This is a genomic window from Nocardioides oceani (assembly GCF_030412965.1).
In the GTDB taxonomy this organism is placed as follows: Bacteria; Actinomycetota; Actinomycetes; order Propionibacteriales; family Nocardioidaceae; genus Nocardioides; species Nocardioides oceani.
The window spans coordinates 53,030-164,629 of the sequence record NZ_JAUHJQ010000008.1 but is presented as its reverse complement, the minus strand read 5'-3'; the positions used below and the strand labels follow the sequence as shown (position 1 = coordinate 164,629).

The following is a 111,600-nucleotide window of genomic DNA, read 5'->3' as shown; positions in this document are numbered from 1 at the left end:
GGCGATGTGCGGATCGCCGTGCATCGTCCGGCCGACGCCGTGGCCGCCGAACTGCGTGTTGACCCGCAGTCCCGCCTCGCGAGCGACCGACCCGATGGCGTGGGAGATGTCGCCGATCTTCGCTCCGGGCTGGGCGGCGGAGATGCCGGCCTCGAGCGCCCGCTGGGTGGTGTTGATCAGCGCGAGGTCCTCGGGGCGCGCGGTGCCCACGACGAGCGAGTAGGCCGAGTCGGAGACCCAGCCGTCGACGCTCGCGGCGAAGTCGACGCTGAGCAGGTCGCCGTCCTGGAGCACGTAGTCGCGGGGGAGCCCGTGCAGCACCGCGTCGTTGACCGACGTGCACAGCACCTTTCCGAACGGCGAGGCGCCGAACGACGGGTGGTAGTCGATGTAGCAGGACTCCGCGCCGCGCTCGCGGATCATCCGGTGGGCCAGCGCGTCGAGCTCGAGCAGGTTGACCCCCACGTCGGCGGCCTCGGCGAGCGCGGTGACGACATCGGAGACGAAGCGCCCGGCGGCGCGCATCTCCTCGATCTGGGCGGGGGTGCGGAGCTCGATCACGGGCCCGAGCCTAGTCGGCCGACGGGCGCCGGACCGCCCGGGGCGCTCGGTCGCCCCGGGCGGTGGTCGGCAGGCACGCGAGGCGTGCCGGTCGGCTCGTCGATCAGTTCGTCGGCCGGTCGGCGCCGACGACCCACATCGCGAAGAACTGCGAGCCGCCGCCGTACGCGTGGCCCAGCGCCCGCCGCGCGCCGTCGACCTGGTGCTCGCCCGCCGCGCCGCGCACCTGCAGGGCGGCCTCGCCGAAGCGGAGCATCCCCGAGGCGCCGATCGGGTTGGAGGAGAGCACGCCGCCGGAGCAGTTGACCGGCAGCGCGCCGTCCATGGCCGTGCCGCCGGACTCGGTGAGCTTCCAGCCCTCACCCTCGGCGGTGAAGCCGAGGTTCTCCAGCCACATCGGCTCGAACCACGAGAACGGCACGTAGATCTCCGCGGCGTCGATCTCCTTCAGCGGGTCGGTGATCCCCGCCTGCTTCCACAGGTACGCCGCAGCATCCCGGCCGGCCTGCGGGTTGACCTGGTCCCGCTCGGCCGCGGTGGTGGCCTCCGAGCGCATCACGGTCCCGTGGATCCAGGCCGGGTTCGGCGAGGCGGCCGCGGTGTCCTCGTCGACGATCACCATCGCGCAGGCGCCGTCGGAGGAGGGACAGGTCTCGTCGTACCGGATCGGGTCCCAGAGCACCTGCGAGGCCAGGACGGACTCGACGGTGGTGTCGGGGTTGCGCAGGTGCGCGTACGGGTTGCGCAGCGCGTTCTGGCGGTCCTTGGCCGCGACGATCGCCCCGACGTGCGTGGGCGCGCCGGAGCGACGGATGTAGGAGCGCACGTGCGGGGCGAAGTAGCCACCCGCGCCGGCGTGGACCGGCATGTTGAACGGCACCGGCACCGAGAGCGCCCACATGGCGTTGGACTCCGACTGCTTCTCGTAGGCCACCGTCAGCACGCGCTTGTGCACGCCGGCCTGCACGAGGGAGGACGCGACGATCGCGGTCGAGCCGCCGACCGAGCCGGCCGTGTGCACGCGCAGGAGCGGCTTGCCGGCCGCGCCGAGCGACTCGGCGAGGAACAGCTCGGGCATCATCACCCCCTCGAAGAGGTCCGGCGCCTTGCCGACGACGATCGCGTCGATGTCCTCCAGCGAGAGGTTCGCGTCCTCGAGGGCCCGGTCGATCGCCTCGCGGCACAGGCCGGCCATCGAGACGTCCTCGCGCTTGGCGCGGTGGTGGGTCTGGCCGACGCCGACGATCGCGGCTGGCTGCTTGGCCATCAGTTCCTGCCCTCCATGGTGCACACGATGTTCTGCTGCAGGGCGGGGCCGCTGGTCGCGTGGCCGAGGACCTTGGTGGCCTCGCCCTCCCAGACCTTGCGCGCCGCCTCGCCGAGGCGGATCAGGCCGCCGGTGAACATCGGGTTGCCGGCGAGGGCGCCGCCCGAGGGGTTCACGGCGACGTCGTCGGCCAGCCCGAGCTCGCGGCGCAGCACGAGCTCCTGGTGGCTGAACGGCGCGTGCAGCTCGGCCACCTCGACGCCGTCGACGCCGGCCGCCTGGGCCGCGCGGGCGGCCGAGGGGGAGCGGGTGAGGTCGCGGGTGCCCATGCTGATCGGGTCGACGTAGTGGCTGAAGCCGGTGATCCACGCGGGCCGGTCGCAGACCTCGCGGGCCTTGTCGCCGGCGGCGAGGACCATGGCGGCCGCGCCGTCGGTCACCGGCGCGCAGTCGTGCTTGCGCAACGGGTCGGCGTACATCGGTCGGGCGAGGAGCTCCTCGACGGAGGAGCCGCCCTTCCGGATGGCGTACTCGTTCTTCTCCGCGTCGGTGAGCGAGCGGTGGGCGACCTCGGCCATCGCGCGCTCGTCCCACAGCCCGGCGTCGATGCCGGCGCGGGCCTGGAGGCCGGCGAGCGACACGGTGTCGGGCCACAGCGGCGTCATCGTGTAGGGGTCGAGCTGCAGCGCGAGGGTCCGGCGGAGCACGCCGGCCGAGCTCTTGCCGAACCCGTAGACCAGGGCGGTGTCGACCTCGCCGGTCTGGATCTTCAGCCAGGCCTCGTAGAGCGCCCAGGCGGCGTCCATCTCGACGTGCGACTCGTTGACCGGCGGGATGACGCCGATCGCGTCGACCGCCTGGACGAACGAGAAGGACCGGCCGGCCAGGTAGTCGGAGGACCCCGAGCACCAGAAGCCGATGTCGCGCCGGGTCCACCCGGTCTGCTCGTAGCACTCCGCGAAGAGCGGGACGAGCAGCTCCACGCAGGTGGGCGACCCGTCGAACTCCTCCATCTGCCGCTGGGCGAACCCGACGACGGCGACGTCTCTCATCGTGCTGTCCCGCCCTTCACAGGTGGTGCTTGTAGGTGTCGTAGTCCGCGTCCGGGTCGCCGGTGGGACTGAAGTGGCTGATGTTCTCGATCGTGGTGCCCCACTCCTCGCGGGGCTTCCAGACCGCCTTGACCCGCATGCCCATCCGGACCTCCTCGGCGGGGATGTCGAGGATCAGGTGGAGGAAGGCGATGTCGGCGCCGTCGAGCAGGACGTACGCCGAGACGTACGGCGGCGTGATCCGCTGGCCCAGGAAGGGCACGTTGACGATGCAGAACGTCGTCACGGTCCCGGTCTGGGAGAGCTCGACCTCGTCGGTGGTCGGCGTGCCGTCCGCGGGGCAGGCGCTGCGCGGCGGCACGTAGACCTTGCCGCACGCGGGGCAGCGCTGGCCGATGATCCGGCCCTCGGCGATCGCTCGGTAGAACGCGGACTCCTCGGGCGATGCGGCGTACTGGTAGTCCAGCTCGACGGGGGTGATCACGCCCGTGACGGGGTTGTCGCCCAGGTCGCCGAGCTCGGTCGCGGAGCCGGTCGGGGCGTCCTCGGCCGGTTCGAAGCAGGCGATGTCGGTGATGGCGCCGACCCGCTCGGCGGCCCACCGGACCCGCACGCGCATGCCGGTGCGGACCTGGTCGGGGGAGGCCACGTCGAGCGCGTGCACGATCGGCGCGTCCGCGCCGTCGAGCGTGACGAGCGCGAAGGCGAAGGGCCGGTCCAGCGGCTGGCCGGCGACGGGCTCGGGCACCCACGTCCAGGACGTGACGGTGCCGGTGTCGGCGACCTCGACGAAGTCGTCGAGCTGCTGGTGGGTGACGGGGTCGAACTCGGGCGGGGGGACCACGACGCGGCCCTCGGAGGTGCGGCCGCCGACGACGCGCTGGTCGCGCAGCCCGGTGAGGAAGCGGCCCAGGACGGGGCCGGTCGACCGGGTGTAGTCGAAGGCGACCGTGACCGGAGCGGACAAGGTTCGGGACATGGTCCGGAAGTGAAACACGTTCTAGAAATCGCGGCAAGGGTCTGCCAGGGTGGCGGTCATGAAACTCGGACTGCAGCTCGGCTACTGGGGCGCGCAGCCGCCGACCGGGGTCGCGGAGCTCGTCGCGGCGGCCGAGGACGCCGGCTTCGACGCGGTGTTCACCGCCGAGGCGTGGGGCTCCGACGCCTTCACCCCGTTGGCCTGGTGGGGGCGCGAGACGACGCGCCTGCGGCTCGGCACCTCGATCGTGCAGATGTCGGGGCGCACGCCGACATCGATCGCCATGCACGCGCTGACCCTGGACCACCTCAGCGGTGGCCGGGTCGTGCTCGGGATGGGCGTCAGCGGGCCGCAGGTCGTCGAGGGCTGGTACGGCCAGCCGTTCGCCAAGCCGCTCGCCCGCACCCGCGAGGTCGTCGACGTCATCCGCAAGGTGCTGGCCCGCGAGGCGCCCGTGACCAACGACGGCCCGCACCACCCCCTGCCGTACGCCGGACCGGGCGCGACCGGCCTGGGCAAGCCGCTCAAGCCGATCGTGCACCCGCTGCGCGCCGACGTCCCGATCTGGCTCGGTGCCGAGGGGCCCAAGAACGTCGCGCAGACCGCCGAGATCGCCGACGGGTGGATCCCGATCTTCTACACCCCGCGGTCGGCGGGGATGTACCAGCCCTGGCTCGACGAGGGCTTCGCGCGGCCCGGCGCCCGTCGTACCCGTGCCGACTTCGAGATCGCGGCGACCTGCCACCTCGAGATCGTCGAGGACGCTGCCGGCAAGCAGGCCGTGATCGACACGATGAAGCCGTTCGTGGCGCTCTACATGGGCGGCATGGGCGCGAAGGACCAGAACTTCCACAAGCAGGTCTTCGAGCGGATGGGCCACGCCGACCTGGCGGCCGAGGTCCAGGAGCTCTACCTGACCGGCGAGAAGGACAAGGCGACCTCGCTCATCCCCGACGAGCTCGTCGACGACATGCACATCATCGGAACCGCCGGCGAGGTGCGCGAGCGCGTCGCCCAGTGGGAGGAGACCGGAGTGACCACGCTGCTGCTCAGCTGCCGTTCCGCGGACGAGGTCCGCCGCGTCGCGGAGGTGCTCGCATGAGCGCCCCGACCCTCGACCGGGGCCCGGACGCCACGTCGACCGAGGAGCTCATGCGGCTCGGCACCCACAACGGCCACCTCATGGTCGCCGCGCTGAAGAAGCACCGCACCAAGCCCGTCATGCACCTCGGCGACGTCACCCTCACCGGTGGGGAGGTGGCCCAGCGGATCAGCCAGTACGTCCAGGCGTTCGAGGCGCTCGGCGCCGGCCGGGGCACCGCGGGCGCGCTGCTCGCGCTGAACCGCCCGGAGGTGCTGTTCATCCTCGGCGCGGGCCAGACGCAGGGCTACCGGCGTACGTCGCTGCACCCGCTCGGCTCGCTGGAGGACCACGCCTACGTCATCAACGACGCCGAGATCACCACGCTGGTCATCGACCCGAACCCGATGTTCCTCGAGCGTGCGCTCGGCCTGCTCGAGCGCTGCCCGGGGCTGGACAAGGTGCTGACCATCGGGCCGGTGCCCGAGCAGCTGGCCGCGACACGCGCCGAGACCACCGACCTCACCGCGAAGGCCGCCGAGTTCGACCCGGCGCCCCTCGAGGCCGCCCTGCTCCCGCACGACCACGTCGTCTCGATCACCTACACCGGCGGCACCACCGGCAAGCCCAAGGGCGTCGTCGGCACCGCGCGGCAGATGAACACGATGACGCAGATCCAGATGTCGGAGTGGGAGTGGCCCGAGTCGCCCCGCTTCCTCATGTGCACCCCGCTCTCGCACGCCGGTGCCGCGTTCTTCGTGCCGACCGTGCTCAAGGGCGGCTGCCTCTACGTGCTGGCGAAGTTCGACCCGGCCGAGGTGCTGCGCACGATCGAGGAGCAGCGGATCACCGCGACGATGCTGGTGCCCTCGATGCTCTACGCGCTCATGGACCACCCGGACTCCCGCACGCGGGACCTGTCCTCGCTCGAGACCGTCTACTACGGCGCCTCGGCGATCAACCCGGTGCGCCTGCGCGAGGCCATCGACCGGTTCGGGCCGATCTTCGCGCAGTACTACGGCCAGTCCGAGGCGCCGATGGTCATCTCCTACCTCGGCAAGGCGGACCACGTGTCCGGGGACGACCGCCGGCTCTCCTCGTGCGGCCGGCCCTCCGCCTTCCTCCGGGCCGCGCTGCTCGGCGAGGACGGCCAGCCGGTCCCGACCGGGGAGCCCGGCGAGATCTGCGTGGCCGGGCCGCTGCTCGCCGGCGGCTACTGGAAGCTGCCCGAGCCCACCGCGGAGACCTTCCGCGACGGCTGGATGCACACCGGCGACGTGGCGCGTGAGGACGAGGACGGCTTCTGGTACATCGTCGACCGCACCAAGGACATGATCGTCACCGGCGGCTTCAACGTCTTCCCGCGCGAGGTCGAGGACGTCGTGGCCGAGCACCCCGCGGTCGCCCAGGTCGGCGTCATCGGCACCCCGCACGAGAAGTTCGGCGAGGCGGTCACCGCGATCGTCGTGCTCCGCGAGGACGCGCCGCGCGACGAGGAGGCCGTCGCCCGGATGACCGCCGAGATCCAGGAGATGGTCAAGGAGCGCAAGGGCTCGGTGCAGGCGCCCAAGCAGGTCGTGGTCGCCGACGCGCTGCCGCTCACCGCGCTGGGCAAGCCGGACAAGAAGGCGCTCCGCGCGCAGTACTGGACCGGGGACCGCGCCGTCGGCTGACGCACTAGCCTGCGGCGCGTGACCGGGTCCAGCACGCGCGCGGCGATCGCGGAGGCCGCGCGGCGGCAGTTCCAGGCCCAGGGGTACGCCGCCACGTCGGTGCGCGCGGTGGCCGCCGAGGCCGGGGTCGACGCCGCGTTGGTGATGCGCCACTTCGGCTCCAAGGAGCAGCTGTTCCTCGAGACGATCGACGTCGAGGGCGCCTTCGGCCAGGCGCTGGACGGTCCGCTGGGCCGGCTGGGGGAGCGGCTCGTCTCGCTCGTGCTCGACGACCGGCTCGGTCGCGTGTTCCGGACGACGTACCGCGCCATGATCCGGGCCACCGACAGCGACCAGGTGCGCGCCCACCTGCTCGAGGCGATGGACGCGACGCTCGCCGCGCCGCTCGCGGACCGGCTGTCCGGGCCGGACGTCGCGCTGCGGGCCCGGCTGGTGGCAGCCCAGGTCGGCGGCCTGCTCGAGGCGGTGGCGATCCTGGAGGACCCCGTGGTCAGCGGGGCGCCGAGCGCGCAGGTGGCCCGGTGGTACGGCGCCGCCGTCCAGGCGCTGGTGGACGGCGGCGCCTGAGCGCTCCGGACGCTCCTAGAGGAGCGCCTTGACGGTGCGGGTGTCGCCGTCGCGGCCGACGACGAGGAGGGTGCCGTCGGCGTTGTCGAGGTACTCGCGCACCGGGTCCAGCTCGAGCCCGGTCGCCTCGGCGATCTCGGTGTCGCGGACCGAGGTCACGGACTGGCCGAACCCTTCCGGCGGCGCGAGCTCGCCGGCCCCGCCCTGGGCCTGCTGCCAGAGCTCGCGGATGGTGTGCTGCAGGTCGTCGGTCGTTGCCTCGAGGTCACTGGTCATGCCCGCGCGGTACCCGGCACCCTCCCTGGCAACGGGTGGCGTGCCTGTGGGGAAGGTCTCCGCCGCGCGGTGACCGGCTCAGTCCTCGCGCAGCGCGAGGTGCTGGTCGACGTTGCGGCCGGCGTGCGGGTCGGGGAGCGGCGCGGCGTCGACCGAGACGACCGTGTCCTCGATCGGCGTCGGTGCCGGCAGGCGGGTGTAGTCGGTCCGGTCCTGCGGCTCGCGGCGGGTCATCGTGCCAGTGTGCGCCGTCGGGCGGGTCGGGGGAAAGGGGGCTCGGGACGCGCCGGGGCTCAGGACGCCGTGAACCGCGGGGCGCGCTTCTCGGCGAACGCGCGCGGCCCCTCCTTGGCGTCGTTCGAGGCGAAGACGGCGGCGCCGACCCGGGCGTCGTCCTTCCAGGCCTCGTCCTCGTGCTTGCCCTCGGACTCGCGCATCGTGCGGAGGATGGCCTGGACGGCGAGCGGCCCGTTGGCGGCGATCATGTCGGCGATCTCGTGGGCCTTGGCGAGCGCCTGGCCGTCGGGGACGACGTGCCCGACCAGCCCGATCTCCTTGGCCTCGGGCGCCTTGATGTGGCGGCCGGTGAGGAGCAGGTCGGCGGCCACGGTGTAGGGGATCTGCCGCACGAGCCGCACCGCGGAGCCGCCCATCGGGTAGAGGCTCCAGCGCGCCTCGGAGATGCCGAACTTCGCGGACTCCCCGGCCACCCGGATGTCGGTGCCCTGGAGGATCTCGGTGCCACCGGCGATCGCGGGTCCCTCCACGGCGGCGATGAGCGGCTTGGTGAGCCGGAAGCCCTTCAGGAGCCCCTTAATGACCGTCGGGTCGTACTCCCCGGACTCGAAGCTCTCCGACGGCGGCCGCTTGGACATCGACTTCAGGTCGGCGCCCGCGCAGAAGTAGCCGCCGGCCCCGGTCAGGATGCACACCCGGATCTCCGGGTCGGAGTTCACCCGGTCCCAGGCCTGCTCCATGATCGCGAGCATCTCGCCGGAGAGGGCGTTCCGGGAGGCCGGCCGGTTCATGGTCACGACCAGCTTGTGGCCGTCCTGCTCGACGAGGCAGTGCGGCTCCTCCGAAGAGGTCGCAGAGGGGGTCTGGGCGGCGTCCGTGCTGGTCATGGCGGGATGCTAGCCAAGAACGAGAACGTGTTCTAGTCTCCCCGGCGTGGCTCACAACATCGCTGACCTCTTCGAGCACGCGGTCGACGCCGCGCCCGACAACCCGGCCGTCAAGGTGGGTGATCGGGTCGCCACGTACGCCGACCTCGAGGCCGAGTCGAACAAGCTGGCGCACTACCTCCAGTCGCAGGGGGTGGGCCCCGGCGACCACGTCGGCATCTACGCCAAGAACAGCGTGGAGCACGTCGTGGCGGTCCTCGCGGTCGTGAAGATCCGCGCGGTCAACATCAACGTGAACTACCGGTACGTCGAGGGCGAGCTCAACTACCTCTTCGACAACGCCGACGTCGTCGCGCTGATCCACGAGCGTCCGTACGCCGACCTGGTGGCCGCGTGCTTCCCCCAGCACGACAAGCTGCGGGTGGCCGTGGTGATGCCGGACGCCATCGAACCCGACGACACCAGCGACGTGTCGTCGTACGGCGGCGTCCTGTGGGAGGACGCGCTGGCGGGCCAGTCCGCCGAGCGCGACTTCGGCGAGCGCAGCGGCGAGGACCTGCACATCATCTACACCGGCGGCACGACCGGCTTCCCCAAGGGCGTCATGTGGCGCCACGAGGACTTCTGGCGGGTGCTCGGCGGCGGCATCGACTTCTACACCGGCGACCGGCTCGACGAGTACGACCAGTCCAAGCAGGCCAACGACCCGCGGATGGTCACCTTCCCGCTCAGCCCGCTCATGCACGGCGGCGCGCAGGCGGGCCTGCTCATGCACCTGTTCGCGGGCCACCTGACGATCCTGGAGCCGAAGTTCGACCCGGTCCGGACCTGGGAGATCATCGACCGCGACAAGGTCCAGCTGATCTTCATGACCGGCGACGCGATGGCCCGTCCGCTCATCGAGGCCTACGAGGAGGGCGGCTTCGACGGCTCGAGCCTCTTCGCGATCTCCAGCAGCGCCGCGATCTTCAGCCCGCCGGTGAAGAAGCGGTGGATGGACGCGTTCCCCAACGCCGTCTTCACCGACTCCATCGGCGCCTCCGAGACCGGCTTCCAGGGCATGGGCATGCAGGAGAAGGGCAACATCAGCCCCGACGGCCCGGTCGTCGCGCTCGGCCCGGCCAGCGTGGTCATCGACGAGGACAACCGCGTCCTCGACGTCACCAAGGACGTCGGCCGGATCGGGCGGCTCGGCCGCGGCGGCCACGTGCCGGTCGGCTACTACAAGGACGAGGTCAAGTCCGCCGCGACGTTCCTGACGATCGACGGCGAGCGCTACTCGGTGCCCGGCGACAACGCCCGGATCGAGGAGGGCGGCAAGGTCACGCTGCTCGGCCGCGGCTCGAACTGCGTCAACACCGGCGGGGAGAAGGTCTACCCCGAGGAGGTGGAGATGGCGATCAAGGGGCACCCGGCGGTGTACGACGTGCTCGTGGTCGGCGTCCCCGACGAGCGCTACGGCCAGGCCGTGGCCGCGGTCGCCGAGCTGCGCGAGGGGCACACCCTCGACCTCGAGGAGCTGCGCACCTTCCTGCGCGCCCACCTGTCGGGCTACAAGCTGCCGCGGGCGCTCACGATCGTGGACCGGGTGCCGCGCAACGCCACCGGCAAGGCGCAGTACCCCAAGGCCAAGGAGATGGCGCTGGCCACCTCGGGCGCACCCTCCGCTACACCGTCCGCCACCGCACCCACGGGAGCCTGAGCACCTGATGCGTACCCCCCTCTGCGACGCCTTCGGCATCGACTACCCGATCTTCGCCTTCACCCCCTCCGAGCACGTCGCGGCCGCCGTGTCGCGCGCCGGCGGGCTGGGCGTGCTCGGCTGCGTCCGGTTCAACGACACCGAGGAGCTCGAGCAGACGCTGAGCTGGCTCGACGACAACACGGACGGCAAGCCGTACGGCGTCGACATCGTCATGCCGATGAAGGTGCCGGAGGAGGTCAAGGGGCTCGACGTCTCCTCGATGATTCCCGACGAGCACAAGCAGTTCGTCGACCAGACGCTCTTGAAGCTGGGCATCCCGCCGCTGCCCGAGGGCGAGGGTCGCGACGGCGTCCTCGGCTGGCTGCACTCGGTGGCCCGCAGCCACCTCGACGTCGCCCTGCAGCACCGCCCGGTGCTCATCGCCAACGCGCTGGGCTCCCCGCCGAAGGACGTCATCGACAAGTGCCACGAGCACGGCGTGAAGGTCGCCGCGCTCGCCGGTGCCGCCAAGCACGCGCTCAGCCACGTGCAGAACGGCGTCGACATCATCGTCGCGCAGGGCTTCGAGGCCGGCGGCCACACCGGGGAGGTCGCCAGCATGGTGCTGACCCCCGACATCGTCGACGCGGTCGGCCCCGACGTGCCGGTCCTCGGCGCCGGGGGCATCGGCTCGGGCCGCCAGGTCGCGGCGTCGCTGGCGCTGGGCGCCCAGGGCGTCTGGACCGGCTCGATCTGGCTCGGCACCGAGGAGTACCGCAACCTCTCGGCCAACCACTCCGCCTGGGAGACCGCCTTCACGCGCGCCACCTCCTCCGACACCGTGCGCACCCGGGTCTACACCGGCAAGCCGGCCCGGTTGCTGAAGACGAGGTGGACCGAGGCCTGGGCCGAGGAGGGCGCCCCACAGCCGCTGCCGATGCCGCTGCAGAACCTCCTGGTCGCCGAGGCGCACAACCGGATCGTCGCCTCGAACGACCCCGACGTCATCTCGATGCCGGTCGGCCAGATCGTCGGCCGGATGAACGAGGTGCGCCCGGTCGCCGACGTCATGGCCGACCTGGTCGCCGAGTTCGACGAGACGGTCAAGCGGCTCGACGGCTTCAGCGTCTAGGCGCCGCGGGCGGGCTCAGCGGTACGGCGTGGTGCGGGTGACCGCGAGCGCCCGCTGCAGGTCGAACGGCTTCGCCTGGCGGTGCAGCCACGGCCGGCCCGACCAGAGGTAGCCGTCGACGTGCTCGGCCGCCAGGCGGCGTACGTCGTCGGGCAGGCCCCAGCGCTCGTCGGCGACCCGCCAGGTCGGCGGGATCCCGAGCGTGACGCAGTGCCGCTGCTGCCTGGTCCGGCAGGTCGGTGCGTTGTCGAACCGGCCACCGTGGTGCGTCCGGTTGTACTCCCAGGTGAAGCCGCGGCCGTTCTGCGCGGTGTCGACGGTGAAGTGCTTGCCGGTGATGCCACGGGCCGCCAGCGCCTCGACGACCTGGGCGCCGAACCGGACCTGCCGGGCGGTCGTCTCGTAGTGGGTCGTGTTCAGGTGGAACCCCCGGACGCGGCGGACGCCGGCGCGGACCAGCTGGGTCACCGCCAGCTGCGGGTCCAGGTGGTTCCAGCCCGCCGAGCCGACCTCGATGTAGACCGCGGTGCGGGGGAGCGCGGCGAGGGTGCGGGCGGCGTACCCCACCAGCCGGGAGAGCTGCGTCGACCCGCGCGGTGCGCACAGCGCGAACGGGCCGTCGGGCTGCAGGACGACCGCGGCGCGGGTGTCGCCCAGGCCCTCCGCGAACCCCCGGATCCACTGCTTGTACGACGCCTTCTCGGTCTTCGTGGGCAGGCGCGTGCACGCCTCGTGCTCCCACGGGACCATCCGGAAGACCGTCAGCTGCACCAGCGCGTCCCGGTCCCCGCCCTGGGCGTTCGCGACGTACTCGCGCACGCGCGCGCCGATGTCGCGGTCGGGGATCCAGTCGCCGAACCACTTCGCCTTGGGAGCGTTCGCGATCCGGCCGAGCAGCTCGCGCTTGCGGCCGGTCGCGCGCTCGTACGGTGCCCACGCCATCTCCGCGCCGCCCCGGTAGACGCCCCAGGTCCCGCCCGCGAGCGGGTTGTCGCCGGCCGCCGGCGCGGCGGCCGGGCCAGCAGGGGAGGAGCCGGCCGGCGCGGCGGGCAGGAGCGCGAGCAGGAGCGCCACCACGAGGGCAGGCAGCAGCGGCAGCCGGGGGGACATGCCGCCGAGGCTAGGCGGACGTCAAGCAGGCGCGCCGCCGATCCGGCCGGGTCTGACCGATCGGACGACGCGGGTGGTGCCGCTGGGTCAGGCGGGCTCGGCGGCCAGGTGGCGGCCGATGAGCAGCGCCTGCTCGGTCGCGCCGCCGTGCAGGAACTCGAAGCGCTTCGCGGTCGTGAAGTAGCGGTGCGCCTCCCCGTCGAGGTCGATGCCGACCCCGCCGTGGACGTGGACCGTCGTGTGCGCGAGCCGGTGTCCGGCGTCGGCCGCCCACAGCTTCGCGATCGCGACCTCGCTGTCGGCGGGCAGCCCCTCGGAGAGCCGCCACGCCGCCTGCCAGAGGGTCAGCCGCTGGCCGAGGACGTCGATGTAGCCGTCCGCGAGCCGCTGGGAGACCGCCTGGAAGGTGCCGATCGGCCGACCGAACTGCTCCCGCGTCTTCGCGTACGTCGCCGTGAGCGCCAGCGCGCCCTCCGTGACGCCCAGCTGCTCGGCCGCCGCGGCGAGCACGAGCAGCTGGCGCAGCCGCCGGTCGACCGTGCCGTCGGCGGACCCGAGCAGCCGGTCCGCGGGGAGCGCGGCGCCGGCGAGCTCGAGCCGGGCGACCCGGTCGCCGTCGGTGAACGCCTGCGGGGTCAGCGTGACCCCCGCGTCGTCGGGCCGGACGAGGAAGACGCCGACCCCGTCGGGGGTGTCGGCCGGGACGAGCAGCAGGTCGGCGTACGGCCCTGCCGGGACGACCGCCTTGGCGCCGGTCAGCACCCAGCCGGACCCGTCCCCGCCGCGGCTGGCCACGGTCGTCGGTCGCTCGGGTGCGAAGGAGCGGTCCTCGGCGACCGCGGCGGTGAGCACCGAGGCCCCGGAGGCGGCTCCGGGGAGCCATGCCGCCTGCTGCTCGGGCGAGCCGTGCTCGGCGACCAGCCGCGCGGCCGGCCCGTGGAAGGCGAGCGGGACCGGCGCGACCTTGCGGCCGACCTCGACCAAGACCCGGCACAGCTCGAGGATCGCGAGACCGGCGCCGCCGTGCTCCTCGGGCAGGGCCAGGCCGAGCATCCCGGCCTCGCCGAGGTCGCGCCACAGGTCGCGGTCGAACCGGTCGCCGTCCTGCTCGACCGCGCGCATCCGCTCCGGTGTGGCGCGGTCGGCGAGGATGCGGGCGGCCAGCTCGGCCGCCTCGTCCTGCTCGGGGGTGAAGGAGAAGTCCATGCCGGTGCCCTACCTCTTCGCCGCGGGCAGCCCGAGGCCCACGTAGCCGATGATGTCGCGCTGGATCTCGTTGGTGCCGCCGCCGAAGGTCATCACCAGCGAGGAGCGGTACATCCGCTCGAGCCGGCCGGCGAGGACCGAGCCCTCGACCGAGCCGGGCAGGGCGGCGTTCGGCCCGACGACCTCCATCAGCGACCGGTAGACCTCGGTCGCCAGCTCCGAGCCGTAGATCTTGGTGGCCGAGGCCTCGGCTGGGGAGAGGTCGACGCCGTGGTCGGCGTCCGAGGCGAGCTTCCAGTTCAGCTGGGTGAGCATCTCGATGCGGGCGTGCGCCCGGCCCAGCGCGATCTGCACCCACTCGGTGTCGATGACCCGCCCGCCGGCGGCCGTCTTGGTCTCCTGGGCCCACGCGCGGACCAGGCGCAGCGACTGGGTCAGCGGGGCCGAGGAGGTCAGCGCGACCCGCTCGTGGTTGAGCTGGTTGGTCATCAGGGCCCAGCCCCCGTTGAGCTCGCCGACCAGGTTGGAGGCCGGCACGCGGACGTCCTCGTAGTACGTCGCGCTCGTGCCGACCCCGGCGACGGTGTGCACCGGCGTGTAGGAGAAGCCGGGCGCGTCGGCGGGCACGAGGATCATCGAGAGGCCCTTGTGCCGGGGCAGGTCGGGGTCGGTGCGGCACGCGAGCCAGACCCAGTCGGCGTACTGGATGAGGGAGGTCCACATCTTCTGCCCGTTGATCACCCACTCGTCGCCCTCGCGGACGGCGCGGGTGCGCAACGAGGCCAGGTCGGTGCCCGAGCCCGGCTCGGAGTAGCCGATCGAGAAGTGCAGGTCGCCGGCGAGGATCCGCGGCAGGAAGTGGTCTTTCTGCTCGGGGGTGCCGTAGCGCATGATCGTCGGCCCGACGGTGTTGAGCGTCAGGTAGGGGATGGGTACGCCGTGGTCGGCCGCGACGTCGGTGAAGATCAGCTGCTCGACCATGGAGCGGGCCTGGCCGCCGTACTCCTCGGGCCAGCCGATGCCGAGCCAGCCGTCGCGGCCCAGCCGGCGGATGACGTCCTTGTAGACCCCCGCCTCGCCGAACTCGCCCGTCGAGGCGGCCAGGCCGGCGCGCACCTCCGGGGTGACCAGGGCGGAGAAGTACTCGCGGAGCTCCTCGCGCAGCCGCAGCTCCGCCTCCGATAGGGCAAGGTGCATGGTTCGGACTCCTGCCGAGTGGGGCCAGTGGTGGAAAGACCGCTCCGAAAACTATAACCTGTTCTCGTTTTGGTCCACCGGCTCGCGGTTCGGCCATCGACGACTGGAGGGCACCTGATGAGTGACACCGGTTCCAGCACCCGCTACCTGGACCAGGGCAAGCCGCCGGAGCGCTTCGCGCGCGGCTGGCACTGCCTCGGCCTGGAGTCGGCCTTCGCCGACGGCAAGCCGCACGGCATCGAGGCGTTCGGCACCAAGCTCGTGGTCTGGCAGGACAGCCAGGGCGGCACCAACGTCCTCGACGGCTACTGCCGGCACATGGGCGGCGACCTGACCCAGGGCTCGGTCAAGGGTGACGAGGTCGCCTGCCCCTTCCACGACTGGCGCTGGGGCGGCGACGGCAAGTGCAAGCAGATCCCCTACGCCCGCCGCGTCCCGCTGCGCGCCCGCACCCAGAAGTACCCCGTCGTCATCCGCAACGGCCAGGTGCTGGTCTGGCACGACGTCGAGGGCGGCGCCCCCGACATGGACGTCCTCCCGCCGGAGCTGCCCGGCATCGGCACCGACGAGTGGACCGACTGGTTCTGGGAGGTCGTGCCGATCGAGGGCTCCAACTGCCGCGAGCTGATCGACAACGTCGTCGACATGGCCCACTTCTACTACGTGCACCTGTCGTTCCCGACCAGCTTCCGCAACGTCTTCGAGGGCACCCGCGCCACGCAGTACATGGCGTCCAAGGGCCGCCCCGACGTCAGCGGCGGGTACGGCGACGCCGAGATGTTCCTCAAGTCCGAGGCCACCTACTACGGGCCGTCGTACATGATCAACTGGCTCGAGGTGGACTACAAGGGCTTCATCACCGAGGTCGTCCTCATCAACTGCCACCTGCCCACGGGTCCGGACTCCTTCACCCTGCAGTACGGCATCGCGGTCAAGAAGCCCGAGGGCCTCGACGAGAAGACCGCGCAGTACATCGCGAAGAAGTACGCCACGATGTTCGGCGAGGGCTTCCTGCAGGACGTCCACATCTGGAAGAACAAGGTCCCGGTCCAGAACCCGCTGCTGTGCGAGGAGGACGGTCCGGTCTACCAGCTGCGCCGGTGGTACGAGCAGTTCTACGTCGACGTCGCCGACATCGCACCCGAGATGGTCGACCGGTTCGAGTTCGAGGTCGACACGACCAAGGCCAACGAGTTCTGGCAGGCCGAGGTCGCGGAGAACCTCGCGAAGAAGGCCCGTGAGGACGGCGAGGGCGCCGACGGCGTCGCCAACCCCGAGGCCGAGGGCAAGCCCCAGGTCATGACGGGCACCTGAGATGGCCTCGTTCGTCCCGCTCAGCCCCGACACCCTCGAGGACCAGCGGCTCTACACCTCCGCCCGGCTGACCGAGGTCGCCTGCCTCGACTGCCTGGCGACGGTGGGGGTGAAGAAGAACAGCGAGCACCACACCTCGATCCAGTGGAGCACCGAGGCGCGCGCGCACTGCCCGGAGCTGACCCGCCGCGCCGGGGGCCGCGAGAGCCACGCCGGCTGCCCGCGGATGCTGGCCAGCATCGAGACCGCCGTGCGGGAGGGTGCCGTGCCCGTCGGTGCCGAGGACGGATACTGACCCGGCCCCGCTCGCTCCCGACCCCCGACCAGAGAGACCCCGTGGACACCGACTCCTTCGAGCTCAAGATCCTCGACGTCGTCGAGGAGACGCCCGACGCCCGCTCCATCAGCTTCGAGGTGCCGGCCGGCGCGGAGGAGCACTTCGCCTACAAGCCCGGCCAGTTCCTGACGGTCGCGGTGCCGAGCGACCAGACCGGCGTGGCGGCCCGCTGCTACTCGCTGTGCAGCAGCCCGGTCGGCGGCGGACCGCTGACGATCACGGTCAAGCGGACCGACGGGGGATACGCCTCCAACTGGATCTGCGACCACCTCGCGCCCGGCGACTCGATGCGGGTGCTGCCCCCGAGCGGCATCTTCACCCCGGCCTCGCTGAGCGCCGACCTGCTGCTCTTCGCCGGCGGCAGCGGGATCACCCCGGTCATGTCGATCACGCGCACCGCCCTGGCGCAGGGGACCGGCCGGATCGTGCTCTTCTACGCCAACCGCGACGAGCGGTCGGTGATCTTCGCCGGCGAGCTGGCGCGGCTCGCCGCCGAGCACCCCGACCGGCTGGTCGTCGTGCACTGGCTGGAGTCGGTGCAGGGCCTGCCCAGCCACGAGCAGGTCAAGGCGTTCGCCGCCGGCTACGCGACGTACGACGCGTTCGTGTGCGGTCCCGCGCCGTTCATGAAGATGACGGTGGCCGCGCTCAAGGAGCTGGAGTTCCCGCGCGAGCGGCGCCACCAGGAGAAGTTCGTGTCCCTGGGCGGCAACCCCTTCGGCGACCTGCACGACGTCGAGGTCGCCGAGCAGGAGATCGACGCCGCGGAGCACGAGGAGGACGACGCGGCCCAGGAGCCGGCCAGCCACGGCGGCGGGCCCTCGGGGCCGGTGCGGCTCGAGGTCGAGCTCGACGGCGAGACGCACGCCTTCGACGACTGGGCGCCGGGCACCAAGATGCTCGACCACCTCGAGGCCAAGGGCGTCAAGGCGCCGTACTCCTGCCGCGAGGGGGAGTGCTCGGCCTGCGCCGTCCGGCTGCTCGAGGGCGACGTCGACATGCTGCACAACGACGTGCTGGACGACGAGGACCTCGCCGAGGGCATCCGGCTCGCGTGCCAGTCGGTCCCGGTGACCGACACCGTCCGCGCGACCTACAGCTGAGCCCGGCCGCGCCGGCCCGCTCCGTCGGCGCCGCCGTCAGACCGAGCTGAGGGAGCAGGCGTCGCAGCGCTCGAGCCACGGGCACCGGCGCAGGTCGAGCAGCGCGACGAGCCGACCGCAGGCCGTGCACTCGCCGCAGGCGCCGGCGTCCGTGCGGTCGAGCGCCTGGTGGATGCGGTCGGGGGTCCGGCGCACGCTCGCGCGGTGCGCGTCCCGGACCCGCGGCTCGTCGGGGTCGGCGGGAGGCAGGCGGCCCGGTCGGCCTGGGGTGACCCCGGCGGAGGGGTCGGGTCGGGTGGGGAGGACGGGCATCGTCGCTGCTCCTGGGTAGCCGGGAAGGGCGCAGCGGCAGGACCGGTGCGCTCGGGAGGTGTGGCGGGCCGGGTCCCGACGCGGTGCGGCTGTGCTCCGGAGGGCGTCCGCGCCGACCCGGCGTCGACCGGCCCGCGCTGCGCCTGGAGAATTACAGATCTGTAGTTGTCGCCGAAGCGTTGCGTGTGACAGATGTGGCTGGTGTGATTCCCTCGCGCCCGGCTCGTGGCGCGCCCGAACCGTCGCCCCGAGGAGTCCGCGTGGGAGCCCCGACCGTGGTCGTGCACGTCGTGCGCCGCACGCTCGCGACCGCCCTCGCTGGCGTGCTCGCCCTCGGGCTCGGCCTGGCCCTCGTCGCCACGGCAGGCACGCCGGGCGGCCGGACCGCGGAGGCGCCGACGACGGCGCTCGTGCCGGTCGCGGCGGCGGTGCCGAGCGCGACGTACCGGACCTTCACGCTCAACGTCTGCTACTGCCTGGGCCCGAAGAAGGCGATGGCCGACGTCCGACGCGTGCTGACCCTCGGCGACGCAGGCGGCCTGCAGGAGTTCTCCCAGCCCGAGGACCGCCAGAACCTGATCAAGCTGCTCACCGAGCGCGACTGGGGCTGGTACATGCCCAACGGAGCCGGGGTCACCATCCCGATCGTGTGGGACCGCCAGCGGTTCCGGATGATCGAGGGCCGCTCGGTGATGACGCACGGGCCCGAGGAGGGCGTGACGCCCGCCCGCTACATCAACACCGTCCGGCTGCGCGAGCTCGCCACCGGCAAGGTGTTCGGGATCATCAACACCCACACGATCGCGCAGGCGTCACGCGACGCCCAGCTCACGAACATGAAGCGGATCCCGCGGCTGCGCAAGCACCTGCGGATGCTGCGCAACGAGATCCGGCGGCTGTCGCAGTCGACCGAGCACGTCTTCGCGACCGGCGACCTCAACGTCAACTACCTCGCCGACCGCCGGCGACGGCTGGCCGGCCTGCCCACCGACGCCCTCGGCGGCCTGGTCAGCTTCGACATGCCGCTGACGGGGTCGCGCGGCCCCGGCTCGTTGCTCGACTACGCGATGACGCTGCGCCAGGGCAGCGGCTACAGCCGGGCCGGCGGCACCGTGGTCCGCGGCTTCAACTCCGACCACGACGCCGTCGTGCTGAGCTACCGGACCATCGACCTGTTCGCCACCGGCGCGCTGCACAACCGCCCGGTCGGCGGGACCGGCGCCGACCGGAAGCGGATCGGCGACCGCCAGGCGCGCGCGGTGATGAACGCCGAGCCCGGCGACCTGGTCCGGCTCGCGGCCGGGCGCCTCGACGAGCCGGCCCTGGCCGACGCGCTGCTCGCGGCGGCCGCCGAGGGCGTCTCGGTGCAGGTCGTGCTCGGCGACGGGCGCGGCACGGACGTCGAGCGCCGCCTCGCGGGCGCCCTCGGCAGCGACCGCGCCGTCGCCTCCTGGGTCGTCCGGTGCCAGGCCAGCTGCCTGGGCGGCGCGGGCCGCACCGAGGCCAGCGTGCTGCTCGTCAGCCGCGCCGGCGGCACCACCGACCTGACGATGGTCGGCGGCGGCCAGCCGCTGAAGGCCGCCCGCAACCGCTGGTCCAGCACCTACGTCTCCTCCGACGCCGCGCTGTACGCCGGGTACGGCCGGATCTTCGACCGGCTCGCCGCCGACACCACCGACGCCACGCGCACGCGCGTCCTCAGCTGGGGTCGCTACACCGCGCAGCTCTACCCCGTGCCGGACGTGCCGCGGCGCGACCCGGTGCTGCGCGGGCTGGCCGCGGTCGGCTGCCGGAACGCCGAGGGCCTGCGCACCGCCGACGGCCGCACGAACGTCCGCGTCGCCGTCCGCTCCTGGGCCGGTGACCGCGGCAAGCGGATCGCCGAGCGGCTGGTCGCCCTGCGGGAGCGCGGCTGCGACGTCGCCGCCGTGCTCGGCCCGCAGGTGCTCGCCGGCGTGCGCCGCACGCTCCACCGGGCGGACGTGCCGACCCGCGCCGCGGACGTCGGCGGCAACCTGCTCGTGATCGACGGGCGCTACGGCAAGCGCGCCGGCGTCCAGAAGGCCTGGGTCGGCGGGCCGGCCTGGTCCGACGGCGCGCTCGCGGCCGACGGCGTCAGCCTGGTCGTGAGCGAGCGGGAGACCGTGCGGCAGTACCTCGACGGCTTCAGCCGCGCCTGGGCCCAGGGCTGAGCCCCCGCGCAGGTGGCGTGCCCGGCGTGAGGAGGCGGACGGCGGGCAGCCTCGTCGGCGCGGTCGGGGGCGTCGTGTTCGTCCTGGTCAACGCCGGCGGCCTGCCCGGCGCCGGGGCGCTGCACGCGGCCGCGGCGGTCCTCCTCGTCGCGACGGTCGCGGCGGGCCTGCGGTCGACCGGCGACGTGCCGCCGCCGTCGCGCGCGGCGGTGCGGACCTACGGCTGGTGCGTGGGGCTCATGGTGCTCGCCATCGTGCTCGGGGCGCGGCTGCTGGCGCTGGTCGACCGGCCCGACCTCACGCTCCCGTGGGTCGTCGGCGTCGTCGGCGTGCACTTCTGGCCGTTCGCCCGTGCTTTCGCCGCCCCGCTCTTCACCGGCCTCGCCGGCGCGCTGGTGGTCGTCGCACTGGCCGGTGCGGCCGCGGTCTCGGCGGACCTCGCGCACGCCGCCCCCGCGACCGGCGTCGCGGCAGGCTTCGTCCTCCTCGCCGCGGCGCTCGCGGGAGAGGTCACCGCCCACCGCGGCACGGCACCGGCCGACGATCCGGTCTGACGCCCGCGCGAGGGGCGTCGGTCACCAGCCCCGCTCGGCCCACTCCGGCAGGTGCGGGCGCTCCGCGCCGAGGGTCGAGTCGCCACCGTGGCCGGGGTAGAACCATGTCTCGTCGGGGAGCCGGTCGAAGACCTTGGTCGACACCTCGTCGAGGAGCTGGCGGAAGGCGTCCGCGTCGCCGAAGGTGTTGCCGACGCCACCGGGGAACAGCGAGTCGCCGGTCCACAGGTGGGGGTGGCCCTCGGGGTCGTCGTACAGCAGCGCGACCGAGCCGGGGGTGTGCCCGGCCAGGGCGATCACCTCGAGCGAGCAGCGGCCGACGGTGACGGTGTCGCCGTGCCGCAGCGGGCGGGTGACGTCGACGCCGGTCTGCTCGGTGACGGCGGCGGCGTCGGGCTCGCCGGCCAGCACGGCCGCCCCGGTGGCCGCGACCACGTCGGCGAGGGCGCGGTGGTGGTCCCAGTGCTGGTGGGTGGTCACCACGGTCGCCAGCCCGGTGTCGCCGACCAGCGGCAGCAGCGTGCCCGGCTCGGCGGCGGCGTCGACGAGGAGCTGCTCGCCGGTCTCCCGGCAGGTCAGCAGGTAGCAGTTGTTCGACATCTGCTCGTCGACCGCCACCTTCGCGATCCGCAGGGCGGGCAGCTCGCGCACGTCCGCAGGCCCTCCGGGCCGTACGTCGCCGGTGTAGTCGTTCACAGCTCCTCGATCCTCGGCAGCACGCCGTCCTCGCTCGTCGGCCGGGCCGCGCCGGGCAGCGGCTCGCGGCCGCTCAACCACCACCCCAGCTCCGCGACCGTCCCGCGCACGGTGGTGGTCGCGCCGGGTGCGGTCTCCCAGGTGCGGTCCAGGTCGGTCGCGTGCACGCGCAGCGGCCGCTCGGCCGGTCCGCGGCCGACCATCGCGTCCACGAGCGCCACCGCGAACTCCGCGGGCCAGTCGGCGGGGACCACGTCGCGCCCGAGGTCGACGTGGTGCACCTCGACCTCGCGCAGGCGCATCGCCGGCACGTCGACCAGCGGGCGCGGCCGCTGACCCGGCGTACGGTCGAAGGTCCCGGCCCAGCCGTCCTCCGGGACCGCCGCGAGGGCGTCGGCGAACGCGGTCGTCGAGGCCAGCAGCCGGTCGCGCTGCTCGGCCGGCGTGGCCGCGGCGAGCTCCTCGATGTCGGCGTCGCGCTGCTCCTGGGAGGGGTACATCGCGGTCGGCACGCCGCGGACGGCCCCTTCGAGGACCCCTGCCAGCGCCTCGGCGTTCAGCGAGACGTGCGCGACGAGGTGCGCCCGGGACCAGCCCGGCAGCAGGCTGGGAGCGCGCCAGTCGTCGTCGGAGAGGGCATCGACGGTGCGCACGAACCGCGCGCTGGCGTCGGCGAGGGGTGACGCGTCCCTCGTCGAGTCGGGGAAGGGCTCGGGGTCCGGCATGGTTGTCATCCAAGCCGGTCACCGGCCCGGTCGCCACTGTCGGCGGCGTGTGGCAACGTCGCCGGTGGCCCGCGCTCCGTCCGCCGCACCCCGGCAGGGAGGGCCCGGCCGGTACGATGGACGAACGCGTGTTCGAACGCCAGCATCCGACTCGAGGGACAAACGTGGCTGACCAGCTCATCATCCGGGGCGCCCGGGAGCACAACCTGAAGGACGTCTCGCTGGACCTCCCGCGCGACTCGCTCATCGTGTTCACCGGCCTCTCGGGCTCCGGCAAGTCCTCGCTGGCCTTCGACACGATCTTCGCCGAGGGCCAGCGCCGCTACGTCGAGTCGCTCTCGGCCTACGCCCGGCAGTTCCTCGGCCAGATGGACAAGCCCGACGTCGACTTCATCGAGGGCCTCTCGCCGGCGGTCTCGATCGACCAGAAGTCGACCTCGAAGAACCCGCGGTCGACGGTCGGCACGATCACCGAGGTCTACGACTACCTCCGCCTGCTCTACGCCCGCGCGGGCCGCCCGCACTGCCCGACCTGCGGTGCGCCGATCGAGCGGCAGACGCCCCAGCAGATCGTCGACCGCGTCCTCGCGCTGGAGGAGGGCCGGCGGTTCCAGGTCCTGGCCCCGGTCATCCGCGCCCGCAAGGGCGAGTACGTCGAGCTGTTCCGCCAGCTGCAGACCCAGGGCTTCTCCCGGGCGCGGGTCGACGGTGAGACGCACGCGCTCGACGACGTACCGAAGCTGGACAAGCAGAAGAAGCACACCATCGAGGTGGTCGTCGACCGGCTCGCGGTCAAGGAGTCCTCCAAGCGGCGGCTGACCGACTCGGTCGAGACCGCGCTGAACCTCTCCGGCGGGCTGGTGCTGCTGGACTTCGTCGACCTCGACGCGAAGGACCCCGGCCGCGAGCTGCGGTTCAGCGAGAAGATGTCGTGCCCCAACGACCACCCGATCGACGTCGACGAGCTCGAGCCGCGGTCGTTCTCCTTCAACTCCCCGTTCGGCGCCTGCCCGAAGTGCCACGGCATCGGTACCCGGATGGAGGTCGACCCCGAGCTGGTCGTCCCCGACACCACCGCGACCCTCGGCGAGGGCGCGATCCAGCCGTGGAGCCAGGCGCACGTCGCCGACTACTTCCTGCGGCTGATGGGTGCGCTGGGCAAGGAGCTCGGCTTCGACCTCAACACGCCGTGGCAGGACCTCTCGAGCAAGGCGCAGAGGTCGCTCCTCGACGGCCACTCCACCAAGGTCCACGTCGTCACCCGCAACCGGTACGGCCGCGAGCGCGCCTACTACGCCGAGTTCGAGGGCGTGCGCACCTACGTCGAGCGCCGCCACCGCGAGGCGGAGTCCGACACCAGCCGCGAGCGCTTCGAGGGCTTCATGCGGGAGGTCCCGTGCCCCGCCTGTGGCGGCAGCCGGCTCAAGCCGGTGTCGATGGCGGTGACGCTCGGGTCCAAGGACGGCGGCGGCATGAACATCGCCGAGGTCTGCGCGCTGCCGATCAACGAGACGGCCGAGTTCCTCCGCGGCCTCGAGCTCAGCACCCGTGAGCGGCAGATCGCCGAGCAGGTGCTCAAGGAGATCCAGGAGCGGCTGCGCTTCCTGCTCGACGTCGGCCTCGACTACCTCTCGCTGGACCGGCCGTCGGGCTCGCTGTCCGGCGGCGAGGCGCAGCGCATCCGGCTCGCGACGCAGATCGGCGCCGGTCTCGTCGGCGTGCTCTACGTCCTCGACGAGCCGTCGATCGGGCTGCACCAGCGGGACAACCAGCGGCTCATCGAGACCCTGATCCGGCTCAAGGAGCTCGGCAACACCCTCATCGTCGTCGAGCACGACGAGGACACGATCAAGGTGGCCGACTGGGTCGTCGACATCGGCCCGGGCGCCGGCGAGCACGGCGGCCAGGTCGTCCACACCGGCACGGTGCAGGAGCTCTACGACCACCCGGACTCGATGACCGGCCAGTACCTCTCCGGCCGCCGCGAGATCCCCGTCCCGGCGGTACGCCGCCCGCGGACCGTGGGCCGCGAGCTGACCGTGGTCGGCGCGCGCGAGCACAACCTGCGCGACGTCGACGTGACGTTCCCCCTCGGGCTGTTCGTCGCGGTCACCGGCGTCTCCGGCTCCGGCAAGTCGACGCTGGTCAACGACATCCTCTACACGTCGCTGGCCAAGCACCTCTACCGCGCGCGGACGGTCCCGGGCCGGCACCGCAAGATCACCGGCCTCGAGCACGTGGACAAGGTGATCCACGTCGACCAGTCGCCGATCGGCCGGACCCCGCGGTCCAACCCGGCGACGTACACCGGTGTCTTCGACCACGTGCGCAAGCTCTTCGCGCAGACGCCCGAGGCGAAGATGCGCGGCTACCTGCAGGGGCGGTTCTCGTTCAACGTCAAGGGCGGGCGCTGCGAGGCGTGCGCCGGCGACGGCACGATCAAGATCGAGATGAACTTCCTGCCGGACGTCTACGTCCCGTGCGAGGTCTGCCACGGCGCCCGCTACAACCGCGAGACGCTCGAGGTGCACTACAAGGGCAAGACCATCGCCGAGGTCCTCGACATGCCGATCGAGGAGGCCGTGGAGTTCTTCGCCGCCGTCCCGGCGATCGCGCGGCACCTCAAGACGCTGGTCGAGGTCGGCCTGGGGTACGTCCGGCTGGGACAGCCCGCGACGACGCTGTCCGGTGGTGAGGCGCAGCGGGTCAAGCTGGCCGCCGAGCTGCAGAAGCGGTCGGCCGGCCGCACCCTCTACGTGCTGGACGAGCCGACGACCGGCCTGCACTTCGAGGACATCCGCAAGCTGCTGCTGGTGCTCGGCCGGCTGGTCGACCAGGGCAACAGCGTCCTGGTCATCGAGCACAACCTCGACGTGATCAAGACCGCCGACTGGATCGTCGACATGGGGCCCGAGGGCGGCTCGCGCGGCGGCACGGTCGTCGCCGAGGGCACGCCGGAGCAGGTCGCGGCCGTGGCGGAGAGCCACACCGGCCGTTACCTCGCGCCGCTGCTGGAGGGCAAGGAGGCCGAGCAGCCGAAGGGCAGGGCGCCGGCCTCGTCCGCCCCGCTCAGCCGGGGGGAGGCGGCCGCCAAGGCCAAGGCCGACGCCGCCGCCTCGCGCGCCGCCGCCAAGAAGGCCGCCACCGCGGCCAAGAAGGCGGCTGCGAAGAAGTCGGCCGCGAAGCCGGCGAGGAAGACGGCCGCGAAGAAGGCCTCCGCCTAGGTCCCGCCTGGTCTGTCCGATCCGGCCGGCGCGCGGGTCGTGTGCCCGGGGGCGCGATCGACCGCGGTCTCGGGCACGCGACTTTTTGGGTGTGGCCGATGCGGGGTGGTCCGGCACGCCTGCGCCTTTCTGGGCGCTGCGGGCGCGTACGTGACGGACTGCCCAGCCGCCGCGCGAGGCAGGGGGCGGGGACCGTTTCTCAGCGACTCCACAGCAACGGGCCGTGCTGCACACGGGCTGCGCTGGTTAGTGTCATGTTCAACAAGCCGCCTGCTCGGAAGGACGACCCACCGTGACCGAGATGCTCCCGCTCGACCAGCTCACCCGCCGCCGCGCGCTCACCGGAGCGGCGGGGGTCGGCATCGCCCTGCCCGTGCTCGCCGCCTGCGGTGGTGACGAGGGCTCGACGGCGTCCGACCCGGCGACCCAGGGCTCCTCGTCCGGCTCGTCCGGCTCGTCCGGCAACGGGTCGAGCGCGGGGAGCGGCGCGACCGGGCTCGCGGCCACGGGCGACATCGAGGTCGGTGGGGGCGCGATCTACCCGGACGAGGAGGTCGTGATCACCCAGCCCAGCGAGGGGGAGTTCAAGGCGTTCTCGATCGTCTGCACCCACCAGGGCTGCGCGGTCTCGGAGGTGTCCGGTGACGGGATCGTGTGCCCCTGCCACAACAGCGTCTTCTCCATCGCCGACGGCTCGCCGCAGAGCGGGCCCGCGACCGCGCCCCTCGAGGAGCGGTCGATCACCGTCACGGGCGACCAGATCACGCTGGTCTAGCCAGCCGCCCAGGTGACCGGCGCCGCGGGCCGCGGCGCGGCCGCGGCCCGCCAGCGGCGGTCGCGCTCGGCCGGCCGCCGGTCCAGCCGGCGGTCGAGGAGCGCCCGCGCCTCGTCGTACCTCCCGGCGCGCAGGAGGGCCGCGATCCGGGTCTCCTCGACCACCTCGCGCTGCGCGTCGGACCCGCCCAGCCGCCAGGTGCAGCCCTCGAGCGCGGCCAGCGCGTCGGCGGCGGCGGAGCAGCGCCCGGCGTGCATGAGGCCGAGCGCGCGAGCGAGCGGCGCGACGACCTCACGGTGCGTGGGGTGGTCGTGCCGCGAGGAGCGCTCGGCCAGGCGCCGGAGCCCGTCGCCGTCGCCGGCGGCGAGGAGGACGACGGCGGCGTGCAGCGCCACGAACGGCGTGGCGGGCTCCTCGAGCGTGCGCCGCCCGACGACCTCCACCACCGGACCGAGGGCGGGCACGGCGTCGGCGCCCGGCGTGAGCGCCCACCGGTACAGCAGCGACCCGGTGTCGACGAGCGCGCGGCAGCCGAGCGCCGGCCCGGGGCGCAGCTGCGCGAGGTAGCGGGTGCGCACGGCGTCGAGGTCGCCGAGGGAGAGCTCGTGGAGCGCGGCGTGCCACACGAAGTGGCTGCGCCCGTCGTTGTCGCGGCCGTCCCCGGCCAGCCAGGCGTCCATCCAGGCGAGCCCGCCGTCGTGGTCGCCGGTCTCGTAGTGCGCGTGGGCCCGCGCGTGCGCGGCGTGGCCGGCCGAGGGCTCGAGGGCGAGCGCCCGGCAGGAGAGCTCCATCGCCTCGTCGTAGCGGTGCTGCTCCTGGCGCACGAAGGCCAGCAGCCCGGTCGCCCACCAGTCCTCGCCGTACGCCGGCGCAGCCTGCTCGACGATGCGCCACGCGTCTGCGGGCACCTCGCTGACCCCGGCGAACGCGATCGTCGGCACGGCGGTCGCGAGCAGCAGGGCGTCGGTGGGCCACTGCTCGAGGTGCCGGACGAGCGGCCGGCTGTCGCCGGCGACGTGGCGCAGCACCGCGTGGACGTGGCTGCGCTCGCGGTCGGTGGCGCGCCCCGCGTGGAGGCATGCGTCGCGCAGCCGGGCGGGCAGGTCGACCTCGACGCACTGCTCGTGGCCGAGCAGGGCCAGAGCGGCGTGGGCCAGGGCGAACGTCGGGTCGTGGACGAGCGCCTCCGCGACCGCTTCGGGCGCGCCCGGCTGCAGGCGCAGCACCCGGCCCACGCCGCGGGCGTAGGCCCGCGCCGCTGCGGGGGAGGTGGTGAGCACGTGCCCATGGCTGTCGCGGACCGGCATGAAAGCAGAGTAAGCGAGTCGAGTAAGTGGGCGCAGGCCGGACGCGCCGGTCGCGGCGCTGTCGGTCCCGGAACGTAGGGTTGTGGGGTGCCTGCCGCTCCATCCCGACGTTCCGCCCGCGGGCCGTTGTCCTACCGTCCCGAGCCCGGGTCGATCCCGACCCAGCCGGGCGTCTACCGGTTCCGTGACTCGCGCGGACGGGTCATCTACGTCGGCAAGGCCAAGAACCTCCGGGCCCGCCTGTCGTCGTACTTCCAGGACATCGGGAACCTCCACCAGCGCACCGCGACCATGGTCACCACGGCCGCGAGCGTCGAGTGGACGGTGGTCAACACCGAGGTCGAGGCGCTGCAGCTCGAGTACTCCTGGATCAAGGAGTTCGACCCGCGCTTCAACGTCAAGTACCGCGACGACAAGTCCTACCCGTGGCTCGCGGTGACCGTGGGCGAGGAGTTCCCGCGCGTCATGGTCGGGCGCGGGGCCAAGCGCAAGGGCACGCGCTACTTCGGTCCCTACAGCCACGCCTGGGCCATCCGGGAGACCGTCGACGTGCTCCTGCGCGTCTTCCCGATGCGCTCGTGCAGCAACGGCGTCTTCAAGCGCTCGGCCCAGATCGGCCGGCCCTGCCTGCTGGGCTACATCGACAAGTGCTCGGCGCCGTGCGTCGGCAACGTCAGCGCCGAGGAGCACCGCGCGATCGTCGACGACTTCTGCGACTTCATGGGCGGCCAGACCCGGCCGTTCATGCGGCGCATCGAGAAGGAGATGTACGCCGCCTCCGACGCGATGGACTTCGAGAAGGCCGCCCGCCTGCGCGACGACCTCGGCGCCATGCAGCGGGCGCTGGAGAAGCAGGCCGTCGTGCTCGGCGACGGGGCCGACGCGGACGTGGTCGCGCTGGCGGAGGACCCGCTCGAGGTCGCGGTGCAGATCTTCTACGTCCGCGGCGGCCGGATCCGTGGCCAGCGGGGCTGGGTGGCCGACCGGGTCGACGAGGGGGACACCCCCGAGCTGGTGTCGGACTTCCTGCTCCAGCTGTACGCCGGGGACCCGGAGTCGGTGCCCCGCGAGATCCTCGTGCCAGCCCTCCCGCCGGACGTCGCGATCTTCGAGGAGCTGCTGACCGACCTCCGGGGCGCGAAGGTCGCCATCCGCGTCCCGCAGCGCGGCGACAAGAAGACGCTCCAGGAGACCGTGGCCCGCAACGCCGCCCAGGCGCTGGCGCTGCACAAGACCAAGCGCGCCAGCGACCTCACCACCCGCAACCGCGCGCTCGAGGAGATCCAGGAGGCCCTCAAGCTCGAGGAGGTGCCGCTGCGCATCGAGTGCTACGACGTCTCCAACCTCCAGGGCACCGAGGTGGTGGCCTCGATGGTCGTCTTCGAGGACGGCCTGGCGCGCAAGGGTGAGTACCGCCGCTTCGTCATCCGCGGCGTCGAGGGGCAGAACGACGTCGCCTCGATGCACGAGGTGATCACCCGGCGGTTCCGGCGGCTGCTCGACGAGCAGGCCCGCTCCGAGCTCCGACCCGGTGACGAGACGAGCGGCCCGATGCTGGTCGACCCCGAGACCGGTCGGCCGCGGAAGTTCGCCTACGCACCCGGCCTGGTCGTCGTGGACGGCGGTCCGCCGCAGGTCGCCGCGGCGCAGCGGGCCCTCGACGAGCTCGGCATCGACGACGTACCGGTGTGCGGGCTGGCCAAGCGCCTCGAGGAGGTCTGGCTCCCCGGCCAGGAGGACCCGGTGATCCTCGCCCGCTCCTCCGAGGGGCTCTACCTGCTGCAGCGGATCCGCGACGAGGCGCACCGCTTCGCGATCAACCACCACCGCTCGCGGCGCTCGAAGTCGATGGTGGAGAGCGTCCTCGACGACGTCCCCGGCCTCGGCGAGGTGCGCCGCAAGACGCTCATGAAGCACTTCGGGTCGCTCAAGAAGCTCCGCGAGGCGACGGTCGAGGAGATCGCGACGGTGCCGGGGATCGGCCAGCGGACGGCCACCTCGATCAAGGACGCCGTCGCGGCGTCGTCCGGCAAGCGCGCCGCGGGGCCCACAATGAGCATCAACACCGCGACCGGGGAGATCATCGAGGAGGACGGGTGAGCGAGCAGACGCCACCGGGGGAGCTCGTCGTCGTCACCGGCATGACCGGTGCCGGCCGGAGCACCGCGGCCAAGGAGCTGGAGGACCTCGGGTTCTACGTCGTCGACAACCTGCCGCCCAGCCTGCTGCGCGAGGTCGTCCGGCTCGTCGACGAGAGCGCCGGCCCGGGGCAGCCGATCGCCGTGGTGGTCGACGTGCGCTCCGGGTCCTTCTTCCAGACCCTCCAGGCCAACCTCGCCCAGGGGGCGACCGGCCGCAACGCCACGCTGCTGTTCCTCGACGCCACCGACGAGGTGCTCGTCCGCCGGCAGGAGGCGGTGCGCCGGCCGCACCCGCTCCAGGGCACCGGCCGCCTGCTCGACGGCCTCCAGCGCGAACGCAAGGTCCTCGCCGACCTGCGCAGCGGGGCGGACCTGGTGATCGACACCAGCGCGCTCAACGTCCACCAGCTCACCCGCGCCATCGCGGGCGCGTTCGGCAAGGCCGACAAGGTGCGTCTGAGCGTCAACGTGATCAGCTTCGGGTTCAAGTACGGCATCCCGATCGACGCCGACTTCGTCGCCGACATGCGCTTCCTGCCCAACCCGCACTGGATCCCCGAGCTCCGGCCAGGCACCGGCCGCGACCCGGAGGTCTCGGACTACGTCATGACCCGGGAGGGCGCCGAGGAGTTCCTCGACGGCTACGTCCCGGTGCTCGCCGGGGTGGCCGAGGGCTACCTGCGGGAGGGCAAGCGGTTCATGCGGGTCGCCATCGGCTGCACGGGCGGCAAGCACCGCAGCGTCGCGATGACCGAGGAGATCACCCGCCGCCTGTGCGAGGTGGGGTACGACGCGCGGCCGGTCCACCGTGACCTGGGGCGCGAGTGAGCACGCCGGTCGACGTGCCGGTCGACCCGGCCGCGGCCGACCGCGCCCAGGCGGTCGTCGCCCTCGGCGGCGGGCACGGCCTGCACGCGTCGCTGAGTGCGCTCCGCCGCCTCGTCGACGACCTGACCGTCGACGAGCTGACCGCCATCGTGACCGTCGCGGACAACGGCGGCTCGTCCGGCCGGCTCCGCGGCGAGTTCGGGGTGCTGCCGCCGGGCGACCTGCGGATGGCGCTGGCCGCGCTCTGCGGCGACGACCAGTGGGGCGACACCTGGGCGCGGGTCCTGCAGCACCGGTTCGCCGGCAACGGGGAGATGCGCGGCCACGTCGTCGGCAACCTGCTCATCGTCGGGCTCTGGGAGCTGCTGGGCGACCACGTCGACGCGCTCGACTGGGTCGGCCGGCTGCTGGGCGCGAAGGGTCGCGTGCTCCCCATGGCGCTCACCCCCATGGACATCACCGCCGAGGTCCGCGGGCTCCGCGCCGACGACCCCGACGCGCTGACCACCGTCCGCGGGCAGGTCGAGGTCGCGACCACCGACGGGGTGATCGACTCGATCAACCTGGACCCGGCCGACCCGCAGGCCTGCCCCGAGGCGGTCGCGGCCGTCGAGGCGGCCGACTGGGTGCTGCTCGGCCCCGGGTCCTGGTTCAGCTCGGTCATCCCGCACCTCATGGTCCCCGCGCTGCGCGACGCGCTCGTGCGCACGAGCGCCCGGGTGGTCGTCAACCTCAACCTCGCCGAGCAGGCGGGGGAGACCGGCGGGTTCGGCCCGGCCGACCACCTCGCGGTGCTGGCCGAGCACGCGCCGGAGCTGGTCGTGCACACCGTGCTGGCCGACCGGGAGAGCGTCGGCGACGGCCTCGACGAGCTCGCGCACGTCGTCGCGGCCTACGGCGCGAAGCTGGTCGTCGACGACGTGGCGGTCGGCGACGGCACACCCCGGCACGACCCGGAGAAGCTCGCCGCGGCGTACGAGCGGATCATCGCCGCCGGCTGACCGGTTGCCGCCTGAGGTCGTTGACCCGCGTGGGAGGATGCGCGTCATGGCGATGACGGCACAGGTGAAGGCTGAGCTGGCGAGCACCCAGATCACGAAGACCTGCTGTCGCAAGGCGGAGGTGGCCTCGATGCTGCGCTTCGCCGGCGGCCTGCACATCGTGAGCGGACGCATCGTCGTCGAGGCCGAGCTCGACACCGGAGCGGCCGCGCGGCGGCTGCGCAAGGACATCGCCGAGGTCTACGGCCACCAGTCCGACGTCGTGATGGTCCAGGGCAACGGCATCCGCAAGGGCAGCCGGTACCTCGTGCGGATCGTGCGCGACGGGGAGTCCCTCGCCCGCCAGACCGGGCTGCTCGACCAGCGCGGGCGCCCCGTCCGCGGGCTCCCGCCGGCCGTGGTCTCCGGCGGCGGCTGCGACGCGGTCGCCGCATGGCGCGGTGCCTTCCTGGCGCACGGCTCGCTCACCGAGCCCGGCCGGTCCTCCTCCCTCGAGGTGACCTGCCCCGGACCCGAGGCGGCGCTGGCGCTGGTGGGGGTGGCCCGCCGGCTCGGCATCCAGGCCAAGGCCCGCGAGGTGCGCGGGGTCGACCGCGTGGTCATCCGCGACGGCGACGCGATCGGGCAGCTGCTGACCCGCCTGGGCGCCCACGAGTCGCTCATGGCGTGGGAGGAGCGCCGGATGCGGCGCGAGGTCCGCGCCACCGCCAACCGGCTCGCGAACTTCGACGACGCGAACCTGCGGCGCTCGGCCCGCGCGGCCGTCGCCGCCGGCGCCCGCGTCGAGCGGGCCATGGAGATCCTCGGCGACGAGGTCCCCGACCACCTCAAGATGGCCGGCGCGCTGCGCCTGGAGCACAAGCAGGCCTCGCTCGAGGAGCTGGGTCAGCTGCACGAGCCGGTGCTGACCAAGGACGCCATCGCCGGCCGCATCCGCCGCCTGCTGGCGATGGCCGACAAGCGCGCCGAGGAGCTCGGCATCCCCGACACCGAGTCCTCGCTGACGCCGGACATGCTCGCCGAGGAGGTCTGACCGCCGAGTCGGGACCGGACCGGCACAGCTCCCGACTCGCGAGGCCCAGCTCCCGACTCGCGCGGCGCGGCTCCCGACTCGCGCGGCCCAGCTCCCGACTCGCGCGGCGCAGCTGCCGACTCGGCCGAGCGGGGCGTCGTACGGCGGACGCGGCGGTCCCGGCCGGGCCGCGCTTCGGTAGGGTCCGTCACACCGCACACCCGATGGAGAAACAGGAGCAACCGCAGTGACTGTTCGCGTAGGCATCAACGGGTTCGGCCGGATCGGCCGCAACTTCTTCCGCGCCGTCCGGGCGTCCGACCTCGACATCGAGATCGTCGCCGTCAACGACCTGACCGACAACACGTCGCTCGCCCCGCTGCTGAAGTTCGACTCGATCCTGGGCCGCCTCGACGCCGACGTGACGGCCACCGCGGACGAGATCCGCGTCGGCGACCAGGTCATCAAGACCTTCGCCGAGCGCGACCCCGCGAACCTGCGCTGGGGCGACCTGGGCGTCGACGTCGTCGTCGAGTCCACCGGCTTCTTCACCGACGGCACCAAGGCCCGCGCGCACGTCGACGCCGGGGGAGCGAAGAAGGTCATCATCTCGGCGCCGGCCTCCAACGAGGACGTCACCGTCGTCATGGGCGTCAACCACCAGACGTACGACGCCGCCGCGCACACCGTCATCTCGAACGCCTCCTGCACCACCAACTGCCTCGCGCCGATGGCGAAGGCGCTGCACGAGGGCCTCGGCATCACCAAGGGCCTGATGACGACGATCCACGCCTACACCGCGGACCAGAACCTGCAGGACAACATCCACAAGGACCCGCGCCGTGCCCGCGCCGCCGCGCTCAACATGGTCCCGACCTCGACCGGTGCCGCGAAGGCCATCGGCCTCGTGCTGCCCGAGCTCAAGGGCAAGCTCGACGGGTACGCCATGCGCGTCCCCACCCCGACCGGCTCGGCCACCGACCTCACCTTCGAGGCCTCGCGCGAGACCTCGGTCGAGGAGGTCAACGAGATCGTCAAGGCCGCCGCGGACGGCAAGTTCCTCAAGTACTCCACCGACCCGCTGGTCTCCACCGACATCGTCACCGACCCGGCCTCCTGCATCTTCGACGCCCCGCTGACCAAGGTCATCGGCAACCAGGTCAAGGTGCTCGGCTGGTACGACAACGAGTGGGGCTACTCCAACCGCCTCGCGGACCTCATCTCCTACGTCGGCGAGACCCTCTGACCGTGGCGCACTTCACCACCCTCGCCGAGCTGGTCGAGCAGGGGGTCGCGGGCAAGCGCGTGCTCGTCCGCTCGGACCTCAACGTCCCCCTCGACGGCAGCACCATCACCGACGACGGCCGCATCCGGGCGAGCGTCCCGACCATCCGCACGCTGGCCGAGGCCGGTGCGCGGGTGGTCGTGACCGCCCACCTCGGCCGTCCGAAGGGCGCGCCGGACCCGGCGTACTCCCTGCGCCCGGTGGCGGCCCGCCTCGGCGAGCTGCTCGGGAGCGAGGTGCTCTTCGCCGGCGACACGGTCGGCGAGGCGGCCCACGAGACCGTCCACTCGCTCGAGGACGGCCAGGTGGTCGTGCTGGAGAACGTCCGCTTCAACGCGGGGGAGACCAGCAAGGACGACGCGGAGCGGGGTGCGTTCGCCGACCGGCTCGCCGGTCTCGCGGACGTGTTCGTCTCCGACGGCTTCGGCGTCGTGCACCGCAAGCAGGCTTCGGTGTACGACGTGGCGCAGCGGCTGCCGCACGCCCTCGGTGGGCTCGTGCAGGCCGAGGTCGACGTCCTCCGGCGACTGACCGTCGAGCCGGAGCGGCCCTACGTGGTCGTGCTCGGCGGGTCGAAGGTCTCCGACAAGCTCGGCGTGATCGACAACCTGCTCGGCAAGGCCGACAAGCTCCTCGTCGGCGGCGGGATGGTCTTCACCTTCCTCAAGGCCCAGGGCCACGAGGTGGGCAAGAGCCTTCTCGAGGAGGACCAGGTCGAGGTGTGCCGGGAGTACCTCCAGCGCGCCGTCGACAGCGGCGTCGAGCTGCTGCTGCCGACCGACGTGGTGGTGGACACGGCGTTCCCGTCGGGCGACCGCACGCCGGAGCCGCAGGTCGTCGCGGCCTCGGAGATCCCCGCCGACGCCCTCGGCCTCGACATCGGCCCGGAGTCGGCCCGTGCCTTCGCCGGCGCCCTGGTCGGTGCCCGGACGGTCTTCTGGAACGGCCCCATGGGCGTCTTCGAGGTCGACGCGTTCGCGGACGGCACCCGCGCGGTCGCCCAGGCGCTGACCGAGGTCACCGCCGACGGCGGCCTCTCGGTCGTTGGTGGCGGCGACTCCGCCGCCGCGGTGCGGACCCTCGGCTTCGAGGAGTCCGCCTTCGGTCACATCTCCACCGGTGGTGGCGCCAGCCTCGAGTACCTCGAGGGCAAGGTGCTGCCCGGCATCCAGGTCCTGGAGGACGACGAGTGATGGCAACGACGCGCACCCCGCTCATGGCGGGCAACTGGAAGATGAACCTCAACCACCAGGAAGCGGTGGTGCTGGTCCAGAAGCTCGCGTGGACGCTGTCGGACAAGCGCCACGCCCCGGCCAAGGCCGAGGTCGTCGTGGTGCCGCCGTTCACCGACCTGCGCTCCGTGCAGACGCTCGTCGACGGCGACCGCCTGTCGGTGAAGTACGGCGCGCAGGACGTCTCGACCCACGACTCCGGGGCCTACACCGGTGAGATCTCGGCGGGGATGCTCGCCAAGCTCGGGTGCTCCTACGTCGTGGTCGGCCACTCGGAGCGGCGTGAGTACCACGCCGAGACCGACGAGGTCGTCAACGCGAAGGCGCACCGGGCGCTCGCCGCCGGGATGACCCCGATCGTGTGCGTCGGCGAGGGCCTCGAGGTCCGCCAGGCCGGCGGCCACGTCGACCACTGCGTCGGCCAGGTCACCGGCTCCCTGGCCGGCTTCACCGCCGAGCAGGTCGCCGGGCTGGTCGTCGCCTACGAGCCCGTGTGGGCGATCGGCACCGGCGAGGTCGCCACGCCCGACGATGCGCAGGAGGTGTGCGCCGCGGTCCGGTCCTGCATCCGCGAGGCCCACGGCGACGCGGCCGCCGACGGCGTGCGCGTGCTCTACGGCGGCTCGGTCAAGGCGGCCAACGTCGCCGGCATCATGGCGCAGCCCGACGTGGACGGCTGCCTCGTGGGCGGCGCGAGCCTCAAGGCCGAGGAGTTCGCAGGGATCTGCCGCTACTACGACATGCCGGTCCTGTGACCGGCAGTCGTTGACGTAGGATCCCAGCCGTGGAACTCCTCTTCACCGTCATCCTCATGCTCACGAGCGCCCTGATGATCCTCCTCGTGCTGCTGCACAAGGGTCGCGGCGGCGGTCTGTCCGACATGTTCGGTGGTGGCGTCTCCAGCTCGCTGGGCGGCTCGTCGGTCGCCGAGCGGAACCTCGACCGGCTCACGGTCGGCATCGGCGTCATCTGGTTCGCGACCGTCATCGCCCTGGGCCTCCTGCTGGCCTACCAGGGCTAGAAGCTCCGGAAAGGGAGTACGCACGTGGCTGGTGGAGGAAACGCGATTCGCGGGAGTCGGGTCGGCGCTGGCCCGATGGGCGAGGCGGAGCGCGGCGAGGCCGCGCCGCGCCAGGCGATCACCTACTTCTGCTCCAACACGCACCGCTCGGTGGTGACGTTCTCCGTCGAGGCGACGGTCCCCGAGTCGTGGGACTGCCCGAAGTGCGGCCTGCCGGCCAGCGTCGACTCGGAGAACCCCCCGCCGGCGCCGAAGATCGAGCCGTACAAGACGCACCTGGCCTACGTGAAGGAGCGGCGCTCCGACAAGGAGGCGGCCGACATCCTCGACGAGGCGCTGCAGCTGCTGCGCTCGCGGCGGAAGTCCGGCGACCTCATCTTCTGAGGGGTCCGTCCCGCAGGTCGAGCAGGGAGGCGCGCTGGGTGGGTATCTCACCGGGTTTCAACACGCTCGCTGGCGCTCGCTGCTCAACCAGCGAGGCGTGCCGCTGGTCGAGCAGGGAGGCGCGCCAGCGCCGAGCGTCGTCGAGACCCGGTGAGGTGCTCGCGGTGGGTGGGTGTCCCGCCGGGTTTCGACACGCTCGCTGGCGCTCGCTGCTCAACCAGCGGTCCGTTCCGCTGGTCGAGCAGGGAGGCGCGCCAGCGCCGAGCGTCCTCGAGGCCCGGTGAGGTGCCCGCGGTGGGTGGGTATCTCACCGGGTTTCGACACGCTCGCTGGCGCTCGCTGCTCAACCAGCGGTGCATGCCAGGCCCGGGCGTCCCGTTGTTCGCTGGCGCTCGCTGCTCAACCCGCGGTGCGTGTCGCTGGTCGAGCAGGGAGGCGCGCCAGCGCCGAGCGTCGTCGAGACCCGGTGAGGTGCTCGCGGTGGGTGGGTGTCTCACCGGGTTTCGACACGCTCGCTGGCGCTCGCTGCTCAACCAGCGGTCCGTTCCGCTGGTCGACCAGCGGTGGGGCTAGAGGCGCGAGGCGGAGGCGCGGTCGAGGAACCAGATGGTCTCCTCGCCGCCGCTGACACCCGCGGCGGGGACGTCGTGCACGTCGGCGACGTCCTCGCCGGCACCCGTGCGGCCGGCGAGCGCGCGGGCGACGGCCTCGGCCTTGCCCTCGCCGCTGACGAGGAACCACAGCGCCCGGTTGGCGTTGAGCGCCTCGAAGGTCAGGCTCACCCGCTCCGGCGGGGGCTTGGGGGAGTCGTGCACCGCGACCGTGGTGGTCCCGCGGACGTCGAGGGCCGGGTGACCGGGGAAGAGCGAGGCGACGTGGGCGTCCGGCCCGAGCCCGAGCATGACCACCTCGAGCTCGGAGGCGCCGTGGGTCCGCAGCGTCTCGGCGTACGCCGCCGCGGCCTCCTCGACGCTGGCGCAGTCGGCCGTCGTGGGCACCTCGTGGACGTTCTCGTCGGGCACCCCGACGACCGAGAGGAACGCCTCCCGGGCCTGGCCGGCGTTCCGATCAGGCGACCCCGGCTCGACGTAGCGCTCGTCGCCCCACCACACGACGACCCGGGTCCAGTCGACCTCGGAGCCGGGCGCGAGCCGCGCGATCTCGCGGTGGACGACCTCCGCGATGGTGCCGCCGGTCAGGGCGATCTGCGGGACCCTCCCGGCGGCCTGGGCGTCGGCGAGCCGGGTGAGCAGCTCGCCGGCCACGGCGGTGGCGAGCGCGCGGTCGTCCTCGTGGACCTCGATGCGCGGGCTGGCGTGCGGAGGAGTGGTCATCGGCGCCGGTGCTCCCGGTAGTAGGCGATCAGGGCGCGGGTGGAGGGGTCCTGCCCGGCCAGGGCGTCGGCGTCGCCGGCGATCGCCGGGCCCACCTGCTGCGCGAGCTGCTTGCCGAGCTCCACGCCCCACTGGTCGAAGCTGTCGATCCCCCAGACCACGCCCTGGACGAAGGTGATGTGCTCGTAGAGCGCCACGAGCTGGCCCAGCACGGCCGGGGTCAGGTCGGGCGCCATGATCGAGGCGGTCGGGCGGTTGCCGGGGAAGACCCGGGCCGGCACGACGGACTCCTCGGTGCCCTCGGCGCGGACCTCCTCGGCCGTCTTCCCGAACGCCAGGGCGCGGGTCTGGGCGAGGAAGTTGGCGAGGAACAGCTCGTGGACGTCGTCCTCGCCGTCGGCGAGCGGGTACGCCGGATTCGCGAACGCGATGAAGTCCGCCGGCACGAGCCGGGTGCCCTGGTGGATGAGCTGGTAGAACGCGTGCTGCCCGTTGGTGCCGGGCTCGCCCCAGAAGACCTCGCCGGTCTCGGTGGTGACGGGGGTGCCGTCCCACCGCACGCTCTTGCCGTTGGACTCCATCGTCAGCTGCTGGAGGTACGCCGGGAAGCGGTGCAGCAGCTGGGAGTAGGGGAGGACCGCGTGGGTCTGGGCGCCGAGGAGGTCGCCGTACCAGACGTTCAGCAGGCCCATCAGCACCGGGACGTTGCCCGCGGGCTCGGCGGTGCGGAAGTGCTCGTCCATCGCGTGGAAGCCGGCGAGCATCTCGGCGAAGCGCTCGGGGCCGATCGCGATCGCGAGCGAGGTGCCGATCGCGGAGTCCAGGGAGTACCGACCGCCGACCCAGTCCCAGAACCCGAAGGCGTTCTCGGGGTCGATGCCGAAGTCGGCCACCTTGTCCAGCGCGGTCGAGACGGCGACGAAGTGCTGGGCGACCGCGGCACGCTCGTCGAGGTCGCCGTCGACCCGCTCGCGCAGGCCGTCGAGCAGCCACTGCCGGCAGAGCCGGGCGTTGGTGAGCGTCTCGAGGGTGCCGAAGGTCTTGCTGGAGACGATGAACAACGTCGTCGCCGGGTCGAGACCGGCGAGCGTCGTCGCGGCGTCGGTGGGGTCGATGTTGCTGAGGAACCGGCACTCCAGCCCCTCCTGGCGGTACGCCGCCAGGGCCTCGTAGGCCATGACCGGCCCGAGGTCGGACCCGCCGATCCCGATATTGACCACGGTGCGGACCCGTTCGCCGGTCACGCCCGTCCAGGAGCCGCTGCGGACCCGCTCGGCGAAGGCGTAGACCCGGTCGAGGACCTCGTGGACGTCGGGCAGGACGTCGTGCCCGTCGACGTTCGGTCGCTGCTCGGGCGGGGCGTCGCGGGGGAGCCGCAGGGCGGTGTGGAGGACAGCGCGGTCCTCGCTGACGTTGATCCGCTCCCCGCGGAACATCGCCTCCCGCCGCGCCGCCAGACCGACCTCCTCGGCCAGGTCCAGCAGCGCGGCCAGGACGTCGTCGTCGGCGAGCGACTTCGACAGGTCGACCAGCAGGTCGCCGGCGGTGTGCGTCCACCGCTCGACGCGGCCCGGGTCCTGCTCGAACCAGCCGCGCAGGTCGGGCGCGAAGCCCTCTGCGAGCGCGGTGAGCCGGGCCCAGGCCGTCGTCGAGGTCGGGTCCACCGGCGCAGCGGTCACGCGCCGACCTTCTCCATCTGGCCCCGGACGGTCTCGACGAGCTCGGTCCAGGACTTCTTGAACTTCTCGACACCCTCCTGCTCGAGGACGAGCAGGACGTCGTCGAAGTCGACGCCGACCTCGGTCAGCCGCTCCAGGATCGCGCGGCCCTCACCGCCCTTGCCGGTCACGACGTCTCCGCGGACCTCGCCGTGGTCGGCGAAGGCCTCGAGGGTCTTCTCCGGCATCGTGTTGACGGTGTCGGCGACGACCAGGCCGGCGACGTACATCGTGTCGTCGTAGTCCGGGTTCTTCACGCCGGTCGAGGCCCACAGCGGTCGCTGCATGTTCGCCCCGGCGTCGGCGAGCGCCCGCCAACGGTCGGACGCGACGACCTCGGCGAAGGCGTCGTACGCCACCAGAGCGTTGGCGATCGCCGCCTTGCCCCGCAGGGCCAGGGCGATCTCGCTGCCGACCGCCTCGAGCCGCTTGTCGACCTCGGAGTCGACGCGCGAGACGAAGAACGACGCCACCGACCGGATGGTCGACAGGTCGAGGCCGGCGTCGCGCGCCTGCTCGAGGCCGGTGAGGTAGGCGTCCATGACGGCGCGGTAGCGCTCCTCGCTGAAGATCAGCGTGACGTTCACGCTGATCCCCTCCGCGATCGCCGTGGTGATCGCCGGCAGCCCCTCGAGGGTCGCCGGGATCTTGATCAGGGCGTTCGGCCGGTCGACGGCCTGCCACAGCGCCCGCGCCGAGGCGATGGTGCCCTCGGTGTCGTTGGCGAGGTCGGGCTCGACCTCGATCGAGACCCGGCCGTCGTCGGCGGTGCGCTCGGCCACGGGGGCCAGCACGTCGCAGGCGTTGCGGACGTCCTCGGTGGTCAGCTCGAAGATCACCTCGTCGACCGGGCGGCCGTCGGCGACCAGCTTCCGCACCTGCTCGTCGTACCGCTCGCCGTCCGCGATGGCGGAGGCGAAGATGGTCGGGTTGGTGGTCACGCCGACGACGGAGCGGGTGGAGACGAGATCGGCGAGGTTGCCGGTCTCGATCCGCTCCCGCGAGAGGTCGTCGAGCCAGATCGAGACGCCGGCGTCAGCCAGGGCCTGCAAACGATCACTCACTGGTGGTCCCTCCTAGAAGTCGTTGGTCCCGGTACCCGGGGCGCTCCGGGTCACTCCGGTGCGCCCCGGGTCTCTGCGGTGCTGCGGTGGGAGGCGGCGTCACTCGGTGGCGACGCGGAGGCTGTCCTTCGCGGCGTCGGCGACGGCGCGCGCGGTGACGCCGTACTCCTGGTAGATCCGGGCGTAGTCGGCCGACGCGCCGTAGCGGTCGATCGACACGATCCGGCCGTGGTCGCCGACGTACTCGCGCCAGCCCTGCTTGACGCCGGCCTCGACCGAGACGCGCGCCTTGACGGTCGGCGGCAGCACGGTCTCGCGGTACGCCGTGGACTGCTCCTCGAACCACTCCAGGCAGGGCATCGACACGACCCGCGCGGCGATGCCGTCGGCGGCGAGCAGCTCGCGGGCCTCGACGGCCAGCTGCACCTCCGACCCGGTGCCCATGAGGATGACGTCGGGGTCGCCGCTCTCGGCGTCGACCAGCACGTAGGCGCCCTTGGCGACGTCGTCGGTGGTGGCGAAGCCGTCGGTGCCCCGCGGGAAGACCGGGACGTTCTGGCGGGTGAGCGCCAGGGCGGCCGGGCGGTCGACGTGGCGCAGGACCTCGAGCCACACGGCGGCGGTCTCGTTGGCGTCCGCCGGGCGGACGACGTCGAGGCCCGGCATCGCGCGGAGCGCCGCCAGGTGCTCGATCGGCTGGTGGGTCGGGCCGTCCTCGCCGAGACCGATCGAGTCGTGGGTCCACACGTAGGTCACCGGCAGCTGGCTCAGCGCCGCGACGCGGACCGAGCCGCGCATGTAGTCGGAGAACGTGAGGAACGTGCCGCCGAAGACGCGCGTGAGCTTGTCGGCCGCGATGCCGTTCATGATCGCGCCCATCCCGTGCTCGCGGATGCCGAAGTGCAGCACGCGGCCCTGGTAGGGGTCACCGGTCCAGTCGCGGGTGCTGCGGCCCTCGGGGATGAAGGAGGGCGCCGACTCGATGGTGGTGTTGTTCGAGCCGGCGAGGTCGGCCGAGCCGCCCCACAGCTCGGGCAGCACCGGCGCCAGCGCGTTGATGACCTTGCCGGACGCCGACCGGGTGGCCACGCCCTTGGCGTCGGCCTCGAAGGTCGGCACCACGTCGGCGAGGCCCTCGGGCAGCTCGCGCGCCTTCAGGCGGTGCAGGAGCTTCTCGCCCTCGGGGTTGGCGGCCGCCCACGCGGCGTACCGCTCGTCCCACTCCTTGCCCCAGCCGGACCCGCGGGTGCGCAGGGCGCGGGTGTGCTCGAGGACCTCCGGCGGCACCTGGAAGCGCTGCTCGGGGTCCCAGCCGAGGATCTCCTTGGTCGCGGCGACCTCCTCGTCGCCGAGCGCGCTGCCGTGGGCCTTCTCGGTGCCCTGGGCGTTCGGCGCCGGCCACGCGATGACGGTGTCGAGCACGATGAGCGACGGGCGGTCGGTGACCTCGCCCGCGGCGACGATCGCCGCGTGCAGGGCCGGGACGTCCTCGCGGTACTCCTCGCCGCCGTTGGTCCAGTCGACGGTCTGGACGTGCCAGCCGTACGCCTCGTAGCGCTGGGCGACGTCCTCGGTGAACGCGACGTCGGTGTCGCCCTCGATCGAGATCCGGTTGCGGTCGTAGACGACCGTCAGGTTGCCCAGCTGCTGGGTCCCGGCGATCGAGGACGCCTCGCCGCTCACGCCCTCCTGGAGGTCGCCGTCGGAGCACAGGGCGTAGACGTGGTGGTCGAAGAGGCTCTCACCGGGGGCCGCGTCGGGGTCGAGCAGGCCGTGCACGCGGCGGGCCGACATGGCCATGCCGACGGCGTTGGCGACGCCCTGGCCCAGCGGGCCGGTCGTCACCTCGACGCCGGCGGTGTGCCCGAGCTCGGGGTGGCCGGGGGTCTTGGAGCCCCACGTGCGCAGCGCCTTGATGTCCTCGAGCTCCAGGCCGAAGCCGCCGAGGAAGAGCTGCGTGTAGAGCGTGATGCTGGAGTGGCCGCACGAGAGGACGAACCGGTCGCGGGAGATCCACGTCGGGTCGGCCGGGTCGTGCCGCATCACCTTCTGGAACAGCAGGTAGGCGACCGGGGCGAGGCTCATGGCCGTCCCTGGGTGCCCGTTGCCCACGCGCTGGACCGCGTCCATCGCCAGGACCCGGGCCGTGTCCACCGCCTTGTCGTCGAGGTCGCTCCACTCGAGGTCGGGCACAGTCGTCACGAGGAACCTTTCAAGGGGTGGGAGAGACCGCTCACACCGGAGGAGCGATCGGGCTCGGGCGTTTCCGAGCCTACTGACACCGGGGTCTAGACTCACACCCGCTCCACGCTCCCGATCCCATCCGAGGAACCCGTGACCCACGTCGGCCAGTCGGCCACCGCCGCCGAGCGGAACGAGTCCGGCGAGCCGACCCCGCGGGCGAGCCTGCGCGATGTCGTCGCGGCGTACGTCGGGCTCACCAAGCCCCGCGTCATCGAGCTGCTCCTGCTCACGACCGTGCCGGTGATGTTCTTCGCCGACCGGGGCGTGCCGGAGCTCGGCCTGGTGCTCGCCACGGTCGTCGGTGGGACGTTCTCCGCCGGGTCGGCCTCGGTGTTCAACTGCGTCTACGACCGCGACATCGACGAGCAGATGCGGCGCACGCGCCGGCGGGCGCTCCCGCGGCACATCGTGTCGCCGGCGGCCGCGCTGGTCTTCGGCGCCGTGCTCGCGGTGCTCTCCACGGTGATCCTCGGCGTCTGGGTCAACTGGCTCTCGGCCGGCCTCTCGCTGGGCGCCAACGCGTTCTACGTCTTCGTCTACACGATGCTGCTCAAGCGGCGCACGACCCAGAACATCGTCTGGGGCGGGCTCGCGGGCTGCTTCCCGGCGCTGATCGGCTGGACCGCCGTCACCGGCGAGCTGTCGTGGGTGCCGGTCGTGCTGTTCCTGGTCGTCTTCTTCTGGACGCCGCCGCACACCTGGGCGCTCGCGCTGCGTTACCGCGAGGACTACGCGAACGTCGACGTGCCGATGCTGCCGGTGGTCAAGCCGGCCCACGAGGTCGGCCGGCAGATCGTCGTCTACAGCTGGGTCATGGTCGCCACCTCGCTGGTGCTGTGGCCGGTCGCCGACACCGGCCCGGCCTACCCGGTCGCCGCCGGGGTGCTCGGCGCGGTGTTCCTCCTCGAGGCGCACCGGATGCACGCCCGGGCGCGCGGCACCGAGGACCTCGCGGTGATCCAGCCGATGCGGCTGTTCCACTCCTCGAACCTCTACCTCTCCCTGCTGTTCGTCGCCGTCGCGCTCGATCCGCTGCTCTCGCGCTAGCGCCCCGCGCTGGTCGAGCAGTGGAGGCCGCCCGGCCCGCTCCGCCCGCTGGTCGAGCAGCGAAGGCCGCCAGGACCCACCGCTGGTTGAGCAGCGAGCGCCAGCGAGCGTGTCGAAACCCCGTGAGTCGAGCTGCGGCCTCGGGGACGCCATCGCGTCCCGCTGGTGGAGCAGCGAAGGCCGCCAGGACCCACCGCTGGTTGAGCAGCGAGCGCCAGCGAGCGTGTCGAAACCCCTTGAGTCGAGCTGCGGCCTCGGGGACGCCGCTCGTTCCTCGCTCCGGCCCGCCGGACCCGACCACGACCGGGCCTGCCCGCCCGCCGTCCGCCTCCGGCCCCGACCTGCGCGGCGTACCCGTCCTGGCGCTGGGCCTCCGGCGCGGCGGCGGCCGGGGGCACGGGTCCCGTGGTCCGTGTCGGCGGCCCCGATGGGTGGGACGGACGCGCGGACGGGGTGCGCCGACGTGGGCCTGGTCACCTCGGGGGTGTCGGCCGTGACCATGTGGGGCATAGCCCGTTGTGACTATGCCGCACTAGCCCGTGCGCGCTGCGTGCCCGATGGGGGTGGTGCGCAGCTACTGAACTGGGGGGTTCACGGAACATGTCTGATGCTGCACGCCCGCGAGGCGTACGTCCCGACGAGAAGCTCCACCGGCCGTCCGACCCGCGCATCAGCGTGGTCGTGCCGGCCCTGAACGAGGCACGCAACCTGGCGGTCGTCCTGCCGGAGCTGCCCGAGGTGCACGAGGTGATCCTCGTGGACGGCGGTTCGCTGGACGGGACCGTCGCGGCCGCCAAGGAGGCGTTGCCGGGGATCACGGTGCTGACCCAGACCCGGCGGGGGAAGGGCAACGCGCTGGCCGTGGGGTTCGGCGCCGTCACCGGTGACGTGGTGGTGATGTTCGACGCCGACGGGAGCGCCGACCCGGCCGAGATCCCGCGCTTCGTCGACGCGCTGGTCGCGGGGGCCGACTTCGCCAAGGGCAGTCGGTTCTGCCCCGGCGGCGGGAGCGCCGACATCACGCCGGTCCGGCGGGCCGGCAACAAGTTCCTCAACGGCGTGGTCAACCAGGGCTTCGGGACGCGGTTCAGCGACCTCTGCTACGGCTACAACGCCTTCTGGGCCGACCTGCTGCCGCTGCTCGACCTGCCGGACCCCGAGCTGCCGGGCCGCCCCGACGGCCGGATGCTGTGGGGCGACGGGTTCGAGATCGAGACGCTCATCAACTGCCGCTTCGCCGCGGCCGGCGCCCGGATCACCGAGGTCCCGAGCGTCGAGCGGCTGCGGATCTTCGGGGAGAGCAACCTGCACGCCGTCTCCGACGGCCTGCGCGTGCTCCGCACCGCCCGCGCCGAGCGCCGCCGGGCGCGCGCCATGCAGGAGCTGCACCCGCAGCTGCCGCTGGCCGTCCGGACGGAGGCAGGCTCGGCAGGCGCCTCGGGGCTGGCCCGACGCAGGGTCCGGGTCGCGTCATGACCCGGCCGACTCGTGGCGCGACGCGGGTCGGGATGGTGGCGGCGCGGTGCCGGCCGGAGATCGGCGGGATCGAGGCCCACGTCGGCGAGGTGGCCGGCAGGCTGGCCGGCCGCGGCATCGAGGTCGAGGTGCTGACCACCGACCGCAGCGGTCGCCTGCCGCGCGTCGAGCGCGTCGGGGGAGCGGGCGGCTACGTCGTACGCCGCTTCCGGGCGTGGCCGCGCGAGCGTGACTGGTACCTCAGCCCGGGCCTGGCCTGGGCGGTCCTGCGGGGCCGGCACGACCTGGTGCACGTCCAGGGGGTGCACACGCTGGTGCCGCCGCTCGCGATGCTGGCCGCCCTCGCCCGGCGGGCGCCGTACGTCCTGACCTTCCACACCGGCGGGTCGTCCAGCGCCCTGCGCGAGCGCTCGCGCGGGCTGCAGTTCCGGCTGCTCGCACCGCTGCTGCGGCGCGCGGCGACGCTGGTAGGGGTCTCGGTGTTCGAGGCTCGGCGCTTCGACGACGTGCTGGGGGAGCCGGGGCGGGTCCGCCTCGTGCGCAACGGCGGGACGCTGCCGCCGGTGGCCTCGGCGCCCGTGCCCGACCCGGACCTCGTGCTCAGCGTGGGGCGGTTGGAGCGCTACAAGGGGCACCACCGAGCGGTCGCGGCGCTGCCTCACCTGCTCGAGCGCCGGCCCGGGGCGAGGCTGGAGATCCTCGGCTCCGGTCCCTACGAGCCCGAGCTGCGTGCCCTCGCTGCGGAGCTCGGCGTGGCAGACCGGGTGACCATCCGCTTCGTCCCGCCGACCGACCGTGCCGCGATGGCCGCGACCCTCGCGGGCGCCGGCGTGGTGGTCCTGCTGAGCGACTACGAGGCGCACCCCGTCGCGGTGATGGAGGCGCTGGCCGCCGGACGGCCGGTCGTGGTCAGCCGCACCTCGGGGCTGACCGAGCTGGCCGAGGCCGGCTGGGCGCGCGCCGTGGAGCCCGACGCGGACGCCGCGACGACGGCAGCCGCGATCGCTGCGCAGCTGGCCGACCCGGTGCAGCCGCCGGCGTCGGCCCTGCCGACGTGGGAGGACTGCGTCGACGGGCTCGTCGACGTCTACGACACGGCGCTGGCGCGCGAGGGCCGGGCCGTCGTCGTGGCGGCGGGATGACCACGCTGCTCGAGCGGCCGGCCGTCGCCGCGGCGTCGCCGGCCCGCCGCACGGCCCACCCCGTCGCCGTCGCGACGCTGGTCGCGTCCCTCGCACTGCTCGTCCAGGTGCTGGGGTACGTCGCCGGGTGGGCCGGCCACGAGACGACCGCGACCGTGGGCTGGTACGTCGGCTTCGTCGGCCTGGTCGCGCCGTACGCCGTCGTGCTGCTCGGCGAGCGGCTCACCGGCCCGCAGCGTCTGGTCGCCGCGGTGGCCTGCTCGCTCCTGCTCTACCTCTCCTGGTTCCTCACCAGTCCGCTGCTCGCGACCCGCTTCGACGAGACGCTCCACGTCACGACGCTCGTCACGCTGGCCGACGGCGCCGGGCTGTTCGCGCAGAACTCCATGCTCCCGGTCAGCCCGCACTACCCGGGCCTGGAGCTGGCGGCCGTCGCCGTGCACTGGGTGAGCGGGCTGCCGCTCGTGGCCTGCCAGGTGGTCGTGGTCGTCCTCGCCCGGGTCACGCTGGTCGTGGCGCTGTTCCTCCTCGCCGCGACCGTGACCCGCTCGGCTCGGGTGGCCGGCCTGGTGGTGCTGCTCTACATGGCCAGCGCGCAGTTCTACTTCTTCAACGCCCAGTTCAGCTACCAGACCGTCGCGATCGCGATGCTCGCGGCCGCCCTGCTCTTCCTCGCCCGCGCCTGCGACCCCGCCGAGACCCGGCCCTGGCGGCCGATGGTCGCCGCACAGGTCTGCCTCGCCGCGCTGGCGGTCACCCACCACCTGACCAGCTGGCTCACCCTCGGCGCGCTGTGGCTGCTCGCCCTGCTGTTCCGCCTCGGCGGCGAGCAGCTCCGCGCCCGCCGGACGCTGGTCGCCGCCGAGGTCGCGACGGTGGTCGCCGCGGCCTGGGCGGCGATCGTCGCCCCGCTGCTCGTCCGCTACCTCGGCCCGATCTTCGACAACGCCGGCACCGAGCTCGCCCGGCTCCTCGCGCTCGACGGGGGCGGCCGCTCGGTCGGCGCCGACGGCGGCGGCGCCCCGGCGCCCGCCTGGGAGGTCGGCGTGATGGCCGGCTCCATGGTGCTGTGGTGCCTCCTGCTCGTCCCGGCGGCGTACGCCGCGTGGCGCGGCCGTGGTGTCGGTCGCTCGCGGGCGCGGCTGCTGCCGCTGGTGCTCGCCGCGGCGTACCCCGGTCTCCTCGTCGCCCGCCTCTCCCCGGCCGCCGGCGAGGTCGCCGACCGCGCCTCGACGTTCGTGACGATGGCGATGGCGCTCGTCGTGGGCGCGTGGCTGGTGCCCCGCCTGCGCGAGGTCGGCCGGCTGGGCGTGCCGGCCGTCGTGCTCCTCGTGCTCGGCGGGACGATGCTCGGCAGCGGCCCGGACTGGCAGCGCGTCCCCGGTGGCTACCTGCCCGGCGCGGAGCAGCGCTCCGTCGACGCGACCACCGTCGAGGTCGCGCGCTGGGCGGGCCGCCACCTGCCGGCCGGCTCGCGGATCGCGACCGACACCACGCTGGGTCGCGTCCTGCCGAACTTCGCCCCCGTCGAGCCGGTGACCTCCTCGCCCGGCACCGGCGACGCGGTCAACGTGACCGAGCTCTTCCTCGCCCGCGAGGTCGACGACCGCTCGTTGGCGATCATCCGCGACGGCGACGTGGACTTCGTCGCCGTGGACACCCGGATCACCGGCCAGCGCGTCCGCTCGGGCTCCTGGTTCGAGGGCAGCCAGGGCTGGGGCGAGCAGGCGGCCGTCCTCGACGCCGAGCAGCTCGGCAAGTTCGCCGACGTCCCGGGCGTCGACCTGGTCCTGGACGGGCCGGTCCGGGTGTACGACGTCCGCGCGCTCACCGGCGAGCGCCAGGTGTTCACCGACCGGCCCGACCCGGTGCTGCCCGGCGACGCGCGACCCGGACAGCTCGCGCTCGCGGGCCTCGCCCTGCTGGCGGTCGTCCTGCTCGGCCGCTCGCGCCTGCAGACGCTCGTGGCGACGCCGACGGCGCTGCTGGTCTCGCTGCCCGTCCTCATGGCCCTCGGAGCGGTCGGTGCCCTGGTCGGCGTCGAGCCGGTCGCCGGGACCGTCCTGCTCGCGCTCGTCACCGGCGCCATCGCGCTCCTCCCGGCGGCTGTACCGACGGGCGACCGGCGGCCCCCGGCCCTCCCGGCGGTCGCGGCCCTGGCCGCCGGCGTCCTCGTGACCTGTGTCGTGGTGGCGTGCCTCGCCCAGTGGCGGGCGCAGCTGGACACCCCGTCGCTGCCCGCCCCGCCCGTCGCCGCCGCCGAGGAGGCGCGATGAGCGCGCCGGCCCCGAGCGAGGGCATCCTCGCGCCGTTCCGGTCGCTGCTCACCGCCCAGGTGGTCGGCGCCGGCCTCGGCTTCGTCTTCTGGGTCCTGGTCGCCCGGCTCGTGCCGGCGCACGAGGTCGGCGTGGCCGCGGCGGCCATCTCCACCCAGACCTTCCTCGGCCTGGTCACCAGCCTCGGGCTGGGCACGCTGCTGGTCGCCGAGCTCCCGCTCCACCCGCCGGCACGGCAGCGGCGGCTCGTCCTCCGCAGCCTGCTGGCCGTGGTGCTCGCGGCGCTCGTCGTCGGCACCACCGTCGCGGCCGCCTCGGGGCTCCTGGGTCCCAACCTCGCCGAGGCGCTCGGGCACCCCGCCGGGGCTGCCGTCTTCGTCGCCGGTGTCGTCGCGGCCGGGTGCGCGGTGGTGCTGGACGAGGCGACCCTCGGGCTGCGGCGCTCCTCGGTGCAGGTCTGGCGCAACCTGCTCGCCTCCGGCCTGCGGTTCCCGATCGCCGCCGGGCTGCTCCTCGCAGGCAGCCGCGACGAGCTGGTGCTCCAGGTCTGCTGGGTGCTGCCCCTGGTCGTCTCGCTCGTCGCCGCGGCCGGCGGCCTGCGCCTGCCGCGCACGGGCGCCGGCGCGGCCGGGCCGGCCCTCGGCGCCGACGTGGCGGCGTACGCCCGACCCGCCCTGCGCCACCACGGCCTCAACCTCGCCGTCGCCGCCGGCACCGCGCTCGTCCCCGTCGTCGCCGGCGTCGTCCTGTCCTCGGTCGCCAACGCCGAGCTCGCCGTCGCGTGGATGCTCGCGACGTTCGCCTTCCTGCCGCCCTACCTGCTCGCGGTCGCGCTCTTCGCGCACGGCGCCAACACCACGACCGAGCAGCTGCGCGAGGAGATGCGCACGACGCTGCCCGCGGCCCTCGCCCTCAGCCTGACGCTGTGCCTCGGCGCATGGGCGTTGGGCCGGCCGGTGCTGCAGGTCTTCGGCGGGGAGTACGCCGCGGGGTCCTACCCGGTGCTCGCCCTGCTGGTGCCGGCCGGGCTGTGGATGGTCGTCAAGGACCACCTCGTCACCCTGTGGCGGGTGCAGGGACGGCACGGGCTCGCGACCCGGCTCGCCGGTGGCGCGGTGCTGCTGGAGCTGACCGGCGCCGCGGTCGGCGGGGTGCTCGGCGGCGCCATCGGTCTCTGCCTGGGCTGGCTCGCCGCGATGGTCGTCGAGGTCGTGCTGGGGCAGCGGTGGCTGCGGGAGGCGTTCGGCGGGCTCCGGTGGCGGGTGCCGGCCCGGCTCCGCGCCGCGCGGACGGCCGCCGGTCGCGCCCGCTGGCCGGTGCTCGTGGCCGCCGCCGTCGTGGCCGCCTCCGTCGGCGCCGGCGCGCTCGCCGCCAGCGGGGGGTCGTCGGGCACGTCGACGCCCGGCTCGGCCGCAGCCGGCCAGGAGCCCGGGTGCGCGCCGTCGGCGGCGGGCCCGGTGCTCGACCTCGGGGTCCAGGCCGCGACCGGCGACCCCGCCGACCCCCTGCTGCCCGCCCCGCGCGTCGAGCGGCTCGTCGACCTCGCCGCCGCGGCCGGTGCCGGCGTGGTCTCCACGTCGGTGAGCTGGCGGACGGTGCAGCCGCGTGCCGGTGCCGAGCCGGACTGGTCGGCCCTCGACCGCGTCCTGGCCGCGGCCGGCGAGCGCGGGCTGGACGTCCGCGTGCAGGCCGTCGACACGCCCGACTGGGCCCACGACCCCGGCACGCCCGGCGGGCGCTGGCGCCCACCGCTCAGCGACGGCGAGCTCGACCGCTGGGCGGCCTGGGTGACGCTGCTCGTCGAGCACCTCGACGGGCGGGCGGCGTACCTCGAGGTGTGGACCGAGCCGAACTCCGCGGAGTTCTGGAGCACCGGCCCCGACCCCGCCGCCTTCGCCCGGCTGCTCCGCGCCACCGCCGACGCCGTCGACGCTGTCGACGCCGCCGGCGGGGCCGGCGACCTGCAGCTGATCAGCGGCGGCCTGGCCGGCAACGACGTCGGCTACCTCGAGCGCCTGCTGGACGAGCTGGGTGCAGGCGAGGGCGCGGGGGCGGGCGACGGTGCAGGTGGGGCGCTCCCGGTCGACCTGGTCGGCGTCCACCCCTACAGCCCGGGCGCGCCCGACGTCGAGGCGCCGGAGCGGGTCTACGAGCGCGAGCCGTTCGGCACCTACGACGAGAACTTCCTCGGCTACGCCCGGCTGCACGACCTGCTCGCCGACCGCGGCCTGGACGTGCCGCTCTACCTCGGGGAGTTCGGCTACCCCACGACCGACTACCGCGGGATCCCCGGCGTGCCGGACGAGCAGCGGGCGGCGTACGCCGTGGCGGCGCTGGACGCCGTCGGCTGCACGCCGTACGTCGCCGCGCTGTCGTGGTACTACCTCCACCCCACCCCGTGGAACCCCGCCGCGTGGACCCTGCTCGACGAGCAGCTGCGCCCCGGCGCCACCTGGGCGGCGCTGCGCGAGTGGTCGGACAGTCGCGGGGAAGGGGACGCGCGGTGAGCCGAACGCCGATACGCTGCTGCGGTGCCTCCGCGTCCCACCACCGGTCTGTGCCGATGCGGCCACGCGGGCCTCGTCCACCAGCACCTCCGACGGGGCAGCGACTGCGGGCTGTGCGACTGCCGGCGGTTCCGCTCGCGACGCCCCGCGGCCCGGCTGCTGGCCCGCCTGACGGGGTGGCGTCGTGACCCCGGCCCGGCCTGAGACCCGGCCCGGTCCTCGGCTGACCGTCGTCGTCTGCGCCTACACGCTGGCGCGCTGGGACGACCTGGTCGCCGCGCTCGACGGGACCGTCGCACAGACGGTGCCGCCCGACGAGGTGCTGCTCGTGGTCGACCATGCGCCGGAGCTGCTCGCCCGGGCGCGGGTGACGTGGGACGGCACGGCCGTGACCGTCGTGGAGAACACCCGCGCCCGCGGCCTCTCCGGCGCGCGCAACACGGCGATCGCGCACGCCACCGGCTCGGTCGTGGCGTTCCTGGACGACGACGCGGTGCCGGCGCCGGACTGGCTGGCGGCGCTGGTCGGCGCCTACGACGACGCGGCCGTGCTCGCCGTCGGCGGCGCCGCCCGGCCGGTGTGGCCGACCGGCGGACGGCCGGCGCACCTGCCGCCGGAGCTGGACTGGGTGGTCGGCTGCAGTTACCGCGGGCAGCCCACCGGCCGCGCCGACGTGCGGAACCTGATGGGCTGCAGCATGTCCTTCCGGCGCGAGGTCTTCGACCTGGTCGGCGGCTTCGACGAGGGCGCCGGCCGGATCGGTGCGATCCCTGTGGGCTGCGAGGAGACCGAGCTGTGCATCCGGCTCGCCCAGCGGGTCCCGGGGGCGCGGGTGGTGCTCGAGCCGGCCGCCGTCGTCCACCACCGGGTGGGGGAGCAGCGCACGAGCTGGTCCTACCTCCGCGGCCGGTCCCTCGCCGAGGGCACCTCCAAGGCGGCGATGGCCCGCCTGGTCGGCGGCGTCGACGCGACGGCGACGGAGCGCTCCTACGTGCGGCACGTCCTCACCGCCGGCGTACGTCGGGAGGTGGCGCGCGGCCTCCACGGCGACCGGGACGGGTGGCGCGCCGCCGCGGGCATCGCGACGGCGCTCACCGCCACCGGGTACGGCTACGTCCGCGGCCGGCTCGGGCCCGCTCCCCGCACCATGCGCGCGGCGCGCGCCGCCCGGACCGCGGGAGCCGGCTCGTGACCGCCGCGACGAGGGGGCTGCCGGTGCTGATGTACCACGCGGTCGGCAGCCCGATGCCGCCCGGCCTGGGCGAGCTCAGCGTGCCGCCGGGGCTGCTCGCCGAGCAGCTGTCCGCCCTGGCCGGTGCGGGCTACGAGCTGCTCGGCCTCACCGACGCCCTCGCCGCCCGGGGGAGCGGCCGCAAGGTCGTCGGGTTGACCTTCGACGACGGCTACCGGGACTTCCTCGACGCCGCCGTGCCGGTGCTCGCCGACCTGCGGGCCGGCGCCACCCTCTACGTGCCGTCGCGGAACGTCGGCGGGACGGCCGACTGGCTGCCCGGTTCCGGCGCGGCGCTCCCGCTGCTCGACGCCCGCGGCGTCGCGGCCGTCGCCGAGCTCGGGATCGAGGTCGGCAGCCACGGCGCCGTGCACGTGCCGATGGACGTGCTGCCGCGCGCGGTGGCCGCCTCGCACCTCGGGGAGAGCAGGACGGTCCTCGAGGGGATCGTCGGCCAGCCCGTCGTGTCGTTCTGCTACCCGCACGGGTACGCCTCGCCGGTGCTGCGTCGGCAGGTGCACGCGCTCGGCTACGACAACGCCTGCGTCATCGGGCACCGGGTCAGCCCGCCCGGCGAGGACCCGACCGCGGTCTCCCGGCTGCTCGTCGGCCCGCAGCACGACCCCCGCGCCGTGCTCGACCTGGTCGCCGGACGCGGTCCGCGCTCGGTCGTGCCCGCGCTCAAGCGCGCCGCCACGCCGGCCTGGCGCGCCACCCGACGTACCGCCCGACTGGCAGGAGCGACCTGGACATGACGAGCAACCCCCACCACGCGACCGACGCGCCGACCGTGGGCGTCATGGTCGCCACCCACACCGCCGAGCGGCTCGCGCTGGTCCGCACCGCCGTCGCGTCGGTGCAGGCGCAGACGCGACGCCCCGACGAGCTGCTCGTCATGGTCGACAACGACGAGGCGCTGGCCGAACGGGTCCGCGCCGTCGTCCCCGGCGTCCGGGTCGCGGCGATGGGCGTCAACAGCGGCGTCTCCGCGGCGCGCACCCGTGGTGCCGAGCTGATGACCAGCGACCTCGTGGTCTTCCTCGACGACGACGCCGTCGCCGACGAGCGGTGGCTGGAGCGGCTGCTCGCGCCGATGGCCGACCCGGCCGTGCTCGGCGCCAGCGGCCGGTCGCTCGCCGTCTTCGGCGCCCGGCGGCCGGTGTGGCTGCCCGAGGAGTTCCTCTGGACGCTCGGCTGCAGCTACCGCGGGATGCCGACCGGACCGGCGCGGGTGCGGAACTTCTACGGCGGCTGCGCGGTCGTTCGCCGCGAGACCTTCCTGGCCGTCGGCGGGTTCGACCCCGCCACCGGCTACCACGGCGACGTCATCGGCGGCGGCGAGGAGGCCGACTTCTGCCTGCGCGCGACCGCGGCGACCGGCGGCGAGTTCGCCTTCGAGCCCGGCGCGGTCATCCGCCACCACGTGCCGGCCCCGCGGCTGACGTGGTCCTACTTCGTGCGCCGCTGCCACGGCGAGGGCGTGATGAAGGCGCGGCTCGCCGCCCGCCTCCCTGCGGGCTCCCTGGGCCCCGAGCGCGCCTTCGCCCTGCGCCTGCCGCTGGCCGTCCTCCGTGCCGTCGTCACCGGGCACCCCGCCCGCGCGCTCGGCATCGTCGTCGGCTGCGTCGCCGTCCTCGCCGGTCTCCTCGCCGGTCGCTCGCGTGCGTCGGCGGTGTCGGGAGCGTCGGGGCCGCACACGATCGTTCAATTGAACGATCGTGGACCGGTGGAAGCGCTTCCGCGCGACACAACCGCGCAATTGAACGATCGTCGACCACCCGCGGCCGCCCACCACCCCGGCCCACACCAGCCGCCCGACCAGACGCCGAGCCGGGTGACGGGATGAGGATCCTGCTCCTGGCGCAGTTCTACCCGCCGGTGATCGGCGGGGAGGAGCGCCACGTCCGCAACCTGGCGGTGGCGCTGGCCGCGCGTGGCCACGACGTCCACGTCGCCACCCTCGACACCGGCGCGGCGCCGCCCCCGGCGACCGACGCGGGCGTGACCGTCCACCTGCTCGACAACGTCGGCCGCCGCGCGCCGGCGCTGTACCCGACGGCCGACCGGCCGCTGGCCCTGCCGGTGCCCGACCCGCTCACCGTGCGGGACCTCGCCCGGGTCGCCCGGGAGGTGCGGCCCGACGTCGCCCACGCCCACAACTGGATCATCGCCTCCTGGCTGGCGGTGCCGGCGGCGCGACGCATCCCGCTCGTGCACTCGCTCCACGACTACGGGCACGTCTGCCCGACCAAGCGGCTGATGTTCGAGGACGCGCCGTGCTCGGGACCCTCGCCCGCGAAGTGCTTCGGGTGCACCCAGCAGCACTACGGCCGCGCCCGCGGACCGGTCGTCCAGGCCGCGGTCCGCGCCGGCCTGCCGGCCCGCCGGCGGGTGGTCGACGTCTTCACCCCCGTGAGCCGGTACGTCGCCGACGCGAACCGCCTCGACGAGCAGGGCGTCCGCTGGCAGGTCGTCCCGAACTTCGTGCCCGACGAGCTCACCGAGCCGGCCGCCCGGCGAGACGACCCGCGCGACCCGGACCTCCCGACCACGCCGTACCTCTTCTTCGCCGGCGACCTGTCCGAGCAGAAGGGCGTGGCGACCCTGCTGCGGGCCTGGGAGCGGCTGCGTCCCGCCGGTCGCCCGGAGCTGGTCCTCGTGGGGCGCCCGACGATGGACCTCTCCCACGTGCCGGCGGGCGTCCACGTCCACCACCACTGGGAGCACCCGCGCGTCCTGGACGGCTTCCGGCACGCCCTCGCGGCCGCCCTGCCCAGCGAGTGGCCCGACCCGTGCCCGACGACGGTGCTGGAGGCGATGGCGGTGGGCGCCCCGCTGGTGACGACCGGCCAGGGCGGGATCGCCGACATGGTCACCCACGAGGACTCCGCGCTCGTGGTGCCGGCGGGCGACGCCCTCTCGCTCGGCGCGGCGCTGCAGCGCCTGGTGGACGAGCCGGAGCTCCGCTCGCGGCTGGCGAAGGGTGCCTCAGCGAGCGTGCGCGGCTTCCTGCAGAGCAGCGTCGCCGCCGACCTCGAGGGGATCTACGAGTCGCTGGTGTGAGGCGCGGGGGTGCCGCACGGTCAGCAGCGCCCAGGTGAGCGCGGCGGACGTCAGCGCCGCACCGAGCAGGTGGAAGCCGACGAGCACGACGGGCAGGTCGGTGAAGTACTGCACGAACCCGATCGCGCCCTGGCCCAGCTCGACGCCGAGCAGCGCCCGCGCCGCGCGCTGCGCCTGCGCCGGAGCGCCGGTCGCCCGCAGCGCCAGCACCAGGCCGATGGTGAGCCCGACCAGGAGGAAGACCGCGTCCGCGTGCAGCTGGCTGACCTGCAGCGGGTCGAGCCCCGTGCGCACGGAGTCCTCGTCGCCCGCGTGGGGGCCCGAGCCGGTGACGATGGTGCCGATGTAGAGCACCGCCCAGCCGGCCGCGAACATCGCCCAGGCCAGCGGCAGCATCCCGCCGCGCACGGCGGGACCGACCGGGGCGTCGACGACCTGCAGGAACCGCACCGCGAGCCCGATGATCGCCAGGGAGCAGACCAGGTGGAGGGAGACGATCCACGGGTTGAGGTCGGTCAGCACCGTGATGCCGCCGATGACCGCCTGCGCCGGGATGCCGAGCGCCAGGAGCGTCGAGAGGCGCAGCAGGTCGCTGCGCCGGCTGCGCCACGCGACGAGGAACGTCGCCACCGCGATCGCCACCAGCACGAAGGTGAGCATCCGGTTGCCGAACTCGATGGCCGCGTGCAGGGTGAGCTCGCCGTGCGGGGTGTAGGACTCCTCGGTGCACCGCGGCCAGGTCGGGCAGCCGAGGCCGGAGCCGGTCAGCCGCACCGCGCCGCCGGTGACGACGAGGACGATGTTGGCGACGAGGGTCGCCCAGCCCATCGGCCGCACCCAGCGGGTGGCGTCCTCGACACCGAACCGGACCCAGGATCCCACGCTTCTCACTCCCACTTGAACGTCCGGGCGGTCAGCACCGTGCCGACCACCGCCCACCCGAGCAGGGTGAGGAGCGCCACGGGCGCGACGACACCGTCGACCAGCGCGTCGCGCATGGCGCCCCCGAGGGCGCCCGAGGGCAGCCACTCGACGACGCCGCCGAAGGAGCCGTACGCCGACGCCGGCAGCACCACGGCGCCGCCGGCCATGAGCAGCAGGTAGACCAGGTTGGCGGCGGCCAGGGTCGCCTCCGCGCGCAACGCCCCGGCCAGGAGCAGCCCCAGCGCGGCGAACGCCGCCGTCCCGAGCAGCACGGCCAGCAGCCCGCCCAACAGGGCACCGCCGCCGGTGGCCGGGTCCCAGCCCATGCCGAGCGCGACGGCCGAGATCACCACGACCTGGAGGGCCTCGACGAGCACGAGTGCGCCGACCTTGCCGGCGAGCAGGCCCGAGCGGGGGAGCGGCGAGGAGCCGAGCCGCTTGATCACGCCGTAGCGCCGCTCGAACCCGGTCGCGATCGCCAGCGACGTGAACGAGGTGGACATGACTGCCAGCGCCAGGACTCCCGGGGTGAAGACGTCGATGGCCCGCCCGCTGAGGTCGAGGTCGACCCGGTCGGCGCCCTGGACCGCGCCGACGAGCACGATCACCGGGATGACGACGGCGAGCAGCAGCTGCTCGCCGTTGCGCAGCATGAGCCGCGACTCCATCGACGCCTGCGCCGCGACCTGCCGCAGCCACGGCGCGCCGCCGGGCCGCGGGGTCCAGTCGGTCACGCCGTCGCTCGTGCCGGGAGTCGTCACGGCTGCAGCTCCCGTCCGGTCAGCTCGAGGAAGACGTCCTCGAGGGTGCGCTGGCCCAGGGTCAGCGACTCGGGCAGGACGCCCTGCTCCTCGCACCACCCCGACACCTTCGCCAGCGTCGTGGCGTCGGCCGGGCCGGTGACCAGCAGGCTCACCTCGTCGAGCAGGGTCACCTCGATCAGGTCGCCGAGGGCGAGCCGGAGCGAGTCGGGGGCGCCGGGCGGGAACGGGCGGCTCACCACGAGCCGGATCGTCGCCGCCGTGCCGCCGCGGGTCAGCTGCACGGGCGAGCCGGAGGCGATCAGCCTCCCGTGGTCGATGATGTGGATCTGGTCGGCGAGCCGCTCGGCCTCGTCCATGTAGTGGGTCGTGAGCACGACGGTCACCCCGGCGGCACGCACCTCGCCGAGCAGCTCCCAGGTCGTGCGGCGCGACTGCGGGTCCATGCCCGCGGTCGGCTCGTCGACGAAGACGATCTCGGGGCGGCCGACGAGCGCCATCGCCAGTCCGAGGCGCTGCTGCTGGCCCCCGGACAGCCGCCGGTACGGCGTGCGACCGCACTCGCCGAGGCCCAGCCGGTCGGCCAGCCCGTCCGCGTCCATCGGGTGCGCGTGGAGCCGGGCGACGTGGCGCAGCATCTCCATCGCGCGCACGCCGCTCCAGGCGCCGCTGCCCTGCAGCATCACGCCGATGCGGGGGAGCAGCTCGGTGCGCTGCGCGACGGGGTCCAGGCCGAGCACCCGCACGCTCCCGCGCTGTGGTCGCCGGTAGCCCTCGCAGGTCTCGAGCGTCGTGGTCTTGCCGGCGCCGTTGGGGCCGAGGACGGCGGTGATGGTGCCGCGGTCGACGGTCAGGGAGAGCTCGTCGACGGCGACCTTGTCGCCGTACCGCATCACCAGGCCGTCGACGGCGACTGCTGGGGCGGCGTCGGACACCCCGTCAGTCTAGGAAACGTCCGGCGCGGGCCCCGCCCCGGGCAGGGCCTAGGGTGCAGGCCGTGAACGCGGTGCTCCTCTGGCTGGTCCTGGCCCTCGTGCTGGTGGCCGGCGTGATGGTCGTGGTGCACCTGGTCCGCGACGAGACCGCCGGCGACCCGACCTTCCTCGCCCTCGCCGCGGTCGAGGTCGTGCTGCTCGTCCAGGCGGTCGTCGGGTGCGTGGCGCTGGCGGGCACCGAGCGGGACGTGGCGGCGGCGACCTTCCTCGGCTACCTGCTCTCCCTGCCGCTGGTGCTGCCGCTGGGTGCCTTCTGGTCGCTGGCCGAGCGCTCGCGCGCGGGGACGGCGGTCCTGCTGGTCGCCCTGCTGACGGTCGTCGCGCTCGAGGTCCGCGTCTTCTCCATCTGGACCGCCGGTGCGTGAGCTCTCCAGCGGCTGGGGCCGCATCCTGGTGGCGGTGTACGCCGTGTTCGCGGTCGCCGCGACCGGCCGCTCGCTCGTGCAGCTCGGCACGGACGCGGACCGCGCGCCGCTGGCGTACTCCCTCTCGCTCCTCGCCGCGCTGGTCTACCTCGCCGCCACCACCTGCCTGCTCGTCGGCGGCCCCCGCGGCTGGTGGGCGGCGCTGGTGGCCGTCGCCGTCGAGGCGGTCGGCGTGCTGGTCGTCGGCACGCTGTCCTACGCGGCCACCGACCTCTTCCCCGACCGGACCGTCTGGTCCCACTTCGGGCAGGGCTACGGCTTCCTCCCGCTCCTGCTGCCGTTCCTCGGACTGGCCTGGCTGAGACGGACGTCACCGCGCACGGGCAGGTAAGGCGAGCCTTCCTTGAAGGGGCTCGGGCAATAACGTCACACTGGTGTAGTGGAATTCGACGAGACCCGCCCCGGCGGCGACCAGCCGACGCGTCAGCGCGTCGCCCGGTCGATCCTCGTCGACGGCCCGTCGACCGCCGCGGCGCTCGCGCAGCGCCTGGCGCTGACGCCCGCCGCGGTGCGGCGCCACCTCGACCAGCTGGTCGAGGAGGGTGCCGTCGAGGCGCGTGAGCCGCGCACGGTCGCGACCCGCGGCCGCGGCCGGCCCGCGAAGGTCTTCGCGCTCACCGAGCGGGGCCGCGACAGCTTCGACCAGCAGTACGACGACCTGGCCGTGCAGGCGCTGCGGTTCCTGCGCGAGACCGGCGGCGAGGACGCCGTCCGGGAATTCGCGAGCCGCCGCGTGGCGTTCATCCGAGAGCGGTTCGGCGAGGTCGCCGAGCAGCACCCGGAGCTCAGCCCGGTGGGGGCCCTGGCCCGCGTCCTGACCGACGAGGGCTACGCCGCCGCCGTGCGGGACGTGCCGGTGGGGGAGCAGCTGTGCCAGCAGCACTGCCCCGTCAGCCACGTCGCCCACGAGTTCCCCCAGCTGTGCGAGGCCGAGACCGAGGCGATCTCGGCGGTGCTGGGCAGCCACGTCCAGCGCCTGGCCACCATCGCCCACGGCGACGGGGTCTGCACCACCTGCATCCCCAGCACGAGCACCACCACGAGCACGTCCATCCAGGAGAAGGAGACGGTCACCCCATGACCTCCATCGAGGAGCTGAACCCCGAGCTCAAGGGCATCGGCCGCTACGAGTTCGGCTGGGCCGACCCGGACACCGCCGGTGCGACCGCCAAGCGTGGTCTTAACGAGGACGTCGTCCGCGACATCTCCGCCAAGAAGAACGAGCCGCAGTGGATGCTCGACCTGCGCCTGAAGGGCCTCAAGCTCTTCGACCGCAAGCCGATGCCGACCTGGGGCTCCGACCTCGGCGCGATCGACTTCGACAACATCAAGTACTTCGTGCGGTCCAGCGAGAAGCAGGCCGCCACCTGGGACGACCTCCCCGAGGACATCAAGAACACCTACGACAAGCTCGGCATCCCCGAGGCGGAGAAGCAGCGCCTCGTCTCCGGCGTCGCCGCGCAGTACGAGTCCGAGGTCGTCTACCACTCGATCCGCGAGGACCTCGAGGCCCAGGGCGTGCTCTTCCTCGACACCGACACCGCGCTCAAGGAGCAGCCGGAGCTGTTCAAGGAGTACTTCGGCACCGTCATCCCCGTCGGTGACAACAAGTTCTCCGCGCTCAACACCGCGGTGTGGTCCGGCGGCTCGTTCATCTACGTGCCCAAGGGCGTCCACGTCGACATCCCGCTGCAGGCCTACTTCCGGATCAACACCGAGAACATGGGCCAGTTCGAGCGGACGCTGATCATCGCCGACGAGGACTCCTACGTGCACTACGTCGAGGGCTGCACGGCGCCGATCTACTCCTCGGACTCCCTGCACTCCGCCGTCGTCGAGATCGTCGTGAAGAAGGGCGCCCGCGTCCGCTACACGACCATCCAGAACTGGTCGAACAACGTCTACAACCTCGTCACCAAGCGCGCGACCTGCGAGGCCGGCGCGACGATGGAGTGGGTCGACGGCAACATCGGCTCCAAGGTGACGATGAAGTACCCGGCCGTCTACCTCATGGGCGAGCACGCCAAGGGCGAGACGCTGTCGATCGCGTTCGCCGGCGAGGGCCAGCACCAGGACGCCGGCGCGAAGATGGTCCACGCCGCGCCGAACACCTCCAGCTCGATCCTGTCCAAGTCGGTCGCCCGCGGCGGTGGCCGGACGTCGTACCGCGGCCTGATCCAGGTCAACGAGGGCGCCCACGGCTCGAAGTCGAACGTGCTCTGCGACGCGCTGCTGGTCGACCAGATCAGCCGCTCGGACACCTACCCCTACGTCGACATCCGCGAGGACGACGTGTCCATGGGCCACGAGGCGAGCGTCTCGAAGGTCTCCGACGACCAGCTCTTCTACCTCATGTCGCGCGGCATGGAGGAGGACGAGGCGATGGCGATGATCGTCCGCGGCTTCGTGGAGCCGATCGCCAAGGAGCTGCCGATGGAGTACGCCCTCGAGCTCAACCGCCTCATCGAGCTCCAGATGGAGGGCGCGGTCGGCTGACGCCGGCTCCCGTCCCTCCCGCCGACCCAGAAAGACAGACGTAGTGACCGTGACTGACACCGACCCGGCCATCGCCCGCGACAGCGTCGCGAGCGCCCTGGAGCAGGACCGGGTGGAGTCCCACCTCAACCCCCCGCCGTCGTACGACCTCGCCGACCACCCGGTCCCGACCGGGCGCGAGGAGGTCTGGCGCTTCACGCCGCTCAAGCGGCTGCGCGGGATCCTCGACGGCGAGGCGTCCGACAAGCGGCTGCGCCGCGAGGTCTCCCTGCCCGACGGCGTGACGCTGAGCGACATCACCGCCGAGCAGGCGCGCGAGATCGGTGAGCTGGCGCCCAACGACCGGCCCTCCGCGCTGGCCGTCGCGAACGCCGGCGGCGCGGTGCTGCTGGACGTCCCGGCCGACCTCGAGGCCACCGAGCCGGTCGTCGTGACGCTGACCGGCGAGGGCGCCGAGGACCTCGTGTGGGGCCACGTCGTGGTCCGCCTGGGCCGGCACTCCAAGGCCACGATCGTGCTGCGCCACACCGGCTCGGCCCGGTACGCCGCCACCACGACCGTCGTCGTGGGCGACGGCGCCGAGCTGAACATGGTCTCGCTGCAGGACTGGGACGACGACGCGGTCCACCTGGGCCGCGACGCGATCCGGGTCGGCCGCGACGCGAGCGTCAAGCACACCTCGGTGAGCTTCGGCGGCGACGTGGTCCGGATGCACGCCAACGTCGAGTACGACGGTCCCGGCGGCGAGGCCGAGCTGCTCGGCCTGTACTTCGCCGACGCCGGCCAGCACCTGGAGCACCGGCTCTTCGCCGACCACAACCAGCCGCGGACGAAGTCCAACGTCGTCTACAAGGGCGCGCTGCAGGGCCAGGGCGCGCGCACGGTCTGGATCGGCAACGTGCTGATCCGCAAGGTCGCCGAGGGCATCGGGACCTACGAGGAGAACCGCAACCTCGTGCTCACCGACGGCTGCCAGGCCGACTCGGTGCCGAACCTCGAGATCGAGACCGGCGAGATCGAGGGCGCGGGCCACGCGTCCGCCACCGCCCGCTTCGACGACGAGCAGCTGTTCTACCTGCGCTCGCGCGGCGTCTCCGACGCCGAGGCGCGACGCCTGGTACTGCACGGCTTCTTCAACGACCTGATCCGCAAGGTCGGCATCCCCTCGCTCGAGGAGCAGCTGACCGACACCGTCGAGGCCGAGCTGGCCAAGAACGTCCTCGACGGCCTGCCGCCGGTGGGGGCCCCGTGACCTTCGAGCGCGCCTGCGCGCTGGCCGACGTGCCCGCCGACGAGGCGCTCGCCGTCACCGTCGGGGCGCACGACGTCGCCGTGGCGCGCGACGGCGACGAGGTGTACGCCCTGCAGGACCTCTGCTCGCACGCCTCGGTGTCGCTGAGCGAGGGCGAGGTCGCGGACTGCACCGTCGAGTGCTGGCTGCACGGCTCCCGCTTCGACCTGCGCACCGGCAAGCCCACCGGCCTCCCGGCCACCGAACCCGTCGCGACCTTCCCCGTGGAGGTCCGCGCCAACCCCGACGGCACGAGCGACGTCTACGTCGACACCACCACCACCCTGAACGGAGTCACCCCCTCATGAGCGAGCTCGTCATCAAGGACCTGCAGGTGTCCGTGGACACCGAGGACGGTCCCAAGGAGATCCTCAAGGGCGTCACGCTGACCATCGCGTCGGGCGAGACCCACGCGATCATGGGCCCCAACGGCTCGGGCAAGTCGACGCTGGCCTACTCGATCGCCGGCCACCCGAAGTACACGATCACCGGCGGGACCGTGACTCTGGACGGCGAGGACGTCCTGGCCATGTCGGTCGACGAGCGCGCCCGCGCCGGCCTGTTCCTCGCGATGCAGTACCCCGTCGAGGTCCCCGGCGTCTCGGTGTCGAACTTCCTGCGCACTGCGAAGACCGCCATCGACGGCGAGGCCCCCAAGCTGCGCACCTGGGTCAAGGACGTCAACGGCGCCCTCGAGCGGCTCAACCTCGACCCGACCTTCGGCACCCGCTCGGTCAACGAGGGCTTCTCCGGCGGCGAGAAGAAGCGTCACGAGATCGCCCAGCTCGAGCTGCTCGACCCGAAGGTCGCGATCCTCGACGAGACCGACTCCGGCCTCGACATCGACGCGCTCAAGGTCGTCTCCGCGGGCGTCAACCGCTTCCGCGAGCAGGAGGGCAAGGGCGTCCTGCTGATCACGCACTACACGCGCATCCTGCGCTACATCAAGCCGGACTTCGTCCACGTCTTCGTGGCCGGCAAGGTCGCGGCCTCCGGCGGATCCGAGCTCGCCGACGAGCTCGAGGCCGAGGGCTACGACAAGTACCTCAAGGCCGCGGCGGTCTGATGACGCTCCCCGGACTCCTCCCCGAGCTGGAGGTCATCCGCAAGGACTTCCCGATCCTCGAGCGCACGCTCGCGGGCGGGGTGCCGCTGGTGTACCTCGACAGCGCGAACACCTCGCAGAAGCCGCAGTGCGTGATCGACGCGATGGTCGACCACCTCGAGCGGCACAACGCGAACGTCGCCCGCGCCATGCACCAGCTCGGGGCGGAGTCCTCCGAGGCGTTCGAGAACGCCCGCGACGTCGTCGCGCGCTTCATCGGCGCCCCGAGCCGCGACGAGGTGGTCTTCACCAAGAACGCCTCCGAGGCGCTCAACCTGGTCGCGAACACGCTGGCCTGGGCGACCGGTGACCTGGCGATCGGTGCCGGCGACGAGGTCGTCGTCACCGAGATGGAGCACCACTCCAACATCGTGCCGTGGCAGCTGCTCACCGAGCGCAAGGGCGCCACGCTGCGCTGGTTCGGTCTCACCGAGTCCGGCGAGCTGGACCTCGCCGACATCGACTCGCTGATCACCGAGCGGACCAAGGTCGTCTCGCTGACCTGGGTCTCGAACATGCTCGGCACGATCAACCCGGTCGCGGAGATCGCCCGGCGGGCCCACGAGGTCGGCGCGATCGTCGTGGTCGACGCCTCGCAGGCCGCGCCGCAGCTGCCCGTCGACGTCACCGCCGTCGACGCCGACGTCCTGGTCTTCACCGGTCACAAGGTCGTCGGCCCGACCGGCATCGGCGTGCTGTGGGGCAAGCGGTCGCTGCTCGAGCAGCTGCCGCCGTTCCTCGGCGGCGGCGAGATGATCGAGACCGTCCGCATGGAGCGGTCGACGTACGCCGGCATCCCGCACAAGTTCGAGGCCGGCACCCCGCCGATCGTGGAGGCCGTCGGCCTCGGCGCCGCGCTGGAGTACCTCGCCGCGGTCGGGATGGAGAACATCCACCGCCACGAGCAGGCCATCACGGCGTACGCGCTCGAGGGCCTGGCGACGATCCCCGGCCTGCGGGTGCTCGGCCCGCTGGACGTGACCCGGCGCGGGGGAGCGGTGGCGTTCGAGATGGACGGCGTGCACCCCCACGACATCGCCCAGGTGCTCGACTCCCGCGGCGTCGCCGTGCGGGCCGGTCACCACTGCGCCAAGCCGGCCCACGCCCGGTTCGGGGTACAGAGCTCGACCCGCATGTCGTCGTACCTCTACACGACCCCCGCGGAGATCGACGCCCTCGTCGAGGGCCTCGAGCACACCCGCGCGTACTTCAAGGTGGGCTGAGAGATGAACGCCGAGCTCGACTCGCTGTACCAGGAGATCATCCTGGACCACTACAAGAACCCGCACCACGCGGGCCTGCGCGAGCCCTACGAGGCCGAGGTGCACCACGTGAACCCGACCTGCGGCGACGAGGTGACGCTGCGCGTCCACATCGCCGACGGCACCGTCGCCGACGTCTCCTACGACGCCGTCGGCTGCTCGATCTCGCAGGCGTCCGCGTCGGTGCTGACCGACCTCGTGATCGGCAAGCCGGTCGCTGAGGCCATGTCGGTCCACGAGGAGTTCCTGACCCTGATGCAGGGCAAGGGGACCGTGGAGCCCGACGAGGACGTGCTGGAGGACGGCATCGCCTTCGCCGGCGTCGCGAAGTTCCCCGCGCGCGTCAAGTGCGCGCTGCTGTCGTGGATGGCATGGAAGGACGCCACCGCCCGATCCCTGGAGGAGACCCGATGACCGAGCTCGACCACTCCGACCTGCCGGAGGTCCCCGAGGCCACCGGTGCCGCCCCCGCCGCCGGCTCGTCCACCGTCTCGGTGGACGAGGTCACCGAGGCGATGAAGGACGTCGTCGACCCCGAGCTGGGGATCAACGTCGTCGACCTCGGCCTCGTGTACGACGTGCACGTCGACGAAGGCTCGAACGTCGTGCTGGACATGACGCTGACCTCGGCGGCCTGCCCGCTGACCGACGTCATCCAGGACCAGACCAACGCCGCGCTCGAGGGCCTGGTCAACGACGTCGCGATCAACTGGGTCTGGATGCCGCCGTGGGGCCCGGACAAGATCACCGACGACGGCCGCGAGCAGCTGCGCGCCCTCGGCTTCAACGTCTGAGTCGGCGGTGAGCGACGAGGCGGCCGTCGCCGGCGGGTCGCCTGAGGTCGAGACCTTCTGGGTGCTCGCGCGGCGGCAGGCCAAGCTGGAGCGGCTGCCGGCGTACTTCGGCCCGTCCGGGCTGGTCTCGCTGCCGCCCCCGGCGTGGTCCTTCGGGGCCACGCCGGAGCAGGCCGACGAGCTGGCCGAGCTCGTCGCCGCCGGGCGCAAGACCGCGACCGCCAGCGCGGCGGAGGACTACGCGCTCGAGGGCGAGCCGCTGCCCGAGGTCGGCACGCTGGGCATCGTGCTCGACGGCGGTGGCCACCCGCGGGCTCTCGTCTCGACGACCGAGGTGCGGGTCGTCCCCTTCAGCGAGGTCGACGAGGACCACGCGCACGCCGAGGGCGAGGGCGATGGGTCGCTCGGCTCGTGGCGCGCCCGGCACGAGGCGTTCTTCCGCGACGTCGACCCCCACGCGCGGGGCTTCCGACCGGACATGCCGGTCGTGCTGGAGCGCTTCCGGGTGCTGCACCCCAAGCCGCCGCGGTGACGCTCCCGTGACCGCGGGTGGCGGGCCGGTGCTCGTGCCGGCCGAGCGCTGGGCACGGTGGGTGCTGAACTTCCAGGGCCGCCACGGCGCGACCGCGCTCGCCGTGGTCGACGGCGGGCTGGCCGGCACCGCCGCGGACGGTTCCGACTTCACCGCGCGGCTGCCGTTCGAGCAGGCGTACGCCGGCCTGCCGGACGCCGAGGCGTTCGCGGGCGCGAGCATCCCGCCGGCGGACTGGGGCGTGCTGCTCGTCCGCAAGGGCGGCTTCGCCGTCGCCCGCGTCTCGGGCACGTCGGTGGTCGACTCCAAGGTCGGCCAGCGGCACGTGCAGGGGAGGACCAAGGCCGGCGGGCAGAGCCAGCAGCGGTTCGCCCGCCGGCGCGACAACCAGGCGCGCGCCGCCTACGAGGCCGCGGCCGGCCACGCCGCCCGCGTCCTCCACGGCCTGGGGGGTCCGCTGGTCACCGGCGGGGACCGGCCGGCGGTCGAGGAGGTGCTGGCCGGGCCGCCGCTCGACCGGCTCACCGTCGTCGGTCCCTGGCTCGCCGTACCCGATCCTCGGCGGGCGGTGCTCGACCAGGCGGTCCTCGACGCGTGCGCGGTGCAGGTGCGCGTCCACAACGCCTCGTGATGCCGACCGTGCGGTGGAGCGCACGCTGGGCAGCACGAGGCGGCAGGGCACCGGCCCCCTGCGCGCCTGCGTGACGCGGGGCACCCCGGTGGCTAGCGTCCGGGCCATGTGGCAGCCCGAGCCGGGGTGGCTGGCGATGCCCGGCGGGAGCGGTCCGTCGACCGTCGGCGTCTGGCGCACGGTCCTCGGCGACCAGCCGGTCGTGGTCAAGCGCCTCGCGCGCCCGGCCCCCGGCGACCCCGACGAGCTCTCCGACCCCCACCACGCGGCGTACTGGCGGCGCCCCGCGGACGTGCTCACCTCCGGTCTCGTGGTCGCCACGCCCGGTCTGCGGGCGGACCCGCAGGCCGCCGCCGAGGAGGACGCCGACGGCATCACGCTGACCCAGGTGTGGGTCGAGGACGCCGCCAACAGCGGCCTGTTCGTGGCGCGCTGCCTGGGCCGGTTCGCGGGCGCCGCGCTGGCCGGACCGGCGCTGGCGCGCGACCAGCTGCGCGGCCGGGTGCGCCGGGTCGAGCGCGGTGGCGGCTGGCGAACCCTGGCCCGGACCACGGTCGCCGACGTCGCCGACCACCTGTGGGGACGGCGCTCGGCGCTCCTCGCTGAGCTCGACGCGCTGCCCCAGGTCGCCCAGCACGGCGACCCCACGCCGGCGAACCTGCCCGGTTGCGACGGCGACGACGTCGTCGCGATCGACTGGGGCACGCTCGGGCACGGCCCGGTGGGGGCGGACCTCGGCTACTACTCGCTGCAGGCCCGCGAGGAGCTCGACCCGCTCGTGGAGGCCTACCTCCTGGGGCTTCCGGACGGGCTCGCGACGCCCGAGCAGGTGCTGCACGGAGCCCGGGTGACCGCCGTGCTCACCGCCCTCAACCGGGCGGAGTGGGCGCTCGCCCGCGTCGCCGGGGGCGAGGGCGCCCTCGCCGGGAAGTACCGCCACCCGGCCGTCGCCCCCCACCTGCGCGCGCTGCAGCGGCAGGCGGCCCACGTCGAGGCGCTGCTCCGGGGCTGAGTCGCTCGGGGTCGGCGGGCCGAGCAGCACGTTTCATCGGCCGGCCGACGAACCTCCCGGTTGGCCGATGAAGTTCCATCGTCCGAGCGACAGTTTCATCGGCCGGCCGACAAACCTCCCGGTTGGCCGATGAAGTTCCATCGGCCGAGCGACAGTTTCATCGGCCGGCCGATGAAGCTTCCGGGAAGTGCGCCCGACCTCCGTCGCGCCTCAGAGGCGGTCGGCGGCGAAGGTGTCGCAGGCGTCGAGGGAGCCGGAGTCGAAGCCGGTCTCGAACCAGCGCACCCGCATCTCGGCGGACCCGTGGGTCCAGGACTCCTCGGTCACCTGGCCCTGGGTCTTCTCCTGGATCCGGTCGTCCCCGACGGCCCCCGCGGCCGCGACCGCCTCCTCGACGTCCTGCCGGGTGAGCTCGGAGATAAGCACGTTGCCGTCGGCGTCCTCGGTGGACGTCGCGGCCCGCGCCCACATGCCGGCGTAGCAGTCGGCCTGCAGCTCCAGGCGCACCGCGTCGCTCGTCGGACCCTGCTGGGTCCGCACGCGGCTCATGGTGTCGAGGAGGTTCTGGATGTGGTGGCCGTACTCGTGGGCCAGGACGTACGGCTCGACGAACCCGCCGCTGGGTCCGCCGAGCTGCCGCTCGAGCACGGCGTCGAAGAACGTCGTGTCGAGGTAGATCGAGGAGTCGCCCGGGCAGTAGAACGGCCCGACGTCGGAGGTCGCGCCGCCGCAGCCGGTCTGCGTCGAGCCGGAGAAGGTCGCGAGCTGCTCGACCGGGCGGAACCGGTCGCCGAGCTCGTCGGACCAGAAGTCGTGGAGGGAGTTCTCGACCGCCACGCGCGCGCAGTCGACGTCGTCGTTCGCGTCCTCGCCGGTCCGGCAGTTCTCGTACCGGTCGCTCCCGGCGAACCGGCTGGTGTCGTACGCCGACGACGACCCGCCGCCCAGCCCCGGGACGCCGCCCCCGACGCACTGGGTGAGCACCAGGAACAGCACGACGACGATCACGCCGCCGATGCCACCTCCGGCGCGCATGCCCCCGGGGATGGGCATCCGGGCGCCGCCCATGGACCCGCCGCCGCGGCCGAACCCCCCACCGCCGCCGCGCCCGCGGTCGCGGACCCGACCGGTGTCGAGACGGGCCTTGGGGTTGAAGCGCATGGTGACTCCTCACACGTGCGAACCGGTTCGTGGCTGGGCCCGTACCCCAACTAGACTCGGTGCCCTCATGATCACCGCCACCCAGCTGGAAGTCCGAGCGGGCGCGCGACTGCTCATGGAGAACGTCGGCTTCCGGGTCGCGCCCGGGGACAAGATCGGTCTGGTCGGGCGCAACGGCGCCGGCAAGACCACGCTGACCAAGATCCTCGCCGGCGAGGGCCAGCCCGCGAGCGGGACGGTCACCACCACCAGCGACGTCGGCTACCTGCCGCAGGACCCCCGCACGGGCGACCCGGAGGTGATCGCCCGCGACCGCATCCTGTCCGCGCGCGGGCTCGACGACGTCGTACGCCGCCTGCGCGACGCCGAGACCGCGATGGGCAGCGACGATCCGGCCGTCCGCGACAAGGCGATGCGCCGCTACGAGCGGGCCGACGCCGAGCTGCACGCCGGCGGCGGGTACGCCGCGGAGTCCGAGGCCGCGGTGATCGCGCACAGCCTGGGCATCGAGGACCGGATCCTGGCCCAGCCGCTCAAGACCCTCTCCGGCGGCCAGCGGCGCCGCGTCGAGCTGGCGCGGATCCTCTTCTCGGGCGCCGAGATCCTCATCCTCGACGAGCCCACCAACCACCTCGACGCCGACTCGATCGTGTGGCTGCGCGACTTCCTCAAGGCCCACCGCGGCGGGTTCATCGTGATCAGCCACGACAACGGCCTGCTGGAGGAGACGGTCAACAAGGTCCTCCACCTCGACGCCAACCGCGGCGTCATCGACGTGTACAACATGGGTTGGAAGGACTACCTCGTCCAGCGCGAGACCGACGAGCGGCGCCGCAAGCGCGAGCGCGCCAACGCCGAGTCCAAGGCCAAGACGCTGACCGACCAGGCGAACAAGATGCGGGCCAAGGCCAGCAAGGCCTCGGCCGCCCAGTCGATGCTCAAGCGCGCCGAGAAGATGATGGCCGGGCTCGAGGGCGAGCGGCAGGCCGACAAGGTCGCGCGGATCGCCTTCCCGAAGCCGGCGGCGTGCGGGAAGACGCCGCTCACCGCGGAGGGGCTGTCGAAGTCCTACGGGTCGCTGGAGGTCTTCACCGACGTCGACCTCGCCATCGACAAGGGTTCGCGCGTGGTCATCCTCGGCCTCAACGGCGCGGGCAAGACCACGATGCTGCGGATCCTCGCCGGCGTCGACCGCGCGGACACCGGCGAGGTCGTGCCGGGCCACGGGCTCAAGGTCGGCTACTACGCCCAGGAGCACGAGACGCTCGACACCGACCGGACCGTGCTGGAGAACATGCAGTCCGCCGCGCCGCAGCTCACCGACACCGAGGCCCGCTCGGTGCTCGGCTCGTTCCTCTTCTCCGGCGAGGACGCCCACAAGCCGGCCAAGGTGCTCTCGGGTGGGGAGAAGACCCGCCTCGCGCTGGCCTCGCTCGTGGTCTCCAGCGCCAACGTGCTGCTGCTCGACGAGCCGACCAACAACCTCGACCCCGCCTCGCGCGAGGAGGTGCTGGCCGCGATCCGCACCTACGAGGGCGCGATCGTGCTGGTCACCCACGACGAGGGCGCCGTGCGCGCGCTCGAGCCGGACCGGGTGCTGCTGCTGCCCGACGGCGACGAGGACCTCTGGAACGAGGAGTACGCCGACCTCGTCTCGCTCGCCTGAGCGTCCGGTCGATCGACGGCCGCCCCGCGGCCGGGTCGTCGGTGGCCGCACCTAGGCTCCGGCTCATGACGACACCCTCACCGCAGATGCTCGCCGCGGCGGGCCTGCAGCTGGACCTGACCGGTCCGGTCGCGACCATCACCCTCGACCGGCCCGACGTGCGGAACGCGCAGACACCGGCGATGTGGCGCGCGCTGGCCGACCTCGGGGACGCGCTGCCCGGCGACGTACGTGTCGTGGTGGTGCGGGGCAACGGGGCCGCCTTCTCCGCGGGCCTCGACCGGCGGCTGCTGGACCCGTCGTCGGTCGGCGGCGCGGAGGAGTCGGTGGCCGGGCTGGTGATGCTGTCCGACGAGGAGCTGTCGGCGACGATCGACGCCTACCAGCGGGGCTTCACGTTCCTGCGCGACCCGCGGTTCGTCTCGGTGGCCGCGGTGCACGGCTACGCCATCGGCGCCGGCTTCCAGCTCGCGCTCGCCTGCGACCTGCGCGTCGTCTCGACCGACGCCCAGCTGTCGATGAAGGAGGCGGCCCTCGGCCTGGTGCCGGACCTGACGGGAACAAAGCCGCTGGTCGACAGCGTTGGCTACGCCAGGGCACTGGAGATCTGCGCGACCGCGCGGATGGTGGGTGCCGACGAGGCCGTGCGGATCGGCCTGGCGCTGGCCGCCGTGCCGACCGAGCAGCTGGACTCGACGGTCGCCGACCTGGTGCAGGCCCTGGTCGCGCCCCTCCCGGGCGCGGTCCGCGAGATCAAGGCGCTCCTCCAGGGGGCGCAGGAGCGGGACCTCGAGACGCAGCGGCGCCTCGAGCGCGAGGCGCAGGTGCGCCGGTTCCGCGAGATGGCCGCCCTCGCGGGAGGCCGGTGAAGGAGCAGCGATGTCGGGGATGTACGGCGCGGGCGCCGCGTGGCGCCACCTGAGGTCCGACCGCAGCGTGGTCGACAACCGGATCACCGGCGCGACGCTGCGCCGGGTGCTGGGGTTCGCCCGCCCGCACCGGCGCACCATCGCCGTCTTCCTGGTCCTGACCGTGATCGACGCGGCGATGGTCGTGGTGACCCCGCTGCTGGTGCAGCGGGTCGTCGACGACGGCATCCTGCAGGGCGACGGGGGACTGGTCACGGTCATCGCGCTGGCGATGGCCGGCGTCGCCGTGGTCAACGCGTTCCTCGCGGTGCTCGGCGGGTGGCTGTCCTCCCGGATCGGGGAGGGCCTGATCTACGACCTCCGCACCCAGGTCTTCGGCCACGTCCAGCGGCAGTCGCTCGCGTTCTTCACCCGCACCCAGACCGGTGCGCTGGTCTCGCGGCTCAACAACGACGTGATCGGCGCGCAGCGGGCGTTCACCTCCACCCTGTCCAGCACCGTGTCGAACACGATCGCCGTCCTGGTCGTGGGCGTCGCGATGTTCGCGCTGAGCTGGCAGGTCACCCTCCTGTGTCTGGCGATGTTCCCGATCCTCTTCGGCGTCTCCCGGTTCGTCAGCTCCAAGCTCGCCGGGCTGACCCGTCGGCAGATGGACGGCAACGCCGACCTCGGCAACGTGATGACCGAGCGGTTCAACGTCGGCGGCGCGATGCTGCTCAAGCTCTTCGGCCGCCGCGGCGAGGAGGACGCGCTGTTCGCCACGAAGGCGGCGAACGTCCGCGACCTCGGTGTGCGGATCTCGCTGATCACCCGCATCTTCGGCGCCTCGATGATGCTGGTGCCGGCGCTGGCCACGGCCCTGGTGTACGGCGTCGGCGGCCAGCTGGCCATCGACGGCACGCTCACCGTCGGCACGCTCCTGGCCCTGGCCACGCTGCTGCTGCGGCTGCTCGGCCCGCTGCAGGGTCTCTCCAACGTCCGCATCGACGTGATGACGGCGCTGGTGAGCTTCGAGCGCGTCTTCGAGGTCCTCGACCTGCCCTCGCTGGTGCGCGAGAAGCACGGTGCGGTCGCGCTGCCGCCGACGGCGTCGCGGCTGGAGTTCGACCACGTCTCCTTCAGCTACCCCCGTGCCGACGACGTCTCCCTGGCGTCGCTCGAGACCGTCGCCCGCGTGGAGTCGCGGGAGTCCGGGCAGGTGCTCCACGACATCTCCTTCGTCGCCGACGCCGGCCAGATGATCGCCCTGGTCGGCCCCTCGGGCGCCGGCAAGACGACGGTCACGCACCTGGTCGCGCGGCTCTACGACGTCGACGGCGGAACGGTGCGCGTCGGCGGGCACGACGTCCGTGACGTCACCCTGCAGTCGCTCGAGGACGCCGTCGGGTACGTCACCCAGGACGCCCACATGTTCCACGACACGATCCGGGCGAACCTGCTCTACGCCCGGCCCGGTGCCACCGACGAGCAGGTCTGGGAGGCCCTGGAGGCCGCCCAGGTCGGCGCCCTGGTCCGCGCCCTGCCCGACGGGCTGGACACGGTCGTCGGGGACCGCGGCTACCGCCTCTCCGGCGGGGAGCGCCAGCGCCTGGCCATCGCCCGCCTGCTGCTCAAGGCTCCCTCGATCGTGGTGCTCGACGAGGCCACCGCCCACCTCGACTCCGGCTCCGAGGTCGCCGTCCAGCGGGCGCTCGATGCTGCGCTGGCCGGCCGCACCTCGCTGGTCATCGCCCACCGGCTCTCCACGGTCCGCAACGCCGACCTCATCCTCGTGCTGCAGGACGGCCGGATCGTCCAGTCGGGCACCCACACCCAGCTGCTGGCGCAGGGCGGGCTGTACGCCGATCTGTACCGGACCCAGCTGGTCGAGGACGTGCCCGCGTGAGCCGGGGCCGCTGATGGACCTGCAGCTGGCCGACCGCGTCCTCCTCGTCACCGGTGGCGCCCGTGGGCTCGGTCGCGCGACCGCGGAGGTGCTCGTCGAGGAGGGGGCTCGCGTCGTGCTGTCGGGCCGCTCCGAGGACACGCTCGCGGCCGCCCGGGAGGCGCTCGGGCCGGAGCGGGCGGCGACCGTCGTGGCCGACAACGCCGACCCGGCGACGCCCGCCCGGCTCGTCGAGGCGGCCCACCGCGCCTTCGGACGGCTCGACGGCGCGCTGGTCAGCGTCGGCGGCCCGCCGGCGGGGTCGGTGCTGGAGGCGACCGACGACCAGTGGCACGACGCCTTCGACGCGGTGTTCCTCGGCGCGGTCCGGATCTGCCGGGCTGTCGTCGGGGCGCTGCCCGAGGGCGGGTCGCTCGCGCTGGTGCTGTCCTCGAGCGTCCGGTCGCCCTTGGCCGGGCTGGCCCTCTCCAACGGGCTGCGCCCCGGCCTGGCGATGGTCGCCAAGACGCTGGCCGACGAGGTCGGGCCACGCGGCGTACGCGTCAACGGGCTGCTGCCAGGAAGGGTCGCGACCGACCGGGTGGCCGAGCTGGACGCTCGCGCCGGCGACCCCGCCGCTGTCCGCGCGCAGGCCGAGGCGTCGATACCGCTGCGGCGCTACGGGCGGCCGGAGGAGTTCGGCCGTGCGGCGGCGTTCCTGCTCTCGCCGGCGGCGTCCTTCGTCACCGGCGTGATGCTGCCGGTCGACGGCGGGGCGCTGCGCGCGCTCTGAGCGCCCCGGGTCGCGGCCTCCCGCGGCGGGCGCGGGGGACGCTTGCCGGTGCGCGGGTCGGCCTTCGGACGCGGCGGTCGCTTGCCGCCGCGCTGGCCGTGCGGGCCCCGCTTGAGCTCGTCGTAGGCGAGGTAGAAGAACCCGAAGATGGCGAGCAGCCCGAAGAACCACCACTGCAGGCCGTAGAAGAAGTGCGGCCCGTTGTCCTGCTCGGGCAGCTCGCGCGGCGTGAGCGCCTCCGCGGGCGCCGGATCCTCCGAGCGCAGGTCGACGAACCCGCCGTACGTCGGACGGTCGATCGCCTCGCCGATCTCCTCGCTGGACACCGCGCGGGTGCGGCCGTCGACGACCCGGGTGCTGTCGCCGGTGCCGTCGGCGCGGACGTACCCGGTGACGGTCACCTCGCCGGCCGGCGGCGCGGGGACGTCGGTGTCGTCACCGCCGCGGTTGTCCGAGGCCATCCAGCCGCGGTCCACGACCACGGCGGTGCCGTCGGCGGTCACCAGCGGTACGACCACCTCGATGCCGGACGCCCCGTCGCGGGTGCGGTAGCGCACGATGACGGTCTCCTCGACGGCGTACTCACCGGTGGCGGTGACCACCCGCCACTCGTCCTCCTCGGCGACGTCGCCGCCGGGGGAGAGGACCTCGGCGACCGGGGCCGGCTCGAGGTTCTCGTTGCGCTCGACGACGGCGTTGGTCTCCTTGCGCTCGTCGAGGCGGTGGAACTGCCAGTTGCCCAGCCACCACGTCGCCCAGGCGACCACGACGATCGCGACGGCGAAGAGCGCCCAGCGCCGACTCAGCAGGACCTGGAACCGACGCACCTCTCGAGGTTATCCGGGCGGCCACCGCGACCCACGCCCCGGTCGCCGTGATCCTCGACTCCCAGGGTGCGCCGCCTAGACTGCGGGGGTGACGACGAGACCCCTCGAGGACCGGTACGGCCGCGTGGCCACGGACCTGCGCGTCTCGCTGACCGACCGGTGCAACCTGCGGTGCAACTACTGCATGCCGGCCGAGGGCCTGGACTGGCTGCCCGACGACTCGGTCCTGACCGACGACGAGGTCGTCCGGCTCATCGGGATCGGCGTGCAGCACCTCGGGATCCGTGAGGTGCGCTTCACCGGTGGCGAGCCCCTCGTCCGCCGCGGGCTGGTCGGGATCGTCGAGCGGACCCGCGCCCTCGGCCCCGACCTCGAGCTGTCCATCACGACCAACGCGCTCGGCCTGGCCCGGACCGCCGACAAGCTCGCGGCCGCGGGGCTGGACCGGGTCAACGTCAGCCTCGACAGCGTCCGCGCCGAGACCTTCCACACGATCACCCGCCGCGACCGGCTGCACGACGTGGTCGCCGGCCTCGAGGCCGCCCAGGCGGCCGGGCTCGGACCGGTCAAGGTGAACGCGGTCCTGCTGCGCGGCACCAACGACGACCAGGCCGGCGAGCTGCTGGCCTGGTGCCTCGAGCGCGGCTACGAGCTGCGGTTCATCGAGCAGATGCCGCTCGACGCCCAGCACGGCTGGTCGCGCACCGGCATGGTCACCGCCGAGGAAATCTTCGAGACGCTGGCCCGCGACTTCGTGCTCACCCCCGCCGTGGAGCCCCGCGGCAGCGCGCCGGCGGAGCTCTTCCTCGTCGACGGCGGCCCCGGGACCGTCGGCGTCATCGCCTCGGTGACCCGGCCGTTCTGCGGCGACTGCGACCGCGTCCGCCTGACCGCGGACGGCCAGGTGCGCAACTGCCTGTTCGCCCGCGAGGAGTCCGACCTGCGGGCAGCGCTCCGGTCGGGGGCCGCGGACGACGAGATCGCCGACCGCTGGGTCGTGGCGATGCGCGGCAAGCGCGCCGGCCACGGGATCGACGACCCGGCGTTCCTGCAGCCGGACCGGCCGATGTCGGCCATCGGCGGCTGACCTACCCGGCTTCCTACGTCGGGGTGGGCCCCGGCTCGTGCGGGACGACGTCCTTGAGGAAGCCGCGCGCGCCCAGGAAGTCCGAGAGCGTGGAGCGGTGCACATCGCACGCCAGCCACACCTTGCGCCGGTCGGGGGTGTGCAGCTTCGGGTTGTTCCACTGCAGCTGCCACGAGGCCGGGGCGGAGCACCCCTTGGCCGAGCAGGTGTCGGGCTCCATCACGCGAGGATCATCGCGCGGCGCGCCCGACCTCCGGCTCGCGGGGGCCGACGGCCAGCTGCGGGGCGCCGTACGCCGCGTCCTGCAGCGCGAACCCCTCCTTGCGCGTGGCCTGCACGTTGGCCAGCACGACCGCGACGTACGGCAGCAGGATCGCGCCGGCGATGAGGAACGGCCAGACCAGGTCCCACCCGGCGAGGGCCGTCACGACGGCGCCCACGAAGCAGATCGAGCGGATGCTCATCGACAGCAGGTACCGCCGCTGGCGGGCGGCGATGTCGGCGTTGCGGCTGGAGGCCGCCGTGGTGATGCGAACCGCGTCGTCGCGGTCCCTGCGCTGGTCGCGGGCCATGTCCTCCAGCGTACGTCGCTAGAGTGCGCTTCCCACGCGTCCCACCGGAAGGCTCACCATGACGAACCGCACGTACCGCGTCACCGAGATCGTCGGCACCTCGCCGGACGGGATCGACGAGGCCATCCGCAACGGCGTGGAGCGCGCTGCGCGCACCCTGCGGCACCTCGACTGGTTCGAGGTGACCCAGGTCCGCGGCCAGGTCAAGGACGGGACGGTCGAGCACTTCCAGGTCGGCATCAAGGTCGGCTTCCGCCTCGAGGACGACTGAGCCCAGCCGCTCCCGGGCCGTTCCCGGGCGCGCCGTCCGGCGCATTCGGCGTACCTATGGGTACGTCGCAAACGCTCCCGGTCGCCTCGGCGCTGCTGATCGATCGGCTCCGAAGCGCCCGCGCGTACCGCGAGGCGGCGCAGGAACGCGCCCTGGCGCAGGCCGCGGAAGCCTCGCGCGCCGGTGCTGCGACGCAGGCGGCGCGGCCGCGGACGAAGGTCGTGGAGCTCGCGGGGCGGCCGCGCAGTGCCCGGGGGATCGCTGATCAGGTCCCCGGCGCCGCCGCGGCCTCCGTGCTGATGTTCCGTGGGCGGAGCGCGTGATGGTCGTCGACCTGCGGGTGGCGGCGACGTCCTGGGGGGACGCCGCGGCCGAGACCTGCTGGTGCATGAAGCCCGTTCGGGGACCGGTTGCCCGCCAGGGTGAGGTGCCTCCGCACAACTGTCTCGAGTGCTCCGTCGAGCACTGCCAGGTCGCTGGGGATCTCCGGCGGTGCGAGTTCGGCCTGTGCCGCGCCGAGGCGGAGTACGTCGTCGACCGGCGCGACGGCGAGGATCCCGCGCGGGTATGTCTGCTGCACGTATCGGCCCGCACCGACTGGGGGACCGTCGAGACCGTCGAGCCGATGGTGTGGCCGCTGTTCGAGGAGAGGCTCGGCGCCGCATGAGCGCAGGCCGCGCGCCGGGGTCTAACCCAATCGGGGCAGCTGGCAATCTCGCCCGTCGGGGCGTGCCGCTGCGCGCCGTGCCACCGATAGGTAAAGAGCGCATGGACCTCTTAACCTACGAATCCTGGCTCACGGAACACGGGCTTTGTCGCAACACCGTCGACCAGCGTGTCGCGTTCGTCGGCCGCCGGCTCAAGGCGTGGGGCACGCTCGACCTGCCTCCGAGCTTCGTCGTCGAGTGGCTGCTCGGATACCGCGGATGGACGAGACGGACGTACCTGATGCACCTGCGATCGGTGTACGCCTGGATGGTCGAGACTGGGCAGATCGAAGTATCGCCGGTCTCGAAGATGCGGCCGCCGCCGACCCCTGCTCCTCGGCCGCGGCCGCTCACCGCGGATGCGCTGAACGAGGCGATGAGCGCCGCGCAGGGGCACCTTCGGACGTGGCTCCTTCTCGGGTATCTGCTGGGGCTGCGCTGTCACGAGATCGCGAAGGTCCGCGGCGAGCACGTGAGCGAGACGACCTTCTACGTTCTCGGGAAGGGCGGCCGGGAGGCCGAGCTGCCGACGCACCCCGCGTTGTGGGCGCTGGCGCAGGAGTACCCACGGACCGGCTGGTGGTTCCCCTCGGTTCAGGCGCGCCGCGACTACATCAGCGAGTCGCAGATCGGCAACAAGGTCCGGGCACACTTCCGCGAGCTCGGGATCGAGTCGGGGTCGGTGCATAGGCTCAGGCACACGTACTGCACGACGCTGGCGCGGAACGGTGTGCAGCCCCGGGTCATCCAGGAGCTGATGAGGCACAGCTCGCTCGACACGACGATGCGGTACATGGACGTCCTGTCGGAGGAACGCGCCGCCGCGGTCCGCACTCTGTCCCCGGGCTGGACGACCACGCCGGCCGATCAGCCGGCCGCCTGAGCGTGCCCGCCACCTTCGGTCCCGAGAACTGGTACTTCCCGGGCCCGAGTTGGGGGAACTTGGCGCACCTGGGTCGGGGGCGGGGCCCCGGGGACTGGTACTCCCCGGGGCACCGCGTCCGAGTCGCCCGCCCGGGGGTGCTAGGCGCAGGGGGTCTCGTTCGTCAGTCGTCGTAGTCGCGCACGTACCGCGTCAGGGCTCGGATGATGACCTCTGTGAGCGTCTCGCCTCGGTCGCCAGCCTTCCGCTTCGCAGCCTGCCACAGTTCCTCCGGCACGCGGACGCCGTGCTTGGGCGTCTTGGGCGCGTTCGGCACGGCGGGGACGCTAGTGGCGGGTGTGGCCACACCCGAGGGCCGCCGGACGCTGAGGGGGCTAGCGGGCGATGGCTTCAGCAATGACGTCGAGGTCCTCGTCGCTGGTTGCCGCGTACCTGGTCGTCGTCGCGACACTCTCGTGGCCGAGGAAACGGGCGACGGCGAGCAGGTTGCCGTTGGTCGCGGCCAGGCCGACCGTGGCCGCGCGGTGTCGCAGCCAGTGGAAGGTGCCGTCGACGTCGGCAGCCTTGATCGCCCGGTTCACCTTCCGCTGCAGCACGTCGGGGGTGTACGGCTCGCCACCGGCCGTGACGATGTTGCCGCGGTCTCCCGGGCAGGGTGGGCCGATCGCGTCGTACAGCGTGGGCGACAGCGCGATCAGCCGCTCCTTCTGGCCCTTGCCGTGCACGCGGATCCGGCGGCTCTCGAGGTCGATGTCGGCCCAGTCGGCGACCGCGGCCTCGGCGACCCGCATCCCGCCGAACGCGCCTAGCGCGACGGCGCGGCGCAGCTCGCCCTCGAGGGTGTCGAGGAGCTTCATCACCTCCGCACGGGAGGCGGGGTGAGGCAGCGCGGTCGGGATCTTCGGAGCGTCGAGGCGGAGGGTGGGGTCGTCGGCGCGGTGGTCCCAGCGCGCCGCCCACCGGTAGAACGAGCGGAGGTGCGCGAGGTTGGCTGACCGGGTGGTCTCCTTGAGGTGGGACCTGGTCGCCCACCACGCCTCGACCTCCTCCCGGGTGGCGGTGCCGGGGTTGCCGACCGACCGCAGCACGCTGAGGCGGGCCTTGACGGTGTTCGCGGGCACGCGCTCGCGGGTCATGTGCTCGAGCCAGAGCGTGGCCATCGGGTCGAGTCCGCTCGTGGAGAACGTCGGGGGAGCGGTCACGCGCTGCGCTCCGTGGTGAGCTGCTGCAGGTCGGCGAGCGCGCCGGTGAAATCGTCGAGGCCCGCGAGGAGGCTGTCGGCGGCGCGGCGCAGGTGGTCCTGGGCGTACCGCGCGGCGCGACTGGGTTCGGTGATCGCCGTGGCGGTCTCCGCGACCCTGAGCGCGGCGACGGCGGTGGCCGGGTCGATGTGGTCGTGGTCGTCGAGCCACAGTCCGACGCGGGACCCGAGCAGGTTCTCCAGCCGGTCGAGCGTGTCGAGGCGGCGGCGGACGTCGGCCGGCAGCTCGCCGCGTTCGCGGTCCTGCTGGCGCTGTGCGGCGCGCTGCTTGAGCTCGGCCCGGATCTTCTCCTCCAGTTCGGCCCGGGTCGCGGCCTGTTCCTGGACGCGGAGGGTGTCGAGGCGCGCGAGGATGGACCGGACGGCGTCCCAGGCGGGCTGGCGGTCGGGCCAGTGTGCGGCCCGTTTCGCGATCTCCATCCGGGTCCCGCGGCCCGGGTACATCAGACCCCACTGGGCGGGGACCTCGGCGACGGGCACAACGTCGGGTCCGGCCGCGACGATCCACCACTCGTGGCAGTTGTCAGCCCAGAAGTCGGCCTTCCCGGCCTTGTCGAGCTCGCGTCGCCAGTCGGGTCGGGACACCTTGATCTCGTGGCCGACGAGCACTCGGCCGGACGCGGAGGTGAAGCCGACGTAGAGCGCATCGGCGCGCGACTGGCGGCCGTTGCCGTTGATGCCGCACTCGGGCACGAACACGCCGCCAGGGAAGGCGTCGCCCGGCTTGATGTAGTGCCGTCGGAGCCGGGCCAGGAGGTCGGCGGTCTGCTCGCGGGCGCTCATGCGAGCCTCGCGGTGATCCGCACGATGTCTGCCCGGGCCTCGAGCCGCTTCGCAGCGAGGTCGAGGGCGCTGTCGCCGTTGCAAGTCGACTCGTGCGAGGGGCGGTCCTTGTCGTCGTCCTTCGTCCACCCGCGGAGTTTCCACCGGCGGTTCTCGACGTCGCGCGGCGCGGTCACCGGCCCGCCCCGCAGGTCGCGAAGTGCGGCATGGCCAGGTACTCCAGCGGGCGCTGCGCGGTCTCCCCGGTGCCGAGGACGCGGGCGTACAGCCGGCCCGGGCGGACCGGGTCGAGCGCGACGTTTCCGTCGGGGTGCTCGACTGGGTCCACCGGCATCGGCTTCCCGCCGGGACCGCCCGCCCGGGCCTGGGTCTTCGCCCACACCACGGTCGCGCCACAGCGGCGACACCGCGCCTTCGTGCCCGGGATGGTGCGCCACTCGACCGCGGTCATTGGACGTCTCCGGCGTGCTCGATGTGCGCGTGCATCGCGACGTCGGCGGGAAACACCCGTAGGCCGCATCCCAGCGCGCAGCGCGCGCCGAGCAGCCGGTTGAGGAACCGGGCGAGCAGGCCGGTCACGAGCGCTCGTCCCGCTCTGGTGGGTGCGGGTGGACCGCGCCGGTGATCTGCTCGTACACCTCGGCGAGCAGGCGCTGCCGTTCGGCCTCGGAGGTCTCCTCGACGGCTGAGGTCGGCGTCCAGGCGGTGTAGGCGGCCCGGCGCGTGAGGACGCGCGTGGCCGCTACGGCGCGGTCCCGGCGCTGAGTGGCGAGGAACAGGTCGCGCTGGGACTCGTGCTCGAACGGCCCGTACTGCGACGTCGGTCCCTTCGCGCCAGCGGCTCTCCAGTCCGCCCAGGTGACCTCGACAGCCCACTCGGTGATCCACTCCTCCACCGGAGGGGCCCCGGACGTCACTGCTGCCCCCGCTCGACGTGCCAGTCGACGAGCTGTGACGCCTCGGCGACGGTGGTGCCGAATGCGGCGGCGTACCACTCGGCGAGGTCCTGGCCGGCGGTGACGCGGTGCGGCCGCTCGGCGGGCTTGAGCGGGCCGAGCTCGCGTGCGGCCGCGAGCAGGGTCTCCACCCGCGGTGTCGCCCCGGCGGTCATCGGCGTGCCCTTCGCCGGCGCGCCCGTCGTCTGCGGTGGTAGGCCTGGCCGTCGATCGGCAGCGCGCGGGGGTGGGGCTCGTCGACGAGCCGCAGCTGGCCGCGGGTGATGGTCCACCGGCTGACGAACTCCAGCACCGCGGCCAGCGTCTCCCGGTAGGGGGTCGTGTCGAGGACGGGGACCAGCACCTTGAGCCGGGGGTCAGCCATCGGAGCGGCCGTCCAGAGCGTCGGCCGCGTCGTTGAGCAGCTTCGTGACGGTCGCGGTGAGGTTGGAGCCGAGGCAGCGGGCGTGCTCGACGTTCCGCGCCGCGTCGCGCAGGTAGCGGGCGTCCGCCTGGTCGACCGGCATGCCCTCGGGCCCGTACAGGACGTGCGGCCGAGGGACCGTGATGGTCGCCGCGGCCGTCAGCCGCTCGAGCCCGGTGACCTGCGCAGCGGTGAGCCCGCCGAGCGCCGCCGTTGTCGGCGGGCACGTCGGGCACGCGGCGACCGGTGCCGTCCACGACGTGCCGCAGTGCACGCACGTGTTCTTGAGCTGCGGTCGCTCGGGCGCCGGCGCGTAGCTCTCCTCGAAGATGTCGGCCCGGCACGGGTAGAACTCGCCCTGGACGCCGCGGACGACCCACTCGCCCTCCAGCACGATCAGCGGCGAGCTGTGGAGGGTGACGGCCGGCGGTAGCTCGAGTCCGAGGACGGAGCCCTCGAACGGCTCGTCGGCGACCCGCACGGTGCGTTCGTGCCCGTCGCCGGCGACCTGCCGGACGTACCGGCCCCGGGGCTGGTCGGGACCATCGCCGACGCCGACGAAGCTGCACACCTCGTTCCACGTGTCCCAGCCGAGCCGCATGGCCTCGATCTCGACGGGGCGCTTGATGAACTTCATCGTGCTCGGGTTCCTCTGCTCGGGGCCGCGGAGCGTCGCGGCCGGTCGGGTCACGGCTCGGTCCGGTCGGGGTCATGGGCCTGGCCGCACAGCGCGCACCGGCTGGTGCGCGCGGAGTGTTGGTGGAGCGCCTGGCGCTCGTCGGCGCGGATGACCGACTCCCAGCACTCGCCGCAGCCGACGCCGCCGACCGAGTTCCGGCCGCGCGACTTGTGGTTCAGGCGGCGGCAGCGGGCGCGGACCTTGCTGGCCAGGTCGTGCTCGACGCCGAGGTGCGGGGATCCGGTGGAGCCGGGCTTGCGGACCTTCCCGGCGGCGAGCCGGCCGCGGCGGATGCCGTCGCCGAGGTTGAGCTCGCCGGCGCGGATCGCGTCCTGGTCGGCGGGCGGCAGGTCGAGCAGCGCGAGGCGACCGGAGACGTGCACCTGGGTGCGGCCGATCAGCGAGGCGAGCTGGGTGTGGGTCCGGGTGCCGTGGTCGGTCTCGAGCCGCTTGAGCGCGCGCGCCTCCTCGATCGGGTCGAGGCCGGCGCGCTGGCCGTTCTCGACGAGCATCGCGGCGAGGACATGGTCGGGCGCCATGTCCGGCTTGATGATGACCGGCACCTCGGACCAGCCGAGCAGCTTGAGGGCGGCGTGCCGGCGGTGGCCGGCGAGGATGACCAGCCGGCCCGCGTGCCGGCGCACGACGATCGGCTGGAGCAGGCCGACGCCGGTGATGGACTCCGCGAGCTCCTCGATGCCCTCGAGCCGGTCGCGAGGGTTGTCCGGGTCCGGGTGGACGTCGCCGACCCTGACCGTGGCCAGGCGGCCTTCCGCCGGCAGTTCGTCGACGGCGTCGTCGTTCGACGGCGCCTCTCCGGGCGGTGGGCGGTGGGCGGCCTCCTCGAGCTCGCGGGCCTTGGCCAGCATCCGCTCCGTGTCCGGGTAGCCGGCGCGCTCGACGATGCGCTGCACCACCTGGAGCGTGAGGTGGAAGCGGTGCGCGATCTCCGGCAGCGCGTGCCGCGGGAACCGCGCACCGGCGACGGCGCGGATCAGCTCGACCTGGATGTGCCGCGGGGTCGCGTCGATCGGCGCGGCGGCGGACGAGGCGGTCACTGGTCGGCCTCGATGTCGATGCCAGGGCTGAGCACGTCGTGCGCCAGGACGTCCGCCCACGCGCGCCACTTCCCGTCCGACCCGACCCAGGGGCGGCCGTCGTCGCGCGGGGCGCGGACATGGGTGTGACCGTTGAGGTCACGGACCACGGCCCCCGGCAGAACCGGCTCCAGCGGAGCGGGCAGCAGCGACCGAAGTGCCTGCTGGGTCGCTGACACCCACCACGAGTCACTCAATGGAGTGACGCCCGTGCCGTGGCCAGCGCCTACTGGCGCGACGACCCGCTGAGGGACCATGTCGGTGAGGGCGCGGATGAGCTGCTCGACCTGGACCTCGTCCTCGGGGTCGATCAGCAGCAGCGGCCGAACCTGGACAGGGTCAGCGGCGTGGAAGTGGCCATCGCCGAACGCGCACGCCCAGCGGTTGGCCTCGGTGAGCACAGCGACGCCCTCGGCGCCGGCGGTGTGCTTGACGGCGGCGACGGTTCCGGGAGGCCAGGAGCCGTGGCCGGTCGCGGTCACGTGAAGGTGATCATGACGTCCAAGGTGCCACGCGCTGCCCCCGGTTTCTCGCGACACGCGGACCGTCGAAACGGATAATGTCTGTTATCGGTCACCGGCCCAGGCGGGCGACCAGCCTTACGCTGAGCGGCATGACCATGCCCCAGCGGCTCGCCGCGGCCCTGGCCGTGCTCCTTCTCGCCGGCGCTATCGCGGCGACCTTCCTGCCCACATTCCCGCAGGGCGCCACCTGCGGAACGTGGCTCAGTCCGGAGTGGAAGTCGGACCAGAGCGACGAGCTGGTCGACGACTTCCTCGAGCTCGGGGCAGTCGGCGACGCCGCCAGCGTCCGCCTACGACAGCGGCTGTGCGACGACGCGCTGGGTACGCGGCGGACCGTCAGCCTTGTGCTTCTAGGCGCGGCCGTGCTCGTCCCCGGGGCGGTTCTCCTCGTGGCCGGCGGCCGCCGCCGCGACGAGGTCCGCGGCGAGCCGGCCTGAGCGCTCGCCGCGGCCGCCGCCGCCTGGCCTCCGGATCTCTAGACGGCCAGCCGCGCCGCCACCTGGTGGACCGGGTGGCGGTAGGTGTTGACGTGCCCGAGGTCGTAGTGCCGGCTGGTGGTGCGCGGGTCGGCGTGGCGGGCGAACTCCTGGACGTCGCGGACGGACATGTTCATGTTGAACGCCTCGGTGATCGCCATGGCGCGTAGGAGGTGCGGGTTGATGTGCCGGGTCAGGCCCTGCTTCATCGCGCGGCGGTTGACCGTCTCGACCAGGCCGGTGGCGCCGTGGCGGGTGAGCGGTGAGACGCCGTCGCGCTGGGTGATGATCGGGCCCTCGTCGCGGCCGTTGCGGACGCGCTCGAGGACGGGCAGCAGCGGCATGGGCACGGGCGTCGTGCGGGTGCCGCCGCCCTTCTCGGTGAACGTGATGGTCGGCATGCCGCGCTCGTAGCCGGTGAAGTTCTCGAACCGGAGGCTGGCGGCCTCGCTGATGCGCAGCGCCATCGAGGAAAGGAACGCGACGAGGCAGTGGTGCCGGGGGCTGGTCTCCTTGGCGACCTCGAGGAACAGGTTGAGCTCGCGCTGGGCGACGATCTCCTTCTTGGTGTGCTCGACCTTCGGAAGCGCCACGCGGCGGGCCGGGTCGAAGGTGATGCGGCGGTCCCAGACCGCGAAGTCGTAGAAGCCCTTGACCGGTGTCATGGCCGTGTGGACCGAGGAGGCCTTGAGGCCGCGCTCTTCGATGAGGTGGCGGACGTAGAACTCGATGTGCGTGCGCTGAACGTCGTGCAGCGGGTGGAAGCCGTGGGCCTTGCACCAGTCGATGAACAGGCCGAGGTGGTACTTGTACAGCTTGAAGGTGTTCGCGCTTCTTGCGCGGCCGAGGTAGCTGATGATGGCCATCGTCAGCTCGTCCGTGCCGGCGGCGGGCAGCGGAAGGGTAGCGTGCGTCATGGGTTGCTCCTGTGTGCTCAGGGGTGGCCCGGCCCTCGTGGTGTTCCCGCACCGCGGGGGCCGCTGTCTTTACTTGGGCCGCCGAGAGTACGTCCGGTGGTCCAGACGTTCAAGAGCGGTGCTTAGAAACGCCGAGAACCGCCCCACCGCCGCAGCCTGTGCGGTGGTGGGGCGGTGTGCTGCGGCTGCTCGGCGGCGCGGGTACCGATCAGGTCTTTCCCGCCAGAGTGCTTCGCGAAGATCCTTGCCGCAGGCCGACGAGGCCCTCTAAAGCCCGCATCGCTTCGCGAACGCGATGAAGTCCGCCGGGTACGAAACCTGGGTGTGCGTCGAGCTGTTGTGCGTAACGACACCCTCCTCTGGAGCTGCGGCGATCCTGGCGGCGAATGGGTCCGTGTTGGCCGACTTCAAGACGTTCGTGTCGGCAGTGGAGGCCAAGAACCGCCACCGGACGTCAGTGAGGTCTGAGATGGGCCGCTGCATCGGATCGAAGCCGGCACTCTTGGTCGGGAAGTCGGAGACGGCGTCGCCGGAGGCGTGAGTCTTGGTAGTCGCCGTGACGGCCACGGAGGTGCCGTTGCTGGCCCCGGTGGTGATCACGGTCTCGACGTTCGCGGTGCCGGCGCCGACTTGTAGCTGGGTGCCGACCACGGGGAAGGCGCCAGCGGTCGGAAGCGACGTCGCGCCAACCGCCACTGCTCCCGTTAGCGTGCTGGCAGTGACGGCGTAGGCGGTGTTGATCGACGCGCGGTAGGCGGTCTGCTGGTAGGCCCAGTTGAGGTCGAGCACGGCGTCGATGACATAGACACCCCTGATGAGGCCGGCCGCCAGGACGTCACGACCGTGGCAGTTCGCGCACGACAGGCCACCCATCGACGCCCCCGCCAGAAGCACCTTCGACACCGGATTGATGGCGCTGATCTGTGCGACCAGCGCAGCAATGTCGCTCATCTGGGTGGCGTTGCCCCAGCCGTCGCCATGCAGGTTCGAGGCGGCGACGATCCAGCCTTCCTGCACGGCAGCGTGGATTAAGGGATACGCCCAGTACGTCGGGTTGATCTGGTGGTTGCCGCCGGCCTGGTGGCAGTAGACGACCAGCGGGCGGGGCTCGCCGAGCCGATCAGAGGGGGGCAGCCAGTAACGCATGGCCTGGACGCCCGAGGCGTCGTCAATGTAGGAGACTTCTGCTCCCTGCGTGCCGAGGGTCATGACAGGCCCCACTTCTCCGCCAGGGCGGCGGTCAGGTCGCTGATGAGGTTGGGCGCAGGGGCCATCTGGGCGGTGATCATCTCGCCAAGATCAACGTGGCCAGCAGTGACGTCGCCGCCGACGATGCCGCACTCGTAAGCGGTGGCGGCGATGACGGCGCCGGGAGCAGCGACGAGGCTAGTGAGGTAGCCGTCGATGTAGCAGGCGGCGCCGTTCGGGCCGTTGAAGGTGACCACGCCGACGTGCCACGAGCCGTCTGTGAGTTCGGGGCCGTTGACGTTCTCGCCTGCCGAGCCTGTCAAGTAGAGGGTCTTCCCGGCGCCGGCGAAGCGGACTCGCTGGTTGCCGAACTGGAAGAAGATCGCCGTGGGGCTGGTGATCGCGAAGTCACTGCTGACGCGGAAGACGAAGGCGTGCGTGAGCGGCGCGCCCACGGGGCCTGTACTGGGGGTGAGCGGACCGGCGACCCCAAACCCTGAGGTTGAGGCCAGGCGGGCGCCGGCGCCGAAGCGGACCGCTCGCCGTCCGTTCGCGACGCCGGTCAGTAAGGTCGGTGCGGCAGGTGTGTTCGCCAGCAGGAGTAGGGGAAAGCCGCCGGCGGTGGCCGACCACTTGACGACGTTCGCGCCGCCGGCTCCAGCGATCTTGTCTCCCTCGAACCAGGCGAGCACGTTGGGCACGTCGCGCGGCGGGAAGAAGACGCGGTTGCGCTTGCCGCGCCAGTCATCAAAGGCGCCCATCAGGCACTCACCCCGTTCAGGTGGATGTCGTCGAGTTGTCCGTTGACGAAGATCAGCTCGGTGCCGACTCCCGTCGGGGGCGGGTAGCCGTTGGTGCCGTCGGGCGAGACGTTTCGCGCAAACGAGGCGGTAAGCGCGGACTTCGTTGCGCCGTCGAGCTCGATGTACGAGGCGACTTGGGCGTTGGCCGGCGCGGTCAGCGGCTCGACGTGCGCGAGCGCCTCGTCGCGGGCCTGCTCGGTCGCTGCGCGGGCCGTCTCGACCTGCGCCGCGGCCTCGTCGACGGTCTCCGCTGCGGTGGTCGCCTCGCCGGCGGCGAGCACCGCGGTGGCCGCGGCCTGCGCCGCTGAGGAGACGACGCCGTCAGCCCAGTCGGCGGACTCCTCGTCACCGGCGTCGTTGACGACCCGGAACCGGATCGGGTCGAGGGAGAGGAACTCCCCGGCGCCGTCGGCGTACCGCAGCGTGTCAGCGGCGCCGACCCGGCTGATGAGGATCGAGGCCTGCGTCTTGCCCCAGGCGCCGGAGGGCGCGTTGAGCGAGTAGCCGCGGGTCGGGTGCACCAGGTCGGCGAGCCCGTCGATGATGACCTCGTCCTCGGGGATCGTGGTGGCGACCGGGTCGTCGGCGTCTCCGGTGGTCCGCTTGAGCCAGCCGCGGAACCGGACCTCGTTGCCGGTGCGACGGACCTGCACGGGCACGAGGACCGGGTCCTGGTGGTGCCAGTTGTTCCGGAAGACCGGGACGGGCCGGACGGTGCCGTCGGGGCCGGTCCAGGTCTCGGTGGTCCCGGGGTAGCCGATGGTGATCCAGCCGGAGTCGTAGGGCGCGCGCTCGTCGAACTCGGCGGCGATCGCCAGCCCGGTCTGGCTGGAGGGGACGCGCACGAGGGCGGCCATCTGCCCGTCGCTGGTGGCGAGGTCCTCAATGACGACGGCCTGCACCTGGTCGCGCATGGCCTCGACGTCCGTCCGGGCGGTCTCGACCTGCGCGAGCGCGGTCGACGCAGCCTGGGCGGCGTCGCCGCTGTCGGCCGGCAGGCGGTAGAAGTCGCCCTCGGGGTCGCGCAGCCAGACCTCGAAGACGCCGTCGGGGCCGTAAAAGGAGGGGATCTGGCCGTGCGCCTCGGCTGGAACCACCACGGCGGTGACGGCCGTGGTGCCGTCGGCCGCGCGGAGGTCGGTGAGCTGGACGCCTCCGTCGGCCTCGGGCCGGTCCCAGACCTCGAGGGTGACGGTCTGGCGAGGCGGCGCGAAGACGGCTGCGTTGCCGATGGGGTAGAGGGTGGCGAGCGAGTCGGATGCTCGGCCGCCGAAGAGGTGTCGGGCCACGGTGGTCTCCTCGCGGGGTCAGTGGTTGAAGGGGTTGCCGTGGTGGACGGCGAAGTCGAGTGCGACGAGGGCGAGCGAGCTGAGCCCGAGGAGCAGCACGCGCCGGGCGGCGCGTGACATCAGCTAGCGCCGGACGGTGACGTCGACGGGGATGCCGGCGGTGACGACCGCGCCCTCGCCGGCGATGACGGTCCCGTCGGCGGTGCGCTGCGCGACGACGGTGTTGGCGGGGCTGACCTTGGTCCGGGTGATGACCGTGGCGACGATCGGCGCGAGGACGCCGACGACGCCGAGGATGGCTGCCTGCTGCTCGCTGGTGAGGTCGAGGCCGAACGCGACGAGGAGGGCGAGGACGGCAGTGACCGCGGCGGTGACGGTGCCGACGGTGAGGGCGGGTTCGCGGTTCATCGGGTGCTCCTAGCTGGTGAAGGTGAGGACGTGGTGGTCGGTGCCGGAGAGTCGGTCGGCGGAGACGCGGGCGCGGCCCCAGCCGGCGGACCAGACGCGGGTCATGACGTCGGCGCCGTGGGAGTGGGGCGCGCCGAGCTCGGCGCGGACCGCGTGGTGCGGCCGGTTGGGGTCGCCCACGTACATCCACCGCAGCGGGAGCCGGCGGACGGCGGCCGCGGCGCGGCGGCTCATGGCCCGGCGCGCGCGGCGGACCCAGGCGAGGGAGGACCGGCGGGCGTCGTCCTGACGTCCGGTGGAGCGGAGCGGGTCGTGCTGCACGCCGAGCCGGAACGGGCCGCGGTGGTCGACCAGCACGCTGGCACGGCGGTACCGGTCCTGCACCCCGGCGCCCGCGCGGGACGCCCGTGAGGCGAGCTGCAGCCGAGACCAGACGATGCGGACGCCGGAGCGGCGGCGTACTGCGACGACCGAGCCGGCCCTGTCGGCAGAGCGGAGGTCCTGGCGGACGTCCCAGCCGGGGCCGAGGATCTCGGCGACGTCGAGGGGCTGGTTGTCGCGGGTTCGGCACTCGACGAGCTCGAGGACGTCGGCGGCCGCGTGGCGGGTGCCGTCGTCGTCGGTCCAGCCGTCGGCGAGCCGGCGGAGCAGCTGGGCGTCGCCGCCGAGCTGGTAGGCCATGTTGGCCGCGCGGTGGACGGTCACTTGGGGTCGACGTCGTGCCCGGTGGCGCGGCCGAGGCTGCGGATCAGGCCGGGGGCGTTGGCCGCCTGGCGGAGCGCCTGCCGGACCGACAGCTTCGGCTTGTCGGGGTCGACGTCGCGGGCGAGCACGGCGTCGGCGATGTCGTTGGCGAGCGCCTTCTTGTCGGCGTCGTCCCAGTCGCGGTACTTCGGCATGTCGTCGTCCTCCATCAGGTCGGCGTAGGTGGTCAGGAAGTGGTCCCACGGGAAGGCGGGGCCGGGGTCGGTGCGGCGGCCGGGGTCGCGGTCGCCGTGGGGGATGAAGCCCGGGACGCGCTGGTCGGACTGCGGCCGGGTGATTCGCCGGGCGGGGACGGTGATGCCGTGCTCGAGGAGCAGCCACCGGGCCGCTTCGGCGGCCGCGGAGGCGCCGTTGCGGATGAACGCTTCGCGGCGCTCGGCGCTCATGGTGGGCCAGTCGGCGGCGCGGCAGGCGAACGAGACGTGGATGGCGTGGTCGTTGGATCCGGTGCCGTCGCCGTAGGTGGTCATCTCGAACCGGGCGACCGCGACGACGCTGTCGGAGTCGGCGAGGCGGTGGTAGGAGCCGTAGGTGGTGCGCTCGCTGATGTACCGGGCGACGCCCTCGGCGCCGGTGTCCTCGCCGATCGCGTCGAGCGCGGACTCGGCGGTGTGCACGACGATGACGCCGGACGGCTCGTCGCGCCGGGGTCGCTGCTGGGCGAGGTGGCGGTTGGGGTGGTCGTCGAGGTACGCCACGGGGGCCTCCTGGGCTGAGTGCGGGCAGGGCTGATCGCCGCCGGACAGCCACCTGGCGAGGCGGCGTGCGAGGCGGGCGCGGAGGTGGCGGGTCAGGGGAAGGTGCTGAGCGGGCGGCAGGTCAGCGTCACGGAGCCGCCGTCGGCGATGTCGAAGCCGGCGAGGTACTCACCGTCGGGGCAGGTGTAGCTCCCGGGGCGGGCGGTGCCGGCTGGGCCGGGCTCGCCGCGCTCGCCTGCTGGCCCCTGGGGGCCAGCTGGGCCGGGGACGGTCGAGTCGGCACCGGCTGGGCCGGCCGGGCCGACTGGGCCGCGGCAGGCGTCGAGGCCGAGCTCCTCGGTGCAGGACAGTCCGCGAGGCCCTGTGGCGCCGGGGCGACCGGTCGCGCCGTCGCGCCCGGGGCGGCCGTCTGCTCCGTCGACGCCGGCGGTCCCGTCTGCTCCGTCGACGCCGTCTGCGCCCGGGGGACCGGGGGGTCCCTCGACGGTGGTGGGGTCGCCGGCGATCGCGTCCTGGGCGTCACGAGCTCGCTCGCACAGCCCGACGTCGCGCAGGCGGTCGGCTTGGTCGCTCGAGCCGGCGCAGAGCTCGACGAGCTGGTCGGCCAGGGGTTGGGAGACGGCCTGGACCTCGGCGACCTCGCGGTCCCGCTCGCGGACGGTGTACCAGCCAGCGGCGAAGCCAGCCAGCAGGATCAGCAGGGCGACCCCGAACAGCCACCGTGCGCGCGTGCCGTGCCGGTTGTGGATCATCCCGGGACTCCTCCGGTCGATGGCTTGGGGTGAGGCAGAACCGAGCTGGTGTCGATGCCGTTGGCGGCGAGGAGTCCGCGCAGAGCCCCGATCTCGCGGATGAGCGCTTCCTCGCGGCGGGCGCCGGCGTCGAGGTTCTCGAGGTTCTCCCGCCGCAGCCCGGACAGGTCTGCCTTGAGGTCCTCGACGGAGTTCGTGAGGTCGGCGACCTCGCGCTTGTGCTCGCTGTCGCGCTGCTCGATGAGCTCGCGGAGGCTGGCGATGTCGGACTTGTAGGTGTCGACGTCGATCTGGCGGGCTCTGCGCAGCTCGCGTGCGGCGAGCCAGAGGAAGAACACGATGGCGCCGAGAAAGCCGTAGGGGCCGGTGAAGATCTCGGACGGCACCGCGCTGGGGTCAGTCGGCACGGGGGCGGCTCCTGTCGCGGCGGGGGAAGGGGCGCATGACACGCGACAGGACGGCGTGCCAGGCGAACCCGCCGACAGGAGCGGCCAGGTGCTCCCAACCGCCACCGAACCGGACGGCCGCGTCGAGCGTCGTGAGCGAGATGCCGAAGTACGCGGCGACTAGGAAGGCGTGGGAGCACCAGACCGGGAAGTGCCGGCGCCAGGCGTAGGCGGCGAACAGCCCGAGCGCCCCGACGGTGAGCACGGCGCCCCAGACGTGCAGACCCACGCCGTTGTCGAGCATGAGGTCGGAGACGGTGCCGGGCCGCTGCCCGAACAGCCACCCGGTGCCGCGGGTGAGGGTCAGCGCGGCGAACCCGAGCGTCAGCGGCAGCACGACCGCCGGGGGCAGCGCCGGCGCCCGCAGCTTCTCCGCTGCGAGGCGCCTCATGAGCTGCTCGCGGTGGTGCCGTTCGCGGCGACGGCGACGACGCGGAACGCGGCCGAGTAGTCGTAGCCGCTGATCGGCGTCCAGTACCGCCAGGTGGTGTTCTGGGGCAGCCTCGTGGCCCGCCGCTGCTCGACCAGCACCCCGTCGACCGGCTCGGTGACGTAGACGTCGTTGTACGACGCCGGCGGGTCGTCCCCTGCCGGGAGCGGGTTGAACAGCGTGACCGCCAGCGACGCGGTCTTCGGGTCCGCGGCGATCGTGAACGACGGCGCCGGCGGCGGCGTGTACGACACCTCCACGCCGACGGACACCCAGGGCGACCACAGATCGCCGTACTCCACCCGCACCTGGACGTGCTCGGCGCGGCCGTTGGTCTCGAACACCAGCGGCAGGAACCGGGCCTCGACCGACGCGACCCGCCCGGAGTCGTAGTAGACGACCGACTCGTCGGGCGCGCCGCCGGCGTCCCCGACCCGGCGGACCTGGAACGCGACCTGGGTCGCGGTCGACCAGGTGACCCGCTCGTTCTGCTCGAGCTGCTGCCCGGCGATGGGGTAGAGGATCGAGGGGCCGGCCGGGGAGTCGCCGGCGGTGAAGAACCCGCTGGTCGACCAGGGCCCGACGAGGCCCTGCGCGTCGTAGGTGCGGACCTGCCGCTCGTAGCCGCCGGCCTCGAAGGTGCCTGCGGAGAAGTCGTAGAACTCGTTGGGGACCGGCGCGTGGACGGTGGTCCAGTTCGCGTCGCCGACGGGCCGCCAGCGGATGTCGAACGCGGACTGGGAGTCGCCGGCGTTGGGGTCGGAGAAGACGTGGCGGGCGCGGTTGGGGCGGCCGCGGTCGATGGCGCCGCCGTTGACGAGGGTCGCGAGCGCGGGAGCGTTGGGGGGCCGGTTCTTGTCGGTCAGGAGAAACGTGAACTGGCCGTGGACCATGGGGCCGTCACCGGTGGAGCCGCCGAACATCTGCAGCGTCCCGGTGGCGCTCGTGCCGCCCGCGTGGGGTGCGGACCAGACGCCGACGTCCGGGGCGTAGGTGGAATCCATGACCGCGCGCTCGGTCCACCCAGGCGGGGGGAGCTCGGTGTAGGCCCACCCGCCGTTCCCGGGCCAGCAGGCGTCGACGTGCACGACGACGCCGGGCTCGGGGGCGCTCAACGTGGGGATCGCCCACTCCGAACCGACGCGGGTGTCGGTGCGGCGCGCGGTCGGGTGAAGCACGGCGTCACGCCAGACGGTCACCGTCGCGCCGTGCCACTCCGACTCGACCGACTTCAGCGACAGCTGCCATGCCTCGTCCCCGGGCGACGTCGCAACCCAGACCCGCGAGAGCGGGCCCACGTCGCTGGAGTGGATCTGGGTCCACGTCCACCCGGGACGTGTGGTCTCGAGGACCGGCGGGGTGCCGTTGCCGTAGGTCATGGCCGACACCACGACGAGGTCGCCGTCCTGCGTGACCGGGATCGTCGCAGTGACCGATCGAGCCACGCCCGACCCGTCGCCGGCGTAGTAGCCGGCACCGGTGAGGAACACCACCATCAGCCGGCCGCCTTGTCCTCGAGCAGCAGCCCGAGCTGCACCAGCGACGTGACCTCACCTCGGCGGGTCCACCCGCCGTCGTCGGTCACCAGGTGCGCCGTAGGGCCGACCGTAGACACCGCGAGGCACACGTCGCCGCCGTCGGTGAACACCACCAGCTGATCGGCCTCGGCGACCACCTCGAGCCCTTCGACCGGCGCGGGCGCGAGGACCTGGGCGAGGTAGGCACGGGCGACGTCCACCCGCGCCGCGCGCGCCGCCTCGGCCGCGGCGAGCGCGGCTGCACGGAGCCCGACGGGGCTGGTTGACTCGGTCATGTCTCGACTCCTTGCACCAGCGGCGGCAACGGGTTCCGGACGGTGACGGTGACGCGCTGACCCACGGCGTAGGACGAGGCGTCGAGCGCGTTCGCGAACGACGGCTGGGTGGCTCCGTCGATGACGACGCGCAGCGGGGCGGCGGAGGTGACGGTGGCCTTCGCCTGGGCTTCGACGGGGTCGAGGGGCGAGCGGGGTGCGCCGCCGAGCTGCAGGGCGCCGGGGGATCCGTCGAGGTTGATGGTCCAGGAGGCGGCCATGACCTTCTCGGTGGTGCCGGCGTCGGTGTACTGGAACACGTCGTCCTGGTCCATCACCGGGAGCGGGTCGATCGTGAGCCGGATCGTGCGGGTCGCGGCCTTCGCTTCGGCGACGATCCGGTCGCCTTGGGCGACCAGGGCCGCCTGGTCGGCGGCGTCGAGGGGCACGGTCTTCCGCACGACGCGGCCGAGCGCGTCGATGGAGGACAGGCCGTCGGTCTGATTCGGCGGCGGCGTGTAGATCCCGTCGCCCTCGACGGGCGTGGTGTCCATGTTGGTGCGGACGAACCGGAATGCGTTCGCCCCGCCACCCGCCTCACGGGTCAGGGTGCGCTTGTCACCGACCAGGTTGGTGCGCTCGTCGCTGGTGTCGAGGTGCCACTCCACCGGCCGGTCGACGAGCTCGCGGTGGGGTTCGGTGCGGACGTTGCCGTTCTCGTCCATCCACGGTGCGGAGTAGCCGATCTCGGCGAACAGGTCGTGCAGCATCCGCAGCCACGTCGGGTTCGGGTTGATCAGCGCCCACACCTTCGTGGCGGGCAGCAGCACGTTCTGCAGGGTGCCGTCGACCAGCAGCTGAGAGCCGATGCCGGCGGCGTCGAGGATCGCGCGCGCGGCGTCGAAGTACGTCGTCGACAGCGGGATCACGGTGTAGGAGTCGACCCAGGTCTGCTGGCCGGCGGTGGTGCCTCCTGCGGCGACGCCGACGAACACGTCGGGCGCGGTGGCGGTCCACAGGTACTCGAGCGTGACCCACTGGTCGCGGGCGACGTTCTGCCACTGGCTGGCGGAGCGGAAGGCGATGTCGATGCGGAGTTTCGATGGGCCGGTGGCCGGGTTCCAGACGCGGGCGCGGAGCCGGTAGGTCTTCCCGACGATGAACCCGGTCAGGTAGGTGTTGACCCACGACTGCTGGGTGCCTGGCGCGTCCGGCCAGGTAGCGACCAGCGACCCGGTGCCGGTGTCGACGTGAGTGCTGGACCACGCCCAGGTGGCAGGGACGTAGGCGCCGAAGGCGGGGTTGGAATCCCACCCTGCAGCGTCGGCCTCGAAGCTGCCGTTGACCATGAGATCGGCGCCGGGGTTGGGGTCGACCACGTAGGTGTCGGCCGGGCCGGTCTGCAGCAGCGAGAGCAGGTCGTAGCCGGTGACCTCGTAGGTGATCGGCTCCTCCCCGCGCTCCTCGTCAGGGGTCATGAGGACGAAGACGCCCAGGTTGAACCGGGCGTTGGTGCGTCCGTCGTCGAGGGTCATGTAGGGGCGGACCCGGTCCCGTCCCCACGCGAGCTCTCGCTGAATGCTGAGCCGGCACGTCCCGTGGACCGCGGCACGGTTGTCCCAGGAGACCGACCCGCCGACCAGGTCATCGCTGATGTCGCCGATGACCTGGTTGCTGGTGTCGAGGAGCTCGAGGCCGCTGGTGATGGTGACCGCGTCCGCGGTCAGGAGCCGGCGGACGTCGGCGATGTCGAGGTGGTCACGCGGTGGTGCGACGAGAGGCTTCATCTAGACCGCCTCGGTGTGGGTGACCTGCTTGAGCGCCAGCCGGACCTTGATCCGGTCGACGAAGACCGTGTCGAACTCGGCCGGGAGCTCGGTGTAGGCGCCGAACGCCTTGTGCCCGACGTGGTCGCGGACGCAGAGCAGCTGGCCCGCGTGGGCGCGGAGCCACCTAGCCTGATCAGGGTTGACCTCGGGCAGGTCGAGGCCGTAGTCGTCGTAGACCTTGTTGCCGGTGCGGATGATGCGGCGCCGGTTGAGCAGCTGGCGCACCTCGGCCCGCGGGTCGCTGCTGATGTTGATGGCGTCACCGGCGTACACGAAGGCGCATGAGTCCGCAGGGTCGTGGGCGGCGTTCAGCCAGACGGCTCCAAGAACGACCGCGGTTCCCGAGACGGTCTGGCTGTCAACGAGGATCGGCACTAGGGCTTCTCCGTTCGGCGCGACTCAGCGAGCTGGCGGGGGATCGCGCCCACCTCGGCGCGGAGTGCCTTGACCTCCGCGGCGAGGGGCCGGATCGCGTCGCCGGCGCCGTCGCGAACCTGCTGGCCGAGGGTGGCCAGCTCCGCGTTGAGCGCGTCGATGGCCGTGGTGGAGGCGTTGTAGGCGGCGGTGTTGTCGGCGACCACCTGGACCATCTCGGCGTGCTGCGGGCCGTACACCGTCTGCGTGACCTTCGCGGCGACCTCGGCGACCTTGGTGTCTCGGCCGGTGTACAGCTGCTCGTAGTAGTCGATCTGCGACTCGGTCAGCGCGGCGAGCTCCTCGGCGGTGGCGACGTCGCCGGACGCTGCGAGCTCCTGGTAGAGCGCGCCGAGCGCGCCGGTCGTGTCGAGCCCCTTCTCCTCGAGCGTCGAGAGCGCCGCGGCCATCCGCTCGGCGGCCTCTGTGTCGGCGAGCAGGGTCTCCTCGAGCGCCTGCAGACCCGTGACGGTCCGTTCGACCGGCTGCGCGGAGGCCTCGACCGCAGCGCGCATGTCCGTGATCTGCGCGATCAGGCGTGATGCCTCGGCGGCCGCGGCTGGGCTGTCGCCGTCCGCGCCACTCCGGATCGCGGCGAGCCGGTCCTCGGCGTCGGCCAGCGCCGCAGCCAGGACGGGGTCGGCCTGAGCCGGCAGGGTCTCGACCCGGGCACCGTTGAAGGCGTTGCGCAGGAAGTTCGCCGCCACGCTGTCGGAGTAGGACCTCATCGTCGCGTCGAGCTGCTCGAGTGCCTGTGTGCTGTCGTCCAGCTCGTCCTTGAGCTGGTCTCGAAGCTCCGTCTCGGTCGCGAGGCGCTCGTTGGTCAGGTCGAGCTGCGCGGCGGTGATCATGAGCCCGTCGGCCCACTGCTCCAGGGCGCCGGTCCATGTCCCGCCGGCGTCTCGCAGGTCCTTCTTGAACTGGTCGATCTCCGCAGCGAGGCCCTCGGCGACCGTCTGCGGGGTCGAGTCGGGCACGAGGTCGTCAAGGGAGAACGCCTCGCCGACGGCGCGAATGTTCTGGCGGGTCTCGCGCGCCTCCAGGCGTGCCTCTCGCTGCTCGCGCTTCTTCGTCAGGCGCAGCTCGTTCTCGGCCTGCTCCAGCTGCAGCTCGGCGATGCGCCGGTCGAGGCCGGTAAGGCGGTCCTTGCCGTCCTTCGCGAGCTCGCGGCGCAGGTCGCGGATGCCGGCCATCGCCTCGGCGATCTCCAGCCGCAGGTCCAGCGACCGGCCACCCCCGCCGCCGCCTCCGGATCCGGTCGCCCAGCCGAAGTCCGCCGGGTCGGCCCACGCCATGCCGCCGCCGCCCGGATTGGTCCAGGCCATGCCGCCGAGGGCGAACCGCGCCTCGCCGCCGAGGAGCCGGACGGTCTCCGCGGCGATCGCGCGAGCCCGGGGGCGGCGGTCGTCGTTGGCGAGCGGGATGTACGCCTCGCCCATCGTCTCCGGCTCCAGCCAGACCCGGGGCATGGCGCCAGGGCTCGTGGCGAGCTCGGGCTCGTGGCGGTCGGCGCGGTCGCCGGGCACGCTGCTGAGCAGGTTGCCGTAGGCGTTGTTGACAGAAGCGCCGCCGCCAGAGAGGAACGGGAGGTCACCGCCGGTTCGGGCGACGTGGATCGTGACGCGCTTGTAGGTCTCGATCGAGTCGAGCTGGCGCTTGAAGGCCTGCGCGGCGGAGTAGGCGGCGTTGGAGTCCAGGAGGACCTCGGTGCGGCGCTTGGACGGGATCTCCATCAGCTCGTGTGCGTACTCGCGGGCCTCGCGCTTGTTCATGCCCATCTGCTGCGCGACCGCGACGAAGGCGCCGATGGCGCGCCGGTGTGCGCCGTTGGCGTTCTGGGCGCCGTCGGAGAGGTCGTTCCAGCCGGCGGCGAGCGCGATGAGCGCGCCGCGGTTAGCGCGGCCCTTCTCGGTGGTCTTGTCGAGGGTGCGGCCGTTCTCTTGGACGGCCTTGCGGGCGTCGTCGATCGCGGCTTCGTAGTTGAGCTCGGCGCTGGCGGCGCGCAGGGTCTCGGCGCGCTTGGCGCGCATCGCGGAGACGTTCTGCTCGAGGGCCGCGGTCTCGGCGTCGAGCATCGCGCGGTACGCCGAGCCCTGAGCGGCCCTGTCTCGGGCAGCCTTGGTCTGCACGATGGCGTCTTGGAGCTCCTCTTCGGAGGCGATGAATCGGTCGTAGGCCTCCTCGTAGTCGTTCCTGCCGAACAGGCCCTCGACGGCGTTCTTCGCGCCGGTCATGATCGAGGCGAAGCTGGTGATGTCGACGTTGTTGAGGGTCTCGGCGAGGTCGACCAGGTTGGCCTCGGTAACGGCGGCCTGCTCGCGCAGCACGGCGAAGTCAGCGGCGGTGGTGGAGGCTGAGACCCGCTCCAGGCCGGCGTCGAGCATGTCGAGGCTGCTGGTGACGTCGTTGTTCGTGGCGGCGAAGTCCATCATCAGACCGATGCCGCTGCCGATCGCGGCGCCCCAGGGGCCGGCGATCGAACCCATGAGTCCGAGGGAGGCGGCGTTCGCGAGCCCGGTGTCCTCGGCGAGGCCGGAGGTCGCGAGGGCGAGACCACCGACCAGGCCGGCGGCGCGGCCGAACTGGCCGAGGCTCGCGCGCATGGCGGCGGACCGATCGCGCTCGGCAGCGGCGACGGCGTCGGTAGCGCGGGCGACGTCGCGCTGCGCGGCGCTGTAGTCGGAGATCGCGCTGCGCTTCTCGGCGGTCGGCACGAACGCGAACTGCGCGTCCCGCGCCTTGACCGCGGACGCTGCAAGGCGTTCCTGGGCGGCGTGCAGCTCGGCGGTGGCAGTGGCGACCTGGCGGTACGCCTGGGGCGCTCCCTTGATCGCGTCCATGTCGAGGACCTTGCTGAGCAGGCCCGAGTCGCCGCGGAGACCGACGGCCGACAGCAGCGCCAGGGACCGGCCGAGGGTGCCGATGCCGGCAGCGACAGCGACGAGGGCCGGCCCGGCGGGGGACTCCGCGATCGCGGCGAGGCCGTCGGCAAGCGTCTCGACGACCGGGAGTAGCACCGCGCCGACCGGAGCTGCCGCCTCGACGATCGAGACCAGCGCGTTGGCGAGGGCGCCGAGCGCGTCCATCGCGCGGGGCCCGTTGGTCTGGATGTAGTCGACGAACTCCTGGAACCCCTTCGAGGAGTCCAGCCCCTCGGTCCAGTCGCGGAACGCCCGGGAGTAGTCGAGCATCCCCTGGGTGAAGTCGTCGGCTAGCGGGTCGAACGACATCATCATGTTCGCCAGGCCCTCGACGACGTTACCGAGCGCCCGACCCATCGCGGTCAGCGTGGGACCGGCCTCGGCGTCGAGGTAGTCGAAGAACTCGACCCAGCGGTCGTCGTTGAGGTTGTCCCCGGCCTCGGCGAACAGGTCACCGAGGGTGCCCGCAAGGGTGCCGACGATCGCTTCGGCCTCCGGCATGAGCTGCATCAGCTCTTCGATGCCGTCCTGCATCCCGGGGAACAGGCTCTCCTGAGCGATGTCCTGCAGGCCCTGCAGCTCGGGGCGGAGGTCCTGGATGAAGCGGACGAACTCACGGCCAGCCGGCCCAAGCTTGGCCATCTCCTCCTGGACCTTCGCGAGGTTCTCGGAGGTCGGCTCGAGCTGGTAGTCGTTCAGCGCGGTGAGCGCGTCCCCGACGCCCTGGAACGCGAGCACCATGACGCCGGCCGCCGCGGCGGCAGTCCCCATCTGCGTGGCGAGGCCGGCGACGGCCGGGACGGCGAGCGAGCCGATCGGCACGAGCGCCGGGGCCAGCGCCAGACCGGTCTGCACGAGGCCAGCGAGCCGCGAGTCGGCGGACTCCAGGTCGCGGACGAACGCCTTGGTGGAGGCGCTGGCCGTGCCGAGGCTCCGGATGAACGGATTGACGTCGGCGTCGACCTCGACGGACACGCGGCGGTTCGTCACTCGGTGCCTCCCTTCTGCATCTTGGCGACTTCATCGGGTGCGAGGTGCTCGAGATAGGTGTGGCGACCGTCGGCGGGGCGAGGTCGCCGGGCGTGCTCGATGGCCACCTTCAGCGGCGCCTCCTGCGGTTCGGGGTTCCGCTTGCGGTGGTCCTGGTCCTGCGCTGCGAGAACGCGGCCCCGTCGTGCCTGAGCGGCGCACATCGGGCAGGTGCGCTCCTTGAACCCGAGGTGGTTCTCCTGCGCGAGGACGACCTCGTGGAACCCGCACCCCGAACAGACCTCGGCCTGGTACCTGGCCAGGCCCTGGGCGCGGTTGCGGGCGTCCTCGTTCCACTCCGGGTCGGCGAAAACCGTGGTGGAGCGGATGACGTGGGTGGGGCGGCCCCAGGCGTCGCGCGCGTGCTCGTAGGTCGTGATGAGCGTGGGGGTCCATCCCTCGAAGGCCCGCGGCGAGACGCCCCAGGCTTGAGCGACTTCTAGCTGGCCCCGTTCGGCGGGGTGGAGAGCCAGGTCCGCCGCGATTTTCCCAGGTCAACACCCTGGACGTGGAGCGCGGCGACGTGGGAAGCGGCGGTGGTGAGGTCGCCGAGCGCCGCGTTGTCGACGATGAACTGCCACGCGCCGTCCGTCGGGGTCTCGTTGCCGTAGCGCACGACGTAGTCGCCGACGAGCGGGATCAGGTCGTCGATGTTGCAGGCCCGCGCGGCGTACTTCTTGTCGCGCTCCGCGCCGGCGGGGTCCTCCTCCGGGTCGCGAGCCGGGTGCGCCTCGCTCCACGCGCGCCACTCGGCGGGAGTCGTGGCACGGATGAGGATGTCGGTGATCGTCGCGGCGGCCATTCGCTGGCCGAGAGCGTCGGACTGCTCCGCGAGCTCCTCGGCCTGCTGGCGCAGCGCGAGGGACCGGGGCTTCTTCCCGACGGCCTGCTGCCTACCGCCCTCGCGGGCGCCGGCCTCCTGCCGCTCGGCCGCGGTCAGCTCGGCACGGACGCGGAACAGCTCCCTGTCGATGGTCTCCCGCTCAGCGGCGAGCTTGCCGGCGACGCAGATCTCGATCTTGCGCTCGGGGCGTCCGACGTCAGGGGACTTCTGGATCTCGGAGAGGGTGGCCATGGTGCTCCTTCGGCTGAGGGTGGCTGAGGTGGCTGAGTGGAGGACGGGCGGCGCACCCCTCAGCTAGATGCGCCGCCCGTCGTCAGGAGCGATGGGGTCAGGCGACGATGACGCCGTGACCCTCCTCGCGGATCGGGTAGAGCATCTGGACGACGACCCACACGGCGAAGTCGTCGTCGCCGGAGGGGACGACGGACTGGCGGCCGCACAGCACGCGCCAGGTCTCGGTGCGGTCGCCGATCGCGAACGGCACGTCCTCGGCGTCAGGGCCCTTGCGGACGAGCACGTCCTGCTTCGTGCCCTCCGTGAGCATCGCCTTGGCCTTGTTGTTCGGGTCGTCGTCGTCGGCCTGCGGGTCGCAGCGGTAGCGGACCTCGATCGGCGCGTACTGCGCCTGGCCGGGCCGGGGGTACTGGCGCTTCTGGCCGACGGCCTTCGGGCTGGTCCCGGTGTTCTCGGTGACCGTGGGGTTCCACTGCAGGAAGGTCAGCGAGACGTCGTGGCTGGTCAGCGCGTTGACCTCGGTCGCCAGCTTCGGCGCGGCCGGATCCACGATCGCGGCGCAGACCTTGATCTTGGTGCCGCCGAGGACGCCGACCTCGTCGGGCTCGTAGATGGTGGTCACTGGGGGGCCTCCTGACCCTGCGGGGCGGCGGAACCGCCGGTGGTGGTGGTGTCGCCCGCCGGGATGGTCGCGGCGGCCGTCTGGTGGTCGGCGAGGCGCTGACGCTTGTCGTCGGCCTTGCCGGCGGTCGAGAGACCGGCGGCCTTGAGCGCCTCGTCGAGCTCGGCGCCCTTGAGCTCGAGCGCGGGGGCGGGGTACTCCGCGTCGAGGACGCGGCCGTACCGGTTGGTGGCGGGCTCGTCGAGGACCTTCATGCCCTCGGTGACGTGCACGACGGAGACCTTGACTCCGTTCTCGAGCTCGACGCGCTTGTACGTCTGCTTGGCCATGGAAGGCCTCCTTGTGGGTGTGGTGAGGTGCGACCGGGACGGTCAGGTGGGGATGCGGAACCGGGTGGCGCCGAAGAACAGCGGCAGCCCGTCGGGGCCGGTCCAGGTGTCGTCGCGGCGCACGAACACGTTGTCCGGGGTGCGGCGGATCCGACGGTCGCGGCCGGCGATCTTCACGACCTGGCGGTCGAGCGCGTCTTCGGCTCGTTGGCCGGCGCGCTTCGCCTGCTCGCGGGAGTCGCCAACGAAGGTGATCTGGAACTCGACGATCCGGCCGCGGGGCGCGGACCCGACGCTGCGGGTCGCCTCGTTCGGCTCGCCGGGGGTGGAGTAGAAGACGACGTAGGGGAGGGCGGCGTGGATGACCTTGTCGGTCTCGTCGGAGTCCTGGACGTAGCCGTCGTGGACGTTGAGGTGCTCCACAGCGCGGAGGAGCGCGAGGACCTGGTCGTCAACCTCGGCCGTCACTCGGCACCACCGAGCACGGAGTCCTCGGCGGCGTCGCCGAGGTGGCGGGCGATCTCGGGTGCCTCGCCGCGCAGGGCCGCGGTGTGGTCGACCACGGGCGCGTTGTTGGAGGTGCCGAACGCGAGGATCGCGGCGAGACCCCACTGGGGGCCGGCGGAGTCGAGCTCGCCGATCTCGTAGGCCAGCCCGGCGGCGTCGCGCTGCTCGAACTCGATCGACGCCGGGACGGCGCCGGCGTAGCGGTGGCCGGAGAAGTCGTCCTGCATCCCCCGCTTGATCTCGAGCGCGCCGCGCTTCATCACCCCGCGGGCCTTTCGCTGCAGCCGCAGCGGCGCGCCGCGCATGTCGACGGCGAGCCGGTCGACCTCGGAGGCGTCGATGTGCACGCCCATCAGCTGCCCCCTCCAACGACGGTCTTCATGCGGAACCGCCGCTCGATCGCGAGCGACTGCTGGGACACGGCGGTGATCCCGAAGACCCGGCCCACCAGGGCGGGGTCGTGCTGGGCGGTGAGGTACTCGACCGTCATGTCGGGCGCCACGTCGGCGGTGTCACCGATGGGGAGGGCGAGGGGGTACTCGCCGACCTGCCAGGTGGCTTCGCCGGCGGATGCGGATGAGGCGGTGGGGGAGTCGCGGCGGGGGATGCGACAGGGGCCTTCGTAGACGACGGCGCGCGGTGGCGGCTGGCGCTTGAGGGTGTCGGGGTCGAGGGTTCCCTTGCCGGTGCCGGGCTTGGTGATGCGGCAGGTGTCGGTCATGCGGTCCTCGGCGTCGGCGCGGAACTCGGCGACTTCGGCTTCGGTGAACACCTGGCCTCCTCAGTACCCGGGGCGGGTGCGGACGGTGCCGTATCGGCGGCGCCGGCGGGTCCGGCCGCCGAGGCGCGCTTCCTCGTCGTCGGTGAGGTAGACCCCGACGCGGGCGAGTGCTGCCTCGGAGTACCGCTCGGTGCGGGTGGCGTCGTCGACCGTGCGTGTCCAGGACTGGAGCGCCTTGGGGTTGCGCGCTGCTCGCGCGGCCGCTTCAAGCGCGATGACCTTCACCCAGAACGGGACTGGGGTGACGGGCGCCTTCCACGCCTCGGTGACCAGGCCGTTGACGAGCGCTGCCCACGTGGATGCGGCCTCGACCGCCGGTGCGCCGGCGCCGGGGTACGCGACGAGATCGTCGGCGGTGATGATCTCCAAGGGCTCACCCGGGCCCGGGGCAGCGTCGTCGAGAATGATCGGCATCGCGGTCTCCTCTGCTGCCCCGGGCTCAGGTGCTACTCGGTGGGGACGCCGGCCGCGTCGAGGGCGTCGATGACGTCCTCGCGGGTGGCGTCGTCGTCGACGTCGACGTCGTGGGCGGCCGCGTAGGCCCGCCAGGCGTCGACGCCGGACCCGCGGCCCGAGCGCGGCGGCGGGGCGCCGGTCTCGTCCTCGGTCTGGTCGGCGCTGGTCCCGTCGTCGACGAACGCGCCCGGGTTGTCGACCTTCTTGGCCGCCCAGGCCGGCAGAGTGTCGCCGGCCTGGAACTCGACGAGCTCGCCGTCGTCCTTCGCCACCCAGATCCGGTAGGCGAGGGAGCCGGTGCTGGCCATCAGCGCACGTCCGCGATCATCAGGCGCCGGGCGTTGGCCAGGATCGGCATGGCGACGGCGTCGACGTAGGTGAACTCGCGGTAGGGCGGGCCGACCTTCTCGACGACGCCGACGATGCCGGGCGCGTTCTCGAAGGACAGGTCGGACTCGCTGCTGTTGACCAGCTCGAGGGCGGTGGCCGTGACGCCCCACGCGGTGTAGCCCAGCTCGGCGAGGCTGGCCGGCAGGAGCGCGACCCGGTCCTCGGGGACCGTGCGGGTCGTCACGCCGTCGACGTCGAAGGAGGCGTCGTAGGGCTCGTCGAACGTGGGGAGCCCCTCGCCGGCGAGCAGGTCGTTGAGCTGAGCGAGGGTGACGCGGGTGCGGCCCTGGGTGGCGCCGTAGATCGCGTCGATGACCTCCTTGGAACGCTGCACGATCCGCAGCGTCGCGAGGGAGGTCTTCATCCGGGCCGGGGCGACGCCGCCGTTGGTGAGGCGGTAGGCGTCGGACCAGGTCTGGATGTCGGTCAGCGGGGTCATGGTGGCGAGGTTGGCCGCCGACCAGGTGACCGACGGGGTGACGAGGTTGCCGAGCGCGGCGAGGCCGTAGTCGGTCTCGAAGCCCGCGCCGATCTCCGGCACGGTGAGCTTGCCGGTGGTCAGCAGCGAGCCCCAGCCCTGCTCGAGGCGGTTCTGGACCTCGCGGGTGAGCTGCTCGCCCTCGTTGTAGATGGCGCGGGCCAGCGCCTGCTGGTTCTGGCCGCCGAGGCGGGCGAACTCCAGCTGGAGGCGCTCGTACTCGCCCATGGAGAGCGAGGTGGACAGCGGGATCATCTTGACCCGCTTCTCGGAGCCGACGTCGCGCTCGGAGACGTGGATCCGGCCGTCGTAGGTCCGGAACCGGGCCGTGCGGTTGGTGCGCACGATCTCGGCGAAGTCGACGGTGTTGGTCTCGAGGTCCCGGCGGGGGAACTCGTTGAGGAGCCGCAGCTCGGCGGGCACCGGGACCTCACGGGTGAAGATGGTGAGGTCGTCGGGCTCGACCGCGGCGTCGAAGAAGATGGCCATGGTGGTGGTCTCCTGGTTCTGTCAGTGCCGGATCAGGCGAAGTGGACGAGCTTGAGGTCCGCCTTGCCGGCGCTGTCGACGGTGCGGGGGAGCTTGGACTCCTTGACGAAGCCGGCCACGACGAGCGCGCCGCCCGGGTCGGTGTCGCTGGCGGGCACCTTGACCGAGGAGTGCAGGAAGCCCGCGAGGGTCTCCCGGCCGTCGGCGGCGGCGTTGTCGTAGGGGCCGTAGAGGCCGGTGGCCGTGATCTTGCCGAGCGGCTCCCCGGAGGGGATGTAGCCGTTCGGGTAGTGGGTGCCCGCGGTGAACGCGGACTTGTCGAGGACGATGACCGGGTTCTCGCCCGGGCCCTGGCCCCACTGGCTCAGCAGCCAGGAGCGCTTCTCGACCTGGTGGCTGGTGGTGGTGAGGGAGATGTCGGACATGGGGGTTCCTTCCGGATCCGTGGCGAGCGGTTACTCGCCGGACGTGGGCTTGCCGAAGCGGCGCTGGGCCTCTGCCTTGCCGGCGGACCCACGGGTCTCCTGACCCTCCTTGCGCTTCCCGCCGCCGAAGTCGCGGCGGCGGTCCTGCTTGTCGTCCTTGCCGGACGGGTGGAACCTCTTGGCGAAGTTCGTCAGCTTCGTGGTGTCGACGCCGGAGTCGGTGAGGTAGGCGTCGACGTTGAGGGACGTGACGAGCTCGTCGAGGTCGTCTCCCTCGATCCCGCCGGTCTCGAGCGCGGCGCGGAAGATGGTGGTGGCAGCGTTGCGGCGCTCGGCGGTGATCGCTTCGGCCTTGCCTTCCTCGCGGGCCGCGGCGAGGGCCTGCTCGGCGGGGGTCATCTGCTGCTGGCGGACCTGGGCGTAGGCGTCGAGGTCAGCCTTGACGTCCTCGGGCTTCCGGTCGCCGACGAGGTCCTTGAAGCGGCCCTCGTGCTTGCGGGAGTTGTACCGCCAGTACGCCGCCTGCTCCTTGTCGGACATCTCGGCGATGGGGGTGTCCTTGGGGAAGCCGAGGTCGTTGCCCTGGCCGTCGGTCGCGTTGGTGCGGGTCTGCTGCCCACCACCACCACTACCACCACCACTACCGCCGCCGGTTCCGCCGGCCGGGTCGCCACCGGGACCACCGTCGCCACCGCCGCTGCCGTCGGCGGGGTCGTCGGGGGAGGCGCCGAGGATGGGCCACATGACGCGGCCGTCGGGCCGCACCCAAAGCGCCTCGAGGGGCGCGCCGGTGCGGGGGTGGCGCTTGGTGGGGTGCGTGGGCAGGCTGAGGTGCATCGGTTCTCCCTTGTCGGGTCAGTCGCCCATGGCGGGCGGGTGGGGCTGGTGGTCAGGCCGCGGCGAGTCGGCGCCGGGACCGGTCGATCGCGGCGCGCTGGTAGGCGAGTGGCTCGCGGAGGTTTTCTCCGGCGCGGTCCCGGTCGGTGAGGAGCGCCAGGACGTTCTCGAGCTTCTCGAGGCGCTGCTGGAGCAAGGCGGGGTTGCCGGGCGGCCGGCCGAGGTCGTCGGGGCCGGTGAACTTCTGGCCGCGGACGGTCAGGACGGGGCCGAGCTCGCCGTGCTCATTGACCTGGACCCGGGTCCGGCGCAGGTCCTCGGCTGCGGTGGAGTCGCCGGCGGCCTTGTAGATCGCCTTGAGGTCCTCGCGGTTGAGCCGAATCCCGGGGTCGAGGTCGCCGACAATCGGCATCGTCACGCACTTGCAGCGGGGCGCGTGCATGGGGAGCAGATCGCTGACGCGGTAGATCCTGTCGGCGGCGACCACGCAGAGCCCGCAGGGGCCGGATTCGGACAGCTCGGGGCGCAGGACCCTGCGGTAGCGGGTCACTCCGAGGACCTTCATCGTGTCCGTCTGCGCCTGGCGGCCGGCCAGCATCAGGTCGGTCTCGATGATCTGGGTCGCCCGCTCGACAGCGCGGGCCAGGGCGAGGTCCTCGTCGGCGGTGAGAGCGAACGTCTCCTTGAACACCGCGGCGGGACGGGCGTGCACCTGGACGAGATCAGCACCGTTGCGGATCACCGGTCGGCCGACGGGAGGGACGGCGACGCGGCCTTCGCCGGCAAGCGCGGCCAGGAGCTGCGCGACGTGCTCGGTGTAGATGCCGGCGATGGCGTGCTGGGCCTGGACCGAGAACTCCGCCATCTCGGCGGCCCGGCCGCGCACCTGGGCAGCGGCGTACCACGCGCTGAACCCCTGCCACGCGACGGCGCTGGTGGCCGTCGTGGTCGCCGTGAGACTGGACGTTGCGGCGGACGTCTGCGCAACCCATGCGCTCGCGGTCGCGGCGGCGGCGGTCTCCTCCGCCAGCGTGGCCACGGCTCAGACCCCGGACCCGCCGGCCGGCCGCCCGGTCTGCTGCGTCTGCGGGGTGCGGTAGAGCAGGTCGCGGTTGCGGAGCGCGCGGAGCCGGTCGACGACCTCGGCCGGCGGGTACTGGAGCACGTCGGTCCAGATCGCCTCGCTCGGCAGCGTCTGCGCAAGCTGGGACGCTGCGCCGGCCTTCTCCTGCAGGGAGTACCGCTCGATCGGACCCCACAGCGTCTCGATCTGGGAGACGTTCGCGCGGGCGGTGTCGCCCTGGAACCGGAACGCCATGGCGACGGTCCGAGCCCAGCCGCCGTCGGCCCGGTCGCGGCGGTCCTCGATCTTGTAGACGTGCTCCTCGCGCATCAGCGACGCGCCTTCGGCCGATCCTGAGGCGGCGTCGGGGGTGATGGTGTGGAGCGGGTTCATGGTGACCGCGGCGAGGTGCTCGAGGTCCTTCTTGACGGAGTCGATGAGCGGCCGGGTGTCGACAGGGGTCGACTCCCAGATCTTGGCGTCCTTCGGCAGCCGCCACATCGCGTCGGGCGCGGAGGTGAAGATGCCCGCCAGGTCGGAGGCGTCGTCGTCGTAGAGCGGGTTCGGCTCGTCGCCGTCGGCGTCCCCGGTTGCGCCGGGCTCGTCGTCGGTGTCCTCGTCGGGGATCATGATCGCGCGCTGGCGGAAGGCCTGGATCTTGCTGATCCACCACTCGTTGAACAGCTTGTCGTTGATCCGGTCGAGGGTGTCGAGGTGGTGCTCGAACTCGCCGACGCCGTCTCGGTTTTGGAACCGGATCATGGCGACCTGGTTGTCGGGGACGTCGTCGAAGCGGTCCTCGTCCCAGGCCCACTTCTCGGAGAACACGAAGGGGCCGCGGCGCTTGATGCTGGTCGGGCCGTCGAGTCGCGCGACCCACAGCTCGCCGGGGAGGAACAGGTAGGCGAAGTCGGCGGCGTCCCAGTCGTCGCGGAACACCTTGAGGCCGGCCAGGGTCTCCCCGGTCGCGGCGTCGTGCGCGGTGATGCACTGCAGCGGCGACTCGGCGGTGATCAGCGAGTAGTCGCGGGTGGAGTCGGGCGGGGTGACGATGGTGTAGCCGGCGCCGAGGCCGAGCATGTACTCGTGGACGTCGCGGGCCTTCAGCCGTAGGTCGTTGGCACGCATCAGCGTGCGCGCGTCCTGGTCACCGAGCTCGTCGTCGGCGGCGGCGGTGCGGAAGTCGCGGATCCCCATGCGGTTGCTCGGGGCGGCCACGAGCAGGTCGGCGACGTTGAGCCGGCCCATGCGGACGTAGCGGCGGAAGGGCTCGGCCCAGCCGCCGTGCACGTCCTGGTGCAGCGGCGGGTCTCCGCGGCGGTAGTCGTCGAGGAGCAGCAGACCGGGGCGCACACGGGAGGAGTCCACGCCGGTGCGTGACCAGCGGCGGCGCCCTTCGCGGCCGACGCGGCGGTCGTGCAGCTGGCCGGCGAGGATGTTGAACCACCAGCCAGGGGAGCGCGGGGTCTCGGTGTCGATCGGCAACGCGGTCCCTCCTCCCGGGGCTGGTCATCGGATGCGGGCGACCTTCGCGCGCTTCCTGGGTTTCTTGAGCGCGCCGGCTGCGATGGCGTCGAGTCGAGCGGTCCAGGCGAGGACTGCGGCGATCGCGGCGTCGATCTTCTCGGCGGCGTCGGGGTGCTTCTTGTCGATGTCCCAGCCGTTGCCCTTGGGCACCATGCGGGCGTTGATGAAGTGGGAGTGGAGGAACAGGCTTCCGTCCCAGGTGAGCTCCTGGTCCTCGACGGCGTCCTTGAACGACTTCAGCGCGGCGATCTTCGCGCCGGAGCGTTGACCGGTCATCCACCACTCGATGGGGTGCTGGCGGCTGGCCTTGACCAGCAGCTTCGCGCCCCAGCGCGCCTCCCACTTCGCGATGTAGGACTCCCACATCGCGGGGTCGGCGTAGAACCCGACGACCTTCCAGCGCTTGAAGGCCTCCTCGACGGCGGTCTCGATCTGCGCGGCCGGCGGGGACCACACCGTGTTTCGTGGGTGGTCGGGGGGCTGTTCCCAGACGCTTCGGCCGGGGAAGGGCTCGAAGATGTGGCCGTCGGAGACGCGGCAGGCGATGAGCGCGGTGGCGTCGGTGACGCCCTTCTTCCGGCCGCGCGCGCCGTCGAAGCCGAGGGTGATCATCTCGCCGTCGGCGACGACCTTCGAGGTGTCCTTGGTCGGCCCCAGCTCGAGCTCGCTGAGCCAGGAGTCCGCGCGGTGGGTGATCTGGTTGAGGAAGTACCGGCGGGAGTCCTCGACGGTGGAGTCCGGGTCCCAGAAGTCCTCGACGACCCGGTCGAGGTTGACCCAGCCGCCGTTGATGTCGGCGGAGTCGCCGTAGGCGAGCGCGAGGCCGGCCTTCAGCGACTTCTCGTCGTAGATGTCGGTGTCCTCGGGCGCCGCGCGGTGGTCGAGGAGGATGGTGGCCTTCGCGCGTGACTTCGGGTTCTTGGCCCGTTTCTGCTGCAGCTCGTAGGCCGCGAACGACTTCTCAGCCACGGACCCGTCGCCAGGGGTGTAGGCGTTCGGCGACTCGATCGACGAGCCCTGGGTCTTGGTGAGGTTGCGGCGGACGGCGGCGGCGAGCTTGACCCCGCCGTTGGACGCCCGCCACGACTCGGTCTGGTCGAGCACTCCGAACACGGGCCGCCCGCCCTCGCGGGAGTCTCCGGCGCTGGTGGCGTACTCCAGGCGGCCGCGGGGGAACGCGACGAACGTCTCCATCGGGTCGAGCTGGTAGTCGTCGATGAGCGCGTCGGACCCGCGGATCATCTCCAGGATCGGGTCCCAGGTGTTCGCGGTCTGGTCCTCGCTGGTGGCGAGCACCTGGACCTTGGCCTTGAACCCCAGGGACGTCCATGGTCGGGCGACCGGCTCGCCGTTGGCGTCCCAGCCGTCGAGGATGACGTCGCCGAGCGCCTCCACGATGCCGAGCGCACCGAGGATGGGTGACTTCCCGTGCCCCTTCGGTCGGCAGTAGATCGCGCGGTTCGTCAGGCGGGCGTTGACCATGGACCGGCCGGTGATGGCTGGCCCTCGGAACGTGGGGTCGACGCGGTAGAAGTTCAGGATGAACTGCGCCTGCTCGGGCGTCAGGTCGAGGGGCTGGCCGGCTGCCGGTCCGTCCGGGACCACCAGGTACTCGGTGATCCAGTCGAGGATGTCCCAGCCGAGGGTCGGGACCTCACCCTCGTACTCGGGACCGCGCCACGGCACCGGTCACCCCTCGAGCGGAGAGGTGACCTCATAGAGGGATCGGAGGTGTTCCCGCTGCCACGGCGCGAGCTCGACGTCTAGGTGCTGTTCGACCCAGTCGCCGGCCCGGTCGCCGACTGCATGTGTCCCGCTGGCGATCACGACACGACCTTGAGGTCGCGGTACTTGCTGCTGTTCCGCTTCGACTGGCGGCGCGGGCCGGTTGCCGTGGCGCTGGTGTCGACGATCTCCCAGCGCAGTCGGAGCATGGCGAGGTCGTTGAGCCCGAGCCTGTCCTCGCGCTGCCGGGCCTCCTTCGAGTCGTCGAGCGACCCGGCTTCGGCCTTGACCTGGTGGCGCACGTACAGCGCGACCTCGCGGTACCAGCCCCGCTTCTCCCACTGCGTTGCCTGCGGTGTCTTCCACAGCGCAGCCCAGAGCTTCTTCTCCTGACCGCTCTGCAGCTTCTTCATCGCACGGGCATGGGCGAGCGCGCGCTCCGCCTTCGTGCGGCGCGACTTCGCGGCACCGCGCTCCTTGGCGGTCGTCGCGTCGGCGAGCTCGGCGTCAGCGGCCGCGACCAGGCGTGCGTTCTCCTCGATGGCGAGCTCGATCGCGAAGTCGGGTCCGAGCGGCCATGCCGGGGCGCGGCCGGGGCGGCCGGACTTCGGCAGCTGGGTCATCGCGGGGCTGGCGTTGCGTCGTGCGCGC

119 protein-coding genes (2 of these 119 only partly in view) are annotated in these 111,600 nt (G+C 72.9%); 52 read left to right on the top strand and 67 right to left on the bottom strand.

Annotation, left to right across the window (positions count from 1 at the left end):
• From map to QWY28_RS17860, 4 genes are all read right to left on the bottom strand, one after another.
• Positions 1-561, bottom strand: partial view of a type I methionyl aminopeptidase gene (map, locus tag QWY28_RS17875; RefSeq protein ID WP_300953934.1) — the 5' portion only. Its footprint begins 249 nt before the window's first position; 561 of the gene's 810 nt are visible here — the first part of the coding sequence; the start codon lies at positions 559-561; its stop codon lies off the left edge, out of view.
• Positions 562-664: 103 nt separating this feature from the next.
• The gene (locus QWY28_RS17870; RefSeq protein WP_300953932.1) at positions 665-1,828 is read right to left on the bottom strand and encodes a thiolase family protein; all 1,164 of its coding nucleotides are present in this window, start codon (positions 1,826-1,828) and stop codon (positions 665-667) included.
• Complete coding sequence (locus QWY28_RS17865) at positions 1,828-2,880, bottom strand: thiolase family protein (protein ID WP_300953931.1); 1,053 nt, start codon at positions 2,878-2,880, stop codon at positions 1,828-1,830. Before QWY28_RS17865 ends, QWY28_RS17870 begins: the two co-directional genes overlap by 1 nt.
• A gap of 16 nt (positions 2,881-2,896) precedes the next feature.
• Positions 2,897-3,859 (bottom strand): Zn-ribbon domain-containing OB-fold protein, encoded by a 963-nt coding sequence (locus QWY28_RS17860; RefSeq protein ID WP_300953929.1) that lies wholly within the window; start codon positions 3,857-3,859, stop codon positions 2,897-2,899.
• Between the two features lie 58 nt (positions 3,860-3,917).
• Here QWY28_RS17860 and QWY28_RS17855 point away from each other — a divergent pair, with 58 nt between their 5' ends.
• Genes QWY28_RS17855 through QWY28_RS17845 form a run of 3 tightly spaced genes read left to right on the top strand, consistent with a single transcriptional unit; the run spans position 3,918 to position 7,180 of the window.
• Entirely contained in the window at positions 3,918-4,961 is a 1,044-nt protein-coding gene (locus QWY28_RS17855) for an LLM class F420-dependent oxidoreductase (RefSeq protein ID WP_300953928.1), read from the top strand.
• Positions 4,958-6,613 carry a fatty-acid--CoA ligase FadD8 gene (gene fadD8, locus QWY28_RS17850; RefSeq protein ID WP_300953927.1) on the top strand — a complete coding sequence of 552 codons (1,656 nt, stop codon included), beginning with the start codon at positions 4,958-4,960 and terminating at the stop codon, positions 6,611-6,613. The genes QWY28_RS17855 and fadD8 overlap by 4 nt, the downstream gene beginning before the upstream one ends.
• 18 nt (positions 6,614-6,631) lie before the next feature.
• On the top strand, positions 6,632-7,180 hold the full coding sequence (locus tag QWY28_RS17845; protein WP_300953926.1) for a TetR/AcrR family transcriptional regulator: 549 nt from the start codon (positions 6,632-6,634) through the stop codon (positions 7,178-7,180).
• A 15-nt stretch (positions 7,181-7,195) separates the two neighbouring features.
• Here QWY28_RS17845 and QWY28_RS17840 read toward each other — a convergent pair whose 3' ends face one another.
• The 3 genes from QWY28_RS17840 to QWY28_RS17830 form a co-directional block, all read right to left on the bottom strand.
• Complete coding sequence (locus QWY28_RS17840; protein WP_300953925.1) at positions 7,196-7,456, bottom strand: hypothetical protein; 261 nt, start codon at positions 7,454-7,456, stop codon at positions 7,196-7,198.
• A 78-nt stretch (positions 7,457-7,534) separates the two neighbouring features.
• The gene (locus QWY28_RS17835) at positions 7,535-7,690 is read right to left on the bottom strand and encodes a hypothetical protein (RefSeq protein WP_300953924.1); all 156 of its coding nucleotides are present in this window, start codon (positions 7,688-7,690) and stop codon (positions 7,535-7,537) included.
• A gap of 59 nt (positions 7,691-7,749) precedes the next feature.
• Positions 7,750-8,580: a crotonase/enoyl-CoA hydratase family protein gene (locus QWY28_RS17830; protein WP_300953923.1), complete on the bottom strand. Its 831-nt coding sequence runs from the start codon at positions 8,578-8,580 to the stop codon at positions 7,750-7,752.
• 46 nt (positions 8,581-8,626) lie between these two features.
• Between QWY28_RS17830 and QWY28_RS17825 the strand changes: the two genes are divergently transcribed.
• Together QWY28_RS17825 and QWY28_RS17820 are read left to right on the top strand one after the other, a co-directional pair.
• A complete protein-coding gene (locus tag QWY28_RS17825; protein WP_300953922.1) occupies positions 8,627-10,282 on the top strand; it encodes an acyl-CoA synthetase in 1,656 nt (551 codons plus the stop codon).
• 7 nt (positions 10,283-10,289) lie between these two features.
• Positions 10,290-11,396 (top strand): NAD(P)H-dependent flavin oxidoreductase, encoded by a 1,107-nt coding sequence (locus QWY28_RS17820; protein WP_300953921.1) that lies wholly within the window; start codon positions 10,290-10,292, stop codon positions 11,394-11,396.
• A gap of 15 nt (positions 11,397-11,411) precedes the next feature.
• On the opposite strand, the gene QWY28_RS17815 is transcribed toward QWY28_RS17820, so the two are convergent.
• The 3 genes from QWY28_RS17815 to QWY28_RS17805 all read right to left on the bottom strand — a co-directional run bounded on the left by QWY28_RS17815 (position 11,412) and on the right by QWY28_RS17805 (position 14,909).
• The gene (locus tag QWY28_RS17815; RefSeq protein WP_300953920.1) at positions 11,412-12,506 is read right to left on the bottom strand and encodes a glycoside hydrolase family 6 protein; all 1,095 of its coding nucleotides are present in this window, start codon (positions 12,504-12,506) and stop codon (positions 11,412-11,414) included.
• Between the two features lie 87 nt (positions 12,507-12,593).
• Positions 12,594-13,712: an acyl-CoA dehydrogenase family protein gene (locus tag QWY28_RS17810; RefSeq protein ID WP_300953919.1), complete on the bottom strand. Its 1,119-nt coding sequence runs from the start codon at positions 13,710-13,712 to the stop codon at positions 12,594-12,596.
• Positions 13,713-13,721: 9 nt separating this feature from the next.
• Positions 13,722-14,909: an acyl-CoA dehydrogenase family protein gene (locus tag QWY28_RS17805; RefSeq protein ID WP_300953918.1), complete on the bottom strand. Its 1,188-nt coding sequence runs from the start codon at positions 14,907-14,909 to the stop codon at positions 13,722-13,724.
• Positions 14,910-15,026: 117 nt separating this feature from the next.
• Here QWY28_RS17805 and QWY28_RS17800 point away from each other — a divergent pair, with 117 nt between their 5' ends.
• Genes QWY28_RS17800 through QWY28_RS17790 form a run of 3 tightly spaced genes read left to right on the top strand, consistent with a single transcriptional unit; the run spans position 15,027 to position 17,663 of the window.
• Positions 15,027-16,223, top strand: coding sequence for a 3-ketosteroid-9-alpha-monooxygenase, oxygenase component (locus tag QWY28_RS17800; RefSeq protein ID WP_300953916.1), 1,197 nt, complete (start codon positions 15,027-15,029; stop codon positions 16,221-16,223).
• A 1-nt stretch (position 16,224) separates the two neighbouring features.
• On the top strand, positions 16,225-16,518 hold the full coding sequence (locus QWY28_RS17795; RefSeq protein WP_300953915.1) for a hypothetical protein: 294 nt from the start codon (positions 16,225-16,227) through the stop codon (positions 16,516-16,518).
• A 41-nt stretch (positions 16,519-16,559) separates the two neighbouring features.
• The gene (locus tag QWY28_RS17790) at positions 16,560-17,663 is read left to right on the top strand and encodes a ferredoxin--NADP reductase (protein ID WP_300953914.1); all 1,104 of its coding nucleotides are present in this window, start codon (positions 16,560-16,562) and stop codon (positions 17,661-17,663) included.
• A gap of 36 nt (positions 17,664-17,699) precedes the next feature.
• Here QWY28_RS17790 and QWY28_RS17785 read toward each other — a convergent pair whose 3' ends face one another.
• Complete coding sequence (locus tag QWY28_RS17785; RefSeq protein ID WP_300953913.1) at positions 17,700-17,975, bottom strand: hypothetical protein; 276 nt, start codon at positions 17,973-17,975, stop codon at positions 17,700-17,702.
• 260 nt (positions 17,976-18,235) lie between these two features.
• On the opposite strand from QWY28_RS17785, the gene QWY28_RS17780 reads away from it, so the two are divergent.
• Both QWY28_RS17780 and QWY28_RS17775 read left to right on the top strand, forming a co-directional pair.
• Complete coding sequence (locus QWY28_RS17780) at positions 18,236-20,167, top strand: exonuclease/endonuclease/phosphatase family protein (protein WP_300953912.1); 1,932 nt, start codon at positions 18,236-18,238, stop codon at positions 20,165-20,167.
• A gap of 26 nt (positions 20,168-20,193) precedes the next feature.
• The gene (locus tag QWY28_RS17775; RefSeq protein ID WP_300953911.1) at positions 20,194-20,721 is read left to right on the top strand and encodes a hypothetical protein; all 528 of its coding nucleotides are present in this window, start codon (positions 20,194-20,196) and stop codon (positions 20,719-20,721) included.
• A gap of 21 nt (positions 20,722-20,742) precedes the next feature.
• On the opposite strand, the gene QWY28_RS17770 is transcribed toward QWY28_RS17775, so the two are convergent.
• On the bottom strand, positions 20,743-21,417 hold the full coding sequence (locus QWY28_RS17770; protein ID WP_300953910.1) for an MBL fold metallo-hydrolase: 675 nt from the start codon (positions 21,415-21,417) through the stop codon (positions 20,743-20,745).
• Positions 21,414-22,142 carry a maleylpyruvate isomerase family mycothiol-dependent enzyme gene (locus tag QWY28_RS17765; protein WP_300953909.1) on the bottom strand — a complete coding sequence of 243 codons (729 nt, stop codon included), beginning with the start codon at positions 22,140-22,142 and terminating at the stop codon, positions 21,414-21,416. The genes QWY28_RS17770 and QWY28_RS17765 overlap by 4 nt, the downstream gene beginning before the upstream one ends.
• A gap of 164 nt (positions 22,143-22,306) precedes the next feature.
• Between QWY28_RS17765 and uvrA the strand changes: the two genes are divergently transcribed.
• Positions 22,307-25,366 (top strand): excinuclease ABC subunit UvrA, encoded by a 3,060-nt coding sequence (gene uvrA / locus QWY28_RS17760; protein WP_300953908.1) that lies wholly within the window; start codon positions 22,307-22,309, stop codon positions 25,364-25,366.
• A gap of 301 nt (positions 25,367-25,667) precedes the next feature.
• The gene (locus QWY28_RS17755; RefSeq protein WP_300953971.1) at positions 25,668-26,141 is read left to right on the top strand and encodes a Rieske (2Fe-2S) protein; all 474 of its coding nucleotides are present in this window, start codon (positions 25,668-25,670) and stop codon (positions 26,139-26,141) included.
• On the opposite strand, the gene QWY28_RS17750 is transcribed toward QWY28_RS17755, so the two are convergent.
• Positions 26,138-27,448 (bottom strand): tetratricopeptide repeat protein, encoded by a 1,311-nt coding sequence (locus tag QWY28_RS17750; RefSeq protein WP_300953907.1) that lies wholly within the window; start codon positions 27,446-27,448, stop codon positions 26,138-26,140. The two genes, QWY28_RS17755 and QWY28_RS17750, sit on opposite strands and share 4 nt — an antisense overlap.
• An 87-nt stretch (positions 27,449-27,535) precedes the next feature.
• Here QWY28_RS17750 and uvrC point away from each other — a divergent pair, with 87 nt between their 5' ends.
• The 9 genes from uvrC to QWY28_RS17705 all read left to right on the top strand — a co-directional run bounded on the left by uvrC (position 27,536) and on the right by QWY28_RS17705 (position 36,352).
• On the top strand, positions 27,536-29,548 hold the full coding sequence (gene uvrC / locus QWY28_RS17745) for an excinuclease ABC subunit UvrC (protein ID WP_300953906.1): 2,013 nt from the start codon (positions 27,536-27,538) through the stop codon (positions 29,546-29,548).
• Positions 29,545-30,417, top strand: a complete 873-nt coding sequence (gene rapZ, locus QWY28_RS17740) for an RNase adapter RapZ (protein WP_300953905.1) — start codon at positions 29,545-29,547, stop codon at positions 30,415-30,417. Before uvrC ends, rapZ begins: the two co-directional genes overlap by 4 nt.
• A complete protein-coding gene (locus QWY28_RS17735) occupies positions 30,414-31,418 on the top strand; it encodes a gluconeogenesis factor YvcK family protein (protein ID WP_300953904.1) in 1,005 nt (334 codons plus the stop codon). The genes rapZ and QWY28_RS17735 overlap by 4 nt, the downstream gene beginning before the upstream one ends.
• 46 nt (positions 31,419-31,464) lie before the next feature.
• Entirely contained in the window at positions 31,465-32,451 is a 987-nt protein-coding gene (gene whiA / locus QWY28_RS17730) for a DNA-binding protein WhiA (protein ID WP_300953903.1), read from the top strand.
• A gap of 226 nt (positions 32,452-32,677) precedes the next feature.
• Positions 32,678-33,676, top strand: a complete 999-nt coding sequence (gene gap / locus QWY28_RS17725) for a type I glyceraldehyde-3-phosphate dehydrogenase (protein WP_300953902.1) — start codon at positions 32,678-32,680, stop codon at positions 33,674-33,676.
• Positions 33,677-33,678: 2 nt separating this feature from the next.
• Positions 33,679-34,908 (top strand): phosphoglycerate kinase, encoded by a 1,230-nt coding sequence (locus tag QWY28_RS17720; RefSeq protein WP_300953901.1) that lies wholly within the window; start codon positions 33,679-33,681, stop codon positions 34,906-34,908.
• Positions 34,908-35,702: a triose-phosphate isomerase gene (gene tpiA, locus QWY28_RS17715; RefSeq protein WP_300953899.1), complete on the top strand. Its 795-nt coding sequence runs from the start codon at positions 34,908-34,910 to the stop codon at positions 35,700-35,702. Before QWY28_RS17720 ends, tpiA begins: the two co-directional genes overlap by 1 nt.
• Positions 35,703-35,731: 29 nt before the next feature.
• Positions 35,732-35,968, top strand: a complete 237-nt coding sequence (gene secG / locus QWY28_RS17710; RefSeq protein ID WP_171896627.1) for a preprotein translocase subunit SecG — start codon at positions 35,732-35,734, stop codon at positions 35,966-35,968.
• 24 nt (positions 35,969-35,992) lie between these two features.
• Positions 35,993-36,352, top strand: a complete 360-nt coding sequence (locus QWY28_RS17705) for an RNA polymerase-binding protein RbpA (protein ID WP_300953898.1) — start codon at positions 35,993-35,995, stop codon at positions 36,350-36,352.
• A 569-nt stretch (positions 36,353-36,921) separates the two neighbouring features.
• Here QWY28_RS17705 and pgl read toward each other — a convergent pair.
• From pgl to tkt, 4 genes are all read right to left on the bottom strand, one after another.
• The gene (gene pgl, locus QWY28_RS17700) at positions 36,922-37,686 is read right to left on the bottom strand and encodes a 6-phosphogluconolactonase (RefSeq protein ID WP_300953897.1); all 765 of its coding nucleotides are present in this window, start codon (positions 37,684-37,686) and stop codon (positions 36,922-36,924) included.
• Positions 37,683-39,365 (bottom strand): glucose-6-phosphate isomerase, encoded by a 1,683-nt coding sequence (pgi, locus tag QWY28_RS17695; RefSeq protein ID WP_300953896.1) that lies wholly within the window; start codon positions 39,363-39,365, stop codon positions 37,683-37,685. The genes pgl and pgi overlap by 4 nt, the downstream gene beginning before the upstream one ends.
• Entirely contained in the window at positions 39,362-40,468 is a 1,107-nt protein-coding gene (gene tal / locus QWY28_RS17690) for a transaldolase (protein ID WP_300953895.1), read from the bottom strand. The genes pgi and tal overlap by 4 nt, the downstream gene beginning before the upstream one ends.
• Before the next feature lie 99 nt (positions 40,469-40,567).
• A complete protein-coding gene (gene tkt, locus QWY28_RS17685; protein WP_439117266.1) occupies positions 40,568-42,598 on the bottom strand; it encodes a transketolase in 2,031 nt (676 codons plus the stop codon).
• A gap of 204 nt (positions 42,599-42,802) precedes the next feature.
• On the opposite strand from tkt, the gene QWY28_RS17680 reads away from it, so the two are divergent.
• The 9 genes from QWY28_RS17680 (at position 42,803) to QWY28_RS17640 (ending at position 55,454) form a co-directional block, all read left to right on the top strand.
• Positions 42,803-43,759, top strand: a complete 957-nt coding sequence (locus QWY28_RS17680) for a heme o synthase (RefSeq protein WP_300953893.1) — start codon at positions 42,803-42,805, stop codon at positions 43,757-43,759.
• Between the two features lie 600 nt (positions 43,760-44,359).
• Positions 44,360-45,235, top strand: coding sequence for a glycosyltransferase family 2 protein (locus QWY28_RS17675; protein ID WP_300953892.1), 876 nt, complete (start codon positions 44,360-44,362; stop codon positions 45,233-45,235).
• Positions 45,232-46,377, top strand: a complete 1,146-nt coding sequence (locus QWY28_RS17670) for a glycosyltransferase family 4 protein (RefSeq protein ID WP_300953891.1) — start codon at positions 45,232-45,234, stop codon at positions 46,375-46,377. The genes QWY28_RS17675 and QWY28_RS17670 overlap by 4 nt, the downstream gene beginning before the upstream one ends.
• Positions 46,374-48,653 carry a hypothetical protein gene (locus QWY28_RS17665; protein ID WP_300953890.1) on the top strand — a complete coding sequence of 760 codons (2,280 nt, stop codon included), beginning with the start codon at positions 46,374-46,376 and terminating at the stop codon, positions 48,651-48,653. The genes QWY28_RS17670 and QWY28_RS17665 overlap by 4 nt, the downstream gene beginning before the upstream one ends.
• Positions 48,650-51,160: a lipopolysaccharide biosynthesis protein gene (locus QWY28_RS17660; RefSeq protein ID WP_300953889.1), complete on the top strand. Its 2,511-nt coding sequence runs from the start codon at positions 48,650-48,652 to the stop codon at positions 51,158-51,160. The genes QWY28_RS17665 and QWY28_RS17660 overlap by 4 nt, the downstream gene beginning before the upstream one ends.
• A gap of 184 nt (positions 51,161-51,344) precedes the next feature.
• The gene (locus QWY28_RS17655; RefSeq protein ID WP_300953888.1) at positions 51,345-52,352 is read left to right on the top strand and encodes a glycosyltransferase family 2 protein; all 1,008 of its coding nucleotides are present in this window, start codon (positions 51,345-51,347) and stop codon (positions 52,350-52,352) included.
• Positions 52,349-53,146: a polysaccharide deacetylase family protein gene (locus tag QWY28_RS17650; RefSeq protein WP_300953887.1), complete on the top strand. Its 798-nt coding sequence runs from the start codon at positions 52,349-52,351 to the stop codon at positions 53,144-53,146. The genes QWY28_RS17655 and QWY28_RS17650 overlap by 4 nt, the downstream gene beginning before the upstream one ends.
• A complete protein-coding gene (locus tag QWY28_RS17645) occupies positions 53,143-54,237 on the top strand; it encodes a glycosyltransferase family 2 protein (protein WP_300953886.1) in 1,095 nt (364 codons plus the stop codon). The genes QWY28_RS17650 and QWY28_RS17645 overlap by 4 nt, the downstream gene beginning before the upstream one ends.
• Positions 54,234-55,454 (top strand): glycosyltransferase family 4 protein, encoded by a 1,221-nt coding sequence (locus tag QWY28_RS17640; RefSeq protein WP_300953885.1) that lies wholly within the window; start codon positions 54,234-54,236, stop codon positions 55,452-55,454. The genes QWY28_RS17645 and QWY28_RS17640 overlap by 4 nt, the downstream gene beginning before the upstream one ends.
• On the opposite strand, the gene QWY28_RS17635 is transcribed toward QWY28_RS17640, so the two are convergent.
• Genes QWY28_RS17635 through QWY28_RS17625 form a run of 3 tightly spaced genes read right to left on the bottom strand, consistent with a single transcriptional unit; the run spans position 55,380 to position 58,074 of the window.
• Positions 55,380-56,336: a COX15/CtaA family protein gene (locus QWY28_RS17635; protein ID WP_300953884.1), complete on the bottom strand. Its 957-nt coding sequence runs from the start codon at positions 56,334-56,336 to the stop codon at positions 55,380-55,382. The genes QWY28_RS17640 and QWY28_RS17635 overlap by 75 nt on opposite strands.
• A 5-nt stretch (positions 56,337-56,341) precedes the next feature.
• Positions 56,342-57,112: an ABC transporter permease gene (locus tag QWY28_RS17630; protein WP_300953883.1), complete on the bottom strand. Its 771-nt coding sequence runs from the start codon at positions 57,110-57,112 to the stop codon at positions 56,342-56,344.
• 23 nt (positions 57,113-57,135) lie between these two features.
• Positions 57,136-58,074 (bottom strand): ABC transporter ATP-binding protein, encoded by a 939-nt coding sequence (locus tag QWY28_RS17625; RefSeq protein ID WP_336622423.1) that lies wholly within the window; start codon positions 58,072-58,074, stop codon positions 57,136-57,138.
• A gap of 62 nt (positions 58,075-58,136) precedes the next feature.
• Here QWY28_RS17625 and QWY28_RS17620 point away from each other — a divergent pair, with 62 nt between their 5' ends.
• The 13 genes from QWY28_RS17620 to QWY28_RS17560 all read left to right on the top strand — a co-directional run bounded on the left by QWY28_RS17620 (position 58,137) and on the right by QWY28_RS17560 (position 67,682).
• Positions 58,137-58,499 (top strand): hypothetical protein, encoded by a 363-nt coding sequence (locus QWY28_RS17620; protein ID WP_300953882.1) that lies wholly within the window; start codon positions 58,137-58,139, stop codon positions 58,497-58,499.
• A complete protein-coding gene (locus tag QWY28_RS17615) occupies positions 58,492-58,890 on the top strand; it encodes a hypothetical protein (RefSeq protein ID WP_300953881.1) in 399 nt (132 codons plus the stop codon). The genes QWY28_RS17620 and QWY28_RS17615 overlap by 8 nt, the downstream gene beginning before the upstream one ends.
• A 48-nt stretch (positions 58,891-58,938) precedes the next feature.
• Positions 58,939-59,640, top strand: coding sequence for a helix-turn-helix transcriptional regulator (locus tag QWY28_RS17610; RefSeq protein WP_300953880.1), 702 nt, complete (start codon positions 58,939-58,941; stop codon positions 59,638-59,640).
• Positions 59,637-61,055, top strand: a complete 1,419-nt coding sequence (gene sufB / locus QWY28_RS17605; RefSeq protein WP_300953879.1) for a Fe-S cluster assembly protein SufB — start codon at positions 59,637-59,639, stop codon at positions 61,053-61,055. Before QWY28_RS17610 ends, sufB begins: the two co-directional genes overlap by 4 nt.
• Positions 61,056-61,104: 49 nt before the next feature.
• Positions 61,105-62,307 (top strand): Fe-S cluster assembly protein SufD, encoded by a 1,203-nt coding sequence (sufD, locus tag QWY28_RS17600; protein ID WP_336622422.1) that lies wholly within the window; start codon positions 61,105-61,107, stop codon positions 62,305-62,307.
• On the top strand, positions 62,304-62,654 hold the full coding sequence (locus tag QWY28_RS17595) for a non-heme iron oxygenase ferredoxin subunit (RefSeq protein WP_300953877.1): 351 nt from the start codon (positions 62,304-62,306) through the stop codon (positions 62,652-62,654). The genes sufD and QWY28_RS17595 overlap by 4 nt, the downstream gene beginning before the upstream one ends.
• Positions 62,651-63,412 carry a Fe-S cluster assembly ATPase SufC gene (sufC, locus tag QWY28_RS17590; protein WP_300953876.1) on the top strand — a complete coding sequence of 254 codons (762 nt, stop codon included), beginning with the start codon at positions 62,651-62,653 and terminating at the stop codon, positions 63,410-63,412. The genes QWY28_RS17595 and sufC overlap by 4 nt, the downstream gene beginning before the upstream one ends.
• Positions 63,412-64,674, top strand: coding sequence for a cysteine desulfurase (locus QWY28_RS17585; RefSeq protein WP_300953875.1), 1,263 nt, complete (start codon positions 63,412-63,414; stop codon positions 64,672-64,674). The genes sufC and QWY28_RS17585 overlap by 1 nt, the downstream gene beginning before the upstream one ends.
• A gap of 3 nt (positions 64,675-64,677) precedes the next feature.
• Complete coding sequence (gene sufU / locus QWY28_RS17580; RefSeq protein WP_300953874.1) at positions 64,678-65,127, top strand: Fe-S cluster assembly sulfur transfer protein SufU; 450 nt, start codon at positions 64,678-64,680, stop codon at positions 65,125-65,127.
• Entirely contained in the window at positions 65,124-65,507 is a 384-nt protein-coding gene (locus QWY28_RS17575) for a metal-sulfur cluster assembly factor (RefSeq protein ID WP_300953873.1), read from the top strand. The genes sufU and QWY28_RS17575 overlap by 4 nt, the downstream gene beginning before the upstream one ends.
• Positions 65,508-65,514: 7 nt before the next feature.
• Positions 65,515-66,039 (top strand): ASCH domain-containing protein, encoded by a 525-nt coding sequence (locus QWY28_RS17570; RefSeq protein ID WP_300953872.1) that lies wholly within the window; start codon positions 65,515-65,517, stop codon positions 66,037-66,039.
• A gap of 7 nt (positions 66,040-66,046) precedes the next feature.
• Positions 66,047-66,670: an acVLRF1 family peptidyl-tRNA hydrolase gene (locus QWY28_RS17565; RefSeq protein WP_300953871.1), complete on the top strand. Its 624-nt coding sequence runs from the start codon at positions 66,047-66,049 to the stop codon at positions 66,668-66,670.
• A gap of 106 nt (positions 66,671-66,776) precedes the next feature.
• Positions 66,777-67,682, top strand: coding sequence for a phosphotransferase family protein (locus QWY28_RS17560; protein ID WP_300953870.1), 906 nt, complete (start codon positions 66,777-66,779; stop codon positions 67,680-67,682).
• Between the two features lie 210 nt (positions 67,683-67,892).
• On the opposite strand, the gene ypfJ is transcribed toward QWY28_RS17560, so the two are convergent.
• Positions 67,893-68,843, bottom strand: a complete 951-nt coding sequence (gene ypfJ / locus QWY28_RS17555; protein ID WP_300953869.1) for a KPN_02809 family neutral zinc metallopeptidase — start codon at positions 68,841-68,843, stop codon at positions 67,893-67,895.
• Between the two features lie 67 nt (positions 68,844-68,910).
• Here ypfJ and abc-f point away from each other — a divergent pair, with 67 nt between their 5' ends.
• The 4 genes from abc-f to QWY28_RS17535 all read left to right on the top strand — a co-directional run bounded on the left by abc-f (position 68,911) and on the right by QWY28_RS17535 (position 74,035).
• Positions 68,911-70,509, top strand: coding sequence for a ribosomal protection-like ABC-F family protein (abc-f, locus tag QWY28_RS17550; protein WP_300953868.1), 1,599 nt, complete (start codon positions 68,911-68,913; stop codon positions 70,507-70,509).
• A gap of 65 nt (positions 70,510-70,574) precedes the next feature.
• The gene (locus QWY28_RS17545; RefSeq protein ID WP_300953867.1) at positions 70,575-71,378 is read left to right on the top strand and encodes an enoyl-CoA hydratase/isomerase family protein; all 804 of its coding nucleotides are present in this window, start codon (positions 70,575-70,577) and stop codon (positions 71,376-71,378) included.
• Between the two features lie 10 nt (positions 71,379-71,388).
• On the top strand, positions 71,389-73,263 hold the full coding sequence (locus QWY28_RS17540; RefSeq protein WP_300953866.1) for an ABC transporter ATP-binding protein: 1,875 nt from the start codon (positions 71,389-71,391) through the stop codon (positions 73,261-73,263).
• 13 nt (positions 73,264-73,276) lie between these two features.
• Positions 73,277-74,035, top strand: coding sequence for an SDR family oxidoreductase (locus tag QWY28_RS17535; RefSeq protein ID WP_300953865.1), 759 nt, complete (start codon positions 73,277-73,279; stop codon positions 74,033-74,035).
• Here QWY28_RS17535 and QWY28_RS17530 read toward each other — a convergent pair.
• Positions 73,921-74,862 (bottom strand): SURF1 family cytochrome oxidase biogenesis protein, encoded by a 942-nt coding sequence (locus QWY28_RS17530; protein WP_300953864.1) that lies wholly within the window; start codon positions 74,860-74,862, stop codon positions 73,921-73,923. The two genes, QWY28_RS17535 and QWY28_RS17530, sit on opposite strands and share 115 nt — an antisense overlap.
• Positions 74,863-74,950: 88 nt before the next feature.
• Here QWY28_RS17530 and moaA point away from each other — a divergent pair, with 88 nt between their 5' ends.
• On the top strand, positions 74,951-75,949 hold the full coding sequence (gene moaA, locus QWY28_RS17525) for a GTP 3',8-cyclase MoaA (protein ID WP_300953863.1): 999 nt from the start codon (positions 74,951-74,953) through the stop codon (positions 75,947-75,949).
• A gap of 13 nt (positions 75,950-75,962) precedes the next feature.
• Here the strand turns inward: moaA and QWY28_RS17520 are convergent, their stop codons facing one another.
• Both QWY28_RS17520 and QWY28_RS17515 read right to left on the bottom strand, forming a co-directional pair.
• Positions 75,963-76,169 carry an acetone carboxylase gene (locus tag QWY28_RS17520; RefSeq protein ID WP_300953969.1) on the bottom strand — a complete coding sequence of 69 codons (207 nt, stop codon included), beginning with the start codon at positions 76,167-76,169 and terminating at the stop codon, positions 75,963-75,965.
• Between the two features lie 10 nt (positions 76,170-76,179).
• Entirely contained in the window at positions 76,180-76,521 is a 342-nt protein-coding gene (locus QWY28_RS17515; protein ID WP_300953861.1) for a DUF3099 domain-containing protein, read from the bottom strand.
• Positions 76,522-76,579: 58 nt separating this feature from the next.
• Here QWY28_RS17515 and QWY28_RS17510 point away from each other — a divergent pair, with 58 nt between their 5' ends.
• The 3 genes from QWY28_RS17510 (at position 76,580) to QWY28_RS17500 (ending at position 78,382) form a co-directional block, all read left to right on the top strand.
• Positions 76,580-76,792 (top strand): dodecin, encoded by a 213-nt coding sequence (locus tag QWY28_RS17510; protein ID WP_154611692.1) that lies wholly within the window; start codon positions 76,580-76,582, stop codon positions 76,790-76,792.
• A 322-nt stretch (positions 76,793-77,114) separates the two neighbouring features.
• A complete protein-coding gene (locus QWY28_RS17505) occupies positions 77,115-77,459 on the top strand; it encodes a hypothetical protein (protein ID WP_300953860.1) in 345 nt (114 codons plus the stop codon).
• 101 nt (positions 77,460-77,560) lie between these two features.
• Positions 77,561-78,382 carry a tyrosine-type recombinase/integrase gene (locus tag QWY28_RS17500; protein WP_300953859.1) on the top strand — a complete coding sequence of 274 codons (822 nt, stop codon included), beginning with the start codon at positions 77,561-77,563 and terminating at the stop codon, positions 78,380-78,382.
• Between the two features lie 163 nt (positions 78,383-78,545).
• Here QWY28_RS17500 and QWY28_RS17495 read toward each other — a convergent pair whose 3' ends face one another.
• From QWY28_RS17495 to QWY28_RS17440, 12 genes are read right to left on the bottom strand one after another with little or no spacing between them, the layout of a single operon-like run.
• A complete protein-coding gene (locus QWY28_RS17495) occupies positions 78,546-78,698 on the bottom strand; it encodes a hypothetical protein (RefSeq protein WP_300953858.1) in 153 nt (50 codons plus the stop codon).
• A gap of 58 nt (positions 78,699-78,756) precedes the next feature.
• On the bottom strand, positions 78,757-79,584 hold the full coding sequence (locus QWY28_RS17490) for a tyrosine-type recombinase/integrase (protein ID WP_300953857.1): 828 nt from the start codon (positions 79,582-79,584) through the stop codon (positions 78,757-78,759).
• The gene (locus QWY28_RS17485; protein ID WP_300953856.1) at positions 79,581-80,426 is read right to left on the bottom strand and encodes a hypothetical protein; all 846 of its coding nucleotides are present in this window, start codon (positions 80,424-80,426) and stop codon (positions 79,581-79,583) included. The genes QWY28_RS17490 and QWY28_RS17485 overlap by 4 nt, the downstream gene beginning before the upstream one ends.
• Entirely contained in the window at positions 80,423-80,602 is a 180-nt protein-coding gene (locus QWY28_RS17480; RefSeq protein ID WP_300953855.1) for a hypothetical protein, read from the bottom strand. The genes QWY28_RS17485 and QWY28_RS17480 overlap by 4 nt, the downstream gene beginning before the upstream one ends.
• Positions 80,599-80,877: a hypothetical protein gene (locus tag QWY28_RS17475; protein WP_300953854.1), complete on the bottom strand. Its 279-nt coding sequence runs from the start codon at positions 80,875-80,877 to the stop codon at positions 80,599-80,601. Before QWY28_RS17475 ends, QWY28_RS17480 begins: the two co-directional genes overlap by 4 nt.
• Positions 80,874-81,005, bottom strand: a complete 132-nt coding sequence (locus QWY28_RS17470; RefSeq protein WP_300953853.1) for a hypothetical protein — start codon at positions 81,003-81,005, stop codon at positions 80,874-80,876. Before QWY28_RS17470 ends, QWY28_RS17475 begins: the two co-directional genes overlap by 4 nt.
• On the bottom strand, positions 81,002-81,322 hold the full coding sequence (locus tag QWY28_RS17465) for a hypothetical protein (protein WP_300953852.1): 321 nt from the start codon (positions 81,320-81,322) through the stop codon (positions 81,002-81,004). The genes QWY28_RS17470 and QWY28_RS17465 overlap by 4 nt, the downstream gene beginning before the upstream one ends.
• A gap of 17 nt (positions 81,323-81,339) precedes the next feature.
• The gene (locus QWY28_RS17460; RefSeq protein WP_300953851.1) at positions 81,340-81,537 is read right to left on the bottom strand and encodes a hypothetical protein; all 198 of its coding nucleotides are present in this window, start codon (positions 81,535-81,537) and stop codon (positions 81,340-81,342) included.
• Positions 81,534-81,746 carry a hypothetical protein gene (locus QWY28_RS17455; protein WP_300953850.1) on the bottom strand — a complete coding sequence of 71 codons (213 nt, stop codon included), beginning with the start codon at positions 81,744-81,746 and terminating at the stop codon, positions 81,534-81,536. Before QWY28_RS17455 ends, QWY28_RS17460 begins: the two co-directional genes overlap by 4 nt.
• Positions 81,739-82,476, bottom strand: coding sequence for a hypothetical protein (locus QWY28_RS17450; protein ID WP_300953849.1), 738 nt, complete (start codon positions 82,474-82,476; stop codon positions 81,739-81,741). The genes QWY28_RS17455 and QWY28_RS17450 overlap by 8 nt, the downstream gene beginning before the upstream one ends.
• Positions 82,473-83,522 carry a ParB/RepB/Spo0J family partition protein gene (locus QWY28_RS17445; protein ID WP_300953848.1) on the bottom strand — a complete coding sequence of 350 codons (1,050 nt, stop codon included), beginning with the start codon at positions 83,520-83,522 and terminating at the stop codon, positions 82,473-82,475. Before QWY28_RS17445 ends, QWY28_RS17450 begins: the two co-directional genes overlap by 4 nt.
• The gene (locus QWY28_RS17440; protein ID WP_300953847.1) at positions 83,519-84,043 is read right to left on the bottom strand and encodes a hypothetical protein; all 525 of its coding nucleotides are present in this window, start codon (positions 84,041-84,043) and stop codon (positions 83,519-83,521) included. Before QWY28_RS17440 ends, QWY28_RS17445 begins: the two co-directional genes overlap by 4 nt.
• 131 nt (positions 84,044-84,174) lie before the next feature.
• Here QWY28_RS17440 and QWY28_RS17435 point away from each other — a divergent pair, with 131 nt between their 5' ends.
• Positions 84,175-84,522, top strand: coding sequence for a hypothetical protein (locus tag QWY28_RS17435; protein WP_300953846.1), 348 nt, complete (start codon positions 84,175-84,177; stop codon positions 84,520-84,522).
• 38 nt (positions 84,523-84,560) lie between these two features.
• Here the strand turns inward: QWY28_RS17435 and QWY28_RS17430 are convergent, their stop codons facing one another.
• The 30 genes from QWY28_RS17430 to QWY28_RS17285 all read right to left on the bottom strand — a co-directional run.
• On the bottom strand, positions 84,561-85,478 hold the full coding sequence (locus QWY28_RS17430) for a tyrosine-type recombinase/integrase (RefSeq protein WP_300953845.1): 918 nt from the start codon (positions 85,476-85,478) through the stop codon (positions 84,561-84,563).
• Between the two features lie 267 nt (positions 85,479-85,745).
• On the bottom strand, positions 85,746-86,687 hold the full coding sequence (locus QWY28_RS17425) for an alpha/beta hydrolase family protein (protein ID WP_300953844.1): 942 nt from the start codon (positions 86,685-86,687) through the stop codon (positions 85,746-85,748).
• A complete protein-coding gene (locus tag QWY28_RS17420; RefSeq protein ID WP_300953843.1) occupies positions 86,684-87,427 on the bottom strand; it encodes a hypothetical protein in 744 nt (247 codons plus the stop codon). The genes QWY28_RS17425 and QWY28_RS17420 overlap by 4 nt, the downstream gene beginning before the upstream one ends.
• Positions 87,427-88,758: a hypothetical protein gene (locus QWY28_RS17415; protein ID WP_300953842.1), complete on the bottom strand. Its 1,332-nt coding sequence runs from the start codon at positions 88,756-88,758 to the stop codon at positions 87,427-87,429. Before QWY28_RS17415 ends, QWY28_RS17420 begins: the two co-directional genes overlap by 1 nt.
• Positions 88,759-88,881: 123 nt before the next feature.
• The gene (locus QWY28_RS17410) at positions 88,882-89,166 is read right to left on the bottom strand and encodes a hypothetical protein (RefSeq protein WP_300953841.1); all 285 of its coding nucleotides are present in this window, start codon (positions 89,164-89,166) and stop codon (positions 88,882-88,884) included.
• Positions 89,167-89,175: 9 nt separating this feature from the next.
• The gene (locus QWY28_RS17405; protein WP_300953840.1) at positions 89,176-89,871 is read right to left on the bottom strand and encodes a hypothetical protein; all 696 of its coding nucleotides are present in this window, start codon (positions 89,869-89,871) and stop codon (positions 89,176-89,178) included.
• On the bottom strand, positions 89,868-90,629 hold the full coding sequence (locus QWY28_RS17400; RefSeq protein WP_300953839.1) for a peptidoglycan recognition protein family protein: 762 nt from the start codon (positions 90,627-90,629) through the stop codon (positions 89,868-89,870). Before QWY28_RS17400 ends, QWY28_RS17405 begins: the two co-directional genes overlap by 4 nt.
• Positions 90,630-90,721: 92 nt before the next feature.
• On the bottom strand, positions 90,722-91,381 hold the full coding sequence (locus tag QWY28_RS17395) for a collagen-like domain-containing protein (RefSeq protein WP_300953838.1): 660 nt from the start codon (positions 91,379-91,381) through the stop codon (positions 90,722-90,724).
• Positions 91,378-91,788 carry a hypothetical protein gene (locus QWY28_RS17390; RefSeq protein ID WP_300953837.1) on the bottom strand — a complete coding sequence of 137 codons (411 nt, stop codon included), beginning with the start codon at positions 91,786-91,788 and terminating at the stop codon, positions 91,378-91,380. The genes QWY28_RS17395 and QWY28_RS17390 overlap by 4 nt, the downstream gene beginning before the upstream one ends.
• Positions 91,778-92,218 (bottom strand): hypothetical protein, encoded by a 441-nt coding sequence (locus QWY28_RS17385; RefSeq protein ID WP_300953836.1) that lies wholly within the window; start codon positions 92,216-92,218, stop codon positions 91,778-91,780. Before QWY28_RS17385 ends, QWY28_RS17390 begins: the two co-directional genes overlap by 11 nt.
• Positions 92,215-93,753 carry a hypothetical protein gene (locus QWY28_RS17380; RefSeq protein WP_300953835.1) on the bottom strand — a complete coding sequence of 513 codons (1,539 nt, stop codon included), beginning with the start codon at positions 93,751-93,753 and terminating at the stop codon, positions 92,215-92,217. Before QWY28_RS17380 ends, QWY28_RS17385 begins: the two co-directional genes overlap by 4 nt.
• Positions 93,753-94,070, bottom strand: a complete 318-nt coding sequence (locus QWY28_RS17375) for a hypothetical protein (protein ID WP_300953834.1) — start codon at positions 94,068-94,070, stop codon at positions 93,753-93,755. Before QWY28_RS17375 ends, QWY28_RS17380 begins: the two co-directional genes overlap by 1 nt.
• Positions 94,067-95,836 carry a hypothetical protein gene (locus QWY28_RS17370; RefSeq protein ID WP_300953833.1) on the bottom strand — a complete coding sequence of 590 codons (1,770 nt, stop codon included), beginning with the start codon at positions 95,834-95,836 and terminating at the stop codon, positions 94,067-94,069. The genes QWY28_RS17375 and QWY28_RS17370 overlap by 4 nt, the downstream gene beginning before the upstream one ends.
• Complete coding sequence (locus tag QWY28_RS17365) at positions 95,837-96,253, bottom strand: hypothetical protein (protein ID WP_300953832.1); 417 nt, start codon at positions 96,251-96,253, stop codon at positions 95,837-95,839. It lies immediately after the preceding gene.
• Positions 96,253-100,188 carry a coiled-coil domain-containing protein gene (locus tag QWY28_RS17360; protein ID WP_300953831.1) on the bottom strand — a complete coding sequence of 1,312 codons (3,936 nt, stop codon included), beginning with the start codon at positions 100,186-100,188 and terminating at the stop codon, positions 96,253-96,255. The genes QWY28_RS17365 and QWY28_RS17360 overlap by 1 nt, the downstream gene beginning before the upstream one ends.
• Before the next feature lie 493 nt (positions 100,189-100,681).
• Entirely contained in the window at positions 100,682-101,317 is a 636-nt protein-coding gene (locus tag QWY28_RS17355; protein ID WP_300953830.1) for a hypothetical protein, read from the bottom strand.
• 97 nt (positions 101,318-101,414) lie between these two features.
• Entirely contained in the window at positions 101,415-101,942 is a 528-nt protein-coding gene (locus QWY28_RS17350; RefSeq protein ID WP_300953829.1) for a phage tail tube protein, read from the bottom strand.
• Positions 101,939-102,271: a hypothetical protein gene (locus QWY28_RS17345; RefSeq protein WP_300953828.1), complete on the bottom strand. Its 333-nt coding sequence runs from the start codon at positions 102,269-102,271 to the stop codon at positions 101,939-101,941. Before QWY28_RS17345 ends, QWY28_RS17350 begins: the two co-directional genes overlap by 4 nt.
• 42 nt (positions 102,272-102,313) lie before the next feature.
• A complete protein-coding gene (locus tag QWY28_RS17340) occupies positions 102,314-102,739 on the bottom strand; it encodes a hypothetical protein (RefSeq protein ID WP_300953827.1) in 426 nt (141 codons plus the stop codon).
• A complete protein-coding gene (locus QWY28_RS17335; RefSeq protein ID WP_300953826.1) occupies positions 102,736-103,131 on the bottom strand; it encodes a hypothetical protein in 396 nt (131 codons plus the stop codon). The genes QWY28_RS17340 and QWY28_RS17335 overlap by 4 nt, the downstream gene beginning before the upstream one ends.
• The gene (locus QWY28_RS17330; RefSeq protein WP_300953825.1) at positions 103,131-103,550 is read right to left on the bottom strand and encodes a DUF6093 family protein; all 420 of its coding nucleotides are present in this window, start codon (positions 103,548-103,550) and stop codon (positions 103,131-103,133) included. The genes QWY28_RS17335 and QWY28_RS17330 overlap by 1 nt, the downstream gene beginning before the upstream one ends.
• Before the next feature lie 9 nt (positions 103,551-103,559).
• Complete coding sequence (locus QWY28_RS17325) at positions 103,560-103,973, bottom strand: hypothetical protein (protein ID WP_300953824.1); 414 nt, start codon at positions 103,971-103,973, stop codon at positions 103,560-103,562.
• Positions 103,974-104,005: 32 nt separating this feature from the next.
• Positions 104,006-104,323, bottom strand: a complete 318-nt coding sequence (locus QWY28_RS17320; RefSeq protein ID WP_300953823.1) for a hypothetical protein — start codon at positions 104,321-104,323, stop codon at positions 104,006-104,008.
• Positions 104,323-105,372 (bottom strand): major capsid protein, encoded by a 1,050-nt coding sequence (locus tag QWY28_RS17315; RefSeq protein ID WP_300953822.1) that lies wholly within the window; start codon positions 105,370-105,372, stop codon positions 104,323-104,325. The genes QWY28_RS17320 and QWY28_RS17315 overlap by 1 nt, the downstream gene beginning before the upstream one ends.
• Before the next feature lie 32 nt (positions 105,373-105,404).
• Complete coding sequence (locus QWY28_RS17310; protein WP_300953821.1) at positions 105,405-105,797, bottom strand: head decoration protein; 393 nt, start codon at positions 105,795-105,797, stop codon at positions 105,405-105,407.
• A 30-nt stretch (positions 105,798-105,827) separates the two neighbouring features.
• Complete coding sequence (locus QWY28_RS17305) at positions 105,828-106,634, bottom strand: hypothetical protein (RefSeq protein ID WP_300953820.1); 807 nt, start codon at positions 106,632-106,634, stop codon at positions 105,828-105,830.
• 52 nt (positions 106,635-106,686) lie between these two features.
• Complete coding sequence (locus QWY28_RS17300; protein ID WP_300953819.1) at positions 106,687-107,673, bottom strand: hypothetical protein; 987 nt, start codon at positions 107,671-107,673, stop codon at positions 106,687-106,689.
• Positions 107,674-107,676: 3 nt separating this feature from the next.
• The gene (locus QWY28_RS17295; protein WP_300953818.1) at positions 107,677-109,182 is read right to left on the bottom strand and encodes a hypothetical protein; all 1,506 of its coding nucleotides are present in this window, start codon (positions 109,180-109,182) and stop codon (positions 107,677-107,679) included.
• Positions 109,183-109,206: 24 nt separating this feature from the next.
• Positions 109,207-110,910, bottom strand: a complete 1,704-nt coding sequence (locus QWY28_RS17290; protein ID WP_300953817.1) for a terminase large subunit domain-containing protein — start codon at positions 110,908-110,910, stop codon at positions 109,207-109,209.
• A gap of 137 nt (positions 110,911-111,047) precedes the next feature.
• On the bottom strand, positions 111,048-111,600 hold the 3' portion of the coding sequence (locus QWY28_RS17285) for a hypothetical protein (RefSeq protein ID WP_300953816.1). 29 nt of this gene lie beyond the right edge of the window; 553 of the gene's 582 nt are visible here — the last part of the coding sequence; its start codon lies off the right edge, out of view — the gene reads right to left on this strand; the stop codon is at positions 111,048-111,050.

Coding starts and splice junctions, on each gene's coding strand:
- QWY28_RS17835 (WP_300953924.1), bottom strand. CDS start 7,690: ATGACCCGCCGCGAGCCGCAGGACCGGACCGACTACACCCGCCTGCCG.
- QWY28_RS17840 (WP_300953925.1), bottom strand. CDS start 7,456: ATGACCAGTGACCTCGAGGCAACGACCGACGACCTGCAGCACACCATC.
- fadD8 (WP_300953927.1), top strand. CDS start 4,958: ATGAGCGCCCCGACCCTCGACCGGGGCCCGGACGCCACGTCGACCGAG.
- pgl (WP_300953897.1), bottom strand. CDS start 37,686: ATGACCACTCCTCCGCACGCCAGCCCGCGCATCGAGGTCCACGAGGAC.
- QWY28_RS17345 (WP_300953828.1), bottom strand. CDS start 102,271: ATGGCCAAGCAGACGTACAAGCGCGTCGAGCTCGAGAACGGAGTCAAG.
- QWY28_RS17540 (WP_300953866.1), top strand. CDS start 71,389: ATGTCGGGGATGTACGGCGCGGGCGCCGCGTGGCGCCACCTGAGGTCC.
- QWY28_RS17675 (WP_300953892.1), top strand. CDS start 44,360: ATGTCTGATGCTGCACGCCCGCGAGGCGTACGTCCCGACGAGAAGCTC.
- QWY28_RS17425 (WP_300953844.1), bottom strand. CDS start 86,687: ATGACCCTCGGCACGCAGGGAGCAGAAGTCTCCTACATTGACGACGCC.
- abc-f (WP_300953868.1), top strand. CDS start 68,911: ATGATCACCGCCACCCAGCTGGAAGTCCGAGCGGGCGCGCGACTGCTC.
- QWY28_RS17385 (WP_300953836.1), bottom strand. CDS start 92,218: ATGAGGCGCCTCGCAGCGGAGAAGCTGCGGGCGCCGGCGCTGCCCCCG.
- QWY28_RS17460 (WP_300953851.1), bottom strand. CDS start 81,537: ATGACCGCCGGGGCGACACCGCGGGTGGAGACCCTGCTCGCGGCCGCA.
- QWY28_RS17505 (WP_300953860.1), top strand. CDS start 77,115: ATGGTCGTCGACCTGCGGGTGGCGGCGACGTCCTGGGGGGACGCCGCG.
- QWY28_RS17855 (WP_300953928.1), top strand. CDS start 3,918: ATGAAACTCGGACTGCAGCTCGGCTACTGGGGCGCGCAGCCGCCGACC.
- QWY28_RS17560 (WP_300953870.1), top strand. CDS start 66,777: ATGTGGCAGCCCGAGCCGGGGTGGCTGGCGATGCCCGGCGGGAGCGGT.
- QWY28_RS17510 (WP_154611692.1), top strand. CDS start 76,580: ATGACGAACCGCACGTACCGCGTCACCGAGATCGTCGGCACCTCGCCG.
- QWY28_RS17545 (WP_300953867.1), top strand. CDS start 70,575: ATGACGACACCCTCACCGCAGATGCTCGCCGCGGCGGGCCTGCAGCTG.
- QWY28_RS17320 (WP_300953823.1), bottom strand. CDS start 104,323: ATGGCCAGCACCGGCTCCCTCGCCTACCGGATCTGGGTGGCGAAGGAC.
- QWY28_RS17335 (WP_300953826.1), bottom strand. CDS start 103,131: ATGGGCGTGCACATCGACGCCTCCGAGGTCGACCGGCTCGCCGTCGAC.
- QWY28_RS17750 (WP_300953907.1), bottom strand. CDS start 27,448: ATGCCGGTCCGCGACAGCCATGGGCACGTGCTCACCACCTCCCCCGCA.
- sufC (WP_300953876.1), top strand. CDS start 62,651: ATGAGCGAGCTCGTCATCAAGGACCTGCAGGTGTCCGTGGACACCGAG.
- QWY28_RS17865 (WP_300953931.1), bottom strand. CDS start 2,880: ATGAGAGACGTCGCCGTCGTCGGGTTCGCCCAGCGGCAGATGGAGGAG.
- QWY28_RS17455 (WP_300953850.1), bottom strand. CDS start 81,746: ATGGCTGACCCCCGGCTCAAGGTGCTGGTCCCCGTCCTCGACACGACC.
- QWY28_RS17870 (WP_300953932.1), bottom strand. CDS start 1,828: ATGGCCAAGCAGCCAGCCGCGATCGTCGGCGTCGGCCAGACCCACCAC.
- QWY28_RS17645 (WP_300953886.1), top strand. CDS start 53,143: ATGACGAGCAACCCCCACCACGCGACCGACGCGCCGACCGTGGGCGTC.
- QWY28_RS17315 (WP_300953822.1), bottom strand. CDS start 105,372: ATGGCCATCTTCTTCGACGCCGCGGTCGAGCCCGACGACCTCACCATC.
- QWY28_RS17815 (WP_300953920.1), bottom strand. CDS start 12,506: ATGTCCCCCCGGCTGCCGCTGCTGCCTGCCCTCGTGGTGGCGCTCCTG.
- QWY28_RS17665 (WP_300953890.1), top strand. CDS start 46,374: ATGACCACGCTGCTCGAGCGGCCGGCCGTCGCCGCGGCGTCGCCGGCC.
- QWY28_RS17435 (WP_300953846.1), top strand. CDS start 84,175: ATGACCATGCCCCAGCGGCTCGCCGCGGCCCTGGCCGTGCTCCTTCTC.
- QWY28_RS17785 (WP_300953913.1), bottom strand. CDS start 17,975: ATGCCCGTCCTCCCCACCCGACCCGACCCCTCCGCCGGGGTCACCCCA.
- QWY28_RS17830 (WP_300953923.1), bottom strand. CDS start 8,580: ATGACCAGCACGGACGCCGCCCAGACCCCCTCTGCGACCTCTTCGGAG.
- QWY28_RS17370 (WP_300953833.1), bottom strand. CDS start 95,836: ATGAAGCCTCTCGTCGCACCACCGCGTGACCACCTCGACATCGCCGAC.
- QWY28_RS17420 (WP_300953843.1), bottom strand. CDS start 87,427: ATGGGCGCCTTTGATGACTGGCGCGGCAAGCGCAACCGCGTCTTCTTC.
- QWY28_RS17670 (WP_300953891.1), top strand. CDS start 45,232: ATGACCCGGCCGACTCGTGGCGCGACGCGGGTCGGGATGGTGGCGGCG.
- tpiA (WP_300953899.1), top strand. CDS start 34,908: ATGGCAACGACGCGCACCCCGCTCATGGCGGGCAACTGGAAGATGAAC.
- QWY28_RS17860 (WP_300953929.1), bottom strand. CDS start 3,859: ATGTCCCGAACCTTGTCCGCTCCGGTCACGGTCGCCTTCGACTACACC.
- QWY28_RS17820 (WP_300953921.1), top strand. CDS start 10,290: ATGCGTACCCCCCTCTGCGACGCCTTCGGCATCGACTACCCGATCTTC.
- QWY28_RS17380 (WP_300953835.1), bottom strand. CDS start 93,753: ATGGTGGTGTTCCTCACCGGTGCCGGCTACTACGCCGGCGACGGGTCG.
- QWY28_RS17325 (WP_300953824.1), bottom strand. CDS start 103,973: ATGCCGATCATTCTCGACGACGCTGCCCCGGGCCCGGGTGAGCCCTTG.
- sufB (WP_300953879.1), top strand. CDS start 59,637: ATGACCTCCATCGAGGAGCTGAACCCCGAGCTCAAGGGCATCGGCCGC.
- whiA (WP_300953903.1), top strand. CDS start 31,465: ATGGCGATGACGGCACAGGTGAAGGCTGAGCTGGCGAGCACCCAGATC.
- QWY28_RS17805 (WP_300953918.1), bottom strand. CDS start 14,909: ATGCACCTTGCCCTATCGGAGGCGGAGCTGCGGCTGCGCGAGGAGCTC.
- QWY28_RS17765 (WP_300953909.1), bottom strand. CDS start 22,142: ATGCCGGACCCCGAGCCCTTCCCCGACTCGACGAGGGACGCGTCACCC.
- QWY28_RS17475 (WP_300953854.1), bottom strand. CDS start 80,877: ATGACCGCGGTCGAGTGGCGCACCATCCCGGGCACGAAGGCGCGGTGT.
- QWY28_RS17535 (WP_300953865.1), top strand. CDS start 73,277: ATGGACCTGCAGCTGGCCGACCGCGTCCTCCTCGTCACCGGTGGCGCC.
- tkt (WP_439117266.1), bottom strand. CDS start 42,598: ATGGACGCGGTCCAGCGCGTGGGCAACGGGCACCCAGGGACGGCCATG.
- QWY28_RS17355 (WP_300953830.1), bottom strand. CDS start 101,317: ATGGCCACCCTCTCCGAGATCCAGAAGTCCCCTGACGTCGGACGCCCC.
- QWY28_RS17795 (WP_300953915.1), top strand. CDS start 16,225: ATGGCCTCGTTCGTCCCGCTCAGCCCCGACACCCTCGAGGACCAGCGG.
- QWY28_RS17810 (WP_300953919.1), bottom strand. CDS start 13,712: ATGGACTTCTCCTTCACCCCCGAGCAGGACGAGGCGGCCGAGCTGGCC.
- QWY28_RS17485 (WP_300953856.1), bottom strand. CDS start 80,426: ATGAGCGCCCGCGAGCAGACCGCCGACCTCCTGGCCCGGCTCCGACGG.
- QWY28_RS17430 (WP_300953845.1), bottom strand. CDS start 85,478: ATGACGCACGCTACCCTTCCGCTGCCCGCCGCCGGCACGGACGAGCTG.
- QWY28_RS17575 (WP_300953873.1), top strand. CDS start 65,124: ATGACCGAGCTCGACCACTCCGACCTGCCGGAGGTCCCCGAGGCCACC.
- QWY28_RS17660 (WP_300953889.1), top strand. CDS start 48,650: ATGAGCGCGCCGGCCCCGAGCGAGGGCATCCTCGCGCCGTTCCGGTCG.
- ypfJ (WP_300953869.1), bottom strand. CDS start 68,843: ATGCGCTTCAACCCCAAGGCCCGTCTCGACACCGGTCGGGTCCGCGAC.
- QWY28_RS17305 (WP_300953820.1), bottom strand. CDS start 106,634: ATGCACCTCAGCCTGCCCACGCACCCCACCAAGCGCCACCCCCGCACC.
- QWY28_RS17310 (WP_300953821.1), bottom strand. CDS start 105,797: ATGTCCGACATCTCCCTCACCACCACCAGCCACCAGGTCGAGAAGCGC.
- QWY28_RS17515 (WP_300953861.1), bottom strand. CDS start 76,521: ATGGCCCGCGACCAGCGCAGGGACCGCGACGACGCGGTTCGCATCACC.
- QWY28_RS17640 (WP_300953885.1), top strand. CDS start 54,234: ATGAGGATCCTGCTCCTGGCGCAGTTCTACCCGCCGGTGATCGGCGGG.
- QWY28_RS17395 (WP_300953838.1), bottom strand. CDS start 91,381: ATGATCCACAACCGGCACGGCACGCGCGCACGGTGGCTGTTCGGGGTC.
- QWY28_RS17375 (WP_300953834.1), bottom strand. CDS start 94,070: ATGACCGAGTCAACCAGCCCCGTCGGGCTCCGTGCAGCCGCGCTCGCC.
- QWY28_RS17520 (WP_300953969.1), bottom strand. CDS start 76,169: ATGGAGCCCGACACCTGCTCGGCCAAGGGGTGCTCCGCCCCGGCCTCG.
- sufU (WP_300953874.1), top strand. CDS start 64,678: ATGAACGCCGAGCTCGACTCGCTGTACCAGGAGATCATCCTGGACCAC.
- QWY28_RS17755 (WP_300953971.1), top strand. CDS start 25,668: ATGCTCCCGCTCGACCAGCTCACCCGCCGCCGCGCGCTCACCGGAGCG.
- QWY28_RS17410 (WP_300953841.1), bottom strand. CDS start 89,166: ATGAACCGCGAACCCGCCCTCACCGTCGGCACCGTCACCGCCGCGGTC.
- QWY28_RS17585 (WP_300953875.1), top strand. CDS start 63,412: ATGACGCTCCCCGGACTCCTCCCCGAGCTGGAGGTCATCCGCAAGGAC.
- QWY28_RS17800 (WP_300953916.1), top strand. CDS start 15,027: ATGAGTGACACCGGTTCCAGCACCCGCTACCTGGACCAGGGCAAGCCG.
- QWY28_RS17500 (WP_300953859.1), top strand. CDS start 77,561: ATGGACCTCTTAACCTACGAATCCTGGCTCACGGAACACGGGCTTTGT.